Consider the following 99,274-nt stretch of genomic DNA (forward strand, 5'->3'; position numbering starts at 1 on the left):
GCGGCGGCGACAACCGCTACGGCTACCCCGGCGACCCCATCAACCAATACGACCTCGACGGCAAACGCTGGGGCTGGTTGAAGAAGGCGTACCACTACGGCAAGAAGGCCTACCGGTACATCCGACGCGGCGCTGGGAACCTCAACTACAAGGCCAAGGCTCATGTCGGCCGCTGGATCTCCAATCGCTACAATGGCGGGCGTTCCCGGGTCTCCATCACCAACTCGAGGGGACGCTGGCACTACGACCTGTGGGGTAAGACCCACGGTGGTGTTCGTACCCCGCACAAGGTCTATCAGCCGCGTAACCATCGCGCTCCCCACGGATGGGGCAAAACCGAGCGCAAGGCCCATTCCATGGGCTGGCGTGACTTGGCTCGCGTGTGGTGGCACGCACGGAGGTGAAGAAGGTGACGATGTTTTACGGCATGATGCCCTGGGGCATTGAGAGTGAGATCATCTACTGTCAGCAGACAGCGATAGGTGATGTCGACCTCCACAATGCTGCAGACTTCCTGGGCGCGCATGAGTCGGAGGACGGGCATATACTGACGCTCCAATTCCGCACCATGGAAGAACAGACCCCCTTCGGCATCCGATTCGAGAACGTTACCGACCTCGAAATCAAGGATAAGCCGAATTACCATCCGGGAGACAAAAGCCTTTTCTACGCATTCCACAGCCTTGGTGACGGACTCTTCGAGTTTGAGGCCGCTACCATGGAAGGAAAGCTCAAAGCGACAGGTGTCGTCTTCGATGTAGCCGGCTAACGCTGGTCAAGGAAACGCTGCGGATCGAGCAATCTCGATTCGCAGCGTTTCTCGTATCTCAGTAAGGGAAACGGCACGGGGCCGGGAGGCATGCGCCACCCGGCCCCGGCTGTGCTTCGTTAGTTCTTTGGATCGGATCACACGGGTCAGATCCGGTGGACCGTGTGCAGCTTCTTCGCGTAGGTTCCCGTGCCGTCCAGGAGCGAGGCGCCGCCCAGGTCGGACATCGTGGGTCCGTTGACGGTCTTGCGGCTGGAGAGGAATCGACGCTTGCCAGCCGTGTCCTTACCCAGGTAGATGCCCACGTGGTCGACGGTGAGGGTCGGGTTGTCATCGCCCGAGTCGGCGTTGAAGAGCACCAGGTCGCCGGGTTGCAGCAGAGCCGCCGCGGGCGGGGCCGTGCCGTCGGTCGTCTGATCGATGCGTACGCCGGGCGCGTGGTTGACCATGTCCCGCGACTTGCGCGGAAGGCGGGTCTTCGAGGTGTCGGCGCCCGCTGCCATCGACACGCCCATGTGGTAGCCGTAGACCATGCGCGTGTAGCCGGAGCAGTCGAGGTTGCCGACCTGCTTGCTGGAGGGGCCGGTGTAGGTGCCGTCGGGGAAGGTCCAGCCGACGTTCATGTATTCGTGGAAGTCGGCGCCCTCGTAGCAGTAGCCCTGCGGGTCGAGATAGCCGTACCCCGACTCGCCCAGGATCTGCTTGTCCTTGGCCGGTCCGGATCCGCTGGTCACGGTCGGGGCTCCTGCGAGGAACATCGCCGCGTAGGCCAGGACGTCCGGCGCCGTGGAGCTGGCCCAGCCGCGGATGATCTGTTCGAGCGCCGGAGTCCAGGTGCCGTCGAACGGCTCAGGGAGCACACGCACCCACTCCCCGTGCGTGACGCTCGGCGGCGTCGCCCAACTGGCGGCGCCCACCTCGAAGCGGCTGACGAGCAGCTTGACCGGGAGGTTGGTGCAGCCGTCGTTGGCGAGCGCGCGCAGGCCGACGCGGCCCTTCCCGAAGGTGGAGTCGGTGACGTCCACGGTCCACGCGGACGGCTCGGTGGAGGCGGAGCGCCAAGCCTTGACCTGGATGCGGGCGTCTTGGCGGCGCACCCGGATCGTCCAGTCGGTGCCCGCGGGAACTCCCGTGGCGAGGGTTAGGGCCGTGGTCAGCTGGGTGACCGTGTCGGCGACTTCTTTCTCGACACGCAGTTCGACCGCGCCGGAGGTGAGGAACGACAGTCGGGCGCGGTAGCTGTTGTGGGTGTCCTGGTAGCCGAAGGACAGGGCGTACGAGCAAGCCTGGCCGGTGGGCACTTTGTCGAACCGAGCCACGGACCGCACGTCGACGTCGGTGATTTCGTCGTCGCGCAGCGTGGCGTGGCGGCTAGCGAAGTCGGTGGTCAGCGCGATGGTGCCGGTGCCCGGCACGACGGAGTAGTCGGTGTCGGCGGGGCCGAGGGTGGACCAGCTACCGCCGCCCCAGGAGGTGCCCCAGTACTTGCGGTCGGCCACCGGCAGCGACGTGTCCGGCAGCGTGCGCTGGAAGTCGTCGACGAACGGCTTCTTGTTCTCGGTGAACGTTCGCGTCGGGCCGGGCAGGACGACGGTCCGGGCGCCGTGGGTCAGCAGGGCTACGCGCTTGCCGCCGGAGGTGACCTCGGTGCGGGCGGGAGTGCCGGAGAGGGTGGTGGCGGTGAGCGGGGTGTGCAGCGTGACGGGGGTGAAGTACGACGCATTTAGCGGGGGCAACGTCACGGAGGAACGGGCCGAGGCCATGCCGGCCGGCCCGGGGAAGGGCTCGACGGGGACAGGTGTCGGCCCGACGGCCTGGGCCGGGGTGGCGACGAGGCCGCTCAGCGGGACGGTGGCAGCGGAGGCTGCGAAGAGCGCGAGAAGGCTGCGCCGTGAAGTGTGGGACATGAGGTCATGATCCGTGCAGGTCCGGTGAAGGTGATCATCACCCCTGGCCCAAGCCCGTTCTCGTACCGCGCGCGCAGTGTGCCCCTGTTTGCGGGTCTTGCATGACTGATAACCGCCTTGACTCTCATTGCCACAGGAAAGGAACCGCCGGGCTCCTTGCCCGTCACCGCCTCGTGGACGAGACCAGAGGGCTCACCTGAATGGGCCGCAGGCCCGTCAGAGCCCCTGTGACCAGGGGATGTACATTCTGTAATGGACGCAGCCCGCACGTGTACGCCGGTTGCCGAACAAGGCGTTGAAGGGGCGGGCTGCATGGAGCGGCGACGGATATGGGGAGCAGCGGCCACCGCAGTGGCCGTACTGGCAGGAGTGCTGGCTTCCCAGGCGATAACTGGCCACACTGACGGCCACTCTTCCGCAGACGGAAAGCCGGGGCCCGTGAAGTCCGAGGCGCGGACCGCCCAGTTGCAGACCAGTGGCGACGGGAGCAGCGCGGTGCTGGGGCAACGCGACACCAAGCCGTTCAGCATGCTGGGGGTGACGTGGACCGATCCGGCGGCGAAGGTAACGGGTGCGATCGAGGCACGCACGCGTGATGTGCAGTCGGGGGAGTGGTCGAAGTGGCTGCGCTTGGACGGGGACAGCGGCCAGGGGGAACGTGCTGCCGTACGCGGCGGCACCGAGCCCGCGTGGGTCGGGCCTTCCGACGGCGTTGAGGTACGGGTGCACTCGGGCGGTCAGTCCTCTTCCACGCTCCCTGCCGGGTTGCGCCTGGACATGATTGATCCGGGCACTGGCGGTGGGGCGGCCATAGGACCTGCGGCGTACGCCATCGAAGAGTCCGCCGAGCCGTCCTCTTCGTCGGTGCCCGAGCCCACAGAGCTCGAGACCACCGCACCGGAGCAGCCCGCCACAACGGCACCGGAACTCACGCCGACGGAGGAGCTGCCGACTGAGCCTTCGGCGAGCGAGTCGCCAACTGCTACCGAGACCTCCCAGGAGCCGAGCCCGACACCGCCCACGACGGCCGCGCCGTCGCCGAGTACGAGTTCCGCACCTACGGCGACGGTTCCGCCGGCACCCTCCTCCACCGCTCCGCGGCCGCCGGTCGTCTCGCGTGCGGACTGGGGTGCGGATGAGTCAATCAGCCCGGAGGAGCCTGGTTACCTGCCGGGCGGCAAGATCAAGGCGGTGGTCGTCCACCACACTGCCGAGTCCAACAGCTACAGCTGCGAGCAGGCGCCCGCCCTCGTACGTGGCATCTACGCTTACCACGTCAAGCAGCTCGGTTGGAAAGACCTCGGCTACAACTTCCTGGTCGACAAGTGCGGCACCGTCTACGAGGGCCGCAAGGGAGGCGTTGACCAGCCTGTTCAGGGCGCGCATGCCTACGGTTTCAACGCTGAGACGACCGGCATCTCGGTGCTGGGCACCTACACCGACGTGGCCCCCTCGCAGGCAGCCATGATGTCCGTTGCCAAGGTCGCCGCCTGGAAGCTCGGACAGTACGGCGTCGACCCGGCGAGCACCGCAACCCTCACCGCAGGCGACTCCGGCCGCAGCTACTCCGGCAAGACCTGGTCCAAGGGCGCACATCTGGCGTTCCCCGCCATTCACGGCCACCGCGACGGCTACAACACCCAGTGCCCCGGCAACGCCTTCTACGGGCAGCTGGGGACCATCCGCTCCTGGGCGGCCGGACCGGTCACTGGCTTGGCGATCAAGTCCGTCACAGGCGCCGGACTGTCCGGCACGACGTACTACACCAAGGCTGACGTCACCGTGAACTGGTCGGCCACCACCCCCGCCTCCCTGATCAAGCAGTACGAGCTGCTGGTCGACGGCAAACCGGTAGTCACCACGGCGGCAACCGCCACGTCGGCCAAGACCACCCTCACCATCGGCAGGCACACGGTCGCCGTACGCGCCACGCACCAGTCCGGCAAGCAGACCACGAGCGCCGCCGCGACCGTCGTCGCGGAGACCAGTGCCCCCTCCTTCACCACAAAGCCTTCCCTGGCCCTGCGGGCCGGCACCGTGGACACCTCCGCCGTGCCGGTGACATTGAGCTGGAAGGCGACCGATGGTGCGGCCCTGAAGGAGACCAGACTCACCACGCCCCTGGCCAAGGCTTATGGCCCCACGCTCACCAGCGCGAGTCATACCGCCAAGTCCGCCACCACGACGGCATGGAACATGACCGCCTATGACGTCGCCGGCAACACAGCCGCCGCCTCCGCGGCCGGCACGCCAGTGATCCTCCAGGAGACCGCAGCGGTCAAGTCCGGCACGTGGAGCACCAAGTCCTCCACCAGCTACCTGGGTGGCAAGTCCTTCTCGAGCTCCACCACGAACGCGTCGCTCACCTGGACCTTCACCGGACGTTCCGCCGCGTGGGTGGTCTCCCGGGCCTCCACCTCCGGCCAGGCCCACGTGTACGTCGACGGAGTCAAGGCGGCGACGCTCGACCTGAAGTCCGCCACCACGAAGTTCCGCGACGCCATTTGGACCAAGACATGGGCCACCTCGGCGAAGCACACGGTCAAGATCGTCATTGTGGGCACCGCCGGCAGGCCGGCCGTCACAACCGACGGCATCGTCTACCTCAAGTAGCACCCAGGAACGCCGGGAGATTTCGGCAGGCACCCGTCGCCGCCGACCCTCCCAGCTCTGCCGCGGACAACGACCAGCTTGCGAAGGCAGAAGACGTCTCGCCCGCCAATAGATGGAGGGCGGGGACCACTCGCGGTCCCCGCCCGGAATCTTCACCCAGCTGAAAAGCATGCGGCCCTGGTACTAGGTTTCCCCTGGCGCCAGGGCCGCTCTGTGTCCCTCACCGGCACCCGAGCCGGAGCGGATTACTTGGCGATAATCGCCACGGGGGCGTCCCAGTCGTTTCGGTCGACCGTGAGAGTCACCCCGCCGATGGTCTCCTTGCGATTGGCGGAGTACTGGTGGGCACGGCGGTGACCGGTCCACAGCGTCGGGCTCCATGCCCAGTCACGCGTGGTTGTCCGGACGTCATTCCAGTGGGCGTACCACAGAATGTCCGGCATATCGGTACGATCCTGGGCCGTGGCGACAGCGTGCGCACTCGTGGACTTGAAGCCGTAGTAGCCGGCCCAGTAGCCCTTGGCGTGCACAGCCCTGTTCCAGGCGCGGACGTATGTGAGAACCGCGCTGTTGCAGCCGCTGTTGTTAATGTCGTACGGCTCCATGTCCAGGTAGAGCGGGCTCCCGGGCTTCATGCCCAGCGCGCTGGCCTTCGCTACGGCGTCCGCCCCGTTTGCCGCGCCCTGGGAAGCGGCGGTCGACGCCACGATCTTCTCGGGGCTGCGACCGGTCTGGCACGGCGGCTGCGCGCCGACGTACAGCGGAATCAGCTTCCAGCCCGATGCGGAGACCGACTTCACCCACGACGGCGTCAGCTGCGGCTGGGCGCATCCCCGGTTCTTCCCGCCTATGTACACGGCGGCCGCCCCGTAGAAGGACGACGTCTTCCATGCCTTCATGGCGGACAGAGACGGGGCTGTGCACGTGTCGAAGGCCCGGCCTGAGTAGAGCGTTGGAGCGGGCAGCTTAGAAGCCGCAGTCGTCGTGGTGGATACGGCATTCGCGGTTAGCGCGCCGCCTGCGGCGACGGTGACGCCGGCAGCAGCCCAGGCAATTATGCGCTTCCGCTTCGACATGCGGTGTTTAGACATGTACGGGGGATTCCTCACTGGAGAGCTGGTCAGGCGAAGACCGCCTGTTCCGTGGGGTGGACCACACGGTGGGCGCTGATGCACTGGCCTGCCGGCCGATGAGGCTTCGCTACGCGGACCCTTGGCCTGGACCTGACAGACAGCCAGATGGTACTCGAGGTCTGCAATCCCTCCGTGAGCGGAGTAGTGGTTCAGTCAAGATCAGCCGATTCCGAAGCTCTCAAAGCCGCCCGGACGGTCAACCCGGCCCAGTTGGTGGTGCTTCCGGGAGGCCGACCTACCCGTCTCGTGCGGGCTTTCGCGATGACTGAAACGGCACACCCACGCCGTCGAACACGATCGACCGGACAAGACTCGGCCGACCGGTGAGCGTGGGCGTCTTACTGTGTGAGGACACTGCCCTCCTGTCGTTCAGCAAGGAGCATGAAGCGTGATCGTGGATATTGCCCCGCACGTGCGAGAAGCCGCTGCCCAGTTCGGGGCCGGTGCTCCCTACGCTGTGAAAGTTGTGGCGGGCCAGCTGGCGGAGAACCCGGGTATGGGCCAGCCCTCCGGTCTGCCCGGCATCTTCACCGTGACGGTCGAAGGCGACCTGTTCGAGGACTGCCCGGCCCTGGCCATCGGCTACGCCCGGGAGCCCGAGCGGATCGAGATCCGGTACCTGAACTTAGCCGGGCCCGCAACACCGGCCGAGCCCTCCGAGACCGTCGGACAGGACCAGGACCAGGACCAGGAACAGGAACAGGAACAGGACGACGATCCTGGCAGTCTCGCGGTGACCGTACGGGAGGTCGCCGATGCCTGGCAGCGCATCACCGGCTGGCTTCAGCGCAATGCGCCCAACTCGCATGCCGCGCTCCGTGAGGGCGCCAGCGCCGCCGCGATCGCCGCCCTGGAACAGGACCTCACCATTCGGATACCCGCCGACTTGCGTTCCCTGTGGCTCCTTGCCGCAGGCGACGACGGGGTCGACGGAGCAGGGTGTCTGCCCGGTAACCAGGCCCTGATGACCCTGGGGGCCGTAGCTGCCTTCTACCGGCAGCAAATGAACTCCCAGGCCCACCAGGACACCCTCAACGCTCACCGCCCCGAATACGACCGGATCACCGTGTGGAAGCCCAGCTGGATCCCGGTTGCCGCTGTGGGCGTCGCTGACCGTACCTCGGGCCTGTACCTGGACGCCGCGACCGGATACCTGGGCCGCTGGTCCCGCTACAACGAAGGCCCCGGCGAAGAGCTCGACACTCTGGTCACCTACTTGGAAGAGATGGCCGACATGCTTGCAGCGCCAGCGCTGGCCACGCGGGACAAGCCCGGTTTGGTCGGTGGGGCGCTGGTGTGGGGGAGCAGGCTCGATCCCGCAGTGGAGGATCAGTGGCAGCCTCTGATCGGCTGACCACGTGAGAAGGGGGCCGGCCCTGTGGGCCGGCCCCCTTACTGCTTCCCCTGTTGCCGGGCGGGTTTTGTCAGCCGATCTTGCGCCAGGTGCAGGTCGTCGCGGTTGATGTGCAGTGCTCGAACCCGGGAAGGGTGACGAAGAACCCGTCACCGTCCAGCATTCGCCATGACGGAGCCGGGAACCCGGTGAACGCCTGCTGGTTCTGCGTGCTGGGGATGGCCGCACGCCCGCATCGCTCCGTACCGCTCGGCCCGTTTGTTGCCGTGCGGGTGTCAGCGAGGATGCCGAAGTTCGCCGTACCGTCACCCATCTTGTCGGTGTACAGCTGGGCGCATTTGCTGCCGGATGTCACCAGGTTCACGCTCTTCGGGTAGCCGCCGGACTCGTGGGTCGAGGCCATGGCGAATTCGTCGCAGTCGACCGATCCCACCGACGCGTCGGACGGGTGGACGCTCCAGGTGTTGTCGCACACGCGGGTGCGGCTGTTGTCTGAGGTCCAGGTTCCGCCGGTGCTGTTCTTCACCGGCGTGTCGGGGCCCAGGTAGTGCATCAGGCTGTCCCACCGCTTCGAGCCGGCGTGATCGGGCATCACCTGCTGCATGTACCAGTAGTACGCGCCGGCTGCCGGATACAGGTTGGTGTCGACCGTCCAGTTCGGATTGTAGTACGGCAGCACACAGCCCGGCGCCGAGCCCTTGACGATGTCGTCGCAGCGCGGGGCGAGTTCACGGACGCGTGCGTCTCCGCTGGTGCCGAAGTCGGCGGTCGCCGAGGAGGTCAGGCTGGCGTCAACGGTGCCACGGATAGCCCATCCCAGGTCGATGATCTCCTTGCCCGTGCCGGACCAGGTGGTCTGAACAGTGCCGTAGCGGGCATTGAGCGGACCTACCTCTGAGAAGCTCCAGTGGCCGGTGGCGGCGGCGCCGTTGATGTCCGTCCACCGCGTCTGCGAGGTGGTGCAGGAGGTGCAGTTGTTGGTGGGTAGCCAGGTGAGGTTGACGCCTTGGAGAGCGGCGTCGATGCTGCGGGGCATCGCCACGAGCTGCTGGTCGAACTCGGCGAAGTCCGAGCCGGATGCACCCTTGTTCGGGTACGCCTTGATCCGCTGTTGCAGGTCGAACGTGGCCAGGCCCAGGGCGGGCAGATCCGGGTCGGCGTCCAGGAAGATCAGCGTGGCGGAGCCGAGGTTCTTCAGGCACGCCTCGCTGCGGGTCATGTAGTCCTTGCCGAGCGGCTTGCTCCCGCACCACGCCACCAGGTCAACGGGTCCGGCAAGCCCGGCCTGCGGGGATACTGCGGGCTCCTTGCTCTGCTTGGACGGCGGGGTGATCTCGATGCACAGCTTGCGGCCTCGCGTATCGACCGTCGAGCAGGACCGTTCACCGGTGGCCTTGCGGCCCGTGAGAGCAACGGCACCCGGGTCGGTACGGGTGACCTCGATGTCGGTCTGGGCCAATGGGTCGATGGTTGACGTCGTCTGCGGCGCGGGGAACTTCGTGTACGGCTCGATGCGGAAGTCCCCCCAGGGGGACCAGGTGGTTTCGTACAGGCTGCCGTCGAAGGCGGAGGTGCGGAACTTGTACAGCACGCCGGGCTTCAGCTTGCCGTACGGCACCGTCACCTTCGCCGTGCCGCCCGAGGCCACATACGGCGACACCAGCACACCGTGCTGACCTGACCCGTCGAGGTCGACCTGCGCCTTGGGGGTGCCGTCAGCGTTCGTGGTGTACACCTGGAATGTCAGGTTGGCGGTGTCGCCGTCCGCGTCTGTCACGGTGTTCCGCAGAACTACCTGTGGGGTGATGACCCGCCAGTAGGTGCCGGACTTGGCGAACTTGGGGCCGGCCGACGGTGTCTTGCCTGACACAGGCCGGTCACCCCCGGCGGCGATGGCAGCCAGGTCCTGCGGCCCGGCTGCCGCCACTGCCGCCGGAGATGCGGCCAGGCCGGGTGTGGGCGGGGTAGGGGCCGCCGCTGCGGTGCCCATCCCCGCCAGTAGCGCCAGCGCGGCACCAGTAGCAACGTGCCGCCACGCCGCCGTACGTAAGGGTTTCACTTCTTCAAGCTCCCTCTGTGTTTACGAATAGCACCCCAACACCTGTCGAACACACATGCGAGCACGAGTCGTAGAGGGAAATCCACCCGCCCTGAAGAAGTGACCGGAAACCCCTCTCCGGCAGTGATCGAAGTCCGGAAAGGAAGCGCCACGCCCGGCCAGGAAGGCAGGGCGCGGCGCTCAAGGTGGCGGGTGCTACTGGGTGGGGGTGTCGGTGACCACGAGGAACCGGGTCGCTGCTGAGGTCCATCACGACGCGGGCGGCGATGCCCTGATCCCGCTGGGCGGCAGCGCATTCGTCGGCGGGCCGCGAGCCTCGGGGGTGGCCAGCGGGGAACCTCTCCAGAAGACGGTGCGCTGTGCGGGAGACGGCGGCCGTCATCGGGCGTCGCCGTTCTCGTAGGCGTCGGTCAGCGGGCCGATGAGGTCGGCGCTCGCCGCCTCGCCGACCCACGCGCCGGACGCGAGAAAGACGGGTACAGCGTCGCGGTCGGCGTTGAAGATGACGACGTACGGCCCATACCGGTCGAAGACCAGCCCGCACGGCACCGGGATCGGTGCGGCGGCCAGGACCTCCAGCGCGTCGACGGTGAGCCGGGCGGGCGCGGCGGGGTCGCCGGACTGGGTGAGGGTGCCAGTTACACGCAGCAGGTCACCGAACTCGATCCCGGTTAGGAGCAGCTCGGTGATGGGGGGCGCCGGCCGAGCAGACGAGGGCCGTGTCCAGGGCATCCGGGCTGGCGATGTCCGCGTCGGCGGGTCGGACGATCAGCTCGAAGGTGACGGTGCCGCTCGGGCCGGAGGTGGGGAGGCTGTCGACGTAGCCGTCGACGGCGAGGTGCTTGGTGTCCATCAGCTGGCCTCCGCCAGGGTGTCGGTGGGGCGAGGGGAGCAGGGTCGGGTGGTGCGCTGGGCGATGTCCAGCAGCTCGCGGTTGCGCCGCTGCTGTTCGGGTGTGAGCGGGCGGGCCTTCGCGCCTTGGCGGTGCCAGTGCGGGGAGGCTGGCGGCTCGGGGTAGGCGAGGGCGTGGTCGACGTCGTGGTTACTGCTCATGGGGCCCCTAGGTGGAGGTGAGGGGTTCAGCCGTGGTCGGTCGTCGCGCCGCCCTTGGGCGCGTTGGAGACGAACCGCATCTCGCCGGGGTGCGCCGCGATCCAGAGCTCCGCGCAGACCTTGTGAACGGGCTCTTTGGCATCGGACCTCAGCGGGGTGGTGATGCCGCACAGCACGCACGGGGCAGGCGGGCCGAAGTGCCAGCCGTGGCGCCAGTTCAGGAGCTGGACCGGCGCCACGGGCTGCTCCGGTGGCGTGTGCACCGCGCAGTTGGCGACGTCCGGCGGTCACAGCCGCAGGTCGGGCAGCTGCTGGAGGACCTGGGCGACGAGGTCCGGTGTCGGCCTCCACGCGGGGAGCGCGCCTGTGGCGGGTACGGGCAGGGGCAACTCGCGGACGTCGTCGAGGACCAGGTGGTGCGCGCCGCGCTGAGCCCAGCGGCTGGTGCAGTGCTCGGGCCCCTGGTCCAGGTGGCAGTCGGTGAGCCGGGCGACGCCGATGACCGCGCCTCGGTGAAGCTCGCGGCCGCGGATCGCGGTGGCCACCAGCGGGTCCCGCAGCAGGGCGGGGTCCGGCTTCGCCTTCCCGGCGTGGATGAGGACCCAGCCGCGCCACGGCCAGTGGGCGGGCCTGTTCTCCACGTTCTTTCCGGCGAGGATGCAGGTGGCCCAGGGCTGGCGGATCGTGATGCCGCGGATCCAGTCGCCCGCCGACGGAAGGTTCTGGTGCTCATGCGGCTCGCCCCCACATCGCCGTGTCGGGCCTGCCCGCGCGGCGCCCGTTGACGGACGGCACGAGACGTGCGCGGCGGTCGCCAGGATCGCCTGGCCGGAGTGCTTGCCGTCGTACAGGGCGGCGTCGGCGGCCCGCTGCAACGCGGACAGGTCGCGGGATCCGACGACGTCCGGGGTTGCGGCGCCGACCGAGGCGGCGACGTCGACGGTGCGGCCGTTCTCGAGGGTGACCGGGGTGTGCAGCATCCGGACCAGCTGCTCCAGGCGGAGAGCGCGGCGGTCGGCGGGCAGCTGCAGGACGACGGCGAACTCGTCGCCTCCGAGCCGGCCGACCGCAGCCTGCGGGCCCGCCCAGGCCGTGAGGCGGGCCGCGATCGAGGCGAGGACGGTGTCGCCCGCCGCGTGCCCGAGCCGGTCGTTGATCTCCTTGAACCTGTCGGAGTCGACCATGACCACGGCCACGTCGCCGTGGCGGGCCAGGAGCCGGCGGGCGCGGGCGGTGTAGGCGTCACGGCGCAGCAGGCCGGTGAGCGGGTCGCATCGTGTGGCGGCCAGGCGCCGGTGCAGGGCGATGGCGTGTACGGCCCAGCCGGTCAACGGCACGGCCGCGGTCGTCAGTAAGAGTGTGCGCTGCCCGAACCGGGCCTGTGTGCGCAGGACGGAGTCCATACTGGGGATCTCCCTCTCGTCTCGTACGGGATGGGAAGGCCCGGGGCAGGCGGTCGGTTTGGACGCCGTGAGCGCCTGTCCCGGGGCGGATCTACAGCTCGAAGTCGCCGTCGTCGCGCGGGTCCAGCTGTACGGGTCGTTCCAGCGGCCGACGGTCGCCGCCTTCCAGTCGAGCTCCCAGCCGGGCCGGTAGCCGCGTGCCGTCCAGCCGTCCGGCCTCCTGCCGGGGACCTCGAGCCCGGCCTGCCGCGCGGCGGCGGCCTGGTCGTAGACCTCGTGGGCGATCCGTACGGCGGCGCTGCGGCTGTCGGCGTGGCCGGTGAAGACGTGCACACCGCGCGAGCCGGCGGTGTTCCTGATCGGGACGTCGACCTCGTAGAGGGGGAGCAGGGTCATGACGTCCATCTCCTTTCGTTCTTCTCGGCGCTGAGGGACCACCGCGACCGCCCCGGCCTCACGTCGTACGCGAACCAGGGCGCACGGAGGACCATCACCGGCTACGGCGCGGGGCGGTTCCTCGGCGTGGACCTCGTACACGTCGAGGACGTCCTCGACGCCGGACCAAGTGCCGGGGGCGTGGCGGATGTAGACGATGCGCAGCGGGGAGCCGTTGCGGGCAGGGACGCCGTGCTCGTGGACCAGGTGCTTCTTGAGGGCCGAGCGGACGGCCGGGGCCACGGACCGGGCGGGCATTTGGGACGGGAACGGCAGGATGCGGGCGCCGTCGACGGTGGTGTACTGCAGGGCCTGGCGCGGCCAGAGGCGGGCGGTCATCGCGCCGTGCTCGCGCAGGCCTGAAAGTGGGCTTCGTAGTACGCCTTCGCGGCGGCGGACATGGGCATGAGCGGGTCTCCTTCGGAGTGCCGGTCCGGATCAGAAATCGAGCCGGATCGTGATGGGGGTGCGGCGGTCGCCGTAATCGCGGCGGGGGTCGTGGACGGTGCGGCGGTGGGCGGCGAGCCCGGCCGCGCCGCCCTGGAGGGGGATGCGGCACTCACCGCAGCCGTGCCACCACTCGTCCCCGGCCGGGAGGTCGGCCGGGGTGAGCGGGTGCGGGTGCGGTCCCTTGGCGGCTCGGCTCATTCGCGGACCGCCGCGGCGTACTGCTCGTCCAGGTCCGCGCGGCCGTCGAGGTCGTCGTCCATACCGGCCGCGTGGTCGTCGGCCTCCTGGTCGACGTCGTCGTAGCCGCCGTGGACGTCGCAGACGATGTCGTCGCGGTGCCCAAGGTCGCCGGTGAGCGCGCGGTGCAGGCAGGTGACGCTGTAGGCCGGCGTCCAGGCGGTGGCGCTGCACTCGGGGTCGAACGGGCACGGCACGGCGATGTCGAACCCGAAGTCGCCCTCGCCGTCGACGTCCAGGCGCAGCGCGAGGGTGAGGTGCTGCTGGCCGAGGCGGATCTCGCCGACGCGGTCCCCGCCGGCGATGTCGGAGTCGTCCTCCCACCGCCACATCGGCAGGATCTCCTCGCCGAAGAACCGGCGTACGAGGAGCAGGTGGCCCAGGCCGTCGCCGCCGTCCAGGCCGAGGTCGGCCTGCCGGGCCTCGCTCAGGTGCCGCAGGTACAGCTCCAGCCGGTTCAGGTCGTGGGCGAAGAGGACCTGGGTGAAGCCCTCCCGGGCGAGGCTCTGGTGGGAGAAGGTCATCGCCTCGTGCTGGCGCCGGGCGACGTCGTCGGGCACGCGCCGGTTCGCCGGGCGCGGCTGCTGCCGCTGGAGGCACAGCGACAGCGGCGTGGCGACGACGACCGCGACCGTCGGCACGCCGTACTTCTTCGCCGTCATCACCAGCTCGACCCTGACGGTGTCCTGCACGTTCGTCGCGTCGATGACCGTGTTCAGGCGGCGGGCCATCCGGCGCTCCAGGATGAGCTTGAGGACGTCGGCGGCGTCGGCGGTCGCGGACTGGTCGCCCGGGTCGTCGCTGACGGTGCCCCTCAGAGCGTCGAGGGAGAGGACCTGGGAGGCCGGCCAGGTGCGGGCCAGCGTCGACTTGCCGGCGCCGCTGGCGCCGATCAGCACGACGAGCGCGTTCTCCGGAAGCCGCGGGTGCATCTGACTCACGTGTCGTCTCCTTGCGGTTCAAGGGCGCGGGCGGCCCAGGTCATGCGCTGCCCGGCGTTGTCGGTGATCAGGGCGGCGACCTCGTGCAAGGAGCGGGAGGCGACGCCGTCGCGGTAGGGCTCGAGCTGCTCCGCACGACGGGCGGCGGTGCTGACGAGCTGGGCGAGCGTGGGGAAGAGGCCGCCGGGGACGTCGATGTCCTCCTGGAGCTCGCGCAGGATCGCGGCGAGCTCGGGGGCGTCGATGTCGCCGGCGGTCAGGTCGTCCTCGATCTGCTGGAGGGCGAGCTGGGCGATGCCGAGCGAGGCGCGCACCCGGTCCAGGCGGGTGCGGGGCCGTGCGGTCACCGGGTGGTCGCCCCGATGATGGCGACCAGCGCGGCGGCCGTCTCCCAGCCGTGGTGCCAGGCGCTGTCCAGGCAGTACGCGCCGTTGATGCCGTGATCGGCCAGGCGCCAGAAGTTGCCCTTGCCGGTCTTCGTGGCGAGCGTCTCCAGGAGCCCGTCCGGCACCCGGCGGTCTGCGGCGTAGTGCGTGACGAACGACAAGGCGAGCGCGGCCGCGGCGGCGCCGGGGTGCAGCCGGATGCCCAGGATGCGGGCGCCGGCCCCGACCGCGAGGGCCTGGGTGGCGGTGTAGGTCAGGCAGTGCCAGGCGCACGCCTTGATGCCGTCCGAGGTTCCGTGGACGGTCGGCTCGGCGTCCGGGTCGTCGGTGGTGAGGTACACGGGCTTGTCGTCGGTGGCGCCCTTGACCCGGGCGCAGTAGTCGCTCTGGATCCAGTGGTCACCGATGTTGGACCCGGCGCGACCGAGACCGAGGACGGCGGCGAAGAGGGCGGAGCGATGCGTCATGCTGGATTTCTCCTGATCTCGAAGGGTGAAGGAGCGGGCGGCCGGCCCTTTGCCGATGGGCGGCCGCCCGAGGTCCGACCCCGGCCGCACCGGCCGGGGTCGGGTCGTTCGGAACGGGGGCTCGTCCGGCCAGGCGGCGCGGACGGGCAGAAGCCGGATGCGCCAGGTGGGCCGGTTCGCCCAGCAGCCGCACGCCTCCATCTCCGGGTTCGCGCCGTCGACCCACCAGCCGCCGTCGCCCCGGCAGTCGGGGCAGGAGCGGCAGGGCTGGGGCGTCAGCTCGATGCGGTGCCGGTCGGCGTACAGCCGCCGGTGCCCGGCCTTGAGCGCGACGACGACGGCCCCGGCTGCGGCGGCCTGGAGGGCGGCGAGCAGCAGGGCGGCCCGCAGGCGGCGGCCGGTCACGTCAGCGGGATCGCGCGGCAGGCGGTGGCGTGGTCGTTGGCGTCCGGCCGGATGCGGAACAGGTAGCTGACTTCCGGGGCGCGGGAGGAGTCGCCGCAGCCGTGGCAGCTCCAGCGGTTGTCGTGGGCGTTCTCGCCGGAGCCGGTGACGTCGACGTACGAGCCGCCGGTGGTGGCGAACCGGATGAGCAGGCCCTTGGGGCGGTCGGGCTCGGTGAAGGCGGAGGTACGCAGGGCGGTACGCATCGTGTGTCCTCTCGGGTCATGCGGCAAGCCGGTGATCCGGCGCCGGGGGAGCGATGTAGGAGTTGGGGTCGGCAGGCGTGCCGTCGAAGCACTCCAGACAAGAGCCCAAGTTCTGCAAGGGTGCTGGCGGAGTGCACTTGTTCCGTAGCTGCGGTATTCCAGTGCCAAGGCGCCACGGAAGCCGCTTGCCATCGCCTGTCCTCGGGGTAGCCAGCTGTGACTGAGCGGGGTAGTTGGCCGCGCGGAGTTGTGCCGGGCAAGCCCCCTTCGGGTACGGCTGGAGTCCGTCGCTAGGCTCCGGGCCCATGACCAGTGATTTGGGGTTCACCTGCACGTGCTGCGGGGCCCACCACCCTGAGCTGCCGATGAACTACACGGCCGAGGCCCCCGCCGTGTGGGATCCGGCCTTCGCCGACGCCGACGACTGCTTGCTCTCCACGGACCAGTGCGTGGTCCGCGCTCAGCACTACTTCGTCAAAGGCCTGATCGAGATGCCGGTCATCGGCAGCGACGAGGCGTTCTCCTGGGGCGTCTGGGTCTCGCTCAGCCGACAAAGCTTCTCCCGGGCCTCAGACCTGTGGGACAGACCCGGCCGCGAAACGGAGAAGCCCTACTTCGGCTGGCTCACCACCGATCTTCCGGTGTACCCGGCGACGACGCTCAATTTGAAAACGCGCGTCCATACCCGCCCGGTCGGCGAGCGCCCCTTCGTCGAGCTGGAGCCCACCGACCACCCCCTCGCCGTCGAGCAGCGCACAGGGATCAGCCTGGAGCGCGTGCGGGAGATTGCGTCGGCCGTGCTCCACGCCGGTGACGGCGAGCAGCGGTAATGGCCGACCAGCCCGTATCGCCCGTCCCAGTCGCGCCTGCCGGCCTGAGCCGCAGGGCCCAGCGGTTCATCGAGACGGAGGGCATCCGCGTTCGCCGACAGGACATCCGGCGACACCACGACGCGTGGATCGAGCACGGGATCCCCGCGGCAGAGATCGAACGGGCCACTGCCTTCCAGGACCGCTGGGGCGGCCTCACCCTGCCGTCAGCCCCGTTCTACGAGGGCGGCCCGCGCATCCTGGACGCCGACTGCCCCCAAAGAGACGCCCGCAGAAGGCTGGTCATTCCCGGCAGGAGACTGCCGGGTGTCCATGGCCTACCGTTTCATGATCGGCCCCGACGGTGCGTTCGGCATCGACGCCTACCGCTGGACGCCCCTGCATGCCAGCACTGACGGATGGGTGGAATCCCTGGCGCTCGCCGCTCATGCCCGCCGCTGGGCCACGACCGTCACAAGGGTCACGCACAATGCCGTCGACGCACTGGATCTCGGCGCATTCGAGCCCGTCCCCGAAGTACAGGGTGTGACGGACTCTTGGTGGCGGGGCAAGGACTCCCTCATCGCCGTGTACCGGGGGGAGGTCGTGGGCTTGACGCCCCGCAATGCCTCGAAGCACACATCTATGGGGGTCTTGACGAGTGGGGCCTCCATGGCAACTGACCCGCGGGCCTTGGAACTGGGCCTGCCCGTGCTCAGTAACAGCAGGGCAAGGGAGGGGCTGGCTCTGTTCCGCGGCGGCAAGGCAAGATCGACTGTGTGATACGCAATCCTCACGACGATGCCGAGTTGCTGGCCTTGGTTCGCCGCTATGTCACGCCCGAGCGGCGCTACCTGAAGCTCGGCGGCGGCTTGCTGCGCATGCAAAGTCCTGAGTGCGATCGATTCATGCAAGATCTCCTTGAGGACGCAAGACTCATCACCGCCGATGAGATCGCCAAGCTTCTTGAAGGCGGCTGGCGAGAGCGGAGAACTGCGGCTTGGCTCATAGCTGTCTCCCGCCGGACCGAGTTCCGTGAGCGCCTCGGGAAACTCCTGCTGGCCAGCGAGGTCTGCTGCGCTGGGCTGGCCTACAGCGTGGCCCTGGCCAGTTTTGGAACGGCGCGCGACGCCGATCTGCTCGCCGCCTACCTGGATCGCTACCTCCGTCGTCCTGACCTCGGATACGACCAGACGGTCGTCATGGGCGCCCTCCAGTTCATCGACCTGAACCTCGGAGGTGGTCAAGCCGACCGCTTCCGGCAACCGGGTGGCCTGTGGCAGCAGTGGCTCCAGGATGCACCGCACATGCAGGACCACTCGGACCCCGCTCCCTACTTTTTGAGCCTCATTCGTCGGCTCTGCGCGTTCATCGACGAATGCGCAGAGGCGCTATGACCGGCCCCTTCTCCCGGTGATCTCTCTGGGCCGAGATCGCCGCCCGGGGGAGCGGTCAGATCTGTGTACGGGACGCGAGGTAGTCGAGCCAGTCGCGTCTGGAGTATTCGGTCCAGCGGGTGGCGTTGCTGATGCTGGTGCCGGTGAAGTCGGCGAGGACGGACACCGGTAGGTCTGTGGCGAGCGCGAGACGAGCGTTGTTGCGGCCGGCGCGGGGCGCAATGCCGTGTCGGCGGAGCTTGAAATTGAGGTAGGTAGCTCCGAGGGCGGGCGGGCTCCTGGCCGGGGAACAGCCACGGTGTTGTGCTGGCTGGGACCAGATCATGGCGAGGGAGCCGAGCCCGAACAGCAGCCAGGCGATGCGAGCTCCGGCGTTGCCGAAGCACCCGCCGACCAGGCCGACCAGCCCGGTCAGCTGCCAGAACGCGTACAGGGCGGCCGGGGCGACCGGCAGGTGCGCGGCCTGGTCGGCGAGGAAGACGCGGACGGGGTGGTCGACCGTGTCCCACAGGCCGCTGCCGTTCCGGGCGTCGGAGGCCGGGACGGCGGACAGGACCTTGAGCGTGGCGGAAGCGATGTCGCCGGCGGCGTCCAGCATCAGCACGATGAGGGTGAGTCCGCCGACCAGGACGGCGGCTTTGATCCAGTTGGCGGCCTCGTGCCAGCGTGGTTGAGCAGGTCGAAGAAGTTCGGGTTGTGCTAACCGTTGATGGGCTTGTCGTCGGACTGCATGGCGGGGCGACTCCCTCGCTCGGGTTCGTGTGATGGGCGGTGGTGCGCAGGCCGGACGGCCTGGCCCGCACCCGACCGCGAGAGGGTTCGGATGCGAGGCAGGTGGTCCGGAGCAGGGAGTCAGAGGCCGCGGGCGTCGGCGAGGCCGGCGGCCTGGTCGAGCATTCGCATCGGGACGCGGCCGGAGCCGTGGGCGTCGTTGAAGGACGGCACGGAGTCGACGTGCTCGCCGAAGCGGCGGCGGATCGCGTCCAGGAGCACGGAGGTGGCGTCGGCTTCCAGGCCGCTGTCGCCGCCGGCCTCGGCGTGGATGGCTCCGAGCAGGCAGCGGGCGCCGTCCTCGTCGACCAGGGCGCCGGAGCACCAGCCGCCGGTGAGCAGGCGGTGGTGGGCGCGCTGCAGCAGGGCCGCGACCGGGGTCGGGTAGGGCTCGGGCGGCGGCTGGAGCGTCGGGGTCAGCGGGACGGTGACGACGTCGGCTAGGTCTACGGGCTCGATGGGGATGTGCGCGGTGTTGACCTCGTAGGCGACGGCCGCTTCGTCCAGGCGCGCCGTCATCTCCATGTTCACGAGGGTGAGGCGTTCCTCGAGGGTCAGTGCCGTCGGCGGCGCGGTGGCGGCCTGGCGGGTGGTCGGGGCGGGAGGGTGTATCGCGGGGAGGGGGCGGTGTCGGGCATGGCGGGCTCCAGACGGGAACGCGAAGGGCACCGCCGGAGAACCATCCCGGCGGCGCCCTTCGGCGCTGTACAGCAGGTGATTTGGGGCTGGCGGGTGGGTAGTCACCGCCCGGCGCCCCGGGCATCCTCGATCCGGCTGGTGCACGGCGGAGGGAATCGGGTGGAGTTCGTCTTCGAGTGCGGTTGGTGCGGCGGAGACAACTACTTCGTCGGCAGGCAGGTCGGCTGGTGGGTCGACAAATGGGAGATCCCGTCGGAGTGGGACTGCCGCTTCTGCGACGGGCTCAACTACACGCCGGACCCGCCGTGGACCGAGGCGTAGGTCGGAAGCTGGCGAGCAGACCGGCGAGCGCGGTCAGGCCGGTGTTGATGGCCGGGGCCAGGCCGGTCGCGGCGAGGGTGAAGCCGAACAGCGTGCAGGTCAGCGCGGGTCCGAAGCGGACGTGTCCGCCCTTGACCAGGACGACGACGATGATGGCGAGCAGCGCGGCGGCGGAGATGGACAGGCCCACGACAGGGGTGCTCCTTCATGAACAGTGGGGGCCGGCCGCCGTTCGGGCGGGCCGAACCCGGGTGATGGGTGGGTGGGTCAGGCGTCGGTGAGGCTCTTGATGGCCTCCAGCGCCTGGCGGGGCGAGGTGACCTTCGGCTCGGCGCGGCGGGCGCTCTTGGAGCCGCGTCCGCCTCCGCCCTTGCCGCCGCCTCCGCGACGGCGGGGCTTGCCGTCGCCGTCGTCGTCCTCGTCGGGCTCGGGCCAGAACTCGCCGGGACGCGGCTCGGGCTCGCTCCAGTCGAACCACAGGCCGCGCTTTTCCAGCTCCGCGATCTCGTGGTCGGTGAGCCGGTTGACCTCGCTGGGGAACAGGTCGGCCAGGTCGGTGTCGAAGTCGACGTACAGGGCCTTCATCAGGACGGCCCGCCCGTTGTCGAGGACCACGACCGCGACGCCGCCGGTGGAGACGCCGTTCTCGGGTTCGGCCTCTCCGGCCATGGCCCGCTCGATCGCGCTGCCTTCCTTGGGGGCATAGCGGGCCGGGATGGTCGGGACGTCGTAGGCGTTCTCCATGGTTCCCTCCGCCGCCTTGCGGGTGGCGCCGGGGCTGCCCATGTTGAAGATGACCGGCCTGGAGTTCTGCCGGAGGTTGTCCTTCATCTCCGTGGAGAACCCGTTGTGGGCGAACGGGCTCTGGCCGGCGGGGTTGAAGCCGATGCCGTACTTGAGGCCCATGACGGTCAGGGCGTCGCCGTCGGCCTGGATGAACTCGCCGTACTCGGGGTCCTGGCTCGCGGTCATGAACTCGTCGGCGTAGACGTTGAGCTGCTTGTAGGGGCAGCGCGGGTCGCCGGGCTTGTAGTCGTGCGGCTTGCCGTCGTGCGCCCAGGGCATCTCCGCCCGGATCTCGCACAGGGCCTTGGCCGCGCGCAGCTGGCGGGCCATGTAGAGCGGGCTGATGCCCTGGCGGTCGATGTACTCACCGAGGGCGGTCGTCTTCTCGTCCTTGAAGCAGGACGACAGCCACACGATCTGTCCGGCGTTGGACTCGGCGACCATGGTGACGGCGAAGAACTGCGTCTTGCCGCCGCGGGTGACGCCGAGGACCAGGCCGTGCTTGGCGGCGTTCTTGTCGTGCTGGAAGACGAAGTTGTGCACTGGCTGGCCGGTGATGCTGAACCCGCACACGTACATGCCCTTGGCGTCCGGGGTGAGCAGCTCGCGGGTGGCGGGGAACGTCGGGGACAGCGGCGGGGTGTCGAAGACGCTGATCAGGAACTCGGCTCCTTCGACCAGCACGAAGACGCGGCTGTCGTCCTCGGGCAGGCCCAGGGCGCGGCAGACCTTGGGCAGGTCGATGCGCGGCGTGTCGGTGGGGTCGGCCATCCTCGCCCGGTAGAACGTCACCCCGCGCTCGTCGTCGCGGGTGGTGTGGACCAGCTCGGAGCCGGGGGCGCCGCCCTTGGGGCTGGCGACCCGGTCCGTCCACTTCTCCTGGTCGGTCGGCTTGGTGCGGCGGCGCTGGTTGGCGTCGGGGGTGATGTGGGCCTCCATCCAGCCGGGGCCGCCCTGGCGGCCGGGCTGGATGGCGACCTCCGACAGCACGACGTCGCTGGACGGCACCGCGAACGGGGCGGCGACGGCCTCCGGGGACAGGCCGGTGATCGGCCGTCCGGTCTCCGAGGCGCGCAGCAGGATCGTCATGTCGTGCCGCTGCCCGGGGTGCCGGGTGGCCTTGACGACGTGCGTGCGGCCGGGCATCCCGGCGTTCTCCCACAGCATCCGCACCTCGCGGGTGAGCAGGTCCGCACCGTCATCCGGCACCGCCGGGGCCACCGGCTCGGGGACTTCGGCGGGCGCCGGCTGCGGGGCGGGGGCGGCGAGGGCGGGACGGTGGCGGCGGCGGGAGTGCCGGGAGTACGGCATCACCAGCAGGCCGAGCGCCGCCCATCCGGCGGCGAGGAGGCCGTCCATCCCGTACGGGCCCCAGCCGAGGGTGTTCTTGGCGGCGACGTCGACGGCGGCGGCCAGGACCAGCGGGCTCCAGCGCAGGATCTTGCGTCCGGCGCCGAGCTCGTCGCTCTTGGCGGCGAGGACCCAGCCGCCGATCCCGGCCGCGCCGGCCAGCTGCACGACCTGGTTGACGGGGCTGTCGGGGTAGAGGTTCGGGGCCACGGCCAGCACGGGCGCGGCGAGGGTGTAGGCGAGGCGTTCGAGCGTGACACTGCGCGGCGTGGCCACCGAGCTTCTCCTTCGGGGCGAATGGGCACGGGCGGCCCCGCAGGTCGCGGGGCCGCCCGTGGCGGGGTGGGGGAGGGGTCAGCGGTTGAAGAAGCCCGGCTTGGGCGTCCTCTCGCGCCTGCCCGAGCGGATGTCGTCCAACGCGCCGTAGAGCTTGGCGTGAGTACGCCGGGTCTGGTGGGTGAGGTCGGCGGTCTCCTGAGCGGTGTCGGACAGGGTGCGGACCTCGCGGGCGGCGCCGACCAGAGCGGCCTCCACGGCGTTCGTGAGCGCCACGAACTTCGGGTCGAGGTGGGCATTGGCGATGTCCTGGGCCATGTCGCCGGCGTCTCCGGCGTTGGCCTGCATGCTGCGCAGCAGCGACTCCAGCTCGAGGCCGGCGTCGTCCATGGCCTTGCCGAGCTTGTCCAGCTTGGCCTGGACGGCCTTGTACCGGTTGTCGCCGTCGGCCGGGGCGGGCGCCGCGGTGGTGCTGCGGGGCGTGAGATCGCTCATCAGCGGGATTCCTCCAGGGTCTAGTCGTGGTGGGCAGCGGCCGAGGCGTGCGCGAGACCGGCGTCCTCCTTCGCGGCCATGTCCTCGCCGTAGACGCGAGCGACCATCGCGGCGGCGAGAACGGCGGCCTCCTTGGCGATGCCGCACATCTCGGCGCACTTCTCCGCCTGTCCCTTCATTCGGGCCGCGGAGTCGGCCAGGTCCGCGATCAGGTCGGTGACCTTGGTGGAGACGTTGTGGTCGCCGACCAGGTCGGCGGCCATCTCCCGCAAGGCGTCGGCGACCTTGCCGAGGGCCTCCATCAGGGCCTCGGCGCGCTCCTGGTCGGAGGCGGCCTTGATGGCGATGTTCGCCATGCCCATCAGGTACTCGTCGAACGTGATGTCTGTCCGGTGCTGGGCGGCCAGGCCACCCCCGCCGGACGGCCTGCTGACTCCCGAGCCGCTCACGCTGCTCCCTTCCGTACTCGTGGGCCGGCTGGTGCCGGGCCGTGCGGTGTGCTTCTCCGGCGCGGGCGTCAGGCCCCGCACGCCGGTCGTGACGGCCGCGGGGCCGTCGGGGACGATGTCGGCGTCGACGATGTCGTCCCCGACGCTCTTGGTGCCGGTGCGCGGCGGGCGGGTGGGCCGGTCGGGCCACTCCACCGTCGGGGTGGAGTCCTCCTCGCCGAACGGGCTGTCCGCCCCACGGCCGGAGCGACCGGAGCGTCCCGTACGACCGCGTCCCGCCCGGCTGGTGCGACCAGTGCGGCGGGTACGGCCGCGGCGTCCGGCCCGGCCCGTTCCGGCGGTGCGCCGGCGCCGGAACCGGCGGCGCTTCTTCGCGCCGTCAGACGCCTCGTCACCGGCCTTGGAGTCCTTGTCCGGCTCGTCCGTCTTGCCGTCCTTCGTGGCGCTGGAGGCCCCGTCAGGGCCGTCCTTGGCCGTCTTGGAGTCCTTGCCGTCGGTGCCCTTGGCCTTGGAGTCCTTCTCCTTGGTCAGGCTGACCTTCTCCGCCCCGGCTGCCTTGGCGTCCTTCGCGTCGGCGGCGGCCTTCGCGTCGGCCCGGCGCTTGTCGAAGCGGCGCCGGGCTTCCTCGCCGAGGGCCCGGCCCAGCGTGGTGCGACCGGGGTCGGCCGACGCCGCGGCTTCCCGCTTCGCCTTCCGCGCCTCCGCCCGCGCCGCCCTCTTGGCGCGGCGGTCCTCCCACGCCTGCTGCCGTTGCGCGCGGGCCTGGTCGCGGGCCTTGGACCGGTCCGCGACATCGGCGGCGTGCCCGGCGCTGCGCCGTTCCTGCCGCCCGGCCTGCCGGGCCCCGGCTCGCTCCTGGCGGCCGCGGGCCCGCTCGGCACGGGCGCTGGATGCCGGACCGCGCTCGGCCCGACCGCCACCGTCACCCTTCGAGCCGCCGCTGCGGCCGGAGCCGCCAGAGCCCGTCTGAGAGCCTTTCGAGCCCCCGGACGACCCGTTGCGCCCGGAACCGGCTGCACGGCCGCCAGACCCCCGCTCGGAGCCCTTCGCGCCGCCCTTGCCGCCTCCGCTGCCCCCGGTCGCGCCGGTCCCCGAACGGCCGCCGGGGCCGCCGGAGTTGGAGCCGCGCGACGGCCCGGACCGGTTCGGCCCGGTGCCGGAGGAGTTGGTGCGGGAGGGCCCCGTGCCGCCACCGCCGCGCGAGGAGCCGCCGCCACCGCCGCCGACCTTCGAGCGGCCCTTGTCCGCCCCCAGGCCGGAGCCGGACGCCTTCGTGCGGTCGGCGTCTGCCTTTCCGCGCGCCGCCGCCTTGTCGCCCTTCGCTTTCATCATCGCGGCGTGGAGTTTTCCGTTCTGCTCCATCATCGCGACTTCCTGAGCGGTGCGGCCCTCCAGCAGCGCGGCCTTCCGCGCTATTTCAGCCTCGCGGAAAGGCGCCTCGCTTTCGTGATTGGCCCGCGCCATTTCCAGCCGGAATTCCAGCCAGTCACCGAGACGGTCGGCGAGAGAGCGGCGCTGTTCGTATTCGCCTTCCTCGTATTCGCCTTCAGATTCCTCGGTTACCGGCGGGGCGATTCCCTCGGAACGCATTGCCAGTGCGGGGTCAGGGGCCGCCGGGACTGCCGGAAGTTCCATGGTGGTCTCCTCCGGGCTCTCCGGGGGAGCCTCCGGGACGTCTTCCGGCGGCGGAATGGTGTCGATGAAATCCGGGATCGGCGGCAGCTCGTAGGTGGAATCACCGCTCCACGGGCCGTGGACCAGGGTCCCGCCGCCGGTCTCGTCGGACTCGTCGGACACGGGGCACCTCCCCTCCTGGGGACTTGACAGACAGTGGGGTCTCGCGTGCACGCGCGTGCACGTGCACGTGTGCACGCTTTACGCGCGCGAGGCCCCGCCGGAGCCCGGCGGGGCCTTCATGGGTGACGCTCAGTGACGCGGGCCGTGCTGCTTCAGGACGGTGTCCGCGTACTGCATGAGGTGGTCGAACAGCCGCGGGTCGCCCGCCTGCCGCTTCTCCAGCACCAGCTTGAAGAGGCGGCAGACCAGCATGAATGCGGTGAGGACATCACCGCGACCGGCTTTGACTTCCCTGGTGATTTCAGTCCGGGTGACTCGGAGCCAGAATTCCATCCGGCCGGTCTCTCCGCGACTTTCGATCGCCTTGCGCTCCTCTTCCTGCAGCCAGCTGTTCCGCCCTTGAATGGAGCGTTCGATGCTGCTGAGGGGGCGCGTCACGCCGACTCCCTCTTACCGAGGTCGTAAATCGATGTGGGACCACTGTAGCCGGAATTCTGCGACTGCGCACCCTCCTGCGGCGGATTCGGCGCGGCCTGAAGGACCGGCGGGTTCTTCTTCCGCTGCTTTTCCAGCTCCTTTTCCTTCCTTTCCTTGGCCGTATTCACCACGGCCTCGTCGTGGGCTCGGCGCTTGTAGGCGCTCTTTTCCAGGCCCTGGGTGAGGTTGTTCAGGTTCCTGAGAACCTGACCGAGGGCCTTTTCGACGGGCATCGCGCGCAGCCGGGCGTGGTACCAGCGGTCGCCCTCCACGTGGGTGTCGCGCAGGTGCACCCGGGTCTCGTGGGCGAGGGTCTCCAGGTTCTTGCCGATGTCCAGCAGGACCCGCTGGACGTCGGCCAGGTACCGGGCGGTGGCCTCCGGGTTCTGCGCGACGTCGCGCAGGGGGGAGTAGTTCGGGTCGTTGTTGCTGTTCACGGCGTGGATTCCCTCCTGGTGTACTGGTGGGGCTGTGACTGCTTCCGGCAGTCGCAGCGAGGGCCAGCCCGAATCCCGCGGGCTGGCCCTCACTGGTGTGTGCCGGACGGTGGATCAGGGGCGGTAGCCGCCGGCGAGCAGCTCGGCCGCCTCCTGGCGGTACTCCGAGGCGGTGCCGGGCGACACTTCGAGATCGCGCTGGATATCGGAGAGCGGCAGGTTGCCCGCGACGCCGACCGCCTTCGCGAGGATCATCCGGGCGACCTTTCGGACCGCCCGCTCGCGCGGGGAGAGCTTCGCGGCGTCCTCGGCTTCGACCGCAGCCCGCTCGATTTCGGCGGCGGCCCGCCGCGTTTCGGCAGCGGCCCGCTCGGCTTCGGCAGCCTCCTTCCGGGAGCGCGCGGCGTCGGCGAGAGCGGCCTCCCGGCGGCTGTCCTCCTCCGCCTCCTTGCGGTCGGCTTCGGCAGCGGCCCGCCGCGTTTCGGCGGCGGCCTTCTCCGTTTCGGCAGCACGCCGGTCCGCTTCGGCAGCGGTCTCGCGGGCCTCGGCGATGGCCTGGGTCTCGATGGCCTGCGCCTCCGCTGCGGCGACCCGGTCGGCCTCCGCAGCTTCCTTCCGCTTCTGCGCCGCCTGGCGCTCCAGCTCGGCCGCCTCCAGGTCAGCGGCGGCCGCAGCCTTGCGTGCCAGCGCGATCCGCTCGGTCTCGATCGCGCCGGCCTCCGCAGCCGCGACCTTGTCCGCCTCGGCCGCCGCCCTGCGCTGCTCAGCGGCCTTGCGCTCGAGCTCGGCCTTCGCGAGGTCCGCGGCCGCCGCCGCCTTGCGCTCTTCGGCGGCCTGGCGCTCCGCCTCGGCCTCGCGGGCGCGGGCCTCGGCGACCACGGCGTTGTCGAGGGCCTGCAGTTCCAGCTCAGCGGCCCGCTCTGCGGCGCTGACCTGGGCTCGGGCGTGGGCTCGGGCCTGGCCGGTCTGGCCGTCGACCTCCGCCTGGACCAGCTCCACCTTCCCCTTGGCGCGCAGCCGCTCGGCTGCGGACTCCGCCTTGGCGACCTCGCTGCGCGTCTCCGCGTCCAGGCGGCGGCGCTCAGCCTCCTCCTCACGCTCAGCAGCTGCCTGTTCCTGCTCGTCGGGCATGGCCAGGGCCTGGGCGACGGTGTAGCCGTACGGGGCCATCCGCATCGGCAGCAGCTCGTCCTCGCTGGCCTGGGTGATGTCGCCCTCGTACTTGCGCTTGAGCCACTGCTCGTAGGCGATGAGCTCCTGGTCCCGGCGGATCATCTCCGGGTAGGAGGTGACGCCCCACAGCCGCATCCGGCGGAAGATCCGGGCCGTCGCCACCGGGGCGAGCACCCACCGCAGCCACGGGATCGAGTCGCGTTCGGCCTGGTCAGGCCGAACAACGCGGTCGATCGCATCGCGGCCGAGCTCCACCACCATGATGAAGAGGACCGGGACGACGCCGTGGGCACCGGCCGCGACGTAATCCATCAGCGCCCATGCCCGGTCCCGAGGAGCGCCGGACGCGGCATTGAGGACGACCGTGACGGCCGTCAGCAGCCACACCGGGTAGCGGATCCAACTGATGGGGCGCTTGAGCCAGGCCATCAGCAGGTCGACGGCGATCATCACCATGATGCCGACGTCGACGCCGACCGCGAACATCTGGCCCTTGCCCAGCGAGCCGAAGCGGAGCCGCTCGTAGGCGAAGACCGCGACGTGCTCGAAGCTGAGGTACAGGCCGATGCCCGCGAGGACGAGCGCGGCGATCACGATCGCGCCGGCCGCCCACTTCTGGGTACCGGTCAACTTCCCCGGGGAGGGCTTCGTTCCGGTTCCGCTTTCCGTCTCCGAAACGAACTCCGCCGTCTCCGAAACGACGTCGGTCGTCTGCGAAACCGGCGTGGACGTTCCCGAAACGGCGGCCGGTGAAGCCGTCTCGGGGTCGGGTTCAGCCGCGGTTCGCGGCCAGTCGGTGATCGTCATGGGGGCCTCCGAAGGGGGTCGTTCAGGTGTGCGCGAAACGGCGGGGGCTGCTCCTGAGGCGTTCCCGAAACGGCCCGTGGTGCGGATGGTTGCTTGCGAACTGGACACCGGCTCTGCCCGCTCCGCACGCCCGAAAAGGCCAGCGGTCCGGGGGCGGGCGGCCGTGCTCGCGAAGTGTCGCGGGGCGGGCTCGAAACTGGGATCGGCTCCCGCCAGGCGGGCGCGAAGTCAGCTCGTGTGGAGCTGCGCGCCGTGGCGGCGGAGGTCGTCGGTGGTGATGCCGTAGATCCGGCACTTGTCGATCAGCGGCTTGAGCGCGGCACCGGCGGCGCGCGCCTCGGGCGATCCCTCGCCGAACAGCTTCTGGGTGCTCAGCAGGTCGTTGATCGCGGTCGCGGTGCGGGCGGCGTGCCGCTCGACACGGCCCTCGCCCACCCACTCCTCCGCAATGACGTGGAGCGTGGTGCGCCAGCTGCCGTCGTAGTCGTCGGGGTCGATCGGCGGGATGTCATTGCCGAAGATCGCGAACGCGGCCGCCTGGGCGGCGGCTTCCGTGCCGGGCTGGAGCGGGGTGATCGTCGTGGCCATGAGGGCCTCCCTCGACTGTCGGGTCCGGGCTGTCCGGCTCCCAGTCACCGCCCGTCCCGGCCGCCGTGGTGCAGCGGTCGGGACGGGCGGATCAGGCAGCCGCCAGAACGGATCAGGCAGTGCGGCGGCGGGCGGCCCGGCGCTTCATGCGGCGGCGGTCGTCCTCGTCGGTGCCGCCCCAGACGCCGGCGGACTCACCGCGCTCCAGGGCGGCATGGAGGCAGCTCTCCATCAGCGGGCAGCGACGGCAGACGGCCTTCGCTTCCTCGATCTGGAGCAGGGCCGGGCCGGTGTTGCCGATGGGGAAGAACCGCTCGGGGTCCTCGTCGGCGCAGGCCGGGCGGGGCTTGGTGGGCGCGGCGGCGGGGGAGACGGCGCCGTAGTACGGGGTGCGTACGATGGAGGTGCGATTCATCAGGTCCTCCCAGAAGGTCCAGAGCGAGAAGACAGCCCCGGGGCGGCCACCCCGGGACTGTTCTGTGTCGACGGCCGGATGGCCGGAGCGGGCGGGAGCTCCCGGCGCTCTCCGCCGGCCCCGGCCGGAAAGGCGCGGGGACGACGGGCAGGGCCGGGGTCAGCGCTGCTGCTTCTGGCGTGCGGTGTAGGCGTCCTGGAGCCGGGCGAACCGCTCGTGGATCGGCGCCCCCTCCGCACACGGCGTCTCGCCCTGGCAGGCCGGACAGGCACCGGTATGCGTGGTGGAGTCCTCGAACGCCTTCATGTAACGGACGAACAGGTCGTCGGTCGGTCGGGCGCTCACTTCTGGTGCCTTTCCGACCGCTGGTTCTGCTCCCGATTCTTCTGCGAGAGCGCCTCGCGTTCGGCGTCGGTGAGGCTGGTGATCACGCCGCCACCTCCCAACCGGTCTGCGCCGGGGCGACGGTGGCAACGAGGACCAGGGCGACGTAGACGCGGGCAGCGTCCTCGGGCTCGTACCCCTTGGAGTTGTCCTCGCGCTCGATGTCGTCGATGATCCCGGCCCGCGGCTGCGGTGCGGTGCGTGTCATGCTGTGCTGCATCAGGTCCTCCGAGTCAGGTCCTGGACAGCCCCGGGGCCCTAATCCCTGGGGCTGTCGCGTTCACTCCCCAACTGGGGAGTCGGCCGCTGTACGAGCAGCCACGGCCCCGGCCTCCCCTCTGCGGGGTGGCCGGGGCCGTGGTTGTTCGTCCCGAGCGGATCAGCTCGCGCGGCGCTCGGGGTGCAGCGTCTTGAGCGGCACCGGCGGCGCACCCAACGGCGCGGCTCCGGCGGGAAGCTGCGCGCGGCGGGTGTCGGCGTCGCGGACCGCGGACTCGGTCGCCGCCCACTGTTCCTTGCGCAGCTGCCACTCGCGCCGGCCGTTGCCGGGCTGGTCGACCGTGGTGGTCTGCTTCCGCGCGGCGATCTGGCTGACGGCCGGGGCGACCGCGACCTTGGGCTTGCGCCGCACGGTGGTCCGGCGGCGGTGGCCGGTCTCCGCGTGGCCGTCCTCCAGGCGCTCCTGCCACGCCCGGGCCGTGACGTCGACCGTGATCAGGCGGTTGCTGCCCAGTCGGCAGCGGACGGCCGGGGCCTCGAACGCGCGGCCGGTGTCGTGCGGCACGAGCTTGGGCTTCTTGGTCTGGATGCCGGTGATCGGCACCCACGTCTCGCAGTCGGGGCAGACCAGCGACGCGCAGGCGGGGCGCAGGTCGTACTGGTTGGGCTTGAGGGTGGAGAGGGCGAGCGCCGGGCGGGCGTTGACGGTGCGGGAGCGGGTCCGGCTCTTGCGGGGTCGGGCGGTGCGCTCAACGGTCGAAGCAGACATCTGAACTCCTCGTGACGGAGTGGCAGGGGGCGCGTCGCGATGCTCTCTCCGCCCTCCGGGCCGCACGGCGCAAGGCCGGCGTCCCGAAGGACAGACAGCGCACGGCGCTGCGACGTGCACGCAGTCGTCGTGCCGTCAGGCTCCGGGGGAGTTCGATGGTGCTCTCGCGTCCCGGGCGAACCCGAGGACTACCCCGGCCGCCCCGAAGGGCGGACGACTACTGCGGTGGTCCGACTACGCGGTGTTCCGTGGGGATCACCGTCTTACATACATCAGGTTGCCTCAGGTACCCTCAGGTGTCAAGCGGTATAGTGAGGCACCTAGACGGAAAAGAAGGAGGCGAGGCGACATGCCAGGGCAACCGCGGGCCGACAATCGGCCGCCATACGCGCGCATCGCGGGTCACTACCGCGACCTCATCCGCTCCGGTGAGCTGGCGCCGGGCGACCTGCTGCCCAGCATCCGGGCCCTGGCAGATCAGTGGCAGGTCAGCACCGCAACGGCCGACCGCGCCATGAAACTGCTGCGGGACGAGAAGTTGGTCAACGGCATCCCGGGCGTTGGCACCGAGGTCATGGCGCGGCCCGTGTCGCTCGCATCCGGATCGGAGCGTCACGATCGGAGCAGCAAGACGAAGTCGTCGTGGGGCGTGGGGGAAAAGTCCTCCGGCCACACCGCGGGCATGGTGCCGGCCCCCGAGGATGTCGCGGATGCGCTCGGCATCGAGCCTGGTGAGGACGTGATTCGTCGAAGCCGTGTCTACCGAGATGCTCACGGGATCGTCTCCCACTCAACGTCCTGGATCCCGGCGGAGTTCGCCCAGGTGCTGCCCGAGCTCGCGCGCAGCGAGCGCCTCAAGGGGGGGCTGTCGCTGGACCTCATCGCCGAAGCCACTGGGCGCCACGTCGCACAGCGTGTGGATGAGGAGACGGCGCGCATCGCCACCGCCCGCGACCTCGAGCTCCTGGAGCTGGAGCCCGACACCGTCGCAGCGATCCTTGTGCTGACCGCGCGCTTCCTGGACGCCGACGGCGAGCTGCTGGAGTACGGCGTGGACTTGGGGGGCCCCGGTCGCACCCGTCGCACGACGTCGGAGGTGCAGCGGTGACCACGCACGAGACCGTCGTGCTGGACGACACGCTCGTCTCTTGCCTCGAAGACCGCCTCAGCCAGCTCCTTCGAGCGGAACTCACTGACACCCTCACGCTGGAAGGACGATTCGAGATCACGCGCATCGCCGCCGCTTTGTCCGGCCGACCGGGCCTCGCGCCTCGCGCGATCCTCATGACCGGTTTGCAGGGCGCTGGCAAAACGACCCTCGCCCGCGCGCTGGAAGAGGCCGGGTTCCGGCGCCTCTGCCCGGACGAGGAGATGTTCCGCCGCTACGGCCACTACGGCAGGGACTTCCCCCGTGGGCAGTTCCGAGTCCGGGAGGCGCCCGTGCTCAAGGACATCGCCCTTGAGCTCCAAGAACTCCTGGCGGCTGGACACGAGGTCGTGGTCGACCATGGCTTCTGGACTCCGGAAGAGCGGGCCCAGTGGGCAGCGACCGTGATGGAGGCCGGCGGCGAACCCGTTCTGGTCTACCTGCCTGTGCCGCACGAGGTGCGCTGGGACCGGATCCGTAAGCGCAACGAGCGGTCGCTGGTCGACGCAAACAGCATCGAGTTCAGCGAGGAGGATCTGCTCAGGCATGCAGGGCGTTTCTGCCCGCCGAGCGACGATGAGCCGCACATCGTGTACGACGGTCACCCGGAGAACGTGCTGGCGGAGCTCCGCCGTGCGCGCCCCTCCACGGATGGCGGTCGACATTGACCTCTACCTCCCACTCGCCACACCAGGTGCTTGTTGGCCGTCTTGTGGGGGCCATCACACTCGCGGGAGCCGGATCTCAACATCACAGCGCCTTGTCGAAGCTCATGCGCATCGGCGTTCACGGGTTTTCAACATCTGCGTACACATGGGATTTGACGGCTGCGGCCTAGGCTCACGGGCCATGACGACGACCGAGGGGACCAGGGTGGGGAAGCATCGAGCGGGGTGGAGGCCGGACCGGCTGCGTGAGCAGCGAGAGGCTCACGGTCTGACTTTGGAGAAGGCCGGCGAACGTCTTCGTGAAGTTGCTGAGCAGGCAAAGCTCAAGGGGATCCCTGCCGCAAATCCCCAAACTTTGTGGCAGCACGAGCAGGGCGAGGTCTACCCGGGCCCGCACTACCGGCGTGCATATTGTCTGCTCTACCGCGCGACCGAGCCGGATCTCGGGTTCCGGACTGCGCTGCCAGGTGAAGAGACGTGTTTCAAACTGACGCCGATGGATGACCGTCTCAACGGCGCGCACGTCCTGGCCGTCGAACGGGCGATTCACCGCATCTCGCCGGGAACCGAGGACGCTGGCCACTTCGCTCTCCAGCAGCGAATCATCGACGCGTGGAAGCGGCGACACACCGGCGGCGACCCGCACCGTCCGGTTCTGATCCTGGTGGGCGGATTCGCAGGTAGCGGGAAGACCGAGCTCGCTCGCTTCTTCGTCCAGCTCACCGGCTGGCCGCTGCTCGACAAGGACCCACTCACCCGGCCGCTCGTGGAACGGCTCCTGGTGGCGCTGGGCGGCGATCCGAACGACCGGCACACGGAGCTCTACCGGGAGCGTGTCCGGTCTGTTGAGTACGACTGCCTCATGCAGTCAGCCATGGCCAACATCAAGTGCGGGATCAGCACCGTGCTCTCGGCTCCGTTCATCGCGGAGCTGACCGACCCTGACTGGATGCAGCGCCTGTCCAACCGGGCCGCGTCCATGGGCGTCGACGTCTTCCCGGTGTGGGTGCGCTGCGATGAGGAATCGATGCGGGAGTACATCACCTTCCGCTCCGCGGCCCGGGACGCGTGGAAGCTCGCCCGGTGGGACGAGTACATGGCGACCATCGACCTGGAGCTGCGCCCGGCGGTGCCGCACCTGGTCGTCGACAACAGGTTGGGCACCGCGGTGACGCTCGCGGACCAGGCCCGTCAGGCCATGGGGGCGATGTACGCGTGAACCGGAAGCAGGGCGTGATCCTGTACGGCCCGCCGGCAGCGGGCAAGGACACCGTCACGACGGCGCTCACCCAGCTGCGCCCGCACTACCGCCAGTTCGCGCGGCTCAAGGTCGGGTCGGGTAAGTCGACCGGCTATCGGATGGGCACGGCGGAGCAGCTGCGCGAGCTGGAGGCCGCGGGCGGCGTCGTCTACGCGAACAGCCGTTACGGCAACACCTACGTGATCGACCGGCCCGGCGTCGACGCGGCGTTCGCGGCCGGGATGCCGGTCGTGCACCTCGGGCAGATCAACGGCATCCGGGCCTTGACCGACGGCTACCCGGCCGACTGGACGCTGGTGCTGCTGTGGTGCCCGCGCGAGGTGACCGAGCGACGGTCTGCGGGGCGCGGCGACAGCGACACTGCGGCGCGCCTGGCGGCGTGGGACGCGACCCGCGAGGACCTGGACGCACACCCGGACATGGCCTGGGACCTGACCGTGGACACCACGACGGCGGCACCGCAAGACGCGGCACGGCTCATCGACCGGCTGCTGGCGCAGCGGAGGGGAGCGGCGACGGCATGAACGTGGGCTACGGCTGGGCGAGTCGGTCCAGGGCGTCGGTGAGCGTGAGCTCGCCGTCGTCCTTGACGTCGTGCCACCGTGCCAGCGTGGACGCGGCCGCGCGCAACATCTCCGGCGGAAGGCCGGCGGCCTCGAGCGCGTCGGCAGCTTCCTCCAGCTCCGGGCCCCAGCGCCAGGCGCGCGCCGCCGTCTTGGCGACGTACTCCGGCTCGGACAGGTACGAGTCGGTGCGCCGGGAGGCGACCTCGATGAGCTCCTGGTCGACGCCGTGCTCGCGCGCCATGCCGACCGCGAGCGCCACCAGCACCCGGCTTGTCTTCTGGAACGAGGCGTACGACAGCTTCAGCGCGGATGCCTTCCCGATTTCCGTGCCCAGCACCGCCGTCCGGACAGCGGTGCCCGCGAACAGCTCCTCGATGAGCTCGGTCGCATCGGCCGGGCCGGACAGGTACAAGGTCGGCGTCTTGCCGCCAACCGGCGGGGAGCCGACGACACCACCGTCCACGACGGTCGCGCCGTATTCGTGCAGCGCGGCGATCCGCTGCACGCGCGTGGGATTGATGGCGTTCGCCTCCACGTACACCCCGGCAAAGCGGTGCCCGGCGACGTCGCGGGCCAGGTCCTCGGCAGCGGCCGGCGGGCAGAGGCTGATGACGATGTCGCTGCGGTCCAGCAGCTCGGACAGTGTGGCCACGGGAGTCAGCCCGAACCGGGCGGCGCGCTCCACGGACGCGGTGCTGCGCCCGGTCTCACACCACAGGACCTCGGCCGCGTTGGTCGTGGCGCAGGCGGCGACGGCGGCGCCCATGCTGCCGGGGTGGAGGATGCCGACGGTCGGTTGGTCCACGGTGCTACTCCGTCTGTGCGAGCAGGATGGTGATGGCGTCGGTGACGTCATCGACGACATGGTGAGCGGCGGAAAGTGCATCGGGCCAGGGGCGTCCTCGCAGCCAGATGGTGCGCAGGCCGGCCCGGTGGCCGCCGCCGATGTCTCCGATCGGGTTGTCGCCGACCATCCAGCCACCGTCCGCGAGGCTCACGCCGCAACGGGTGGCCGCGAGTTCGAAGAGGCGCAGGTCCGGCTTGCGGATCTCCAGGTCGCCCGAAACGGCGACGCCGTCGACCAGGTCGGCGAGGCCGGTCCCGGCGAGTTTGGCGCGCTGGATGTCGCCGGCCCCGTTGGTGATAACGCCGATCGTCCACGCAGCCGCGCGCAGGCGGGCCAGGCCCTCGAGGACCTCGGGACGGCACGTGACGGCGGCCGCCATGAGGTCGACGTACTCCCGCCACAGTTCCGCAGCCGCCACCTCCAGGCCGAAGGCTTCCCGCAGTCGGACGAAGTCGCCGGCGGTCGCACGATCGGCCAGCTCGGTGCGCAGCCACTGTTCGGCATCTGTAGAGAGCGCGAGGGAGCGGCACAGGCCGGTCACGGCGTCGCTGAGTGCCGACTGCCGGTCGGCCAGCGTGCCGTCCAGATCGAAAAGCGCGAGGCGGGACATGGGCACGGACCCTACCGGGCGAGGCGCAGCACACAGTTCGCGGTAACAATGCATCCCGCGCCTAGATCACGTGGTGTATCTTTTCACGATACGTTGCCTGAGATGGAGGCTGGAATGCCGGATCCGATGCGTCGAATCGATGCCGTCGTGGACGCCGACACGCTTCCCCCGCCTCGCGTTCGACAGCAGCTGCGTCTCGCCGGGGGCCTCACGCAGGCGGAAGTCGCCAAGGCCATCGGCGTCCAGCGTGTCGCCGTCGCACGGTGGGAGGCGGGACTCACCCAGCCCCACCGCAACAATCGCCTGAAGTACGCCGAGTTCCTTCGCCAGCTAGCCGAGGAACACCCGGCCGCCGTACAGGAGGTGCCGGGTGAGGACTGACCTCGCGCCCGGTTTCGGGTACGCCGACGCCACCTTCGGTTTCGAGGGGGTCGGGGTGACGTAACCGCCACCGGCCGCGCGCTCCAGACAGCGGACTGACAATCCACTCGGCCTCGCGCGGCCCTTCGCTCCGACCGGGCTTGACACCCCAGTCGGCTGCTCAGTCCCGGTTGACGCCGGTCCTGGGCTTCGGCTCATCGAGCCAGTTCTTCACTAACAAAACCCCGCCTGACAAGCGGGTCGGCCCCTTTGACAAGGGCCACCGAGCAAGACCCCGGTCGCTGACAACGGCCGGCGTATCGCCCACCCGCGGGGCCTCTGTGACAGGGGCCCTGCGGTTCACCAGAACCGAGACGAGAGGAGAACTCTCCCCCCATCCGATCGGTGTCCGCCCGCTTCTCACGAAGGGGGCGGCACCCGACACATCCGCACATCTGGCCGTCCAGCCCGGGGGCTCGGGTCGGTCCAGCTATATGGAGAGCAGGTCGTTTCTCATAGTGCCCGAGAGTGGTGTCCCTTGTCAGCTTGAGCCTGTCCGTTTCACCCCGGTTCAGGTGCGGCGGCCTTCCCGTGTGACGGAATCGACGTACGGTTTATCCACCTTTGCGCGGTTCGTACCGGAAGTTAGATTTCCGGTAGGAAGCTACAAGAGCAACCCCTTCGGGGTCGGATCGATGAGCACGGTCGCGGTGTCTGCCGCCCCGCTCGTGCACCCACTCTCGAAGGTCATCGACAACTCCGCCGACGACGTCCGCGAGGACGTCGTCCCGTGTGGCGGGGCGGGTTCCAAGATTGTTGCCCGCCGTGCGGGAGCGCTGGAGGTGATCCGGGCTCAGCGGGCTCTGTCCACAGGCCGTTTCGTGCAGGGTCGGCGGGTGGATCAGGGAACGCGCGTTCTGCCTGCTACGGAGTTCGCCGGCGGGGCCTCGCGTCGTCGGTTGCGGTCGGTCCCGGCGCAGGCCGGTCCGGTCGTGCCGCTGGAGCTGGGTAACCCGCTCCGGCTGTCGAAGACGATGCGGGCCCGGCTGCTCGCTGCGGTGCGTGCGCTGGTGTCGTCTCCGGCGCTGGCCGGGGCGTCGGACGGCGCGCGGCTGGCCTCGGTCGTGCTGACGGCGAAGGCGAAGGTCCGCGACGACTACCAGGCGTCGATCTGGGCGGCGGAGCTCGGCCGGTGGCTGGGGGTCTCCCAGTCGACGGTCGCGCACACCGTGCTGCCCGAGCTGCGCGCTGCCGGGTTCCTCGGCTCGAACGTCGCGACGAACGCCTTCGGGCACGCGACGGGCCTGGAGTGCTGGGTGATCCCGATGTACCGGGCGCAGAAGGCCGGCGACCGGCGGCACGCGCTGGCGCTGTCGCGCTCGGAGCTGGCGGTGCTGCTCAGCCTGTGCGAGGTGCTGTTCGGTCCGGGGTGGGCGCCGAAAGACAAGGCGCCGGTCCCGGCCGGGCTGCTCGCCGGGCGTACGGGGCGGGGGGCGGCGACGGATCGGCTCGGGCTGCTGCTGATGGTGCTGACGACGGGTTCGGCGGGCTGGCTGCAGCTGTGCCCGGGTTCGGTGGACACCGACCGTGGGCGTCCGGCGGCGACGGTAGCGCGGCTGCTGGGCTGCACGGCGGCGGCCGGGGCGAAGGTGCTCAAGCGTCTCCAGGAGCACGGTGTCGCGGAGGTGGTGCGCAAGGAGACCGGCTCGGGCCTGAACGCGCAGTCGCGGGTGCGCCTGGTGCCGGTCGCCAACGCCCACGGTGTATCCGTGAGGGAGGCACGCCGGGTCGCGAAGTCCGTGTTTTCAGACCTCGCCGGTACTGCATCCGGAGATCTTGAGACCGGCGAGACGAGCGAGACCCTTGTGGCGACTGGGATCGAGGGGGCCGGACAGGGCGAGACGGCCGGATCGGCTGACCTCGCCGCAACTGCACAGCACCACGCTCTCCACGCTTCTGGGGTTACTGCGGGTGATTCTCTCGCGCTCTCTGATGGCTTTTCCGGCGAAGGCCGTGGTGGGAACCACGGTCTGCCGGACCGCGCGTGCGTGCGCGAGGACGGCGGCCCGCTCTGCGGGGAACAGCTGAAGGAGTCCCCGGTTGTCGAAGGCGTGAAGGGCGGCTGCGGGCCGGTGGCCGGCGGCTCGGTGCGGGCCTGGGACGGTGCGGGTCAGGGCAGGCAGCAGCGGGGGAGGGTGCCTCTGCCGCCGGAGGATCTGCGGGCCGTCCTGGCCCCGGTCGACCTGGTGTGGGCGCGGCTGGAGCGTCCGGCCGCCCGGCACCTGGTGGAGGCCGCCGCCCGTGGCGAGCTGGCCCGGGTAGTCGGGTTCGCCGGCCGTACGGACGCGCCGCAGGTCCTGGCCGACCGCCTCGCCCGGCGCCTGGCGGAGCAGATGCGGCTGGCCGGGCCGATCAAGGACCCGGTGGGCTGGCTGATCGGCCGGGGCCTGCCGCAGCGCCAGCTGTGCGCGGAGCCCCGGTGCGACGAGGGCGCGCTGCTCGACTCCGGCCGGGACTGCCCGCGCTGCGGGGACCGGCAGATCGACCGTCGCGTCCAGCGCCGCGCGGTCGCGGCCGCCGTCGACGCCGCGATGCCCGGCGCCTCCGAGAACGAGCGCCGTGCGGCCGTCGAGCAGCAGCTGCACCAGGACGTGACCGCCGAAGCGTGGGCCAAGGCCCGCCGGTGGGAGCAGATCCGGGAGCAGCAGGCCGCCGCCGCCAAGGCCCGCGCCGAAGCCGCGGCCGCGCAGCCGACCGACGTCGTCGAGGACGAGCCGGTGGCCCCGGTCGTGCTGCCCGCACCACGCCCGGCCGCCGTCGTCCCCGCTCCGGAGCCGGAGCCCACCGACGTCGACGACGGCCAGGAGCTGGTCCTCCAGGACCTGACCCCCGACCAGGTGCGGGCGCTGAAGGACCACCAGGTGGTGTTCGACCACATCGACCGCTACGGCGAGCCGTCGGCGAGGCGGCTGTTCAGCAACCAGCTGGTCGACCAGGCGCAGCACCTCTCCCGCCTCGGGCACCTGAACCTCGGCTACACCACCTGGGGGCAGGCATGAGCGGCGGCGAGACGTCCGGCGTCGACCTCGCCCGGGTCGCGCTGCGGGCCGCGATGGAGGCGGCCCGGAGGAACGGCGGCGGCCAGAAGGCGAAGAGGAAGCCGCGGGCCGTCACCACGGTGCGGCGCGACGGGCGCGAGCCGATGGGCCTCGGAGCGGCGATCGGCGCGCTGGTCACCGAACGGGCCTGGGAGCTCCCGGCCGCCGGCGCAACGCTGCGGGAGCGGTGGGCGGCCATCGCCCCCGAGCTCGCCGGGCACGTCGCCGCCGTGTCGTACGACCCGGACTCCGGCCAGCTCACGGTGTGCCCGGAGTCGTCGGCCTGGGCGACGAAGGCCCGCCTGGAGCAGACCCGGATCATCGCGGCCGCCAACAAGGCGGCGGGCCGCACCGTCGTGAACTCCCTGCGGATCCTGCCGCCCGGCACCGCGCCCGTCCCCGCTCCGGCCTCTGACGTCGCCCCGGCAGACCTGGCCCCGGCCGCGCCCACCGGTCCGGTGAAGACCAGGGAGACGGCGTCCGAGGGCTACCGCCGCGCGCTCGCCGCGCACCAGGAGGTGGCCGCATCGCGCCGGGTGGACCCGGCCATCGCGGAGGCGGTGGAGCGGCAGACCGCCGCGATGCGCGAGCTGTCCCGCCGGGCTTTCCTCGAGCCCGACGTCGTGGTGCCGGAAGATGCGCCGGCACCGATCGAGCAGGTCCGCGTGCAGCGGCGCCGCCAGGCCGCGGCGACCGAGGCCGCGCTGCGCCGGGCCCGTGCGGGGAAGGCCGGCCGTCAGATCGTGCCGCAGCGCCTGGGGCAGACGGCATGACCGGGCACCGGCCGGTGGGCCGTTTCCAGTGAAACGGCGGTGCTCCTCAGCCTTTGGGTGCGCCCGGTGTCTTTGTTGCAGGCGAGCGGTCGTCGGTTGTGTCGACCGGGGCCGAGCGTAAGGGCTAGGTTCCTGAATGGAGGTTCGATACGTGAGGTTACGAGAAGCGATCGAGTGCGCGCGAATACCGGCGTACAGGCCGCGGTGTCCCAGCACGCGGGGCGTCGTTAGGCAGCACATGGCAACCGGCCTGGGTGGCGGGGTTGTTGGGGCGAGGACAGGAGGAGACCGGTGAGCGACCGCAGTTCGATCGAGTGGACCGAGGCGACCTGGAATCCGACGACCGGATGCGACCGCGTCTCATCCGGGTGCGACAACTGCTACGCCCTGACCCTGGCCAAGCGGCTGAAGGCGATGGGGGCGGCGAAGTACCAGAACGATGGCGATCCGCGTACGTCCGGGCCCGGTTTCGCGGTCACGCTGCATCCTGATGCGCTGGACGTGCCGTACGGGTGGAAGAGCCCGCGGACGGTGTTCGTGAACTCGATGAGTGACCTGTTCCACGCGCGGGTGCCGCTCGACTTCGTCCGCCGGGTCTTCCAGGTCATGGCCGACACGCCGCAGCACACCTACCAGGTGCTGACCAAGCGGGCGCGGCGGCTGCGGCAGGTCGCCCCGAAGCTGGAGTGGCCGGCCAATGTGTGGGTGGGCGTCTCGGTGGAGACCGAGAAGGAACTGGCGCGCGTCGACGACCTGCGCGAGGTTCCCGCCGCGGTGCGGTTCCTGTCTTGTGAGCCGCTGCTGGGGCCGCTGCCGGGCCTCAACCTGGATGGCATCGGCTGGGTGATCGCCGGAGGCGAGTCCGGGCCCGGGCACCGGCCCATGGACGAGAGCTGGGTCACCGAGATCCGCGACATCTGCCAGGACGACGGTGTCGCCTTCTTCTTCAAGCAGTGGGGCGGGCACACCCCGAAGGCCGGCGGGCGGCTCCTGCAGGGCCGCACCTGGGACCAGATGCCGCTGCCCGTCGCGGCCTGACTCCCGCTGTCGGTGGCCGGCCTCGTCCATCCGGGGCTGGCCACCGGTTCTTCAGGCTGCGAGGTTCCCGGGCTCGAGCGTGATCTCCCGGATGCGCCGGACCCCCACGCCGTTGCTGGGCGTCTTGCCCTGCTTGTGCAGAAGCTGCACGGCCCGGCGCACGACGGGCTCGGTCACCTGCCCGTAGTAGGACCCGAAGATCTCCAGGGTGTGGTCGACCAGCTTGATCCGGCTCCGCTTGTGCCGCAGCAGGTTTTCCAGGTTGGCCGCGATCTCCGGCACCGCCCGGGTCTCAACCTCCGCCGGGTCCGGACGAGTCACCGAGGCCACGGAGAACAGGCCGTCGTCCTCCTCTCGCTCTTCCAGGGTCTCCCACCATGTCGCCCGGGCCCGGGCGACGGCGTCGCCGAACACCCACAGCCCGTACGGGCTCCGGGTCGCGAACACCAGCCGGTAGACCGCCCGCCGGCGCGGGGAGTGGGAGACCGGCACCGATTGCACGAGCATCCCGGTCCGCCGCTCCAGGAGTCGGGCGTACTCGGCCGCCACGGCCTCGATGGCGTCCTCGGCCGCACCGTCCTTGTCCCGGGAGGCGACCGCGTCGGCGAAGTACTCCCGCCACCAGGTGCCGCCGCACACGTCGTCGAACCGCTGCAGCGACTTTTCATTGCCCTTGGGGGAGCGGACGTGGCCGCCCAAACGCCAGACGGCCATCATGCTGAAATTCATCAGCAGCTCGGTCGCTGGCCGCGGCTTGGGGCGCTTGCGGGCGAGGACGTCCACCAGGCGGTCCTGCGGCAGCACGAGTCCGCACGGGTCCAGGAAGAGGAACAGCGGCTCGCCCACCGCCCGCTCGACGACCCGGTCGAGGACACCGTCGACCTCGCCCTGGTGGGCATGGGCCCGTACTCCCCAGCCCTGGTACTGCTGAACGACGTCGTGTAACCGGCTGAACGACTTCGCCTGGGCCTCGGAGAAGAAGCACTCCAGCGTCATCCCGGGCTTGGCGCGCAGGTCCGAGGCAACTCGCAGCGCGATCTCCCCGGACGCCGGCTCCCCGTTCTCGTACCGGCCCTCGCCCGCGTACCCGTCCAGGTAGACGACGCGCTTGTCACGCGACTGGGTACTCGTCATCCCCCCGAACTGCGGAAGGTACCGCTTGAGAAGATCATGCTTGAACACGCTGGGCAGCGCCTTGTCCACCCAGTAGTCCCCACCCGTACCCGACGACATCGCCACCCCCGGATCTTCAGTATCTACTTGATCACAGATAGTGAGCTATGGGGCGGAGTTCGGGCAAGAGCACCGCCAAACCACATCGCAGCGCCCACCGCGGCGGCCTCTCACGGACCCGACGGTTCTCGCCGTCATGCGCGCTGCCGGTCACCGCCGGCCGTGCCGCCCGGATCTCGGCCTGCAGCCGGACGGTCTTCGCCGCATGGGCCAAAGCCGGAGGGTGCGAGCGTGCTGTTCTGCTCAGACGGGGCAGGGGCGGGCGCGCAGCAGCTCGGGGACGCGGCTGTCTGCCCAAGCCAGGCGGCGACGTTCTTGTCGATGTACTCGACCAGGCGCAGGACCTCGCCGTGGGCGTCGGCCAGAGCGAGCCGGCGGGTGCGGCCCCGGCAGGCTCCTGAGGGGAACGCCGTCGATCAGCGGTTCGTGGTGCGCGGCGCGGTTGCGCAGGGAGGGGACGTGGCTGGCGGTGGTGAACACCGTGGTGCGCTTGCCGCCGCTGTTCGGGAGCGCCTTGCGCAGGGCCTGGCGCCACAGGGTGGAGTCGTAGTCGACGTTCTTCCTGTACGGGCCGTCGCCGCGGGTGCCGCCCTTGTCGAGCAGGTTCACCCAGCAGCCGAACGTCGACTCCGCCACGATCTTCCCAGCCGGGATCGCCTGGAGGGTCTTGGGCGACGGCTTCCAGGTCGCCAGGTCGACGAGCATGTTGATGTTGCGCCAGGTGATCTTGAAGCCGTTCATGGTCCGGTCGTCTGAAGGCCGCCCGGCGGGTGTTGGGCGGCCTTCCCGGTTCCCCGGTTGTTCAGCCGCGAGCGGCCGTCCTCAGCTTCGGAGGCGGGCGCGGCGGGCGAGGCGAACTCGCGGACGCTGTGGCCGGGTGTGGCTGGAGCGCGGCCGTGGCCGACGACGCCCTGGTCGACATCGGCACCCTGGCCGCCGCGCTCGCCCAGATCGTCCCGTACGTCCGCGAGACGCCGGCCCGGTGACGGGCGCGACGGTCACAGCCCGCGGGCGTCTGGGCCTGCCCTCGGAGATAGGGGAAGTTCGGCCTGGTGCTCGGCATCCATCAGACGGTGACGTACCCGTCCGAGGGCCCGTGGGCGAGCCGCGCTTCGAGCTCGGCAACCCGGCGGGCAAGGGCGTCCTTCTCGCTCTGCAGCCGGTAGACCTCCTGGCCGAGCTCTCCCACGCCGCTGACAGTCTGGATGCAGCCTTCCACTGCGGTGGTCATCTCCTGGAACGCCTTCGGCGCGATGCCGTTCTGGTTCTTGGCCTCGTAGGCGCAAGCGCGTCGCATGTTCCGCATCGAGGTGACACCGCGCCGGACGGTGTGCATGGCCGCGCGTGCCCCGTGCTCGTCGCCTTCCTCCGCGAGTGTGAGGCGGGTGGTGTACGCGCCACGGTGACGAGGGTCGCGCGACGGGAGGAAGTCCTCGATGCAGTGGCCCAGGTTCTCGGCGGCTGCGCGCGCAGCCCGCACGGTGCGTTCCAGACGGGCGCCGCGGGGGATGCCGACGCCGCTCGCGATGTCGCGATAGGTCACGTACTTGCCGGCGTTCGTGATGAACCACTTCAGGACCTGCACGGCGTCCTGTTCGAGCTGGGTCATTGCGGTCTCGGTCACTTCAGGTGCTCGCTCTCGTCCAGGAACCGGCGAAGGTCGTCGTCGTTCAGAGCCTTGCTGTTGACCAGGTCTCGGATGAAGTCCACGGCTGCCTGTGTGGAGTCGCACATCTCCCTCATTGCCGCCGCGCGTTGGTCGGAGAACGTGAGGTTGTTGCGCTTGAGGAGTGTGAGCGCGTTGAGGGTCGAAAGCCGGGCCTGCGTCAGGTCCGTGAAGACCTGCATCGCCACTTCTTCGGGAGTCGCCTGGGCCTGCACGGCCCGGATGAGCTCCGCGTCCTGCTGGGGATCATGAGGCGTCCGGCGGCTCTGCTCGACCAGCCGGGCCTGTACACGGTCCTCCTGGTCGGCCAGGTCCTGCCGTCGCTCGTACTCCTCGATCGCCTCCTTCGCCACCATGCGGGTCGCGTCGTCGGCAAGGATCGCGGTCTTCAACGCCTTCGGCCGGTGGGCGATGTACACGGGGTCCGTCGGCTTCAGGCCCGCCCGCTCGGCCTCGTCCTCGATGGCCTCCCGCCGCTCACCCTTCGGCATACGCGTTTCATAGCTTCGGTAGTAGCCAGCCTCGCCGAAGAACGGCACCTCGCCTTCGTCGGGGAGGTCAACAGAACTGCTCAACGTCAGGTCCTCGGCTGGGGGAACGAGCCCGTCGGCTGCGGCCCGCTGCCACGCTGCGAAGAAGGCCAGAATTCGGTTCGGAGACGTCTTGCTTCGTCTCGCGAACTCTCGCGCGTCGACCCGAAGGAAAATGTCACGACTGTGACGTTTCGTGGATGACTGTTCGATTTCAACTCCACGTCCGGAGTCGGGCTGCACCCGTCGAGCTACGAGGTACGCGCGAGCCCACCCACCCTTGCGGTCGTGGGTGGAGAACTCCTCGATGTCGGCTTCGAGGCGTGCGTCGGTGTCCAGCTCGGCCGTCATCGAGTGGCCGCCGGCACTCGGGTCGTACGGCGCTTGGTCTGGCGCGGGACTGCCTGGTCGCCGAGGCTGGCCTTCTCCCTGACCCAGGTGAGAAGAACGGACAGCCCCTCGCACGCGGCTGCGGCCAGGTCCTTCTGGTCGTCCGGCAGCGAGATGCTGTGGGGGTAGCGGTTCATGAAGCCGGTGCCCTGGTCCCGGAGGTTGAGGAGGTCCCGTACGAACCGGAGCGAGGTGTCGTTGCCGGTTCGTACGGTGGGGTCGTTGCGGCGGCTGGCACGTGCTCGCCGGTCTTCTTCGACGGCTTGGCGGACCGCGTCGGCGGCGCCTTCGTGGTTGCGGATGGCGTCCTGGACGAGAGGGAGCAGCAGCTCGGGGTCCTGCCGGATCGCTTCGAGCGTCGCTTCGTCGAGCAGGTCGGCAGAGCCTGGGAGCTGGCCCTGTTGGGGCGGGGTGATCCCCAGCTCCTTCATGTAGCGGGCGCGCAGGACGCAGCCCGTGCCGTCGTTTTGAGCCTCCTCGATGAGGGCCTGCAGGACGCTCCACCCGGCATCACGTGGGGCGCCTGAGACGCCGGCTCGGGCCCCTTCCCTGACAACGCTGTAGCTGACGTGGACGCCGCTGTCCGCGATGAGTCGCCTGATCTCGGGAGGGCACGCGAGGGCAGTGTGGCGGTAGTCGCGGGCGGTCTGGATGCTGAGGTCCACCTCGTTGCAGAAGTCGCTCAGGCACGCGTCGTTGCCCGGTGGGGCGATGGCGAGGAGTCGGTCGCCGATGGCGAGTCGGTTGTCGCGGCCGACGTTCATGAGGGTCCGCACTTCGCGGACGTCTCGAACGGTGTAGCTCATGGGGTGGTCCTTACAGCAGCACGCCAGAGCGACCGAGTGTATTGACCTGAACACTCTCGGTGTTCATCTCGCCGGAGACTTCACTCCTGCGAGTGTGCCGGTGCACGCCGACGAGAAGATGCTGACCGACCTGGCCGCCGCGGGTACGGCGGTGCACTGCGCCGCAGCAGCCGTGACCTCAACGGCTGAGGAGACACCCCCTGCGGTTGTGCTCAGTGAGGCGGCTCGAGGAGGTCCACGGTGGACAGGCCGGTTTCGCCGTCGATGAGTTGGAGGGCGACTTCGGCGCGCGCGGCGAGGTCGAGCGGGTCGAGCCCTTCGGTGTAGGAGGCATGGACGATGCGGTCGAGGCCGGCGCCCAGGAGCGGTGCGGCTGCTCGCAGGGAGGCGTCCAGGGCTACGCCTTGGGTGGCGCCGCCGTGGAGGATGATGTTGCGGGTGCGGTAGAGGTGGCGCATGGCGACGCGGAATGCCTGGTTGACCTCGGCGAGCTGCTTGCCGGGGTTCTGGACGAGTGCGGCCATGCGCTGGGCGGCCGCGGTGTCGGTGTACCGCTGTGCGGGCTGGTGGCGATGGGCCAGGGTGGTCAGCTCGGCCCGGGGCCAGGAACAGGCGATGATCGCAGCCATCCGGTCGGCGGCAATGGCCTTCCCGGAGCGTTCTCCGTCGCCCCGGGGGTCGTCGGGGTGGACGAGAAGAGACTCGACTGCCGCCCAGCCGCCGGCGACGGCGGGCGCCGCGGTTGCTGGCGGCGGCGAGTTCGAGGGCGTCGTCGATGCGCTCTCGGCTGTCGACCTTGTAGAGGTGGCCCTCGGAGACGAGAGAGAGGACATCGACGCCGCGGGCCGGGGGTTCGAGCGATACCGGGGTGTCGTAACCGGCGACCCAGATGAACGGCAGCGGCAGCACGCCTCCGCGGCGGCCGCGCAGGAATTCCGAGCGGGTGTTCATGCGGTCGACGAGCTGGCGGGCCTGGTCGGCCGCGCCGAGGGGATCGAGCGCCTGGAGCTGGTAGACGAAGCCCCCGCCGGTGCGGAAGCCGGCAGTGTCGTGGCCGTGCTCACGGAGCCAGGCGCCGACCTTGCCCTTGTCCAGCCAGTTCGGCAGTGCTTCTGCGAGTTCGCGGTGGGACACCTTGTCGAGGACCACCAGGATGTCGAAGGTCCGCGGGCGGGCGCGGGCGAGTTCTGCCGCGCTCTCGGCGATGTCGGTGGCGGCACGTCTGACACGCCGATCTCGAACCAGGCTTGCTGACGCCGCAGGCCTACGCCTGGCACCGGCGGGCATCCCACGCTTCCAGGCCCGATCCCCCTCCCCCCGGGCCCTGGCCCCGCCCGCCGCTCGTCGTACCTTCGGCCCGGTGGCGCCGGTGACCGCCTGCCGCTCGACACCAGTGCCCCCCTTGACCCGCGCAGGGTCAAAGGGGGGCACTGGTGTGCTCGTACGGGCCGGTGGTCAGGGGGCGGTGGTGTAGTGGACGACGGTGGTCTGGCAGGGGCCGCCTGCGTAGACGTTGATCGCGTCGATCTCAGCCTGGTCCGCGGCAAGGCCCCAGCGGAGCTTGGTCGCGGTCCACTCGGCGAGGTAGCGGCAGGTCGCGCTCGGAGCGGGTGGCATCCACTTCGACGGGTCTTGGTCGGCCTTCTGACGGTTCGTCCGCGCCGTTACAGCGACCAGCGAGGCGGCGGCGTCCTGGTCGTTGGCGTACGCCTCACGACGCTTCGCATCCCATCCCGAGGCGCCGGAGTCCCAGGCCTCGGCAAGGGGCACCATGTGGTCGATATCGAGCTTGCCCGGGTCGGTCACTTCCTGCTCGTCGTAATAGGAGAGCCACTCGCCACCGGACAGCTTGCAGCCGGCCGCGACGGCCGGTGCCTCGGCCGCTTCGGCCAGGAGCACCTCCGCCCTCGTGTTGCAGCCGTCAGCCACGTCCAGGCCGGAGTTCCAGTGCTTGAACTTGTCACGGGTGTATCCGGCGCGACTCTCATCGGCCACGGGGATCTGACCGACCGCGTAGCTGAGCGGGAACGTCTGCGCGGCTGCCGCCGGGGCCGCGGGTGTGGCGTGAGCGGAGGCCGGGAGGCCGAGCGGGGCCAGGGCGAGGGACAGCGCGGCCAGACCGCGCACCATGTTCGTGATCACGAAGGACAGGCATAGCGGCCTGGGGGTGCCCGCGTGCGGGAATCGGCTGCGGGTCGGCTGTGTGGGCGATCGGTTTCACCGGAGAAACACTCCTGCCCGAAGCGCCGACGGGGTGGCCGGGCAGGGGGCTGGGCTGCCGGAGCGGCCAACCCCTTGCCGGGTGTCTTCTACTCGGCCTCCGTCTCCTCCGCGTAGGGCGCTGTACGGCTCCTCGGGGCCTCGGCCAGCAGCGAGCGGACTTTGGCGAATTTCACTCGATGGTGGCGGGAAGTTGCTTACGCATCGAGAGCACCACCCTGTGACCTCCATCACCCAGTGAGCATGCGCAACACCTCTGAGTAACGGTTGCTGCAGGTCAGGTGCTCGTCGAAAACTCCTTGATCACTTTAAGCGCCGAGGTGAACTCACCGCGTGAAATTCGTGGGACCGCGCATGCGTGTTCGGCCGATTGGGCCGGTTGAGTGATCCCCAGCGGTGCCCCGGGAGCCGCTCTTCCATCAGCCCTCAACGAAGAGGACCGACGACACCCCATGACCGATGACGTTCGTGAGGACGGCCGCGTGCCTGTGGCCGAGGAGGCCCCGACCAGGAGTTGTTTCACGACTTTGCGCTGAAGATCCTGCTGACTAACGAACGGGCGGAGAGGGCCGTCCACCGCGCCTACGTAGAGATCCGCACCCGCTGGGACACCCTGCTCACCGAGCCGGACCTGCAGGCGCAGACATGGCAGATCCTGCGCCGCGCCATCATCGACGAACTGATCGGCGGCTGCCGCGAAGAACTCGCCGCGCGCGACAGCGGCATCGGCCTGTACCCGGCCCTCGCCAAGCTGCCCCCGCGCCAGTTCGACGCGATCGTCCTGCGCTTCATCGGCGGGTACGACACCAAGAAGATCGCCTAGTACATGGGCCTCACGCCCGGCACCGTCACCCATCGCATCCGCAAGGCCCAGGAGCGCCTCGCCCCCATCCACCGCCGCGCCACGCGGCCGATCAAGAAGGAGGACGCCCAGTGAGCGACACCTGGGAACAGCTCTTCGCCGACGCTGACGACGCCGTCTGCGAGCCCCGCCGCGCCTTCGACGTCGGCGCCGGGCTGCGCCGCATCGCCCGCGACACCGCCCACCTCCCGTCCCCCGACCCGGCACCCATCGGCGGCCACCCCAGCGCCCGGCGCCGGCTCGGTGTCATGGCCCGGGTGGTGGTCACCCAAGCTGGGGCCGCCGCCCACATGGAGGAGCTGACCGCGCTGCTCGGCGGCGACGACACCGTCGCGCAGTTCGACGGCTGGACCGAGGGCGTCGACGTCGAGGGCATCCAGGTCTTCGCCTGCATGCTCTACCTCGCCCACCACCCCGAAAGCGCACGGTTCTGGTGGCGCTTCGCCGCCGGCGCCGGGTCCAGCGGCGCGGCGTACTGCCTCTACCTCGATCACCTTGCCCTCGGCGACGAGCGGGAGGCTGGATACTGGAAGCGGCAGGTGACCGCTCTGTTCTGCCCGGACGCGCTCCGGGAGCGCGAAGTCGACCCCCAAGCGTTCCTCAAGGCGCTGGAGCACTTCACCAACGACTCCGCCCGCCGCGACGCCAGCAGGGCAGTCCTGACCGGCGGGCTGGAGGCCGACGTGGACCAGCTGGCCGACCATCACACCGCCGACGGCCTGATCTGCCGCCCCGACGCCCGCCTGGCCGACCGCATCCACGAACTCGCCGGCCGCCCCTGAAACGCAGGAGTCCGGCGCGGGGCCGAAGGTTCCTGGGCCGCCCAGCCCCCGCCGGACCGCACAGCGCCCCGAAGAACGGAGCACCTACCGTGAAGACTAGCCGCCAGACCCGCACCACGCAGAAGCCTTCCCGAATCCGCCGCGGCCGCTGCTGGATCGCCCGCCGACGCACCGCCCTCATCTACAACGCGCTGCGCTGCGCGGCCTACGCCACCGGCGCCGGTATCGTCGGTCTCGGCTTCTATCTGCTCCAGCAGCAGCTCTGACTCCGGGCGAACCCCCGGTCCGCTAGACGCGCGGCGGGCCGCAGCCTCTGGGGGCGGCCCGCCGCGCGTCGGCAGGCGTCAACTACGGTGCCGCGACGCCGCCCATCCCGGTGATCTCCACCCCGATGACCGTCACGATGACGGAGCAGCCCGGTCGGCCAAGGGCGGTGGCGCGGAGGTCGAGGCCGGTCAGGAGCTGCTCGGTGAGGTCAAGTTCGTCGTTCGCGAGCGCGGGGTCAGGTGAAGGCCAGGGCGAAGCGCGCTGGGAGGTGGCACGTTCGCTGGCGACGCCGTGCTGCTCCGCCTCGTATGCGGCGGTGGCCAGAAGGCGAAGAAGGCGCTGCGCGTTGCCTATCCGGTTCGCGGGACGGACGCGAGCCGATGAGCTCCGCCCTTAACGTTTCGACAGAAGAAGGGGTTCAGGGGTGGTTGTATGGCGATGCCAGTTCCATCGAACTCTGAACCGCGGACGGGCAGGGGTGCCGGGACGGGCGGGGCTAGATGGAGGCGAAGCAGTGAGGAGTAATTGTCAATTTCTGTGGATCACCGCGGGAGCCTCAAGCAGCCCGCAGCCATTGAACGAGGACTGCGAAGTCTTCGTTGGTGAGGCCGCGGGACGACGCGATGCGGTGGAGGAGGGCAGGGGTGGGGTGGTGGGTGGACACCCAGTCCTGATCGGCGTCGGTGATCTCGTCGTCGACCCAGATGAACGGGCGTCCGTCCGCCCATGCCGCCAGGGTCCGGGTCTTCCAGTGGAGCCCGAACCACTTGTCCTCGCGTTCCTGCGCGTCGGAGGGTTCCGGCCAGTGCACGACCGGCAAGGGCGGCAGGCCAAGCCGCGGTGCAATGTCGGTGTTCGCCGCTTCCTCCCAGGTGGTGGCCCAGACCAGCTCGCACGGCAGTGCCGTGAGGCGAGGCCCGAGGTGCGGGTCGAGCCGCGTCAGGTGCGAATCTGTCGCGGTGCCTGACGGCTCGCGCTGCGGGCCGTCGCCGAACGGCAGGAGAGGTCCGTCGACGTCCAGGAACAGCAGCGGGCGTTCTTCGCGCTCACTCATGCCGCAGCCTCTTGCTCGCGCTCGACCAGGACGCCGCGTCCGAAGCGGGCACCGTTGCGGACGAGGGCGACGAGGTAGGGTGCGGTGATCGCGCGCCAGCGGGCCTGGGCGGACTCGGCGAGCTTGAACACCATCGCCAGGGCCGCAGCCGGGCTGCCGGCGCCGCGGGTGACCTTGGTCCGCAGCTTCACCGTGCTGAAGGTCGACTCGATCGGATTCGTCGTGCGCAGGTGGACCCAGTGCTCAGCCGGGAAGCCGTAGAACGCCAGGAGTTCATCGACGTCGTCGGTGATCTTCTTGACGGCCTTGGGCCACTTCGCACCGTAAGCGCGCCCGAAGTCCTTCACCGCCTTCTCGGCGTGAGCGCGGTCCTCGGCGTTGTAGATCTCCTGCAGCGCCTTCTTCGCGCCGGGCTCGGCCGATCTCGGCAGGGCGTTGATCACGTTCCGGGTTTTGTGAACCCAGCACCTTTGATGCCTGGCCTGCGGAAACACCTCGGCCAGGGCCCGCCACAGACCCATGGCCCCGTCGCCGACGACGAGCTCGGGATCGCGCATGCCGCGTCGACGGCAGTCCCGTAGGAGATCGGCCCAGGACTCGGCCGACTCGCGCAGGCCCTCAGCGAGCGCGATCAGCTCCTTCCTGCCGTCGGTACGCACGCCCATGAGGACCAGGACGCAGGAGCGGGCCTGGCCGAGGCGGACCTTGGGGTGGACGCCGTCGGCCCACACGTACACATAGTCGGCCCCGGACAGATCTCGGTCCTGGAAGGCGGCGTGGTCGTCGCTCCACTGCTTGGTCAACCGGGTCACCGTGGCCGGCGAGAGCCCGGCGGCCGAGCCGAGGAACTGCTCCATCGCGGGCACGAAGTCGCCAGAGGACAGACCGTGCAGGTAGAGCAGGGGAAGGACCTCGCTGATCTTCGGGGACTTCCGGCACCAGGGGGTGAGGATCTTGGACGAGAACCGCTTGCGCTCGCCCGTCTCGCCGTCGACCCGCTTGTCGTTCACCCGCGGTGCCTTCACCGCCATCGGCCCGGCGGCGGTGACCACCGTCCGCTCGCGATGATGGCCGTTGCGGACCACCAGCCTGCGACCAGCTTCGTCCCGCTCGCCCGCCAACTCAGCTATGTACTGGTTGACCTCGGCTTCCAGGGCCGCGGCGAGCATCCGACGGGCACCCTCACGGACGATGTCGTCCATCAGGGAGCCGCTCTGGGTGGTGCCGTCCTCGTTGACTACGCTCAGCACGGGCGTGCCTTCCCGACCCGCGCTGCAACGCGGGCCTACTCGATGACCAGAAGTCGATCACTCGGGAAGGTACGCCCTCCTCGTTCCGCGAGGCACCCCTCCCGAGTCTGATCCACAGGTCTTGAGCATTGCTCGCCACTGGGCCGCCGAGACCACCGTCATCGACATCATTGAGGCGGCTCGAGCCGCTGGCGTCGGGTGGCTCAGCCTGTATGCCTTCTCCACCGAGAGCTGGAATCGCCCTGGCGCCGAGGTCGACTACCTGATGCGCCTGGTGTGCCGGGTCGTGCGGAAGCATGCGCCGCTGCTGCTGGCCCGTGGCATCCGCTGCCGCTTCCTCGGGGTCGCCGACCCGCGCATCCCTCGTGAAGTGGCCCGGGACTTTGGCGACCTGACGACGCTGAATGCCGACAACCGGGGATGACGCTGACCGTCGCTTCGACCACGGTGGGCGTCGGGACATCGTGGAGGCCGCAAGGTCGCTGATCCGCAGCGGGACGCCCGCCGACGAGGTGACCCAGCGGCTCTTCGCGGACCACCTGCCGTTCCTCGACATTACCGACGTGGAACTGGTCATCCATACCTCCGGCGAGCAGCGCATTTCAGAGGTGCTCTGGCCGGACTTCCGGTGCCCCGACTTCCTCGCCTCCTGCACACCTACCGGTGCCGCGCCCACCGCTTCGGGGGCGTGGCGCCCCGGACGAACGGAAACCCATCATGACGACTGTCGTCTGATCCGCCTGGTGCGCCGCGTCACTATGCTGCGCCACAAGTGGCGCTGGCGGTCACGCCTATGCAGTGCCCGGGAAGCGCAGGAATGCAAGCCCTGCGGCCGCTGGCGTCCCACTGCCCTATTCCCCGCAGGACTTAAGGGTCTGCGGCGATTCGGCGACGGCAATTACCGCCCCCTGCAACCCCCATCCTGGAGCTGGTGTCCGATCCCCGCGGGTTAAGAGTCCATTTCTTTCGCGCACCCATGAAACACCGTTGCGGTCTGCGAACTTAGCTGCCCACGCGTTCAGCCAAGGGCGCGTGTCCCCAAAATCACGCCACCCTTCATCGGGTGGGGGGGCTTTTTCATAAGGCGCCCTATAGGAGGGGCGATCCCCCTTTTTCCTCTCTTTGAATCTCAAACTGTCTTCTGAAAACACCATGTCGGAGCATGGGGGCACGCTGGGCACGACCACAGCAAAGGAGACCCAAGCTGTCTTGTGCAGCCCGCTGGGCACATCGTGGTCGTCCCACTCGGCGCGGAACGTCATATGAATGTTGGAGATAGGATCGAGTGACCTGTTCATCAGGTGTACGCGCGACGTGCCGTCAGGCGGGCGGTCCACCCAGTAGGATACCCGCGCAGCCTGTACACGCGTCTTCTCATCAGCGACTTGCCGCGACTGGGCAAGCTGGCTTCTCGCCACTTTGGCGTCGTACAGCGTCGCCACTGCTGTCGTGATAAGACCGGCGGCGCTAGCAAGCAAGGTGACGATCACCCCGGCCTTGACCAGCCTGGACGGGGCTGGCTCCTGAGAAGCCTCGCTCATGTGCTCCTCCCATTCCTCAAGCGGTCAACAACGACATACCAGCAACACGGCTTGGCCGTGGCCTACGGGCTGATGCGTCGCCCTTATGCCGCCACCGCACCGCCCGGATGCCGGTGCGCCAGGCGCCCCTCCGGGGACCCTGGGCGCGGCAGCGGATGCAGATCCGGGCCCCGCCGACGAGTTCCTGTGTCACCTGTTTCCAGCGGTCGAGCAGGTCGGCATGGGCCCTCGGCAGGAAGAGACCGCTGGCCGGCTTCTGACGCCGAGTCCTCCGCCATCCGCGCTTACGTAAGCGGCTCCGGAGCGAGGCTCTGGTCGATCACGGATGGAAGAGCCCGCCAGGAGCCATCGGGGTTGTCCGGGTCGGCAAGCCGGATCACCGGCTCCAGCGAGGCCGTGTCGGCGTGGGTCGCGCCCCGAATCGCGATGCCGTCCGGCAGCTGCGGGGCGCTCACCGGGATGACGGCTCCCGGCTGTATCCCCGACCGGTCGGCCCTGCGACCGCTCAGCGGGGCGGCCTCCAGCGGGTGAACACGCATTGGTCGGGGCCGGCGTGGATGCCGAAGGGCAGCTGGATCCGGTCGAGAAGGAACCCCTCGCCGGGGGCGTGGACGGTGAGCCTTTTCCAACCTCACGCTGGCGAGTGGTGAAGGACGAGAACGGCTTGGACGATCGCTGTGACGCGGTTGGTGCTGCAGCGGAGCTTCCGTAGGATGTGCCAGCCCTTCAGGGTGCCCATGGCCTGCTCGCCGAGGCAGCGGATCTTGGCGTGTGTGCTGTTGTGGCGGCGCTGCCACCGCTTGAGGCGACGGCCGCGGAAGGGTACCCGGATGGAGCCCCCGGCGCCCTGGTACGCCTTGTCGGCCCAGCACTTGAGGCTGGCCTCGGTGAGCGCGTCGACGATGCCGTGGGTGCGGGCGGCGGTCAGGTCGTGCGTGGAGCCGGGCAGCGCGGGCGAGGCCGCAGCAGCCGCCCGAAGGGATCGGTAAGGACCTGGACGTTCATGCCGTGACGTTTGTGTTTGCCCGAGTAGTACGGGGTGTCGGCGGCGATCCGGTCGATCGGCAGCAGGGTGCCGTCCAGGATCACGAACGCCTTTATCCGCGCGATGTCCATCGCCTCGGTCAGGGTGGGCGCGAGAGCCGCCAGGACCTCGACGGCTTCGCGTATGTAGCGATACACGGTCGCGATGCCGACACCAAACCCGGCAGCGAGCCGGGCGTACGTGTCGCCGCATCGCAGATGTGCCAGGGCCAGGAGAGCCTGACGACCGGCGGTCAGACGCCGCCATCGGGTCCCGATCTCCCCTCGACGCACAGCGAGTCGTCCGGTCAGGTACCGCAGGGTGCGACTGGACAGGTCGATCGACGAAGGGTAGACAAGCACGCGAAGCTCCTGGTGGCTACGGGCGATCTTGGTCGAGAACCCGTCTACCAGGAGCTTCGTCGTTCCGCAGATCCGTCCAACACCCGTCCAGCACGGTCGCACCTGTTGCACGACCGTGGACGGCTCCTGGTACTCGGTGGGCACTGAGCCGTTGGTGCGAAGCGAGCAAAGCCACTTCCTGCTGAGCGGGGGGTAGCTACGCTGCCGACATGCCCTCCAATGTCGTTCCACCCCGGTACAGCGACGCCGAGAGCGATCACCCGGCAGTTGACCGATGGTGCTCCACGGTCCGGACGGGGGCCGCAGCGCGGCTTCTGCTGCTGGGCCCCTCGTGGTCCGGCAAGTCCCACACGGCCTACGCCGCGATCCGCCGCCTGGTCAACGCAGGCTACGGCGCCGAGCGCATCGCGGTGACCAACGCCTTCGAGGTGGCCAGGGCGTACGACGTGCCGTTCCGTGCCGATGTCGTCATGGTCGACGACGTCACGATCTCCGTGGACCTGCGGCGCGAGGCGAAGGGGCCGCGGCCGCTCGACCCGGCCGAGGCACAAGCCGCGCTTGCCCTGCAAACAGCCGGCCTGAACGAGGCGGTCACGCAGCTGGTACGCCGACCGAACCAGTCCTGGATTCTGATCGGCTCCACCGAAGAACGACTCGTGGAGACGCTGGGGAAGGAGACGACCGCCGAGATTCTCGCGGTCGCCGACGTAGCGGACCTGCCTGCCAGGCCGAAGCCCAGCTGGGGCTAGGTTCTCTCTGCTAAATGATCACGGCTGTCGCAGCCAGAGGGTGAGGATCCGGGGCACTGTGCCGAAGAAACGCAACGCCGCCCAGCGCATCGGGGCGATCGGAGAGGACCGCTTCCGGCTCTCCTGCCAGGAGAACTTCATCATCCCCAACAAGGTCGAACACGACTTCGGGTTCGACTTCCTGTGCCAGCCGGACCTGGCCGCGGGCTTCGACAAGATCGGACCGGTAGCCGGAGTCTTCGTCGGCTTTAGCGTCCGCGCGACGGATCGGAATGATGGGCGGATCAGGCTGAATCCGGCGGATGCCGAGTGCTTGCTGGCAGCCCAGTTCCCGACCGGTCTCGCCCTGGTGAAGCTGGACGGGCCGAAGTCCGCGCACGTCTACTTTCGGATGATGGGCGCCGCCTTCATCGTGGAGCTGTCCGAGTTTCTGGCGTCCGCCAAAAAGTCCAAGCACTTTCACCCCAAGGACATGCGGCCCGTGGCGGAGATCCGGGACGCGATCGGGGAGGTCAGCGCCCCCGGCTACCTTGAGCAGGTGCGTGCCGACGCTGCCCGGAAGATCGCCGAACCGATCACCGGACCCGTCCAGATCCAGATCCACCGCGATGCCGACAGCCAGGCAACCCTCATCACATCTCTGGACATGTACGCGTGGTGCGAGCAAGGAACACCCGCTGAGCAGGAGGCGCTCTACCTGGCCACCTTTGGTGAACCGGTGGGAAGTGACCAGAGGATGCGCGAACTCGCGCTGAGCGGCAAGGTCATGGGGGCCTGGCGCATCTGCCCCAGCCGTATGTGCTGGCCGGTTTCGTCATGGACCATCCCACCAGGGTGTGCGTCCAGACCACGCCTGTGTCCGCAGAACTACCGGTGCTGCGTACCGCCAACGAGCACCACTTCGGCTACGTATACCCTGCGGGCTTCGCCCTTACCGTTTCCACCCGGGTTGAGCAGGACGGTCAGTGCGCGCACCTGATGCGGGCGCTTGCCGACCCGGACAGCGACGCTCTCCTTGCCGACCATCCGGTCCTGCTTGACTTCCTCACCACCTGCCGCCCAGAGTCGGTCTTCTGTTTCCACGGCCGTGACGGTCTGACTCTCGACGTGACGCACTTCGATAGCTTGGGCGATCTGGCCCGGTGCGCGGCCGCCTACCGCGATGCCCAGAGCCTGGACGGCTGGGATGCGGTGCCTGTCATGGTCAAAGACCTGGCCAGCTCGGAATCCCAGAACTCCCTGCTGTTCCTCGGCGCGGCAGCCGACCCGCAGACCCAGCCGATCCCCCGGGGACTCCTCCTGACGGCGCCAGAGGTGGAGGAGCAGGACTGCGACACCGCGCCCGGGAGCGTTAGCGTCCCGGTTGTCTGCAACCTGGCCCACTCCAGCCTCGTCGTCTGGTTCTCCGGCCACGGATCCGTGCTGTTCCATGATGGTGATGTGTGCGGATTCAAGGTGCCCGCCTTCCGCGTCGACACCATTGAGGTGCTTCCCCGGGTGCCGAGCCGGTCCCTGTTCCCACGAGTCCAGCTCGGGCCGCGGACGCTGACTTGGGACGAAGGACGGTGGCAGGAGAGCGACGCCGACACAGGGCCTTGGGCAGACGACGTCCGCACTCGTTTCCAGTTGGACTAGACCTGATAATGATCTTGTGACTGGTACGTGGTGAGTTGACGGATGTGGCGTGGGGTCGGATAGCCACGTTGTTACAGGTCACTCTTCCTCTAGCTCTTCGCGCAGGCCGAGTTCTTCATCGGTGAACGGTTCTCCCAGGAACGGGTGGTCAACGGGCTCGTCAACCTCGAGCTCGACCAGCGTCTTGCGGACATCAAGGAGGCCATCGACACGCTGCGGGAGCAGATGCGCGCTGGGACGCGGGGTCCACTGCGTCGTCGCGGACACCAACTTCTACATCCAGCACCGTTCAAGCTGAAGGACATCGACTTCGCCGCCGACTTCAAGCGCGTAGGCGGGCGTGATGTCCGTTTCGTCTTTCCTATCGTCGTCGTCGACGAACTGGACAACCTCAAGCAGCACAAGGACAGGCGCATCAGGTGGCGGGCCGGCTACACCTTGGCGGTCCTTGACCGGCTTCTCACGAGCGGTGGGCCCGCAGCTCTCATCGAGGGCGCCGCCGGGCCGAGGGGCCAGGCTGTCAGCGTGGAGGTCCTCTACGACCCGCCCGGGCACGTTCGCCTGCCCATCGCAGACGACGAGATTGTCTCCAGGACGCTCGCGTTCTAGGCCCTGGTCGGCGCACGGGTAACCCTGGTCACGTACGACACCGCGATGTCCATGCGGGCTCGGGTCACCGGTTTGAGCGTTCAGAAGCTGCGGACCGATGCCAGCGATGAACCGGAACCGGGGAAGCAGTAGACGAAGGCGGGTACGATCCGGCTTGGGCGGGTTCACCACCCCGGGTATGCCTTGTCACCCCCTGCCCCCTTGTGCCCCCGTCTCCGCGCTCTGGACCGGGGGCACCGGCACGTCACGGGCGGGTTTCGTGATCCCGCAGCGCTGCGAGTCCATCGTCGGCAGACTTTTCCCATGACCGACCTCGACTCGCCCCCGTCGACCGTCCAGCCCTACGGCCCCGGCAACCGCTGGACCTTCTCGTACAAGGAGACCGGCTTCCAGCAGACCGCGGAACTCGCGCTGTACGCCGAACCGGACGGCTCCCCGATCTCCGACGACTACCTGCCGGAGGAAATCACCGCTGCTGAGCTGTGGCGGATGTGGGTGACGCAGTACGCCGATCTCTACCACGAGAAGTGGCCGGACCTGTACCCCCCAGGAGCCGTGCCGATCCTGTGGACGGTCACCCGGCCGACGATGAGCGGGATCTTCGAGGCGGCGCCGCACATGACCGACCGGCCGCCCATCCCGGAGGAGTACCGGTGGATGGACGACGAACGGCAGGACTTCCTCACCCACTACAGCCACCCTGTGCACGCAGTGACCGGGGAACGGCTGAACTGGCTGCGTCTGCCCATTCTGGACCGGGCATGGAACGAGACGGCCGCGCACAAGGGCGGGTTCATCCAGGAGGCGACGGGCTGGAAGCCCTCCCCGCTGCAGCCGACGATGAACGTCCGGCAGCTCGGCGCGGCCGCGGGCCTGTACGTGCCGCCCATGCCCGCCTGACGCAGATTCCGGCCCTGTCGGTGTCCGACCCGGGCCCGCCACAGCCACCACCAGCTCAAGGGAGCCCTTACGCGGCCGCCGAAGCCGTACGCGAGCTGAACCACGCAAGCCAGTCGGTGTCGGCGCTCCATGATGAGCACGGCTTCCGCGGCGCCGCGCCGGCGAATCTGTCCGGCACCGTCCAGGGCCTCATCGCGCTGACCGACCGGCTGCCGGCAGTCGCTGCAGCAGCTCCGTCGCGGGCTGCAGCAGCTGGGGGAGGAGCCGCAGATCCGCATGACGGACGGCATCAACTCCGGCGAAGGGGTGTCGACGGTGCTGCGCGCCCTCCTGGACGCCAAGGAGGCGCTCCGGGCCGCCCACCACGCGCTGGGCAGGCGGTGGCGCCCATGGCCGCAAAGGGTCCATCCCCGCGCGTGTTCGCGTGGAGCGGTCCATCCCCGCGTGCGCGGGGAGCAGATTCCTGACTAGCCAGCTATAGAGTCCGCCGGCGGTATGCCCGTCCTGTGGAACACAGCGACGAAGCGCTCGACGCCCGTCGCTGCTGAACAGGCGATCTTGTCAGCACACCCGGTTAGGGTGCCCGCCATGAACTTGGGACACCTGACCGAATTGCTCGCCGATTCCGCTGAGAGCCGCCTTCCGCCCGGTCGGATGGTCACGTCCGATGAGGGCGACGGAAACGTACAGCCCTTGTGGCTCAGTGACGGGCCGGTCGCGATCGAATTGTGGACGCAGATGCAGGCCGAACACACACGTTCCGGACTGTGGCCGCTGCTGCTCGACGCGTTGGATCCGAATGACGGCGACTTTCGCCCGTGGGAATCCGGAGAGGTCTTTCCCAAGCAGATGTCCTCCCCGGCGAGCCACGACTCTGCCGGCCTCCTCGCGCGGTGGTGGGCTACCTACACAGCGGTCGACGAAGACGACATGCTCGACGCCGACCGACGCCTCGCCGTCACGGCTCCCTTCGGCCAGACCTGGCCCGGTCTTGCGTCCGGTCGGGAGACGACAACGAACCCCGGTCAACTGGCCGCCGAGTTCGCGCAGGCGTTCCTCGCTGACTGCCCCCAGACGCGCCTGAAGCTCGTCGCCGCGGCATCCGGTGCCGACGCGCTCACGGCCGCGGGCTGGACAGGCCCCTGCAACTACGACAATGACACCGCGAAGTTCTCAGCGGTCGTCCGAGATTGGGAGCACCGGTTCGGTGCTCTTGTCGTAGCGGTCGGCTTCTCCACGCTGCACCTCAGCGTCGCCTCCCCTCCCGTGGACGAGCACGAGGCTCTCCTGGTCGCGGCCGAGCATTTCGCCTTCTGCCCGGACAACATCTGGCAGGGCAGTAGGCCGTACACACTGGCCGCATACGCCGAGCGGATCACCGGTGCCCACCACTGGAACTTCTGGTGGGACTGATCCGCTACCCAGAAGACGTTCGACTGGGGACCTTCAGAGTGCGGTGCTCCGGTTGTCAGGCGATGGACAGTCTGTGCCACCAGTGACTGCAGCCGTCGGAGCAGAAGCGCTCGCGGCGCCGTCCGTCGGCGATCGCGAGCACCGCGATCAGCAGCCGGAACGCCTTGCGGCGTCTGTCGGGAGGCGCGAGACCGGCGATCTTTCCGAATTGCTCGTCTACCCGGCATCTTGAGATCAGCACAGCCGGTGTATGCGTCGGGCGGATTACGAGCAGCACCGCCAGATCGGCTGCGCCTTCTGCGTCGTCGGCCCAGCGGGTGGTCTGCAGTGGGTGAACCGGACAGACAGCGCTCGAACAGCGCCTGCGTATGGGGTGCACGACCGTAGCGCTCTCGTCCGCCCTTCGCGAAGGCCGGCATCGTGCGGAACGACCAGGTCGTGCCCGCATGCGCGGGGAGCAGAGCAAGGTGGCGCGCCTCCTGGCCTACGCGGCGGGTCCATCCCCGCTGCGCGGGGAGCGCCAGTTAGGTTGTAGTAGGCCAGGTTCGCAGTTCCGCGGCAATCTGACCCGCGGTACATCCGCTGTCCAGAAGAAGGTCTCTCAACGCGGCCGCGTTCCCTGCCGTGGGCTTGACTGAGATGCCGGATGCCTCGAGGTACATGACACCGGTCGCGGCGGCCACGGCCAGGTTTGATCGCTCGAGCCAGCGGCAGCGCCCCAGGGTGTGGACCAGAGCAGCGGCACGCGCATAGGGCCCGTCGTAGACCGGCTGATCCAGCACCTCAGCTTGATGCCGGGCGCAGGCAGCGACCGGCACGCCGTAGTCATCCGGAGCCGGGTCACCAGCTCCGGCGATCTCAGCGACCTGGAGGATCCATGGCACATCGATATGCAAGATCATCAGGCAGCCTGCCGACCCTTCCCAGCCCGCTTCGACTCCTCAGCCTCATCAAAGAGAGCCTGGTGCTCGCCGAGGAAGCGCTCGGCCGCACCCATCGCCCGCGCTCGCAGTCCGCTGGCGTCCTCAAGGACCAGCTGGGCTAGGTAGTCGCCTACCGACATGCCGCGGTCCGCAGCCCGCTTCCGGGCCAGCTCCGCAATTTCCGCGTCCACGCGCGCACCGATCTGAGTCTTCGCCACACCCAGAATGGTAACACCTGTTACCAAGCGTGGCGCCGTTGGCCGGCAACCGCCCGCGGGGCGCTGGCCGATGTCGCCGCCCTCCTGCGTCGAAGCCCTCTCCCTGAGCATCGGGTCCGTCGAGGCGGCACTCAAGACCCTGCGCGAGGACAACACGGTGCTCCGCACCTACGAGTTCCCCTCACTGTGCCGGTTGCTGGAGGCCAGCGCCATCCAGTTCCCGCCCGAGCCCCTCGCCGCGTTCTGACCCGCTGCCCCCTCCCTCTTCTGGGATCAGCCGTCCGTCCTGCGGCGGGCGGCTCCTGCATATCGGGTGGACTGAGCGGGTCCTGTACGACCTTGTGGAGGGCGCGCATCGATACCAACGGTGTTCAGGTGACTACGGTACGTGCATGTCGAACGCTCAGGCACAGTTGAAGCTGCGAAAGATTTCGCCCTGGCCGGTGTGGTTGTGTCTGGTCGGGCTTACCGCCGGTCTCTTCATGATCCTCTGGTACGGGGCGGATCCGCCGTTTCGGGCCAGGCCCTCGGGGGACGGGGAACTGCTGCTGCAGTTCGCAGAGACGGCGAAGGGGGCCCGCGTCATCGTGAGGGACGGAGGCGAGTCCAAGCTCTTCCAGGACGGCCTCGTCCTCGACTGGCGCTGGTTCATTCCCGGATATGGGGCGGCCCTCGCCGGGGCTTTCGGACTCGGGCACCTACTGCTCTATCGGAAGTCCACGCGTCTGTGGGCCCGCCGCGCCCTCATCCTCACCCCCGTGGTGGTGGCGGCGGACTGCGTGGAGAACATCTTCCTGTGGAAGGCCCTGGACCGGATCAAGACCGACCCGAACGGTCCTGTATTGCCCCGCGTCGGGGTCCTGCGGCCGGCCACGGAGCGTGATCTGGAGCGGAACCTGCAGTGGGCGACCTATTTCGCCCAGCTGAAATGGGCGCTCGTCGTCCCGCTGGTAGCAGCGGCCGTCCTGATCGTGGTCACCCTCTACTGCCGCCGGGTGCTCGAGCCCTCCCTCGTGAGAAGTGCGCGGAAGGACCGTCCCCGTCCCGTCGTGGCCCACGCCCACAGGATCACGGACGGAACGGAGAGTCGGTGGAGCGACCCGGACGTGATCCTCCCGCCTGCCGCGCCCCACGACTGGGAGCCCCGGCCCGAGTGGACCGCCACCCACCCGGCCAAGGCTCCGAAAGCCAGCGCGGTGACCCGCTGGCGCACCCGCGCGTACCAGCCACCCGGCCGGCATCCTGCGGAGGTCGGCTTCTGCGTCTCCGGCGGCGGCATCCGGTCAGCCTCGATCACTCTGGGCGCGCTGCAGGCACTGCGCGGGCAACTGCTCAAGGCGAGGTACCTGGTGTCGGTGTCCGGCGGCGGGTACACCGCCGGGGCCCTCCAACTGGCCCTGACCGATGCCCAACTCAGGGACACAGACGGGAACCCTTCTGTGCGGCCCGGCCTCGCGGAGCCCGCCGACGCGTTCGCGTCGGGCAGCCCGGAGGAGGACCATATCCGCCGGCATGCGAAGTACCTGGCGGACACGCCTAAGGAGAAACTGAACGCCGCTGGGGCGGTGCTGCGGGGCATGGCCGTTTCCTTCGGCATGCTGGCGCTGGTCTTCGCGGTGGCAGGCCAGTTCCTGAACGCGTTCTACTCACGGCTTCCGCTGACCGACCTCCACCGCTTCACGCCGCAGACGAAGATGTTCGAGCCGACGTGCGAGACCCCGGAGATCCCGGAGTGTCCCGGGCCAGCAGAGGTGTTCCTGCCGTCCCTTGAGCTGTACCCGAACGCCTGGCACCCCGTCCTCGCCCTGCTCGGCCTGGCCGGCCTGGTGTCCATGGGCCTCGCCTTCGCAAGGGCAGGGAAGACGAAGTCCCGCCCGGCATGGCTGCAGAGCACGGTGAACGCGATCGTGGCAATGGCCCTGGCGGTCGCCCTGATCTCCATCATCCTTCCGGCAGTGATCTGGTTCTTTGCCTGGCTGGCGCACGAGCAGGGAGTGGGGGACAACGCCGGCAGGGGACTGTCGATGCTCGCCGCGCTCACCGCCGCGGCGACCGCGCTCGGCACCTGGTTCACCGCCGTCCACAAGACAGTGAAGAAGCTGAAGCCGGACGGCGAGAAGGCAGGCCTGTTCGGCAAGGGCAACACTTCCCTCGTCATGCAGGTCGGCGGCAGCTGGGTGAAAGCCGTGGTCTGCTGGCTAGTCCTCCTCCTGGTCGCGTTCTTCTGCCTCGCCCTCATGTCCTGGGCCGCCGTCTACGCGGGCGGCTGGCCCGCAGGGTGGAAATGGACGCTGCCGATTGCCCTGCCTGTGCTGGCGCTCGCGATCGACCAGACCACGTTCAGCCTGCATCCCTTCTACCGACAGCGGTTGGCCAGCGCCTTCTCCGTGCGCCGCGCTGTACTGAAGGACGGCTCGGTCGGCGCCCTGCCCTACGACTACAACAATGAGCCGACCCCGCTGCACCCGTACGCACAGCAGGTGAAGGGCTTCCCTCAGGTCATCTTCGCCGCCTCCGCAGCCGTCTCGCTGCGCAACCGCACCGCGCCCGGCCGCCCTGCCGTGCCCTTCACCTTCGCTTCCGACTACTGCGGCGGCCCCGATACGGGCTGGGTCCGCACCGACACTCTGCAGAAGACGGCCCCCGCACTGATTAGGCGCGACCTGACCGTGCAGTCCGCCGTCGCCGTGTCCGGAGCGGCCTTCGCCTCCGCGATGGGCACCCAGACGATGTTCATGGAGCGGCTGCTCGCACTGTCCAACATGCGGCTGGGCACCTGGGTGCCCAACCCCCTCTATCTCGCGGAACTGGCGAAGTACGGGCCCAACCGGATCATGCCGCGGCTGCCGCGGGTACGGCGGCTGCGGTACCAACTCCAGGAGCTGGTGGGCTGGTACCCGGATACCACTCCACTGCTGCTGTGCACGGATGGCGGACATTTCGAGAATCTTGGTCTGGTCGAAATGCTCCGGCTCCGCTGCCGGACCATCTATGTCATCGACGCTTCCGGGGACACGCCGCCGTTGGCCACCACCCTCGCGCAGGCGGTGACGCTCGCCTACGAAGACCTCGGAGTGACGATCACCTTCGAAGAAAGGGACCAAAACCTGCTGGGCCTGGTGCCCGGCAGCGCAAAACCGCTCTCGCCCGAGGCTCCGATGGCCGCCCTGAACGCCCGGTTCTCCGCCACCTGCGTGGTGCGCGGCACGATCGAGTACCCGGAACCGGTTATGTTCTCGCCCGATAAACCGGCCGACACGAAGGGGACGATCATCTTCGTGAAGGCCAGTCTGACTCCCGACATGCCGTACGAGCTGCTCAGTTACGCCCTCCGGGAGAAGGCCTTCCCGCGCCAGGCCACCGCCGACCAGTGGTTCGACCACGCCCAGTTCGACGCCTACCGGGCGCTCGGACACCACCTCGGCACCGAGGCTGGGAAGGTCCATCCCGGCCGACGCCGAGGTGTCGGGCGATTGGGGTGACCGAATCCTTGCTGTAGCGCCAGCGAAGGGCAGCGGCGAGCATGTCTCCGTCTACCGCCCCTGCCACCCTCCGGTCGGCGTGAAGGCCGAGTAGCCGAACCTGGTGTGTCTCTGGCCAGTGCCGACCGTGGCAACGGGCGGACGTACAGGCCCCCAAGAACGAGCCGGTAGTGCTGTGAAAGGCGGGGGGAGCCAGTGCACCTAAGGGCTGTCCCGTAAATGATCTACGGCATGCGAGTTGACTAAGGGTTGTCCCGTAAACGATCTTGGGTCGGTGTGGACGAGCCGGTCGCTGTTCGGGTCGTTCGGTCACCGAGCGTGGGAGAGGTTGTGCACCCAGGCGATTCCGCTCATCGCGTGGTGGACGCCATCGCCCTTGAGGCGGCAGTCGCGCAGGATCTTCCAGGTCTTCATCCGGGCGAAGGCGTGCTCGACCCGAGCGCGGACCTTGCGGTGGGAGGTGTTGTGCTCTTCTTTCCAGGCGGGCAGTTCGCTCTGCCCGGGCTCGCGGCGGTGTGGGATGACGAGCCCGGTACCTCGAAAGCCGCCGTCGGCGATCACTGTGGTGTTCCCGACGGCGTCCTTGGCGCCCGACAGCTCCCATGCCTTGCAGTCGTTGCGGTTGCCGGGCAGAGGTTGGCCGACCACGACGACGAGCCGGGTGTCAGCGTCGATGACGACCTGGTGATTCGTCGAGTACCTGTAGTTCTTGGACTGCTCGGCCACCGTGTGGTCGCGGGTGGGGACCAGGGTGCCGTCCACGATGAGCACGGCGTCCTTGTGGAACCGCTTACGGGGCCGGAGCGCGAGAAGAGGCCCGAGGTGGCTGACGATGCGGTTGGCCGCGGACTTCGAGACGCCGAAGAGCGGGGCGAGCTGGCGCAGTGTCAGGTTGGTACGGCAGTACGCGGCTACCAGGAGCAACCGGTCTTCCAGCGGAAGCCCCCACGGCCGGCCTCGCCGAGCGGTGTCGGCGCCTTCGCGCCGCAGCGCACGCACCACCCGGTTGAACTGGCGCGGGGCCACGCCAGTGAACGGGGCTAATCACACCATGCACGACAGAGATCATTTACGCCCGGCACCAGCCGGGGAGCAATCTCAGCCGAGGAAGTCCTTCCAGAACGGTACGGACGCCTGTGGAGCCCAGGGCGCCTCAGCATCGACCTCGCCGAACTCGCGGTCGATGTAGTCGGCCAGATCGTGGCCGTAGTAGATGATGTCGGTTCCCCACACTGACAGGACCGGATGTCCCGGAGTGTCGCGACCCGCGGGTATGAAGCGGTGCGCGTAGACGGGAACGAGTCGTGGCGCTCGTGCAAGTACTTCTCGGGCCACCTCAACGGCCTCTTCGGTGGTGGTGGGACGCACCCCCAGGGCCGGATGCCAGCTGCCATAAGCGACATCGCTCAGCACTTCTCGTACCGGCCACTCCAGCCGATGGCGCAGGTCGTCCGCATCGGCGTGCCGCCAGTCGGGCCAGGGCTGCTGCCATGTTGCGCCTTCCTCGGGAGGTGAGGCGACCGGCAGCCCTGCCGCCAGGAAGGCCCGATGCTCCGGGGAGAACTCGAACCCATAGGTCGCCTTGATCCGGCTGAACTCTTCCTCCGTGAGCCCCGGAGCTATCTCACAGCAGTCCGCCTCCGCCAACCGTCGCGCGGCCTCCGTTCCCAACCAAGCGCCATCAGTGTCGATCACTCCGGCACCGTACACACACTCCTCGCACGGCATCGCATCTTTTTGAGCCCTGACGCGTGCCTCCAGGTCATTGCGGGACAGCCCTTAGGCTCCTACGCCATCACCCTGGCATCCACCGCGCGCGTCCACCTCTTCGAAGCCCGCGATTTCTCCTTCGGCCCCCAGGCGTTCACCGAGAACGAGGTCGACTTCAAGCTCTCCTGGTGGCCGATGGGCGAAGCCATCGCAGCAGCCGAGGACAATCGATTCTTGCTGCCCGCCGGTCCGCTCGCGCTCATGCTCGCTGAGCGCGGTCACTCAGAACTGTTCGGCACCACTGACCGGTGACGCCGGAAGGCGGAGCAGGCCGCCGTGACGACGGACCGCGCGCTGGACCTCGCAACGGGCGTCTCGTCCATTCGTCCACACAGCGCATCGCGCCCGCCCTGGAGAGCTTGCGCCACCACGGGCAACCCCCCGTCGTACGGGCGGTCCTCGAGCGGGTGACACCCTAGCCCTGCAGCGGGCTCACGGAGTCTCGGATCCACTCCAAGGCTCGCGTGGAGCCGGCCGTGATCGGCAGCGCGATCAGCTCCGGGTTGTCCCACGGCTGATGCGCCACGAGATGGGCCTCCAGCTCCGCGTACCGATCCGTGGTGGTGGTGAGGAGGACCCTGTACTCCTGGCCTGTGCCGTACTCCCCGAGGTGCCAGAACACGCTGGTGACGGGGCCGATGATCTGAGCTCCGGCGGCGAGCCGGGCCTTGACCGCGGACCCGGCCAGCGCCACGGCGCCCTCCTCCGTAGGCGTGGCGGTCGAGACCTGTACGTACTCGCTCATGGCCGGGAGCCTAGCTACGCGGCCCTTGTCGCCACCAGATCACCTCCAGCAACGGTGCTGAGCTCACGCTGGTCAACTCGCGAACCAGAAGGCGGGGCCACTCCGAGCTGAGTGGCCGCCGCCTTCTGGGCTCGGATCAGGTGCGTGCAGAGACGCGGGTGATCTGCCAGGCGATCATGCCGGAGGCTCCCGCTTCAGCGGATATATCGATGGGCAGCTGCGCTGGCGCACGCTCGATGGGAATGCTGAGGGCACCTCCCCCGCACGGCAGCCGCGTTGCCTTGCTCTGGATCACGACCTTCATCGAACCCTGACCCGCGCACGCCACAGACAGTTTGTAGTTCTCCCCTCGCTCCAGCACGGATCGTCGGTGTACTCCATCCGCGACCCGCTCCAGACCTGACTCGAGGAACAGGGGGTCGTCCGGCGGGACGATTGCAACCGCAGCCTTGGCGCGCTTGCCCTGCTCGTTCTCCACGGCCGACGGTGCGGTTGTAGAAGGGGACCGGCTCTCCGATGAAGAAGAGGCAGACGTCTTGGGTGCCTGGCTATCCGTGCAGCCCGTGACGACCAGTGCTAGGGCGCAGACAGCAGTGCTGGCGAGCAGTTGCCGAGATGCTGTCATGACGCGGTTTCCGAGTACTTCCATCCGACCTCCCTCGTGGGCACCTTGGCGGAACCGCTCTTGATGACCCTCGCGCGGCACCGGTCCGGGGTGGTCTCCCACTTCTTCCACCCCACCAGGTACCCCCATGATCCATACTGGAGGTGGCCGTACTTTCCGTTTGTGACGTTCCGGCGGTACTCGTGCCCGACCGTGATGCCCACCTCAGCGCCGATGGTCACGTCCACTTTCGCCTTAGCCGACGCGATTACGTTGCTGAGTTCAGCTTCTGATCCCGCCGTGATTGAGGCCGAGATCTTTCCGGCTTTTTCGACTCGGACTACCATGGTGCCCCCAGGACCGTCCTTATAGGATGTTCCCGGCCAGAAAGCCGGAATGAAGTAGGCCTTTTTGGACGTGATTTCCGTCCACTTTTTGTACGGGTTGTCGCATGCCGCGACAGCTCCCTGCGGCCCGCCGGTGTCCTTGGGTAGCGCGGCGGCCAGTGAATCGTCCTCGTCACTGGCCTCCGGTATCACAGAAGGCGTGACCATGGGCTCGGGATCCGCTTCCTCGGCCAGAGCTGGTGGCACCACGCAAGCCATCACAGCCAGGGCCATCACCGGGACGGCAGCCACTCCGGTCAGCTTCTTCCTCATTATTCCCCCTCAGAAGTTCATGCATGAGGCCGCCCGCATGGTCTGTGCAGCGGCCGTGTCAGAACCTACGGCAGCGAGTAGCGTGCTGGATACGCAAGACTCATATTCTGAGGAAGAGTTGAGGAAGATGATCTGATATCAGCCTTCGTAGGCACAGTTCCAGCCGTAGAATGATTGAGTCGTAAATAACTCAAGGCTGTCGCCGATTTTCCGTCCGGCCTCAGTTGGGCTGCATGAACACATGGGGATTGAGACCTTGTCCTACGTGGGCGGCGAGTCCGAGACAGCAGAGGTAGTTGGGGGATCGTGCTCGTAGCGCGGGCTGAGCCGGCGGTAGCCAGACAGCCACGACATGGTGCGCTCGATGACCCGGCGGCGGGGCCTGCCCGCTCGCTGGACTCGATGCCCGCCGCCCCGACCTGATGCGGCCGCAGCACGCATCCACCGGATACCAGTAACCATCCCTCCACCAGCAAATCCCAGCCCGTACCTCGAGCCTCTCCTGCCGATCGCCGGCGATGCCTACGGAGTTAGTCCTCAGCTGGCGGGGCTTCGTCGAGCTGCCTGGGGAGCGTTAAGAGAATCTTGTTGACCTGTCGTTAGTGGCGATCTTAAAGTGCCCTAGTGGCTTCTGAGGCGTTGTTCGTGATGATTCATGTGGGGCAGAAGGTCGGGCACCAGCGGAACCTGAAGCACGGGATGGTGACGCGTTCCTGGGGTTTTCCGAGGAGGCCGGACTGGTACGGACGGTGGAAGCCGGATTTCGCGGTGCTGGTGACGGGGGCGGCGCCACGGGTCCAGCCGGGGGAGTGGGAAGCGAAGTCTGTGCGGATGGTGCTGTGCAAAGTGCAGGTCGGTGTGTACGAGGGCACGGCGCCGCACTGGCCGGACGAGATCGCTGAGGAGCGGGTCATCTACCCTTACCGGCTGGGCCTGGAGCCGCTGGCCGTGCTCGACGATGTGCCGCTGGGCCCGGACGGCCCGCTCAGCGCGGAGGCGTCGCAGGCGGCGCGCCGGTCGGGGACCCAACAGGGGGTGGGGTACCTGGTGGCGATGGACCCGCAGCCGTTGTTCGACGCGGTCGGCATCGAGGCCGACTGGGCCGCAGACCACGACGTCGCGCTCGCCGCGACGCCGGGGGTCACGCTTGAGCAGTTGGAGGGCCCCAACAGTCCCCGGCGCGGACGGCGGGGCGCGGGGCGGCAGATGGACCCGGAAAAGCGCAAGGCGGTCGAGCTGTACGCCGAGGAGAAGGCCGTCACCCACTACCAGGATCCCGAGCGGGGCTGGACGGTGCACAAGGTCGGCAAGCCATACGACCTGCGCCTGGAGCGGGAAGGGCTGGAGCGACGGGTGGAGGTCAAGGGCACCACCGGCGCCCCCACCAGCGTTGAGCTGACCGTCAACGAGGTCTTCCACGCCCGCGATACCCGCCACACCGTCGACCTGTACATCGTCAGCGACATAAAGGTCACCAAGACGGACGGCGCGTACCACTGCAGCGGCGGTGACGTCCTGCTGCTCGAGGACTGGCAGCCGGCCGAGGAAGACCTGCGGCCCACCCGCTACCAGTATCTCGTCCCCCAGCCCTCCACCGCCCCCCAGCCATAACCGCGGCCCCGCTCGCCCGATCTGACCCCCTGCACCCACGGGCCCGGCTGTACGACATTCACGCGCGGCATACGCGGGGGTGCTGCGGGCCCCTCAGGTGCCGGGCGGGGGACCGGCCCCCTACAGGCCGGGGCCACGTGCCCAGGCAACGCCGCCCGCCCACCACCGGGCCGCACTCACCCTGCGCGGGACCACCCGCGCTGCTGCATGAAACCCATCCGACCGAGGAGGCCATGATGCCGCTACTGCGTATGCCCGTGCACGAGCTCGTCGACCGCTGTCAACACGACACGCTGGCCGACGATCTGGCCGAGCGCCACCGGCAGGCGCGCCTGGGCCGGCTGGAGGACGGGGAGATACGGTCCTGGCGCAACAGCCTGCCCGCCCTGGCCCGCTTACTGGACGAAGCCGGACTCCAGCATGTTGAGGTGTTGATCGAGTACCAGCTGGCCCTGTCCAGCCTGCGCGCCGATGTAGTGCTGGCCGGCTGGCACCCCCGCACGTCCCAGCCGTCCTACGTCATTGTTGAGCTCAAGCAGTGGACCCACGCCCGGGCCCTGCCCGACACCGAGGATCTCTGCCTGCCAGGAGTCGGCAACAATAACCGCGCCTTCTTGCACCCGGTCGCCCAGGTACGGCGCTACTGCCAGTACCTGCAGGACTTCACCACCGTGCTGGACGCAGAACCCGACGCGGTGGCCGGCGTGGCCTACCTCCACAACGCCGACACCAACGACGTGGCCGACCTGCTCGCCCTTGCACCCGACCACCACGGGCGCCTGTTCACACACAGCACCCGCGATCAACTGATCACCCACCTGCAGACGCGCCTCTCACCCGCTCACGGCACCACAGCCGCCGACGAACTCGTCAACAGCCCCCTCGCACCCAGCCGCCCCCTGCTGCGCGCGACCGCGGAAGAGATCCTGCACGCAGACCGGTACGTCCTGCTCGACCAACAGCAGGTCGCCGTCTCCCTGGTCCGTCGCGCGGTGAAAAAGGCCCGCGAAGCGGACAGCAAAGAAGTCCTCATCGTCACCGGCGGCCCCGGCTCCGGCAAAAGCGTCATCGCCCTGCACCTGATGCGCCACCTCGCCCACGACCGCCACACAGTGGTCCACGCCACCGGATCCAAGTCCTTCACCCGCACCCTCCACCACGCCATCGGCACCTACAACCCCCGCATCCGCAAGCTCTTCGGCTACTTCATGAACTTCGCCGACGCCCCCAAGAACGGACTGGACGCGCTGATCTGCGACGAGGCCCACCGCATCCGCGCCCACTCCGTCCGCCACCGCGGGGTACGCCAGATCGACGAACTCCTCGACGCCGCCCGCGTCCCTGTCTTCCTCCTGGACGACCACCAAGTCGTACGCCCCGGCGAGATGGGCAGCCGCAAAGCGATCGACCAGGCCGCCGCCGCCCGAGGCCTGCGCCCACGCCACATCGACCTCAACGGCCAGTTCCGCAATGGCGGCAGCCGCGCCTACGAACAATGGGTACTGCGCCTGCTGCAGCTCACCGACGAGCCCGCCACCGAGTGGACCGACGAGCGGACCTTCCACGTCCGAGTGGTCGACTCCCCCCAGCAGATGGAAGACCTCCTACAGGCCAAGGAGGCGCAGCACCTCACCGCCCGCATCACGGCCGGCTTCTGCTGGCGATGGAGCGACCCGCGCCGAGGCCGTCTGGTCGACGACATCACGATCGGCTCCTGGCACAAGCCGTGGAACCTGCGCGGTGAGTCCCGCCTCGACGGCGTCCCCCCGTCCTGGCTGTGGGCCACCGATCCCGACGGCTTCGGCCAGGTCGGCTGCATCTACACCGCCCAGGGCTTCGAGTACGACTGGAACGGCGTCATCCTCGGAGACGACCTCGTCTGGCGTCAGGACCGCTGGCTCCCCAACCCTCAAGCCAGCAAGGACCCCGCGCTCAGCAACACCGACCCCGCCACCTTCCTCCGCCTGGTCCGCAACACCTACAAAGTCCTCCTCACCCGTGGCATGTCCGGAACCCTCCTGTACTCCACCGACCCCGAAACACAGGCACGACTGCGCCAACTGGTCCCCGCACCGACTGCCGCAGAGCCCAATCCGCCTGCGCCGGTCCAGCAACCCACCTGAACCACAGCACCACCCGACATCACCACATACGCTGCAGACGCTGCGGCGGGGATCGCGCCCGCCACGATGCCCAAGGCGATATAGGACTGGCGCAAGGACCAGAACGGCTGACCGCCTGCGTTGTGCCTACCCAACAAGGACTCGGCTTGCCATCCCGCCTCGTATCCCGGCGCAATGAGGTAATCGTGTTCGGTGCTCCGGCTGGAGAAGGCGACCCAGGTCGTGCGCGTCCTCGGTGCGGCGGTCGATCTCCAGTAGCATCACCGGCACCCCGGCCCCGGCGCCCGCACCGCCAGGTCCGCCCGCTGGACGTAACCGTCCGCGAGCTGCCGATCGGGGGACTACGGCTGAGGCGGGAGCCGGGTGAGGCAAACCTGCGGCCCATTCAGTGGCCTACGCCCGTGGGAAGGGGTGCGGCCCATGGCCCCCGTCCTGTCGTGTGGGGCCACGGGCCGCGCCTCCTTCGTACCTTGCCGCTCGCGGTGGTGCGACTGCGGGCTCGCCTTGTGGCGGCGGGACGTCGCTCGTCCGGGTGGTACGGCGGCCGGCACCGAACCGGTGGCCCGTGTCGGCCGTCGGTTGGGGCATGGACATCGACGAGCAGCACGTCGCCGAGCCGGGTCTTGCGGTCCTGGACGTCACCGCCGCTGACGAGGAGACGGTGCGGTCAGTGATGGAGGGTCTCCAGCAGCTGTGGGCAACGTCGGGGGTGACTGCGGTGTGGCGGGTGCCCGGTGAGGCCGGGGTCAGGGCCCGGGTGTACGCCGACGTACGCCGCCACCCCGACCACGCCTGAAGACGCGCGTAACCGGCGCAGCGGCCGCGGTACGACCGGCCCGGGCGCCGGAACGTTCTTCCGGTGAATCTCCCGGCCCGCGCGAGTGATACGCCCGCAAAGAGCGACCCGGCGTACGGCCAAAGCCGCTACACCAAGCTGCGTGATCACTCCTCTTCTTCGCACCGCCAGCACGGTGGCCGCGCTCACCGTCCTGCCCCTGACGACCGTCCCGGCCGCCGCGGCCGCGCCGGCCCCCGCGCCCCGCGCGGCCGCGGCCGCGCCGGCCCCCGCGCCCCGCGCGGCCGCGGCCGCGCCGGCCCCCGCGCCCCGCGCGGCCGCGGCCGCGCCGGCCCCCGCGCCCCGCGCGGCCGTGGCCGTGCCGCTGGGCCAGGCCATCGCCTCCCTGCCGCGCGCCGCCGAGTCCCGCGACGGCTACACCCGCAGCAGCTTCAAGCACTGGGTCGACGCCGACCGTGACGGGTGCAACACCCGCGCCGAAGTCCTCATCGCCGAGGCGATCGAGCCGCCCACCATCGGCGCCCGGTGCGCGCTCACCGGTGGCGTGTGGTGGTCCATGTACGACGAGCAGCGCGTGACCGCGGCGTCCGGGCTGGACGTCGACCACATGGTCCCGCTCGCCGAAGCCTGGGACTCGGGGGCCAGCGGCTGGACGGCGACGCGGCGACAGGCATACGCCAACGACCTGGACGCCGAGCGCTCCCTGATCGCCGTCACCGCCAAGACGAACCGGTCGAAGGCGGATCAGGACCCGGCCGAATGGATGCCGCCGGCGACCGCCCAGCACTGCGCGTACGTCGCCGACTGGACCGCGACCAAGGCACGATGGCAGCTCACCGTCGACGACGCCGAGCGCCAGGTGCTGGTCACCGAGGCGGCGCGCTGTCCGGGGGTGACAGTGGCGTACGAGCCGGTACCGTAACCGGCTGGCGGGATCACCACCCGGTGAGCGCCTTGTCAGCCCCGCCATCGTGCCCTCGCCTCCGCGCTCTGGAGCGAGGGCACCGGGTCCTCCACGCCCACATGCCGTCCCACCTGCACCGTCATACCCTGGTGGTCCACCCCAGGGGGGAGCCTGGGAGGTATCTGATGCGGCCGGTCTGGAGTGGCGCGATCAGCTTCGGGCTGGTCACGATCCCTATCAAGATCATTTCCGCGACGGAGGACCACTCCATCTCCTTCCGCCAGATCCATCTCAAGGACGGCGGCCGGGTCCGCTACCGCAAGACCTGCGAGCTGGACGGCAAGGAACTGTCCCAGGACGAGATCGGCAAGGGCTACGAGCTGAGCAAGGACACCTTGATCGCGGTCACGGACGAGGACCTTCAGAACATGCCGCTGCCGACCGCGAAGGCGATCGAGATCGTCGCGTTCGTACCGGCCGAGTCGATCGACCCGGTCCGCCTGTCCGACACCAGCTACTTCATGAGCCCCGACGGACAGGTCGCCTCCAAGCCCTACAAGCTCCTCCAGCAGGCCCTGGCACGCGCCAGCAAGGTCGCCGTCGCCAAGTTCGCGTGGCACGGCAGGGAACGTCTGGGGCTGCTGCGGGTGAAGGACGGCGTGATCATCCTGCACTCGATGCGCTGGCCGGACGAGGTCCGCGACCCCTCCGAGCTCGCCCCGCAGCCGGTCGAGATCGGCGACAGCGAGGTCGACGGCGCGGTCGCCCTCATCGAGGCCATGGCAACCGAGGACCTGACCGGCTTCCACGACGAGTACCACACCGCCCTGGAGGAGGTCATCCACGCCAAGGCGGAGGGCCACCGCGTCGAGCGCCCCGAGGCCGAGGAGGAGCCGGCCGGGCAGGTGGTGGACCTGATGGCCGCCCTGAACGCGTCCGTCGAACAGGCCCGGGCCTCACGCGGGGAGAGCGACGAGGACGCCACCGTCCACCAGATGCCGAAGCCGAAGAAGGCCGCCAAGAAGGCGACGGCGGCCAAGAAGACCACCGCGAAGAAGGCCCCCGCCCGCAAGCCCCGCAAGGCCGGCTGAACCCCTGCGGCGGTCACCACCGGGCGGGGCGGCTCACCCCGCGTCGAGGATGCCGAGCTCGGTGCCCGGCCGGCAGATCCCGCACGCCGGGATCTGCTCGCTCAACGCGCGCCGGGCATCCGCCTCACCGATCGGCATGCCCTTCTTCCCCAGCACACAGCCGTTGACGTGCAACTTCACGGGAGCACGGTGCTCGTCGACACCGCGCTGCATCCGGTACCGGACATCAGGCGGCTCCACCCGGGAGCCGGACGCCGCCTGCTCCATTTCGACCTCCAGAATCCGGCGCCGCACCCGGTCCAGTGACAGCACCAGCCACGTCTCCAGGGTACGAAGACGGGACAGATCGGGCGGCAAATCCTCGTACACAGGTTCGATTCTATGGGGTCGGGTACCCTTTGCACGTTCGGGCCTCCCCGCCGACAAACAGGGAGGCCCCCCTCGGACGCGTCCGGGCTAGAGCTGCGTCGGCCTCACGGTTCCGCGGCGCCCTAGGGTGCCGGCGCTGCTAGGCAGTGTCTGACAAATGATCACGAGCTGGTTTCGCGGAGCCAGAGGATCAGCGAGGCCAGAACGACTCCGGCACGATAGCGGTCGGCGAGCTTGTCGAATCTGGTCGCGATTGCGCGGAACTGCTTGAGGCGTGCGAAGCATCGTTCGACCACGTTGCGCTCGCGGTAGACCTCCTCGTCGAAGGCGGCCGGCCGGCCGCCGAGGCGCCCTCGGCGTCGGCGGTTGGCTGCTTGGTCGCGGCGCTCGGGGATCGTGACGGCGATGCCGCGGCGCCGCAGCAGGTGCCGGATCGCCCGGCTGGAGTATGCCTTGTCGCCCAGGACTCGGGTCGGTGTCCTGCGCGGGCGGCCGGTGCCGACTCTCGGAACGCGGATCCCGTCGAGGACCTGGCCGAAGGTGGTGGCGTCATTGACGTTGCCGGGCGTGAGCACGATGGACAGGGGCAGGCCCCGGCCGTCGACGGCGAGGTGGACCTTGGTGGTCAGCCCGCCTCGGGACCGGCCGAGGGCCTGGCGCGTCTGCGAGCGGCCCGGATCTTCCAGTTCGTCCCTGTCTGCGGCCCCTTTTTGCGCGCGCCGGCGGCGTGCTGGTGAGCACGGTTGACCGTGGAGTCGACGGCGACGGTCCACTCCACCCGGCCCGCCGCGTCGTCGCAGACCTGGACGTGTTCCAGCAGCTTCGCCCAGGTCCCGTCCGCTTCCCAGCGGGCGAACCGCTCATAGACGGTCTGCCAGGGTCCGTACCGCTCGGGCAGATCGCGCCACGGAGCCCCGGTCCGCAGCCGCCACAGCACCCCGTTGACCACCTGCCGGTGATCACGCCACGGACGACCACGCCCATCCACCCGCGGCAACAGGGGCTCTATTCGCTCCCACGCCGCTTCCGTCAACTCGCCTCGACCTGCCACATGATCAATGATCCGAGTGCTCAGGCTCGGGCTCTCGCGCGGGGTCCGTCATGAAACGGCTCAGCCGGTAGGTGGTCGGCAGCCCCAGGCGCCCACACAGCGTGTCGATCCGGATCATCGACCCGTCAACTCCTGCCTCCCGAAGACGGCGCAACCGCGTACGCATCTCCGCCTGGTCCCGAGTCTCAACGACGACTTCCCACTGTCCCGCGTCCGGCGCGGTGCGAGCAGCAACCCGCTGCCGTGCGTCCTCTTGCCGCCGCCTTCTCTTCCCCTGTCCTGGCACCTGCCCAGAATTGCTGGCTGGCGTCAGGGCGGCAAGGCAATTGGACCGAGCGCACTTCCCGCTCTCGCTGGTCAGGAAGACTGCTCCCCGCGCATGCGGGAATGGACCCGACGTGGACCGGCGCCTCCTGCCCTGCTCCCCGTGCACGCGGCGGCTCCACGCGAACACGCGTGCAGGGATGGGCTCTTTACCCAGCGCGTGGTGGGCGGCCCGGAGCGCCTTCTCGGCATTCAGGAGGGCACGCAGCGCCGTCGACACCCCTTCCGCGGGGTCGGTGCCGTCGGCCATGCGGATCTGCTGCTCCTCCTCCAGCTGTTGAAGCCCGCGGAGGGCGCTGCCTGCCGTTTACCGGCCGTTGGACCGGAGGGTCGCCACGGCGGAGACGGTGACGTAGCCGCGCCATTCGAGCGTTGCGGCTTCGGAGTAGCTGGTGAAGTCCACGGCCCATCCGCCGTCGGCTTGCTGTCCGGCCTCCAGACGGTCCAGGTCATGGGCGACGGCGTCGTCGTCTACCAGGGCACGGACCGGGCGGCCGGGTTCCGGCGCGAAGTCGAGGAGGTGCAGGGTCTCACCTTCGGCGCCTCCCACGACGGGAACGGCGCCGTCGGCGGGCACGTACCGGTGGAGGCGCCGAAGGAGTTCGGGAGCCTCGGGGTGGGTGTCAGCGGTCGCGTCGAGGAACTGGAGGGCGAACGACAGGACGTAGGCGAACGGAGCCTCGTCCATCTGGTCGATTGCATCGAAGCAGTAGCGGGTCACCCGTGCCAGCCAGGGATGCTCCCTCGCCCGGTCATCGGACCGGGCGACGCGATGAGCCTGAGCGGCGACCCCGGCGGTGATCTGCAACGACGACGCTTCAGAATCGGTCTCGACCCAGAACGGCGCGCAGGCCACTGGGTTCGCGACCGGCAGCGCGAAGGGCAGGCCCCCGTCGGGCAGGGTCACCGAGTCGAGCCAGTCGAAGAGCCTGACCATCGCGGGGGCCGCCCCGGGGCCGGCGTCACCGATCGCTTCCAACGCGTGCAGGGCCCCGGCCGGCTGACTCTCGGGCGCGCGCAGGTCGGGTTCGATGCCCCAACCGTACCCGCCGCCGCGGTTGCGGTAGCCCTCCACCGCGGCGAGCACCGCCTCTTGGTTCGCAGGATTCGCCTCTCCGGTGAGCAGTGCGAAGCGACGTCGGTCCAGGACACGTCCGTAAGCTGCCAGGAACGAAGCCGCCCGGCCAGTATCGATACTCATGCGTCCCACGCTGTCACGCGCACGGCGTGATGGTCTTGGACGAATCGGCCAGCCGGACTGCCACTTGTGGTAACTCGGCCGCGCAGTCGGCCATGGTCAGGCCACAAGTTGACCAGGCGTGGCTCCGGCCAGACGCCGGGCGTCGCGGTTCAGATGGGACTGATCGACGTAACCGGCCATCGCGGATGCCTCGCCGAGCGGCCTACCAGACCGGGCGAGATGAAGCGCGTACTGGAGACGGTGGATCGACGCGAGCGTCTTTGGGCCGTAACCGAACACCATGTCGCAGACACGACGCAAACTTCGCTCCGAAAGGCCGTGCAGGTCTGCGATGTCGGACACGCTCAGACCGGCTCTTGCGGCACGGTCCAACGACGCCGCACGACGCAGGGCAGAACGTGCGGGCGCCGCCTGCTCCCAGAGCGTGACGAACAGGTGCTCCAGCGCGGCGGCCGGATCGGTGTGGGCGGTGTCGATGACCCTGGCCGGCACCGCGATCAGCTCGCTCAATTCGAAGCGCTGGTCGATCAGCTCGCGCGCAGGTACGCCCAGCAACGCATAGGCCGTGCCCGGTGCCAGCCTCAGGCCCCAAGTCACCCCGCCGCTCTCCGATGAGGAGATCATCACGGTGGTGTCGGCACCGGCGAACAGGAAGCGGTTTTCGGACCACATGAGATCCATGGCTCCGTCGGGCAAGATACGCATGTCACCGGGGTCGGCCTCGACCCGCCACAGCATCGCTCCGGTACGAAAACCACGCCTTGCCCTGTAGCTGCTCGTGCTCATCGCCTCCCGTCGAATTGTCAGGATTCTACGCCGCAGGGGCTGTGCACATCGCGGCTGCGCTGGCCACACACCCTGTCGGCAAACGAAGGCACCCTCAAGTGATTAACGCACCACCCACGGATGATCATGTGATCGTGGAGGCACACGTCGCGCCGATCGGGTCGACGGATGAGGGCCGCGTCCGGCACCTGACCGTCGCCCAAGCCGCCCCACTTCGCCGCTCGCCTCTTCGAACCCAGGAGGCCTGCGCCAGCAACCAGCAGCTCCAGCAGATCGTGGCCGAAGGACTCAAGGAGATGTGCTTCCAGGACGGCGGCCGTCGCGCCGGCAGCCTGGAGGAGGTCCGCTTCACGGACCTCTAGCATCTGGAGTTCGACCTGTAGCAGCCGTCCCCGAACAGCCCGCGATGCCCCGATGCGACTGAGCGCTTCAGTTGGCCAGTGAGCGTTCGAGTTGGCCGACTGAGCGTCATTGTGCGGGCGGATCGGCCACGCCGCCGGTCACGTATCCGGTAGGAGAAGCCAGACTTCGGAGAAGGCGAGGCCATGCTCGTAGGTCACCGCCCCGCACGGGCAGCCCAACGAGAGCAGGCGCCAGTCGCAGGTCACCGTCCACGGGCCGACCTGAGCGCCGCACGCCGGGCAGCCGACGGTTTCGGCCGTCCACACCCCGAAAGCGGGTCTCTCGTAGCGACGGAAGCGGCCCGCGTACCGGACCTGCCAGGGATCTACCGGGGGCGTGACCGGGGCAGTCTCGGGCGGGCTTGCTGAGGCCAGCACGGCGAACAGTGCGATCAGGTCGGGGAGCAGCGCCTCGCCTGCCTCTGTCAGTGGCGCGGCCAGGCTGCCTGCCGGCCCCGCCTGACTTCCGTATCTCGGGGCCGCTGCTGCGCGCGGTGGGTTGGGGGTGGCGTGCCAAGGCAGGAAGGCGCGGGCCACGGCGGCCAGGAGGGCGGCTGCGGGCGGGCTGACGGTGCCTGCGTCGAGGTGGTGAATAGTGGTGCGCAGGATGCGCTGGAGTCGCCGGTCCCGGTCCGTAGCCAGCGTCCGTGCAGTCGCTGCCCGCCGAGCCGGGAGTGGAGCCGCGAGGCGAGTCAGGACAGCCGCTGCTGCTTCGGAGTCTGCCTCAGCAGGGCGCCACCCACTGGCAGCCAGGAGCTGCCGCGCCCGTCCGACCTCACGGGTCAGGGCGCGTGTCTGCAATGGCCGCGGATCGAAGGCTGCCCCAAGAATCTCGTGCCCGCTCGTCATGGCCCCTTCCCCGTTCGGGCGACTGTCGCGACGTACCTACGCGCCCGGTATTAGCGCTGGTGCACATCTCATCACGCAAGCAGATTGAGTCGTGGCGACTCTGGGGGGCGTCGTCTGCGGCGCCGGGCGGCGGGGGCCGGTACGACGGGTCCGGCTTGCGCGGCGGTATGCGCATGGTCGACGAACTCCCTCACGAGCGGCGCCGTCTCAGCGACCGCGACGACGTGCCCTCGCGCGGGCAAAGTGGAAGGTGTTCACCCGGCCCGCGCCGAAAACGGCGAAGGCCTAGATGGCCGGCTCACGAGAACGACGAAGTCGTGTGTGGCCCGCTCGCCCGCCGTGCCTGGACGTACGTCCAGGCCAAGGTCGACGCCTGGCTCGCCCGCGCCCTGGCCGCGCGGTCCAGGCCACTAGGTCAACCCGTCCAGGGAGGGCTTCCAAGTCCTGGGACCGCGGGATCGTCGGAGTGGTCCCGGCCCGCTGGGGGCGGCGCTACCGTGGTGAGACACGCCCGTTTCGCGCCCCACGGAGCCCTCGATGAGCGAACAGCCGGCCCCTGCCGCCGAGACCGCCCGGCAGCAGCTGGACCCCGCGGCCGCCGACGCCGTACGCGCGTACGCCGCCCGCACCCGGGCCTCCGCCGACCAGTTCGCCAGCGTCCTGGAGGAGATCGCCGCAAACGGCCTGCCGTCGGTCGAGGAGTGCACCCCGTGGGAGGAGCTGCGCGAGCAGCACCTCGCCCGCCTCACCCGCCAGCGTCCGGCCGTCGCCTGATGGCCCCGCAACCGGGACCGCGCCGCGCCCGGATCGCCTTCTCCGACTCCGCCGCCAAGCAGCTGGAGAGCATCACCAGCGAGGCGGAGATCCACGCCCTGGACCGCGCCCTGGTCGTCGTCTCCGTCGACCCCAACATCGGCGAGCCGATCCCCGGCGACACCGCCAGCCCCCAGCTGCGCCAGTACACCGACGACATCGAGCACGTGCGCGTCCTGTACTTCGTCACCGCGCTGCGCACCGTCGTGGTCGTCGCCTACATCGAGGTCTAGGCAGTGTCCGGCGGATCAGGGACGGACCGGGAGGCGGTGGGCCGGGGATGAGTCGTCGGCGGGGATGGAGCCTCGCTTCGCGAGGATCTCGCCTGTGTCGGCGAACTCCCAGTGGGTCGCATGCTTCCCATCCTTGAACGGCCATTCGACGCGGTCGACAGGGCGGCTCAATAGGCTCTCGAACCAGCCGGCGCACCGCTCCGCGAGCTCCTCGACCGTGCCGGAGGCCCGGAAGAAGCCATGCTCGGGCGACTCGTGAAGGTTGAAGAGCTGGTCGCAGACTTTCCCGGCCAGCACGTGTGTGCCGTAAAAGTGCACGGCCCACTCGCCGAGCACCAGTCGGCGTGCCTCATCGAGAAGGCTGATATGGACGAGGAACGACGACTCGTCCTCGGGCCGTCCGACCTGGCTGGAAGCCCACGGCACCTGCCAATCAGCGGCCCGGGCTCGCAGGGCTGCCAGGAAGGCGAGTTCGGCCTCGTCGAAGTCCCAGGGCTCCTCGCTGTACTCCTCCGGGTCCTCGACCTCGAACCAGCTGTTGACGTCCACAGGGAGACTTTAGAACCACAAGGTGACTCGTAGATCACAGGCGGAGCCATAGGCGGATCGCTGCGGTGGCGACGGTGCCGTGGAAGACGTAGGCCCTCTTGTCGTAGCGGGTGGCGACGGCTCGGGAGTTCTTGAGCCGGTTGATGGTGCGCTCGACCTCGTTGCGGCGCTTGTAGATCTCGCTGTCGAAGCTGGTGGGTCGGCCGCCCCCACTGCCGCGGCGTTTGCGGTTGGCCCGCTGGTCCTTTGGCCGGGGATGGTGTGTTTGATCTGGCGTCTTCGCAGGTAGCGGCGGTTGCGGCGTGAGCTGTATGCCTTGTCGCCGCCGAGGTGGCCGGGCCGGGTGCGCGGCCGTCCGCCCTGCGGGCGGGGAACGCGGATCCGTTCGAGGACCTCGATCATCTGCGGTGCGTCGCCCCACTGGCCGGGCGTGACCAGGAAGGCCATCGGCCGGCAGCCACCTTCGCCAGCGAGGTGGATCTTGCAGGTCAGGCCGCCCCGAGACCGTCCGAGTCCTTCGTCAGGGCGGTGATGCCGGGGCGTTGTCCTTTTTTCGGGATGCGGGGCTTCTTCTTGCGGGCGCCGGCCGCGTGCTGATGGGCACGGCAGGATGTCGAGTCGATGCTGACCATGCTCCAGTCGATCCGGCCCGTGAGGTCGGCGTCGGCCTGGACGGCACGCAGTATCCGGTCCCACGTGCCGTCCGCTGACCACCGACGGTGCCGTTCATAGACCGTTTTCCAACTGCCGAAACGCTCGGGAAGGTCCCGCCACGGTATGCCCGTTCGGACCCGGAACAAGATCCCGTTGATCACTCTGCGGTGGTCGTTCCACCGTCCGCCACGCTGCCCCGACGCCGGCAAGTGCGGCTCCAGCCGGACCCACTCGGCATTCGTCAGATCGCCCCGCCCCATGCCAGACACAACGAGCCAGCAATCCGACAGTCACATGGTCCGCCGGACACTGCCTAGCCCATCCAGGCTGGGACGGCGCCGGCCTTGCTCCCCCGCCGCGTTCCGACACCCTTCCCGAGAGAGGCAGTCAAGGCGCCTCCCGACTCTTCACGATGTCGTACGGCGCGTTGTTTCCCGTGCGACGTTGTCGACCCGGCGGAGGAGCTGGCTTCCGGTGTCCGCCTGTGCCCGAGCGCTTCAGTCGGCCGCCCGGAGCCATGCGCCGGTTGCCTGCCGGGGGCGGCGGTAAGTGGGTCGCTTCAGTCGCTTGGGTCGCTGGACCGACTGGCTGCCCTGCCCGGGCAGCGACCGAAGGGCAGCGACTCTGCGCATCTTCGGTCGCTGGCTAAAGGCGCAGGTCAGAGCCCTTGCAGCCTGAGGGAAGCGACTGAAGCGACTCAAGGTCCGGATATATGAGCTGTAATGCGTGTGCGCGTGTGCGTTATATATAGGGAAGTTCAGTCGCTTCAGTCGCTGATTGATCTTCCGTACCCGTCTTGACCTGCGGTGATGCGTGAGCGACTCAACAGCTACCGAAGGTGCCTTCGGTAGCTGCGCTTGCGGTTCAGTCGCTGATCCGGTCGCTACCGACACGGTCGGGCGCCAGGCCAGGAGAGATGCGGGGCTCCCGCCAAGTTTTCGCTAGTCTGTGTCCGTCGTTGAGTCGCTTCAGTCGCTGACGGGGGAGCCATATGCCTGCTGAGCTGCGGTTTTCCCGCAGCGACTCAGGAGACTCCGCTACCTCCCGTCCAGTCGCTGAGTCGCTCGCCATCGCCCGCTGGTGCGCCAGCAACGGCTGGCCCGTCCACCCCCTGGCCCCCGGACGGAAGACCCCGGCGGCGAACTGCCCCCTGTGCCGGGACCCTCGCCACGACCGCGCCGACTGCGGCTGCCGCGCCGCTGGTCGCTGGTGCCACGGGTTCCACGCCGCCACCCTCGACATGACGCGCATCCACCAGTGGTGGGGTGCCAACCAGGCCTTCGGCGTCGGTATCGCCTGCGGGCCCGCCAACCTGGTCGTCATCGACATCGACGCCCACCCCACCACCCCACCGTCGCGCAACCGGCTCCTCCCGGGCATCGCCATCGCCGACGACGTGGACGTCTCCGCCATGACGACCGGCTTTCACAGCCTCGCCGTCCTGGCCGCCCTTAAAGGCGCGCCCAATCCCGCGGATGACACAACGACCCTGCGCGTACGCACCCCCTCCGGCGGGCTGCACATCTGGTACCGGGCCACCGACTCCCGCCCCTGGCAGTGCTCCACCGGCACCAGCTCCACCCGGGCCCTCGCCTGGCAGGTCGACGTACGTGCCCACGGCGGCTACATCATCGCGCCCGGCACCACCACCAAAACCGGCACCTACACCCCCCTGGGCGCCGCCCGGCTCCCGGCCCCGCTCCCCGCCTGGCTCGCTCTGGAGCTGGAACGCACCCACCACCTGCCTGCGGCGCACATCCCGGCCCCGCGCCCCGTCCCGCCCCGCGCCAGGCAGGCCGTCATCGCCGCCGGCGGCGGCCGCGACCACGCCACCAAGGCCCTCACCACCGTGCTGGCCGACATCACCGCCTGCGCCACCGCCCCCGAGAACGCCGGCTTCACCGAGAAGCTCAACCGGGCCGCCTACACCGCTGGAGGCCTCGTCGCCGCCGGACAACTCACCCAGCAGGACGCGGAGCGCATCCTCACCGAAGCCGCCCTCATCGCCCGCCCCGGCCAGGAACGCCGCTCCCAGCAGATCATCCGCAGCGGCCTGGCCGCGGGCACCCGCCGCCCCCTGCACCCCAGGAGCCGCCCGTGACCACCCCGACCGGCGGCAGCGACAACTTCCTCTTCGACTTCGACGCCCACTCCGTCGCAGCCCAGATCCTCGCCAGCAGGCCACCCGTACCCGCCCAAAGCCACAACCCCCAGCCCACCGCTTCCGCCGGGCCGGCCACCGCCGAGGGACTGCTCCCCGACACCCTCACCGACCGTGGCAACGCCAAGCTCTTCGTCCGCCTCTACGCCAACGACTTCCGCCATGTCCCCGGCCTGGGCTGGTACCGGTGGGACACCACCCGCTGGCAGATGGACGAGGACGACACCGTCCTGTGGGCCGCCGGCGACCTGGGCGAGAACATCGCGGCCAACGACCCCCGTGGCATCCACACCACCGACGCACTGAGGAAACACCGCCGCCGCGCCCTGAGCACCTCCGGTATCAACGCCATGCTCACCCAAGCCAAATCCGCCCCCGGCATGGTTCTCAACGCAGCCCTCCTCGACGCTGACCCCTACGCCCTGTGTACCCCTGCTGGCATCGTCGACCTGCACACCGGCCTCATCCGCACCCCTGACCCCAACAAGGACTTCCACTCCCGCTCCACCACCACCGGACCGACCCCCCAGCCCACCCCCCGGTGGAACCGCTTCCTGACCGACACCTTCGGCGACGACCCGGACGGCACCGAGATGATCAGCTTCCTCCAGCTGCTCCTCGGCTACTCCATCACCGGCGACGTCGGCGGCCAGGTCATGCCCTTCCTCTTCGGCGCCGGCAAGAACGGCAAGTCCGTCCTCCTCGACGTCCTGATGAAGCTCCTCGGCGACTACGCCGACGCCGCCCCACCCGGCTTCCTCATGGCACGCCCCTACGAAGGCCACCCCACCGACCTCGCCGAACTCCACGGCCGCCGCGTCATCGTCTGCTCTGAGGTCAAGCCCGGCGACAGGTTCGACGAAGCCCGCGTCAAACTCCTCACGGGCGGGGACCGCATCAAGGCCCGCCGCATGCGCCAGGACTTCTTCAGCTTCGCCCCCACCCACAAGCTCTGGCTCCTGGGCAACCACCGCCCCGAAGTCGGCACCGGCGGCTTCGCCTTCTGGCGCCGCATGCGCCTGATCCCCTTCGAACGCACCGTCTCCGACGACCGCAAGATCGACAACCTCGCCGACATCCTCGTCGCTGAGGAAGGCCCCGGCATCCTCAACTGGCTCATCGACGGCGCCCGCCGCTACCTCGGCGGCTCCAAGGACCTCACCGGCCCCGACAAGGTCCGCGTCGCCACCACCGCCTACGCCGAGACCGAAGACCACACCGGCCGCTTCTTCGACGAAGCCTGCGCCCTCGAACCGGACCACCGCGCCGAGCAATCCCGCCTCTACGCCGCCTACAAAGCCTGGTGCCAAAGCGAAGGCGTACCGCCCATCACCAGCCGCGCCTTCGCAGCCCGTGCCCGCGAACTGGTGGGGCTGTCCTCCCCCAAAGAGATGATCTTGTCGAATTCGCGGAAGTATTACCCTGGGATCGGACTGCTCGCCGACGAGGAGATGGCATGAGTGCCCTGATCAGCGACGACGAGCTCAAGCACGAGACCGAGCTCGTCTGGCTCGAGGACGTCCACCAGCTCGACTACGTCCGCCAAAGCCTGGACCGCCTGCCCACCCGCAGCGGCAAACCCGCCTACCACCGCGACGGACGCATGGTCGGCTACGCCATCCTCAGCCCCAAGGCCCGCGCATCACGCGCTTCCGGCACCTTCCGCCGCCGCGTCTTCTGGCTCCTGCCACACGACCGCGACACCGAACCCGAAGGCCTCTACGCCACCGGCGCGCCCGCGGAAGCAGTCGACCCCCGCACCGTGACGGCGGGCAGCAAGGGACGCAAGACCGAGCGCTCCGAAGGCGGACCGCCTTCCCTCGCCATGCAGGAGCTGGGAATAACGCTTCCGCTGTAACTGGGCTGGGCGCCTAAAAGCTCCTTCTTGAGAGATGGCTGGTGCACAGTCGCTTCAGTCGCTGTTGCAGCTGGGGGGGCAGTCCCCGCAGGATTGACACAGCACGTGACCAGCACAAACCCGCAGCTTGCTCTTCTCCTGAACGAGTCAGCGACCGAGCGGCTCAGGTGCTGCAGGGCCTGCCCCGGCAAGTGCCCACTGCGATGCCGCCTCCGAACCAACCACTCTCCTGCCGGTACGCCGCTGAGGCTGCGCTACCACTACCGCGCGCCGCTCATGTCCTGCTGTCGCAGAGGCGGACGTCGTTCACTGGGCGTGGTGGCGGCGCCCGGACGGTGCCGGTCCAGCACTGGCTGTGCTTCCTCCGGCCCCGTAGCCAGCGAACGGCATGCACTTCGAATTGCACCGGATCCACTCTCACGAACTCATTCGGGAAGCCGACGCATACCGACTCGCCCACAAGTCAGGAGAGCCAAGCCGACTCCGCGAGCCACGGCAGCCGGAACGTCGAGACCGACTCCACGACGCCTGCTGGCTTGGCTCCGCGGGTGAACGATCACGGTGCCTACGGTTGAGCGGGACACCGACCGCCCACCTGCCCTGCGCAACCGTAGGCACCGCATGTCAAAGCCTCCCCCTGCCTTCAGTTATCTGGGCCAGGACAGGGCGGGACACGACGGTCCGTCAAGGGCGTTTTGCCCCGAGGCTGGCCAGCTATCGGCCGGTTCTGGCCATGCGGTGGCCAAGCAGCCGGGTACGTTCGCTCGTACCGACCTGGGGAGATAAGACCGTACGCCGACAGCTGCGGACAGAAGTTCACCCAGCAGCGCTGGGAGGAGACCATCGCGCACCGGACGGCTTGGAGCGTCGGGGACCTGTCGGTGTGCGGCACCTGCCACGCCGGCGACGTCGCCCGCGAGGAGGCCGCCGCCGATGCCGTCCGCCTCCAGGCCGCCACGCCGCCAGAGCCGGAGCACGTGGAAGCCGCCAGCGGCCTGGTTCAGGGCTCACCCGGCCCGCCAGGCCGACGGCCACGGCTGCTTCGCGCACTGCTGGTGTGGGCTGGTGCCGGGAGGGCAGGCTGAGAAATGCACCGGTCGGACACATGGCATCGTCGACGTCGGTAGCCACAAGATCGGCGTGCTGGAAGCTGTTTATGTGGACACCAGCAGTGACGAGCCGGCCATGGCCACGGTCCAGGTCGGGCTGCCCACCCGCCGCGCCACCTCACCGTGCTCCAGCCGTGCAATTTCAACGCAGTTGTTGAACGCGTCGCTCGCCCGGGCCTTCACCCAGACCGCTTCCCTGATCGTATGAGCTGACACGCCGTTGCTGTAAGACGTCGTCATCGCCCCGCCTTCCATGAGTTGAGCAGGCGGTTCGTCACGACCCCGCCTCAGGCTGCACCGCCCCGCCGCCCGTGACCAAGACACCGTCTGCGGCCGCGTGAAATTTCATGAGCGAGCGGAATGCGTTGATCCTAGTGTCGACGCAGGTCCGATCGCCGTCCCTCGAAAGAGCGTTCTTTCAGTCGGACTGTGCGATGGTCGGCTGCGTGCTTCGGTGTTCGGAGTCTGCCGAACAAAATGGCCGAAGGGGCTGGGGTGGCTCGCCCTGGCCAAGTGATACGAGGGCAGGCTGTTGCCTGCAACGCCGGTGCCGGGCCCGCCTCTGCCCTCTGGCCGCCCTGCGTGCCAGGCGCCCTCCGGCGGCATCCCAGTCCACAGTCAATGCGTGCAGCCGGCCGAGAAGCTCTCAACCGCGCCCTGACCCGGACACAGCCGGTGCGCGGCGATCACGGGCTCCCAACGGAGTGAAGCTGGCCGTCGCGGATCCCAGGCGAAGATGATCCCGACTGAGTCCGTATATCACGGTCGTCGGATAATATTATATTCCTATGGAAGCATTGGTGTTCAAGCCATTCTGAACGGCGGCAGGCAGAACTGCGGGCTCAGATGGATAGGCCGTCCATCGAGGGGTAGATAAGCACACAAGAATTTCGAGGCGCGGTGGATCGTGTGAGGAGCCTGAAAGCAACAGAGTCCGAAGTTTCCAGTGTGCAACTCGCCTTGGTGCCTGGATGACGCGGATTCCGCGGCTTGTCGGCGGCTCAAAAATTGTGTGGCCGCCGCCAATGTCAGGTGAGGGCGTTCGATGAGTGTTTTCTCATCGTATCCAGGGCGTGCGGACCGTGACCGCTTCGTATGCCCCGTGGCGTAGGGGGCCGGGAGACCCCGCTCGAAGAACGGAAAGCCCAAGAAACCGAAACACTCCACAAAGATGATCGTGGAGAACCGATTGAACCGGCATATGTCGCAGGTATCGCCGTACTCACCGAGAAGACCCGAAGGGAAGCCCATGTCGTTCAAGAACATCTTCGACAGCAGTGGAAGTGAAGCCAAGTCCGCCGAAGAATCCGCTCGGAAGGTAAATGAAAAAATTCCTGGCGCCCGGCCCGAACGGGAAGGGGTCGACCCGGAGCTCTACGACGGAATTCCTGAAGCTGCGCGCGACCCGAAAATTGTGCGGGAGACGTCGCCCGAGGCGCTCAACATCATGAGTAACTTCATCACCCCCCTGTTCAAGAACACCCAGACGGCAGCCGCAAAGCAACGAGAAGCCAGCGAGAACCCCGAATCCACATCCGGCATGGCATCCTCGATCAGGGACGAGGTATCCAAAAGGGTAGAGGCAGAGATCAGGGATGAAGAGCAGCCTAAAATCAGCGACGACAAATAAAAAAAGAGAGGGAAGGGGAACTGTAAATCGGCGAAAACGTGAAGGACTGGTGACAGGCCAGCCGCAGAGGGAGCTCCGGTACGGCAGTCAACTGGTCAAGGGACGAGCCGGGCTCTTCATAGCAGCCCCATTTTCATGAGCCGGCCCGTGAGGAGCGGCGACGACCCCGCTCGGCAGGCTGATCAGTTCTTACTCGGTCACGCCGGATGGAAAGACCTCACAACCGCTCACTGACGTACATCGTTGAGTTCCGCTGCACAAGGAGGATGAAGCACATGGGCGGCGCCACCAAAAACAACGTGAGTACAGCTCACCTTGGCGAGCGGTTTGTTCGCCATCCGCTGACAGGGCGAAACTTGAAGGAGCTCAAAGTAGCCGACAATGCCTCTGCCATTTTGGCTCGGGACAAGAATAAACTGAAGAGGAAGGCCGAGAAGAAGACATCGGACGGAAAGGACCGGTACATCGCTCCTACCGGGTTCTCTCTGAACAAAGGGCGATTCGGCGACTTTCCCGAAGGGGAGGAGGCGGCGCACCAGCGCGGGTGGCTCGCCTATATGACGGTGGGTGTGCCGCTTGTCGAAGAACGAGGTGACATTGCACAGCCCCCTCCCGACGTGATTTCCAAGCAAACGTACGTCAACCGAACCGATCCCACCCCCACCAAGTGGTCACACACCGTCGAATTCTCGATCTCCAACACGATCAGCTGGCAGCTCCAAGGGCAGGTGCAGCTGACCTTCGGAGCAAAGGTCATCGCATCACTGCAGCAGCAACTGCAGCAGAGCATGGCGGCAAACAAGTCCGATAAGACCACCGTAAAAAATAGCAAAGACAATCAGGGAACTGACAAGGAGTCCCAGTCGCAAACGACAAGTACGACAACAGTCACGAGTACCGCTACGGGTACCGGAGAATTATCGGCACAGCTGATGCTCGGCATCGCTGCTTCCGTCAGCGGTTCGCTGAACACTTCTTTCAAAACAACATCCACGCTGAGCGGGGAAGTCGCCAGCCGGGTAGACATCCTGGCCACGCAGCGACGTCAGGTGAGAAGGTTCGACTACGAATTCCCTATCTCCTTCGGCGGGTGGGTCGCTCTTTACTACCCCGAACCAGTAGAAGTGAAGGAGACTTCCCCGGAAGGCCCGCAGGCCAAGGAACCGGCATACTCCAACGTGATCGCATGGAAATTCGGCGAGACCGGAACGCCCGCAGAAGCTTTTGACCTGACCGGCGAAGGCAAGCCGTTCACACAAAAAGGTGAAGCAGAAGTCGTTTCCACCCTCGCCGGGGTACACGAAGTATTCGAACTGGAAAAACTCAACTTCGACAAGAAGTATCACCCTCTGCACAAAAATGGGGATAAAAGGCAGGCATTTCCGGCAAAGAGCCCTGTTGAGCTCGCCACCGGGCTCGGGACGGCCGATGGCCTCGCGCTGGACCCGGTGAACCAAAAGGCGTACGTGACCGACCGCGGTGGCAAGCTGTACAAGGTGGATCTCGCCAGCGGCCGCACGGACTGGGTCCTGGAAAAGCTGGGCCAAGTCAACGATGTAGCGCTGGACCTGCCAGGCGACAAGGCCTACATCGCCGACTGGAGCGGCAGGCGCCTGATCACGGTGAGCCTGTCCGACCCGACTGCCTCCCCCATTACGGTCGCCCAGGGCATGCACGCCTACGGGATCGCGCTGGACCTGCCTGGCAACAAGGCCTACGTCGCCGACGTCGAAGGCGGGAAGCTGATCGAACTCGATCTGACCAGCCAACCGGCGAAAGAGCGCCGCAGCTGGAGCGTACCGAGGGCCGCCGGAGTAGCACTGAACGGAGGCAAGGCATATGTCGGCCAGTACGACCGCGACGGCCTGTACGAGATCAACCTGGAGGCGGAAGGCGGCGCCCCGCAGAGCGTGGCCACCGCACTCGGTCACAGCGTCCGCGTAGCGCTGGATGGCGCTGCCCACGCATACGTCTGCGACTCATACGGCAACAACCTGCGCGAGGTCACGGTGACTGAAGACGAGACCAAGGGCCTGCAACGCGTGGTAGCCGGCGCCCTCGGCCCGGTCTGCGGCATCGCCCTGGACCGCAGCAACGGCTTGATCTACGTCGCCAACCGGTGGGGCAAGCTGCTGCAGATGCCCGGCGTGCTGCCGCGAACCCCGGGGCAGCCGTAACCAGCCCCAGCCGGCGCCCGGCCAGCACAACCCGGGGAAGTCATACCCCGTTCGCCCGGTACCGATCCGGTACCGGGCGCCCCGCAAACCGTCTGCGGCGAGACGGTAGCGGGCCAGGCCTCGGAGCGAGACTGCGGGCCGGCTGGCCTGGACACGACCCCGGTCGATATGGCGGACCAGCGGATGCGAGCGGCCGGTGTAACCAAGCGCCTTGATCTCCCTGCGTAGGTGGCCGGTTCGCCCTGGCACACGGCCTCGATGCTCGGGTGCCTGGGCAGCCAGGCCTCCGGAGACGGGCATACGGATCCACCGCGGCAGGCAGAGGGCGGCTCGCCGGTGGGTGCCTCCCTACGGACGTTGATGGCCTTAGTTCGCCGGCCCATGCAGTTGCTTCAGGGGGTGAGAGGCTGTTTGGACACAGATTGACGGCATGTGGTCGTGATCGTTATTCGGGCATGGCCATGCGCAAGGTACCCGCCGCGTTCACGATCCCGGCAGTACGGCAGGAACGGCACTGGGGACCGCCGCACCCGCGTTGGCCGGCGGTATCGGTGACTTCCTCTCATCCGCCCTCGGTACGAGCTGCACCAACCACCACGGCACCCGTGCCGACGGAGTCACCACCACGGCACCGGAGCCGCCCATGGCAACCTGGTCCCTATCGTCGTGGCGCGCACCGTGTGCGCCGGCAAGCACCGGGGATAGGGTCCCCCACTCCTCTCCGCCCTCTACCACGCGGCGTGGCGGCCGGACTGCTGGCTGTTCACCGGCAGCGTCCATGAGCCACGCAGCTCGGTGTCGCTGTGCCGCACGGAGGCGTGCGACACGGTGGTCTCACCGGCAGGGATCTTCTGCCCCTTCTGCAAGGAGCAACAGAAGACGTCGCCCCAGCCGGTCGAGGAGTTCGCCCGCACCTTTGTGCCCGAACGCAACCGAGTACCCTCGGCGGGGTACCGGACCAGTGCGGCTTCAGCAAGGACGGGCAGCGCTGTGTCCGCCCGCGCCACTGCAGGCAGTTGTGCCTCACGCACTACACCCAGTGGAAGACCCACACCCGCCGCAAACTCCCCGGCCGGTGGGAGGACACCACAGCCCCCTACACCGACAGCGCCGCGCGGTAGTGGTGCGCACCATCACCGCGCGGCGCGCGCACTACACGGCGGTGAGGCGCACCGGGTGCGCACCGGCCGGTGCGGGGTGCGATCGAGGGCCTGGCCCACGCCGGTGGCCTCCAGCTGGCGCAGGGTGTCGGCGACGTCCTCGTGGTCCTCGGTGAGGAACTGCTGCACGAAGTCGATGACGGCGCGGGCGATGCCGTCCGCTGTGCCCGCTCCGGCCTGTGCCCAGATCCGCAGTGAGGTCACGAAGACGCGCCCGAGGGCCTCCAGGGCGAAGGTGTCCGCGCACGGCTCGCCGGCTTCCGGGCCGGGCAGCGCGGTGACCGGGACGACGATCCGGGTGGCGACGTCGACGAGCAGCTCGGGCATCCGGGTTTCGGCGCCGGCGAATTCGCGGGCGGCGTCGGCGTCGTCGGCCTGGACGGCCCGGAGGTAGTTGAAGGCGCTGATGGCCGTGTGCGGGGTCATCGGGGCGAGCGGCGTGATGTCGGGCATGTCGGCTCCTCAACGTACGGGCCGCCCCGCTGATCGCGGCGGCCTCAGAACCGATGCTCGGATCGCGGCCCTGTGGACAGAGTCCGGCGCCGACGGGGGAAAACTCTCCCCCCTTCAGTGTGACGACGCAGCACAGTTGGCAAATGAGCACGCTTATAGGCAAACGACGCCGAAGCTGCTCTGTGGTTACTCTGCGGAGTCCGCGATCTTGCGCTTCGGACAGCAACTCCATCACCCCGGCCACCACAGGTCAGCGCGCTGCTAGCGCATCGAGGCAGTCGGCAAGCGCATGCGCGAAGCAGACGGGCCGTGCGGGCTTCCCCTACCCCCGTATCGGAAGTTTGCCAACCAAGTTCACGGAATGGGTAGTTAGCCGTCCATATCCTTCAGGAACCGGCGGCGTGCGACGCCAGATTGAGGTCAGCGTGCTCGCGTACCCCGCCGTGCGCCCGTGCGCCCGGCGTTCCTCGAGGAAGTCCTCCGGGAGGGCGCCTTCGGCGCGGGCTTGGCCGGCGCCTCGCATACGTCCGTCTCTCCGCGTGCCGCCCGGGCCTTGCCGACACATTCCTGCAGTGCGGCCATCAGGTCCACCACGGGCCGGACTCGTAGGCCAGGTGGTGCTCAGTAGGTGTTTTTGATCCCTGGCCGTGAGGTGCGTACGGCTGGATGATCTGGGGTGTGGGGGCTGGCGGGACGGCTCGGCGGTACTGCCGGGAGTGCGGTGATCCGCTGCCGCAGGCGATGGCGGCGGAGGCCGTGTTCTGCTCGGGTCGGTGCAGGTCACGGCGGTGGCGGAGGCTTCAGCGGACCCGGCAACGGGTGGCCGCGATGCAGCGGGGAGAGCATGCGGAGTGCCCGGTGTGCGGGCGGTCGTGGACGGTGGGGGTGGAACGGTCGAGGGCTGCGGTGTACTGCTCAGACCGCTGCCGGGTACGGGCCTGCCGACAGCGGCAGGCGTCGCGGAACGGCATTACGGAAACGCCGTAGGCGAACGCCTCGCTATCCTCACCAACAACCCCTGTTTTGCAGGTGAGTTGATGATGGATGGTGGGTGCTTCGAGCGCCCCCGTGTCACGCCCTGCCTTCGCGTGTCGCGCCCACGCCACCGTGAGTGGTGACCGGGGCCGGCTGCCCTTCTCGGTCACGCGTGTGTGACCGGGCCGGTCCCAGGACAAGGGCGGTGACCATCATGTCCGACCGGATCGGGAACGTCACCCGGCAGCGTTACGAACAGCTTGTCACCCAGGCCAAGGAGCTGATTGCGCAGGTCGCCCGCGCACAATTCACCTTGGGTGATATGGCGTTGGAGGTCGAGCCCATGAGGGCGGTGGGCGGTTCGATGCCGAACGGCACCGATGACCTGTTCACCGTGACGGAGTCGTTGCAGATGTTCGCGGACGACATCGGGGTGGAGCGCCGGACGGTGGAGGACTGGCGGTGGACCGCCAACCGGTGGCCGAAGGCGAGGCGCAAGGAGGGCGTGTCGTTCACCGTTCACCGCATCCTCGCGTCGGTGGTGGACGAGGACGAGCGGTGGGCGGCGATCGAGGACGCCCCGTTCAACCCGCGCACCGGAGCGAGGCAGTGGACGCCGGACGGCGCGAAGCGGGTTGTCGGCCAGCGGGTCGAGCGTCCCGTGACGGTCGACGAGAAGGTCCAAGCCGTCGCCGACCTGACCCGCGACGACGAGGTCGCCGCCCAGGTGGCCGCTGGCTTGTTCAAGCGGCCGGAAGTCGCTGAGCACGTCACACCGGCCGACCGGATGCGGGTCGTCACGGAGCTGACCAGGGACGACTCCGTCGCCCAGAAGGTGACCACAGACCTGCTGCGCAGGCCGACGGTGGCTCGGACGGTGATGCGGGATGACACGGCGCGGATGCTGGTGAATCGGGCGCAGTTCGACAACTCCGAGGAGACCCGGGAGCGGATCCGGGAGACCACCCCAGCCGTCCGCAAGATCGAGCACACCATCGAGTACCTCGACCTGGTGGGCACCTGCCACGGCTTCGTGGCCACGCTGGGCCGGCTGGTCCCCCGGATGCGGGGCCAGGAGTTCACCGACGACGAGCGTGAGACCGTCAGGCGGCAGATCGACCGGGTCCGCGCGGCGGCGGACTGGCTTGAAGGAGCCATCGACAACGGTGAGTTCACGCTTGACGAGCAGCTTGCGCAGCTCCTTCGGGGCGAGTAGGCCATGGCCCGCAACCCCCGCCGTCCGGCTCAGCCGCTGTCGGAGCACTTCGGCGACCTGATCCGCGTCGCGTTGATGGAAGCGCGGCCGGCCGGTCTGCACACCGTTCAGCTCGTTGCCGCGACCCGCTTGAAGAAGTCCCAGGTCCAGCGGGGTATCCGGCACCTTCGCGATGTCGGAGCCGCGGAGAACCTCACCCCTGTCATCTGGCGGCGCAAGGACGGCTACATGTTCTCGGATGACCCCGCGGACTGGATCGAATACGAGAAGAAGCAGCTCGCTCAGGTCCTTGGCCGCCTCACCCGGATGATCACGGGCACGCTCGCCCCGCACCTGGCCCGCTGCCCTGACGACGAATGGGCCCAGCTGGTATCCGCCCAGCTCACCGGGGTGTCCGCGACCCTCGCTCAGCTCTCGAAGTAACACCCACAGCCCCTTGACCCGCACCATCGACGAGTCCGCCATGCCGAATCCTGTCCGCCGTCGCCGCTACCCGTCCGACACCACGATCGCCGAGTGGGCCCTTCTCGAACCGCTCCTGCCCGTCCCGGCCTGCCAGACCAAGACCGGCGGGCACCCTGAGAAGTGGCCTCGTCGGCAGATCGTGGATGCCATCCGTTACATCACCGACAACGGTGCGAAGTGGAGGGCTTTGCCGTCCGACTTCCCGCCGTGGGAGACGGTTTACGGGTTTTTCACCCGATGGAACCGCCGCGGCGTCGTCACCTTCATCCGTGACCAGCTCCGCCGCCGTCTTCGCACTGGCCTGGGACGATGTCCCTACCCGGTCACGCTGATCGTCGACTCTCAGTCGGTCAAGGGCGCCACCACGGTGAGCAGGGCGACGCGGGGATTCGATCCCGCGAAATTGATCAATGGACGGAAGAGACACGTCGCGGTGGACACGAAGGGCTTCCCCGTGATGATCATGGTGACGCCCGCCGACATGCAGGACCGGGACGCAGCACGCGAACTGCTCTGGCGCCTTCGCCTCACCCACCCGCAGATCACTCAAGTCTGGGCCGACTCCGCCTACGCCGGCCAGCTCGTCACCTGGGCCGAGGATTTCCTCCACATCACCCTCAAGACTGTCTCCCGCCCCAAGGGCGTCAAAGGGTTCGTTGTCCTCCCGCGCCGCTGGCGTGTCGAACGCACCCTGGGATGGATCATGAACGCCCGCCGCAACGCACGTGACTACGAGCGTCTTCCACAACACTCCGAGGCCCACCTGAACTGGTCACTCATCACCCTCATGACCAGGCGACTGACACGGAAGAAGCCCGCCCCCAGCTGGGCGAAGAAGTCGAGCCCCGTCGAGTGAGTCGGCAGAACTCAGCCGAGGGCTTCCCTCAACCGGTCACAGACCCGCTCTACCTCCACAGCCTCGGGGAAACACCCTGCCGCACCCATAGCTACCTGCAGAGCAGGACCGAAGGCATCAAATCGGGCCATGTCCTCTTTCCCGACGGGCTGCACAACGAAATGGATATGGCCAGGAACGCCGCCAGCATGCGACCACAAGCACACATACACCTGCTCCGGGGCCACTACCGCAGTGACGGCGGTGCTCACCCGCTGCAGCAACGGCCCCAGTTCGCCGGACTCCAGCGCCGTCAACTCGGCGACATGCACCACATGCCGAGTCGGCTTGACCACAACGGTTCCCAGACCCAGCGGCCCGACGCAGTGCTCGACAACCCAGGAGTCAGTCCGCAGCACGTTTCCGCCCGGCAGCGGAGCCTTGCCAGCCATGAGGTCACACGCCAAACATCCGCCAGCCGTACCGGCATCCACAGTCACCGACGCTTCCCCAATCCCAGGTAGTCCCATAGCACGCTCAGCATTTGATCACAGGGACCTGACCCAACTGGGCCGACGATCAAAAACACCCACTAAGCCCCCTCTGAGGGTGTGACTCGTATCTGATGCGGCGTGTGATCGTTAAGCCGATCATGATGACGCGCACCCGTGCCCGCCTAGTTGTAGTGACGATGACCCTGCTGGGATCTGCCCAGATGGCGTCCCCGGCCTGGGCCGGAGGCGTGGGCGACTTCCTGTCACCGGCCTTCGGCACCAAATGCACCAACCACCACGGCACTCATGCTGACGGAATGACCACCAGCGGCACCGGAGCTGCCAATGGCAACCTCGCCGGCCTACCGATCGGAAGCCCTGCAAACCAGTGCGGCGGCGCCGATATGCCTGACCACATCCAGTACACCAAGGAGAAGTTGCAGCCCGTGTGGGACTTGGTGAAGCCGCTCTGAGACGCTGTTCCGAACCCAGACCAGCTGGTCGTCGCTACCCTCAAACAGAGACGGCCTTCAGCCCGTCTTCCTGGCCACCGATGCGGCGCCTGGACCAAGTTCACCGCGAGGAACTTGAGAACGATCAAGTTGCCGCGCCCCTCGACGGGCTCCGCGTGGCGAAGGTGGTAAGCACCACCATGGCACTCGCCGGCTTCTCTCACCCGGTGTGGCCTCAGCTCCAGAATCTTCCGTTCGGGGAACGGTCACTGTGACCGTTCCCCGAACGCTTGCGCAAAGCTCCGATTTCAATCCGGTGGTCCCTGACCTGCTGATACAGGGTTCAGAAACAGGTTCTGAGGAGACCCGCTCTTGGACACTCCGCCCCGACCCTGCCGCTAATACCCGTGACCAGCCCATCGCCGACCTGCGAGCCGCGCTCCAGTCCTGCTCAGCTTCGCCGCCGGACGGGAGGCGGCCCCCGACTTCAGGCAGTCGGTGCTGCTGTCCGCGGCCGCCATGCCCGGAGCGCAGCGGACGCCCTTGATTCGTAACCCGGGGCGGAACTGGCGGCCGGTGCGCAGGTCGGGCACGAAGGCGTCCAGGACGATGTGGCGGAAGCGCCGGCGCTGGGCGGGGGTGAGGTGCTGGAGGTCGGCGGTGAAGCGAGGGAGGGCCTCGAAGGTGGGCGCAGGTCTCCTCCGGGCAGCACGACGAAGCCCCCGGCAGGTGCCGAGGGCTGCTGTAGGCGGTGCTCGTTGGTGGTGTTCGTTCCGTGGTGCTGGATGGTGCTCAGTGGTGCTAGATGGTGTCGTCCGGGCCGTGATGTGCGTGCGGCCGGAGAGCGATGACATTCACGTCCGGCCCGGCGCCGCTTCCCGCCCGGCGGGCACCTGAGAAGAAAGTTCGGCCGCTGCTCCCGCCTGGCGGGACGAACCGCAGATCGGCCTTTTCTTGCAGGTCAGAGCCGTGTGGCTGCATGACAGTGGATATCAGGGTCATCCGGGCCGGTCAGATGTACCGCTACTACCTCCGCGAGACCGTTGTCGGCGACGGCCGCCGCCCGGCCCGCACGTCGCTGCGCGCCGCCCAGGAGCAGGCCGGGGTCCCGGCCGGGCGCTGGATGGGCCGGGGACTTGCCGCGCTCGGACTCGCGCCGGGTGAGGAAGTCACCGAGGCGCAGCTGCGGAACCTGTTCGGCGAGCGGGGCCGCCACCCGGACGCGGACTTAGCCACCCCGAACAGCGGCGCAAGCTGGCGCAGGGTCAGGTTGGTGCGCCAGTACGCGGCGACCAGCAAGACCCGGTCCTCTAGCGGCAGAATCCACGGCCTGCCTTTGCGCACCGGGTCCACACCCTCGCGCCGCAGTGCGGTCACCAGCTTGCCGAACAGGCGAGGGCTCAGTCCGGTGAACGGGGATATCCAGGACGGCTCTGAAGCCGTGATCACAGCAGACACCGCGAGATCATTTCGCTCATCACCGAGGTTCCCGTTCACGGTCCTCCTGGACGGTCTCACCACATCTTGAGCGGCGCTTTTCACAAGCCCGGGTGACCTGAGTCAGTCGAAGAGGGCAACGAGTCCATTCACCCAGATCGCGAGGAACCCAAGGGCCGCCATCAGGCAACCGACGCCCGCCAGCACACCGCCGACTGTCCACGGCTCGGAGGGCGCCTCGTACTCCCCTTCCAAGTCATCCCGGTAGGAGGCGGGGTCGTCCCAGTCGACGGGGTGCCCCAATTCCTCGGCGCAGGCGGTCCGCACCGCGACCAGTTGCTCCTGCGCGAAGACGGTGGCGGCCGTCGCCTCGGGGCCCTGCCAGGCGAGGGCTCTCATCCGCCACCCGGGAGACCCGTACCGCGCCTCGAAGGCAGCAGTCTCGTCGGCGTTCCGGTCCTGTTCGAGGTACATCCAGCGTCCAGCCTCGGCGGCGTCGCCGTAGAGCCGGTACACCTCGGCCAGACGACGGCGGAGTGTCAGGTCGCGCGGGAAGGACGAGATGAGACCGCGCAGGCGCTGGCGCGCGACGGGAACCCGGCCGGCGGCCAGGTCTGCATCGACTCGGGTAAGGGTCTCTCTCAGCGGCATGATCGCATGATCCGGCACCGCACTGACCTACGTCGACCTGGTTTCTCGCCGCTCTTGCTGGCATCGGCAGAACCTCACTGAGACGGGACAGCCCCAGTTACGGGACAGCACTTAGACTGTGTCCTACATGGTCAGTTTGAGGAACCGCTTGTAGCAGCAGAGGGCGGA

The 99,274-nt window shown here is 68.9% G+C and carries 100 protein-coding genes and 10 pseudogenes; 48 read left to right on the forward strand and 62 right to left on the reverse strand.

What is annotated here, in order from left to right:
• The coding region (locus IE109_RS28025) for a hypothetical protein (protein WP_189554161.1) at positions 1–404 on the forward strand (404 nt) is incomplete at its 5' end.
• Positions 386–769 (forward strand): hypothetical protein, encoded by a 384-nt coding sequence (locus tag IE109_RS28030; RefSeq protein ID WP_189554162.1) that lies wholly within the window; start codon positions 386–388, stop codon positions 767–769. The genes IE109_RS28025 and IE109_RS28030, both read left to right, overlap by 19 nt.
• Before the next feature lie 146 nt (positions 770–915).
• Here the strand turns inward: IE109_RS28030 and IE109_RS28035 are convergent, their stop codons facing one another.
• Positions 916–2,676 (reverse strand): NlpC/P60 family protein, encoded by a 1,761-nt coding sequence (locus IE109_RS28035; protein WP_189554163.1) that lies wholly within the window; start codon positions 2,674–2,676, stop codon positions 916–918.
• 312 nt (positions 2,677–2,988) lie between these two features.
• On the opposite strand from IE109_RS28035, the gene IE109_RS28040 reads away from it, so the two are divergent.
• Positions 2,989–5,289: a peptidoglycan recognition protein family protein gene (locus tag IE109_RS28040; protein ID WP_189554164.1), complete on the forward strand. Its 2,301-nt coding sequence runs from the start codon at positions 2,989–2,991 to the stop codon at positions 5,287–5,289.
• A 245-nt stretch (positions 5,290–5,534) separates the two neighbouring features.
• Here IE109_RS28040 and IE109_RS28045 read toward each other — a convergent pair whose 3' ends face one another.
• The gene (locus tag IE109_RS28045) at positions 5,535–6,380 is read right to left on the reverse strand and encodes a glycoside hydrolase domain-containing protein (RefSeq protein ID WP_189554165.1); all 846 of its coding nucleotides are present in this window, start codon (positions 6,378–6,380) and stop codon (positions 5,535–5,537) included.
• Between the two features lie 430 nt (positions 6,381–6,810).
• On the opposite strand from IE109_RS28045, the gene IE109_RS28050 reads away from it, so the two are divergent.
• On the forward strand, positions 6,811–7,776 hold the full coding sequence (locus IE109_RS28050; protein WP_189554166.1) for an SMI1/KNR4 family protein: 966 nt from the start codon (positions 6,811–6,813) through the stop codon (positions 7,774–7,776).
• A gap of 70 nt (positions 7,777–7,846) precedes the next feature.
• On the opposite strand, the gene IE109_RS28055 is transcribed toward IE109_RS28050, so the two are convergent.
• From IE109_RS28055 to IE109_RS28115, 12 genes and pseudogenes are all read right to left on the reverse strand, one after another.
• Entirely contained in the window at positions 7,847–9,766 is a 1,920-nt protein-coding gene (locus IE109_RS28055) for a hypothetical protein (RefSeq protein ID WP_229891632.1), read from the reverse strand.
• 73 nt (positions 9,767–9,839) lie between these two features.
• Entirely contained in the window at positions 9,840–10,217 is a 378-nt protein-coding gene (locus IE109_RS34240) for a DUF8839 family protein (protein ID WP_506417187.1), read from the reverse strand.
• Positions 10,214–10,567, reverse strand: coding sequence for a hypothetical protein (locus tag IE109_RS28060; protein WP_189554168.1), 354 nt, complete (start codon positions 10,565–10,567; stop codon positions 10,214–10,216). Before IE109_RS28060 ends, IE109_RS34240 begins: the two co-directional genes overlap by 4 nt.
• 120 nt (positions 10,568–10,687) lie before the next feature.
• Positions 10,688–10,888: a hypothetical protein gene (locus IE109_RS28065; RefSeq protein WP_189554169.1), complete on the reverse strand. Its 201-nt coding sequence runs from the start codon at positions 10,886–10,888 to the stop codon at positions 10,688–10,690.
• A gap of 26 nt (positions 10,889–10,914) precedes the next feature.
• Positions 10,915–11,127, reverse strand: coding sequence for a hypothetical protein (locus IE109_RS28070; protein WP_229891633.1), 213 nt, complete (start codon positions 11,125–11,127; stop codon positions 10,915–10,917).
• A gap of 48 nt (positions 11,128–11,175) precedes the next feature.
• Complete coding sequence (locus IE109_RS28075; RefSeq protein ID WP_189554239.1) at positions 11,176–11,586, reverse strand: ASCH domain-containing protein; 411 nt, start codon at positions 11,584–11,586, stop codon at positions 11,176–11,178.
• Between the two features lie 31 nt (positions 11,587–11,617).
• Positions 11,618–12,291 (reverse strand): annotated as a pseudogene (locus IE109_RS28080) (GGDEF domain-containing protein).
• Between the two features lie 873 nt (positions 12,292–13,164).
• Positions 13,165–13,374: a hypothetical protein gene (locus IE109_RS28090; RefSeq protein WP_189554170.1), complete on the reverse strand. Its 210-nt coding sequence runs from the start codon at positions 13,372–13,374 to the stop codon at positions 13,165–13,167.
• Positions 13,371–14,345: an AAA family ATPase gene (locus tag IE109_RS28095; protein WP_189554240.1), complete on the reverse strand. Its 975-nt coding sequence runs from the start codon at positions 14,343–14,345 to the stop codon at positions 13,371–13,373. Before IE109_RS28095 ends, IE109_RS28090 begins: the two co-directional genes overlap by 4 nt.
• 5 nt (positions 14,346–14,350) lie before the next feature.
• A complete protein-coding gene (locus tag IE109_RS28100) occupies positions 14,351–14,701 on the reverse strand; it encodes a hypothetical protein (protein WP_189554171.1) in 351 nt (116 codons plus the stop codon).
• Positions 14,698–15,612 (reverse strand): hypothetical protein, encoded by a 915-nt coding sequence (locus IE109_RS33930; protein WP_308431401.1) that lies wholly within the window; start codon positions 15,610–15,612, stop codon positions 14,698–14,700. The genes IE109_RS28100 and IE109_RS33930 overlap by 4 nt, the downstream gene beginning before the upstream one ends.
• Positions 15,609–15,857 carry a hypothetical protein gene (locus tag IE109_RS28115; protein ID WP_189554172.1) on the reverse strand — a complete coding sequence of 83 codons (249 nt, stop codon included), beginning with the start codon at positions 15,855–15,857 and terminating at the stop codon, positions 15,609–15,611. The genes IE109_RS33930 and IE109_RS28115 overlap by 4 nt, the downstream gene beginning before the upstream one ends.
• A 365-nt stretch (positions 15,858–16,222) precedes the next feature.
• On the opposite strand from IE109_RS28115, the gene IE109_RS28120 reads away from it, so the two are divergent.
• From IE109_RS28120 to IE109_RS28130, 3 genes and pseudogenes are all read left to right on the forward strand, one after another.
• Positions 16,223–16,687: a DUF2199 domain-containing protein gene (locus tag IE109_RS28120; RefSeq protein ID WP_229891674.1), complete on the forward strand. Its 465-nt coding sequence runs from the start codon at positions 16,223–16,225 to the stop codon at positions 16,685–16,687.
• Positions 16,687–17,349: pseudogene (locus IE109_RS28125) on the forward strand (hypothetical protein). Before IE109_RS28120 ends, IE109_RS28125 begins: the two are co-directional and overlap by 1 nt.
• Before the next feature lie 96 nt (positions 17,350–17,445).
• Entirely contained in the window at positions 17,446–18,063 is a 618-nt protein-coding gene (locus tag IE109_RS28130; protein ID WP_189554174.1) for a DUF6000 family protein, read from the forward strand.
• 55 nt (positions 18,064–18,118) lie between these two features.
• Here IE109_RS28130 and IE109_RS33400 read toward each other — a convergent pair whose 3' ends face one another.
• The gene (locus IE109_RS33400; RefSeq protein WP_229891635.1) at positions 18,119–18,661 is read right to left on the reverse strand and encodes a hypothetical protein; all 543 of its coding nucleotides are present in this window, start codon (positions 18,659–18,661) and stop codon (positions 18,119–18,121) included.
• Positions 18,662–18,915: 254 nt separating this feature from the next.
• Positions 18,916–19,359: a DUF6197 family protein gene (locus IE109_RS28145; RefSeq protein WP_229891637.1), complete on the reverse strand. Its 444-nt coding sequence runs from the start codon at positions 19,357–19,359 to the stop codon at positions 18,916–18,918.
• Positions 19,360–19,632: 273 nt separating this feature from the next.
• Here IE109_RS28145 and IE109_RS28150 point away from each other — a divergent pair, with 273 nt between their 5' ends.
• The gene (locus tag IE109_RS28150; protein ID WP_189554175.1) at positions 19,633–19,794 is read left to right on the forward strand and encodes a hypothetical protein; all 162 of its coding nucleotides are present in this window, start codon (positions 19,633–19,635) and stop codon (positions 19,792–19,794) included.
• Here the strand turns inward: IE109_RS28150 and IE109_RS28155 are convergent.
• From IE109_RS28155 to IE109_RS28210, 12 genes are all read right to left on the reverse strand, one after another.
• Positions 19,757–19,984 carry a hypothetical protein gene (locus IE109_RS28155; protein WP_189554176.1) on the reverse strand — a complete coding sequence of 76 codons (228 nt, stop codon included), beginning with the start codon at positions 19,982–19,984 and terminating at the stop codon, positions 19,757–19,759. The genes IE109_RS28150 and IE109_RS28155 overlap by 38 nt on opposite strands.
• Before the next feature lie 77 nt (positions 19,985–20,061).
• A complete protein-coding gene (locus IE109_RS28160; protein ID WP_189554177.1) occupies positions 20,062–22,206 on the reverse strand; it encodes a chromosome segregation protein ParM in 2,145 nt (714 codons plus the stop codon).
• 78 nt (positions 22,207–22,284) lie between these two features.
• On the reverse strand, positions 22,285–22,701 hold the full coding sequence (locus IE109_RS28165; protein WP_189554178.1) for a conjugal transfer protein TraB: 417 nt from the start codon (positions 22,699–22,701) through the stop codon (positions 22,285–22,287).
• A gap of 20 nt (positions 22,702–22,721) precedes the next feature.
• Positions 22,722–24,947 carry an ATP/GTP-binding protein gene (locus tag IE109_RS33790; RefSeq protein ID WP_268251492.1) on the reverse strand — a complete coding sequence of 742 codons (2,226 nt, stop codon included), beginning with the start codon at positions 24,945–24,947 and terminating at the stop codon, positions 22,722–22,724.
• A gap of 129 nt (positions 24,948–25,076) precedes the next feature.
• On the reverse strand, positions 25,077–25,385 hold the full coding sequence (locus IE109_RS28175; RefSeq protein ID WP_189554179.1) for a hypothetical protein: 309 nt from the start codon (positions 25,383–25,385) through the stop codon (positions 25,077–25,079).
• Positions 25,382–25,861: a hypothetical protein gene (locus tag IE109_RS28180; RefSeq protein ID WP_189554180.1), complete on the reverse strand. Its 480-nt coding sequence runs from the start codon at positions 25,859–25,861 to the stop codon at positions 25,382–25,384. The genes IE109_RS28175 and IE109_RS28180 overlap by 4 nt, the downstream gene beginning before the upstream one ends.
• Before the next feature lie 114 nt (positions 25,862–25,975).
• Entirely contained in the window at positions 25,976–27,664 is a 1,689-nt protein-coding gene (locus tag IE109_RS28185) for a DUF2637 domain-containing protein (RefSeq protein WP_229891639.1), read from the reverse strand.
• A gap of 405 nt (positions 27,665–28,069) precedes the next feature.
• The gene (locus IE109_RS28190; protein WP_229891640.1) at positions 28,070–28,429 is read right to left on the reverse strand and encodes a hypothetical protein; all 360 of its coding nucleotides are present in this window, start codon (positions 28,427–28,429) and stop codon (positions 28,070–28,072) included.
• A gap of 112 nt (positions 28,430–28,541) precedes the next feature.
• Positions 28,542–28,844, reverse strand: a complete 303-nt coding sequence (locus IE109_RS28195; RefSeq protein WP_189554182.1) for a WhiB family transcriptional regulator — start codon at positions 28,842–28,844, stop codon at positions 28,542–28,544.
• A gap of 159 nt (positions 28,845–29,003) precedes the next feature.
• Positions 29,004–29,189 carry a hypothetical protein gene (locus IE109_RS28200; RefSeq protein WP_189554183.1) on the reverse strand — a complete coding sequence of 62 codons (186 nt, stop codon included), beginning with the start codon at positions 29,187–29,189 and terminating at the stop codon, positions 29,004–29,006.
• 82 nt (positions 29,190–29,271) lie between these two features.
• Positions 29,272–29,436, reverse strand: a complete 165-nt coding sequence (locus IE109_RS28205; protein ID WP_189554255.1) for a hypothetical protein — start codon at positions 29,434–29,436, stop codon at positions 29,272–29,274.
• Between the two features lie 171 nt (positions 29,437–29,607).
• On the reverse strand, positions 29,608–30,216 hold the full coding sequence (locus IE109_RS28210; RefSeq protein ID WP_189554184.1) for a hypothetical protein: 609 nt from the start codon (positions 30,214–30,216) through the stop codon (positions 29,608–29,610).
• 349 nt (positions 30,217–30,565) lie between these two features.
• Here IE109_RS28210 and IE109_RS28215 point away from each other — a divergent pair, with 349 nt between their 5' ends.
• From IE109_RS28215 to IE109_RS28230, 4 genes are all read left to right on the forward strand, one after another.
• Positions 30,566–31,324, forward strand: a complete 759-nt coding sequence (locus tag IE109_RS28215) for a GntR family transcriptional regulator (RefSeq protein ID WP_189554185.1) — start codon at positions 30,566–30,568, stop codon at positions 31,322–31,324.
• The gene (locus tag IE109_RS28220; protein ID WP_189554186.1) at positions 31,321–32,031 is read left to right on the forward strand and encodes a P-loop nucleotide/nucleoside kinase family protein; all 711 of its coding nucleotides are present in this window, start codon (positions 31,321–31,323) and stop codon (positions 32,029–32,031) included. Before IE109_RS28215 ends, IE109_RS28220 begins: the two co-directional genes overlap by 4 nt.
• Before the next feature lie 181 nt (positions 32,032–32,212).
• On the forward strand, positions 32,213–33,250 hold the full coding sequence (locus IE109_RS28225; protein WP_189554187.1) for an AAA family ATPase: 1,038 nt from the start codon (positions 32,213–32,215) through the stop codon (positions 33,248–33,250).
• On the forward strand, positions 33,247–33,816 hold the full coding sequence (locus IE109_RS28230) for a phosphotransferase-like protein (protein ID WP_189554188.1): 570 nt from the start codon (positions 33,247–33,249) through the stop codon (positions 33,814–33,816). The genes IE109_RS28225 and IE109_RS28230 overlap by 4 nt, the downstream gene beginning before the upstream one ends.
• A 7-nt stretch (positions 33,817–33,823) precedes the next feature.
• Here the strand turns inward: IE109_RS28230 and IE109_RS28235 are convergent, their stop codons facing one another.
• Both IE109_RS28235 and IE109_RS28240 read right to left on the reverse strand, forming a co-directional pair.
• Positions 33,824–34,663, reverse strand: coding sequence for a DUF1932 domain-containing protein (locus IE109_RS28235; protein ID WP_189554189.1), 840 nt, complete (start codon positions 34,661–34,663; stop codon positions 33,824–33,826).
• A 4-nt stretch (positions 34,664–34,667) separates the two neighbouring features.
• Positions 34,668–35,315: an HAD family hydrolase gene (locus tag IE109_RS28240; protein WP_189554190.1), complete on the reverse strand. Its 648-nt coding sequence runs from the start codon at positions 35,313–35,315 to the stop codon at positions 34,668–34,670.
• A gap of 126 nt (positions 35,316–35,441) precedes the next feature.
• Here IE109_RS28240 and IE109_RS28245 point away from each other — a divergent pair, with 126 nt between their 5' ends.
• From IE109_RS28245 to IE109_RS28260, 4 genes are all read left to right on the forward strand, one after another.
• The gene (locus IE109_RS28245; RefSeq protein ID WP_229891642.1) at positions 35,442–35,696 is read left to right on the forward strand and encodes a helix-turn-helix transcriptional regulator; all 255 of its coding nucleotides are present in this window, start codon (positions 35,442–35,444) and stop codon (positions 35,694–35,696) included.
• 938 nt (positions 35,697–36,634) lie between these two features.
• The gene (locus IE109_RS28250) at positions 36,635–38,734 is read left to right on the forward strand and encodes a hypothetical protein (RefSeq protein ID WP_189554192.1); all 2,100 of its coding nucleotides are present in this window, start codon (positions 36,635–36,637) and stop codon (positions 38,732–38,734) included.
• Entirely contained in the window at positions 38,731–39,546 is an 816-nt protein-coding gene (locus IE109_RS28255) for a DciA family protein (RefSeq protein ID WP_189554193.1), read from the forward strand. Before IE109_RS28250 ends, IE109_RS28255 begins: the two co-directional genes overlap by 4 nt.
• 291 nt (positions 39,547–39,837) lie before the next feature.
• Positions 39,838–40,584, forward strand: a complete 747-nt coding sequence (locus IE109_RS28260) for a DUF5131 family protein (RefSeq protein ID WP_189554194.1) — start codon at positions 39,838–39,840, stop codon at positions 40,582–40,584.
• Positions 40,585–40,635: 51 nt separating this feature from the next.
• Here IE109_RS28260 and tcmP read toward each other — a convergent pair whose 3' ends face one another.
• The 6 genes from tcmP to IE109_RS28290 all read right to left on the reverse strand — a co-directional run bounded on the left by tcmP (position 40,636) and on the right by IE109_RS28290 (position 45,838).
• On the reverse strand, positions 40,636–41,817 hold the full coding sequence (tcmP, locus tag IE109_RS28265) for a three-Cys-motif partner protein TcmP (RefSeq protein ID WP_229891676.1): 1,182 nt from the start codon (positions 41,815–41,817) through the stop codon (positions 40,636–40,638).
• Between the two features lie 243 nt (positions 41,818–42,060).
• The gene (locus IE109_RS28270; RefSeq protein WP_189554196.1) at positions 42,061–42,558 is read right to left on the reverse strand and encodes a hypothetical protein; all 498 of its coding nucleotides are present in this window, start codon (positions 42,556–42,558) and stop codon (positions 42,061–42,063) included.
• Between the two features lie 325 nt (positions 42,559–42,883).
• Complete coding sequence (locus tag IE109_RS28275) at positions 42,884–43,441, reverse strand: hypothetical protein (protein WP_229891645.1); 558 nt, start codon at positions 43,439–43,441, stop codon at positions 42,884–42,886.
• Complete coding sequence (locus IE109_RS28280; RefSeq protein ID WP_189554197.1) at positions 43,438–44,364, reverse strand: hypothetical protein; 927 nt, start codon at positions 44,362–44,364, stop codon at positions 43,438–43,440. The genes IE109_RS28275 and IE109_RS28280 overlap by 4 nt, the downstream gene beginning before the upstream one ends.
• Positions 44,361–45,209: a hypothetical protein gene (locus tag IE109_RS28285; protein WP_189554198.1), complete on the reverse strand. Its 849-nt coding sequence runs from the start codon at positions 45,207–45,209 to the stop codon at positions 44,361–44,363. The genes IE109_RS28280 and IE109_RS28285 overlap by 4 nt, the downstream gene beginning before the upstream one ends.
• Before the next feature lie 212 nt (positions 45,210–45,421).
• Positions 45,422–45,838, reverse strand: coding sequence for a hypothetical protein (locus IE109_RS28290; protein ID WP_189554199.1), 417 nt, complete (start codon positions 45,836–45,838; stop codon positions 45,422–45,424).
• Here IE109_RS28290 and IE109_RS28295 point away from each other — a divergent pair.
• Positions 45,825–46,463, forward strand: a complete 639-nt coding sequence (locus tag IE109_RS28295; protein ID WP_189554200.1) for a hypothetical protein — start codon at positions 45,825–45,827, stop codon at positions 46,461–46,463. The genes IE109_RS28290 and IE109_RS28295 overlap by 14 nt on opposite strands.
• Before the next feature lie 201 nt (positions 46,464–46,664).
• On the opposite strand, the gene IE109_RS28300 is transcribed toward IE109_RS28295, so the two are convergent.
• The gene (locus IE109_RS28300) at positions 46,665–47,351 is read right to left on the reverse strand and encodes an HNH endonuclease family protein (RefSeq protein WP_229891647.1); all 687 of its coding nucleotides are present in this window, start codon (positions 47,349–47,351) and stop codon (positions 46,665–46,667) included.
• Between the two features lie 592 nt (positions 47,352–47,943).
• Here IE109_RS28300 and IE109_RS33410 point away from each other — a divergent pair.
• The 3 genes from IE109_RS33410 to IE109_RS28315 all read left to right on the forward strand — a co-directional run bounded on the left by IE109_RS33410 (position 47,944) and on the right by IE109_RS28315 (position 49,339).
• Positions 47,944–48,252 carry an RNA polymerase sigma factor gene (locus IE109_RS33410; protein WP_229891649.1) on the forward strand — a complete coding sequence of 103 codons (309 nt, stop codon included), beginning with the start codon at positions 47,944–47,946 and terminating at the stop codon, positions 48,250–48,252.
• A gap of 110 nt (positions 48,253–48,362) precedes the next feature.
• On the forward strand, positions 48,363–49,073 hold the full coding sequence (locus IE109_RS28310) for a hypothetical protein (protein ID WP_189554201.1): 711 nt from the start codon (positions 48,363–48,365) through the stop codon (positions 49,071–49,073).
• Positions 49,074–49,162: 89 nt separating this feature from the next.
• A complete protein-coding gene (locus IE109_RS28315) occupies positions 49,163–49,339 on the forward strand; it encodes a hypothetical protein (protein ID WP_189554202.1) in 177 nt (58 codons plus the stop codon).
• A 557-nt stretch (positions 49,340–49,896) separates the two neighbouring features.
• Here the strand turns inward: IE109_RS28315 and IE109_RS28320 are convergent.
• Both IE109_RS28320 and IE109_RS28325 read right to left on the reverse strand, forming a co-directional pair.
• Positions 49,897–50,394, reverse strand: a complete 498-nt coding sequence (locus IE109_RS28320; RefSeq protein WP_189554203.1) for an HAD domain-containing protein — start codon at positions 50,392–50,394, stop codon at positions 49,897–49,899.
• Positions 50,391–51,644, reverse strand: coding sequence for an IS256 family transposase (locus tag IE109_RS28325; protein WP_189554204.1), 1,254 nt, complete (start codon positions 51,642–51,644; stop codon positions 50,391–50,393). Before IE109_RS28325 ends, IE109_RS28320 begins: the two co-directional genes overlap by 4 nt.
• A 121-nt stretch (positions 51,645–51,765) precedes the next feature.
• Here IE109_RS28325 and IE109_RS28330 point away from each other — a divergent pair.
• Positions 51,766–52,365, forward strand: a pseudogene (locus tag IE109_RS28330) (undecaprenyl diphosphate synthase family protein).
• A gap of 130 nt (positions 52,366–52,495) precedes the next feature.
• Here IE109_RS28330 and IE109_RS28335 read toward each other — a convergent pair.
• Both IE109_RS28335 and IE109_RS28340 read right to left on the reverse strand, forming a co-directional pair.
• Positions 52,496–53,185, reverse strand: coding sequence for a hypothetical protein (locus tag IE109_RS28335; RefSeq protein WP_189554205.1), 690 nt, complete (start codon positions 53,183–53,185; stop codon positions 52,496–52,498).
• 631 nt (positions 53,186–53,816) lie between these two features.
• Positions 53,817–54,571: pseudogene (locus IE109_RS28340) on the reverse strand (transposase family protein).
• A gap of 209 nt (positions 54,572–54,780) precedes the next feature.
• Here IE109_RS28340 and IE109_RS28345 point away from each other — a divergent pair.
• The 6 genes from IE109_RS28345 to IE109_RS28370 all read left to right on the forward strand — a co-directional run bounded on the left by IE109_RS28345 (position 54,781) and on the right by IE109_RS28370 (position 59,877).
• Positions 54,781–55,320: a hypothetical protein gene (locus IE109_RS28345; protein ID WP_189554206.1), complete on the forward strand. Its 540-nt coding sequence runs from the start codon at positions 54,781–54,783 to the stop codon at positions 55,318–55,320.
• Positions 55,321–55,378: 58 nt separating this feature from the next.
• Entirely contained in the window at positions 55,379–56,299 is a 921-nt protein-coding gene (locus IE109_RS28350; RefSeq protein ID WP_189554207.1) for a hypothetical protein, read from the forward strand.
• Positions 56,299–56,955: a hypothetical protein gene (locus IE109_RS28355; RefSeq protein WP_189554208.1), complete on the forward strand. Its 657-nt coding sequence runs from the start codon at positions 56,299–56,301 to the stop codon at positions 56,953–56,955. Before IE109_RS28350 ends, IE109_RS28355 begins: the two co-directional genes overlap by 1 nt.
• A 144-nt stretch (positions 56,956–57,099) precedes the next feature.
• Entirely contained in the window at positions 57,100–57,564 is a 465-nt protein-coding gene (locus tag IE109_RS28360) for a PIN domain-containing protein (RefSeq protein WP_189554209.1), read from the forward strand.
• Positions 57,565–57,867: 303 nt separating this feature from the next.
• Positions 57,868–58,464, forward strand: a complete 597-nt coding sequence (locus tag IE109_RS33415) for a hypothetical protein (RefSeq protein ID WP_229891651.1) — start codon at positions 57,868–57,870, stop codon at positions 58,462–58,464.
• Between the two features lie 588 nt (positions 58,465–59,052).
• The gene (locus IE109_RS28370; RefSeq protein ID WP_189554210.1) at positions 59,053–59,877 is read left to right on the forward strand and encodes a DUF4253 domain-containing protein; all 825 of its coding nucleotides are present in this window, start codon (positions 59,053–59,055) and stop codon (positions 59,875–59,877) included.
• A gap of 55 nt (positions 59,878–59,932) precedes the next feature.
• Here the strand turns inward: IE109_RS28370 and IE109_RS34245 are convergent, their stop codons facing one another.
• The 3 genes from IE109_RS34245 to IE109_RS28385 form a co-directional block, all read right to left on the reverse strand.
• Positions 59,933–60,325 carry a DUF5958 family protein gene (locus IE109_RS34245; protein WP_308431403.1) on the reverse strand — a complete coding sequence of 131 codons (393 nt, stop codon included), beginning with the start codon at positions 60,323–60,325 and terminating at the stop codon, positions 59,933–59,935.
• A gap of 76 nt (positions 60,326–60,401) precedes the next feature.
• Complete coding sequence (locus tag IE109_RS28380) at positions 60,402–60,779, reverse strand: fic family toxin-antitoxin system, toxin component (protein ID WP_189554211.1); 378 nt, start codon at positions 60,777–60,779, stop codon at positions 60,402–60,404.
• A complete protein-coding gene (locus IE109_RS28385; RefSeq protein WP_189554212.1) occupies positions 60,779–61,018 on the reverse strand; it encodes a hypothetical protein in 240 nt (79 codons plus the stop codon). Before IE109_RS28385 ends, IE109_RS28380 begins: the two co-directional genes overlap by 1 nt.
• A gap of 70 nt (positions 61,019–61,088) precedes the next feature.
• Between IE109_RS28385 and IE109_RS28390 the strand changes: the two genes are divergently transcribed.
• Positions 61,089–61,265, forward strand: a complete 177-nt coding sequence (locus IE109_RS28390) for a hypothetical protein (protein WP_189554213.1) — start codon at positions 61,089–61,091, stop codon at positions 61,263–61,265.
• Between the two features lie 145 nt (positions 61,266–61,410).
• Positions 61,411–64,500 (forward strand): patatin-like phospholipase domain-containing protein, encoded by a 3,090-nt coding sequence (locus IE109_RS28395; protein ID WP_189554214.1) that lies wholly within the window; start codon positions 61,411–61,413, stop codon positions 64,498–64,500.
• A gap of 309 nt (positions 64,501–64,809) precedes the next feature.
• Here the strand turns inward: IE109_RS28395 and IE109_RS28400 are convergent, their stop codons facing one another.
• Positions 64,810–65,526 (reverse strand): transposase, encoded by a 717-nt coding sequence (locus tag IE109_RS28400; RefSeq protein ID WP_189554215.1) that lies wholly within the window; start codon positions 65,524–65,526, stop codon positions 64,810–64,812.
• 72 nt (positions 65,527–65,598) lie between these two features.
• Complete coding sequence (locus IE109_RS28405) at positions 65,599–66,195, reverse strand: hypothetical protein (RefSeq protein WP_189554216.1); 597 nt, start codon at positions 66,193–66,195, stop codon at positions 65,599–65,601.
• 42 nt (positions 66,196–66,237) lie between these two features.
• On the opposite strand from IE109_RS28405, the gene IE109_RS28410 reads away from it, so the two are divergent.
• The gene (locus tag IE109_RS28410) at positions 66,238–66,522 is read left to right on the forward strand and encodes an NUDIX hydrolase (RefSeq protein WP_229891654.1); all 285 of its coding nucleotides are present in this window, start codon (positions 66,238–66,240) and stop codon (positions 66,520–66,522) included.
• 163 nt (positions 66,523–66,685) lie between these two features.
• Here IE109_RS28410 and cutA read toward each other — a convergent pair whose 3' ends face one another.
• From cutA to IE109_RS34125, 4 genes and pseudogenes are all read right to left on the reverse strand, one after another.
• The gene (gene cutA, locus IE109_RS28415; RefSeq protein ID WP_189554217.1) at positions 66,686–67,015 is read right to left on the reverse strand and encodes a divalent-cation tolerance protein CutA; all 330 of its coding nucleotides are present in this window, start codon (positions 67,013–67,015) and stop codon (positions 66,686–66,688) included.
• A gap of 136 nt (positions 67,016–67,151) precedes the next feature.
• A complete protein-coding gene (locus IE109_RS33420; protein WP_506417188.1) occupies positions 67,152–67,664 on the reverse strand; it encodes a DUF6023 family protein in 513 nt (170 codons plus the stop codon).
• Positions 67,637–68,278 carry a hypothetical protein gene (locus IE109_RS28425; RefSeq protein ID WP_229891658.1) on the reverse strand — a complete coding sequence of 214 codons (642 nt, stop codon included), beginning with the start codon at positions 68,276–68,278 and terminating at the stop codon, positions 67,637–67,639. The genes IE109_RS33420 and IE109_RS28425 overlap by 28 nt, the downstream gene beginning before the upstream one ends.
• A gap of 220 nt (positions 68,279–68,498) precedes the next feature.
• Positions 68,499–68,688 (reverse strand): annotated as a pseudogene (locus IE109_RS34125) (hypothetical protein); the annotation flags it as partial.
• 421 nt (positions 68,689–69,109) lie between these two features.
• Here IE109_RS34125 and IE109_RS28430 point away from each other — a divergent pair.
• The 5 genes from IE109_RS28430 (at position 69,110) to ku (ending at position 74,803) form a co-directional block, all read left to right on the forward strand.
• Complete coding sequence (locus tag IE109_RS28430; RefSeq protein WP_229891660.1) at positions 69,110–69,889, forward strand: protein NO VEIN domain-containing protein; 780 nt, start codon at positions 69,110–69,112, stop codon at positions 69,887–69,889.
• A gap of 236 nt (positions 69,890–70,125) precedes the next feature.
• A complete protein-coding gene (locus IE109_RS28435) occupies positions 70,126–72,012 on the forward strand; it encodes a DUF2075 domain-containing protein (protein WP_189554219.1) in 1,887 nt (628 codons plus the stop codon).
• A 586-nt stretch (positions 72,013–72,598) separates the two neighbouring features.
• The gene (locus IE109_RS28440; RefSeq protein WP_189554220.1) at positions 72,599–72,808 is read left to right on the forward strand and encodes a DUF6207 family protein; all 210 of its coding nucleotides are present in this window, start codon (positions 72,599–72,601) and stop codon (positions 72,806–72,808) included.
• A 142-nt stretch (positions 72,809–72,950) separates the two neighbouring features.
• Positions 72,951–73,730, forward strand: coding sequence for an HNH endonuclease family protein (locus tag IE109_RS28445; protein WP_229891662.1), 780 nt, complete (start codon positions 72,951–72,953; stop codon positions 73,728–73,730).
• 164 nt (positions 73,731–73,894) lie between these two features.
• Entirely contained in the window at positions 73,895–74,803 is a 909-nt protein-coding gene (gene ku, locus IE109_RS28450; protein WP_189554251.1) for a non-homologous end joining protein Ku, read from the forward strand.
• A 33-nt stretch (positions 74,804–74,836) separates the two neighbouring features.
• On the opposite strand, the gene IE109_RS28455 is transcribed toward ku, so the two are convergent.
• From IE109_RS28455 to IE109_RS28470, 4 genes and pseudogenes are all read right to left on the reverse strand, one after another.
• Positions 74,837–75,172, reverse strand: a complete 336-nt coding sequence (locus IE109_RS28455) for a DUF6233 domain-containing protein (RefSeq protein WP_189554221.1) — start codon at positions 75,170–75,172, stop codon at positions 74,837–74,839.
• 139 nt (positions 75,173–75,311) lie between these two features.
• Positions 75,312–76,223: pseudogene (locus tag IE109_RS28460) on the reverse strand (IS5 family transposase).
• 631 nt (positions 76,224–76,854) lie between these two features.
• A complete protein-coding gene (locus IE109_RS28465; RefSeq protein ID WP_189554222.1) occupies positions 76,855–77,748 on the reverse strand; it encodes a hypothetical protein in 894 nt (297 codons plus the stop codon).
• A 96-nt stretch (positions 77,749–77,844) separates the two neighbouring features.
• The gene (locus tag IE109_RS28470) at positions 77,845–78,534 is read right to left on the reverse strand and encodes a helix-turn-helix domain-containing protein (protein WP_189554223.1); all 690 of its coding nucleotides are present in this window, start codon (positions 78,532–78,534) and stop codon (positions 77,845–77,847) included.
• Between the two features lie 146 nt (positions 78,535–78,680).
• Between IE109_RS28470 and tpg the strand changes: the two are divergent.
• From tpg to IE109_RS28485, 3 genes and pseudogenes are all read left to right on the forward strand, one after another.
• A pseudogene (tpg, locus tag IE109_RS28475) lies at positions 78,681–78,896 on the forward strand (telomere-protecting terminal protein Tpg); the annotation flags it as partial.
• Positions 78,897–80,321: 1,425 nt separating this feature from the next.
• The gene (locus IE109_RS28480) at positions 80,322–80,558 is read left to right on the forward strand and encodes a hypothetical protein (protein WP_189554225.1); all 237 of its coding nucleotides are present in this window, start codon (positions 80,322–80,324) and stop codon (positions 80,556–80,558) included.
• Positions 80,558–80,830, forward strand: a complete 273-nt coding sequence (locus IE109_RS28485; protein WP_189554226.1) for a hypothetical protein — start codon at positions 80,558–80,560, stop codon at positions 80,828–80,830. The genes IE109_RS28480 and IE109_RS28485 overlap by 1 nt, the downstream gene beginning before the upstream one ends.
• A 15-nt stretch (positions 80,831–80,845) precedes the next feature.
• On the opposite strand, the gene IE109_RS28490 is transcribed toward IE109_RS28485, so the two are convergent.
• On the reverse strand, positions 80,846–81,379 hold the full coding sequence (locus IE109_RS28490; protein WP_229891668.1) for a hypothetical protein: 534 nt from the start codon (positions 81,377–81,379) through the stop codon (positions 80,846–80,848).
• Positions 81,380–81,413: 34 nt separating this feature from the next.
• Positions 81,414–82,293: pseudogene (locus IE109_RS28495) on the reverse strand (IS5 family transposase).
• 731 nt (positions 82,294–83,024) lie between these two features.
• Between IE109_RS28495 and IE109_RS28500 the strand changes: the two are divergent.
• From IE109_RS28500 to IE109_RS28510, 3 genes are read left to right on the forward strand one after another with little or no spacing between them, the layout of a single operon-like run.
• A complete protein-coding gene (locus IE109_RS28500) occupies positions 83,025–84,134 on the forward strand; it encodes a bifunctional DNA primase/polymerase (RefSeq protein WP_189554227.1) in 1,110 nt (369 codons plus the stop codon).
• Complete coding sequence (locus tag IE109_RS28505) at positions 84,131–85,654, forward strand: DNA primase family protein (protein WP_189554228.1); 1,524 nt, start codon at positions 84,131–84,133, stop codon at positions 85,652–85,654. Before IE109_RS28500 ends, IE109_RS28505 begins: the two co-directional genes overlap by 4 nt.
• The gene (locus tag IE109_RS28510; RefSeq protein WP_189554229.1) at positions 85,651–86,052 is read left to right on the forward strand and encodes a DUF6009 family protein; all 402 of its coding nucleotides are present in this window, start codon (positions 85,651–85,653) and stop codon (positions 86,050–86,052) included. Before IE109_RS28505 ends, IE109_RS28510 begins: the two co-directional genes overlap by 4 nt.
• 1,154 nt (positions 86,053–87,206) lie before the next feature.
• Here the strand turns inward: IE109_RS28510 and IE109_RS34130 are convergent.
• The gene (locus IE109_RS34130) at positions 87,207–87,377 is read right to left on the reverse strand and encodes a DUF397 domain-containing protein (RefSeq protein WP_189554230.1); all 171 of its coding nucleotides are present in this window, start codon (positions 87,375–87,377) and stop codon (positions 87,207–87,209) included.
• Positions 87,378–88,410: 1,033 nt separating this feature from the next.
• Here IE109_RS34130 and IE109_RS28520 point away from each other — a divergent pair.
• Entirely contained in the window at positions 88,411–88,791 is a 381-nt protein-coding gene (locus IE109_RS28520; RefSeq protein WP_189554231.1) for a hypothetical protein, read from the forward strand.
• Positions 88,792–89,066: 275 nt separating this feature from the next.
• Positions 89,067–90,968: a YncE family protein gene (locus IE109_RS28525; RefSeq protein ID WP_189554232.1), complete on the forward strand. Its 1,902-nt coding sequence runs from the start codon at positions 89,067–89,069 to the stop codon at positions 90,966–90,968.
• Positions 90,969–91,696: 728 nt separating this feature from the next.
• Here the strand turns inward: IE109_RS28525 and IE109_RS28530 are convergent.
• On the reverse strand, positions 91,697–91,900 hold the full coding sequence (locus IE109_RS28530) for a hypothetical protein (protein ID WP_189554233.1): 204 nt from the start codon (positions 91,898–91,900) through the stop codon (positions 91,697–91,699).
• 201 nt (positions 91,901–92,101) lie between these two features.
• A complete protein-coding gene (locus tag IE109_RS28535) occupies positions 92,102–92,581 on the reverse strand; it encodes a hypothetical protein (protein WP_189554234.1) in 480 nt (159 codons plus the stop codon).
• A 1,189-nt stretch (positions 92,582–93,770) separates the two neighbouring features.
• Between IE109_RS28535 and IE109_RS28540 the strand changes: the two genes are divergently transcribed.
• Genes IE109_RS28540 through IE109_RS28550 form a run of 3 tightly spaced genes read left to right on the forward strand, consistent with a single transcriptional unit; the run spans position 93,771 to position 96,093 of the window.
• Positions 93,771–94,772, forward strand: coding sequence for a DUF6192 family protein (locus tag IE109_RS28540; RefSeq protein ID WP_189554252.1), 1,002 nt, complete (start codon positions 93,771–93,773; stop codon positions 94,770–94,772).
• A gap of 3 nt (positions 94,773–94,775) precedes the next feature.
• Positions 94,776–95,195: a hypothetical protein gene (locus IE109_RS28545; protein WP_229891670.1), complete on the forward strand. Its 420-nt coding sequence runs from the start codon at positions 94,776–94,778 to the stop codon at positions 95,193–95,195.
• Positions 95,196–95,235: 40 nt separating this feature from the next.
• On the forward strand, positions 95,236–96,093 hold the full coding sequence (locus tag IE109_RS28550; RefSeq protein WP_189554254.1) for an IS5 family transposase: 858 nt from the start codon (positions 95,236–95,238) through the stop codon (positions 96,091–96,093).
• Between the two features lie 11 nt (positions 96,094–96,104).
• On the opposite strand, the gene IE109_RS28555 is transcribed toward IE109_RS28550, so the two are convergent.
• Positions 96,105–96,524, reverse strand: coding sequence for an HIT family protein (locus IE109_RS28555; RefSeq protein WP_229891672.1), 420 nt, complete (start codon positions 96,522–96,524; stop codon positions 96,105–96,107).
• Between the two features lie 182 nt (positions 96,525–96,706).
• On the opposite strand from IE109_RS28555, the gene IE109_RS28560 reads away from it, so the two are divergent.
• On the forward strand, positions 96,707–97,039 hold the full coding sequence (locus IE109_RS28560) for a chaplin (protein WP_189554236.1): 333 nt from the start codon (positions 96,707–96,709) through the stop codon (positions 97,037–97,039).
• Between the two features lie 994 nt (positions 97,040–98,033).
• Positions 98,034–98,219 (forward strand): annotated as a pseudogene (locus IE109_RS28565) (relaxase domain-containing protein); the annotation flags it as partial.
• 17 nt (positions 98,220–98,236) lie between these two features.
• Here IE109_RS28565 and IE109_RS28570 read toward each other — a convergent pair.
• Both IE109_RS28570 and IE109_RS28575 read right to left on the reverse strand, forming a co-directional pair.
• Positions 98,237–98,476, reverse strand: a pseudogene (locus IE109_RS28570) (helix-turn-helix domain-containing protein); the annotation flags it as partial.
• A gap of 102 nt (positions 98,477–98,578) precedes the next feature.
• Positions 98,579–99,106: a DUF6584 family protein gene (locus IE109_RS28575; protein ID WP_189554237.1), complete on the reverse strand. Its 528-nt coding sequence runs from the start codon at positions 99,104–99,106 to the stop codon at positions 98,579–98,581.
• Positions 99,107–99,274 lie beyond the last annotated feature (168 nt).

The sequence above is a fragment of the Streptomyces lavendofoliae genome, assembly GCF_014649735.1.
GTDB classification, from domain to species: domain Bacteria; phylum Actinomycetota; class Actinomycetes; order Streptomycetales; family Streptomycetaceae; genus Streptomyces; species Streptomyces lavendofoliae.

Excerpts from the sequence above, each read along its gene's own strand:
- IE109_RS28395 (WP_189554214.1), top strand. The coding sequence starts at position 61,411 with ATGTCGAACGCTCAGGCACAGTTGAAGCTGCGAAAGATTTCGCCCTGG.
- IE109_RS28295 (WP_189554200.1), top strand. The coding sequence starts at position 45,825 with ATGATCGCAGCCATCCGGTCGGCGGCAATGGCCTTCCCGGAGCGTTCT.
- IE109_RS28205 (WP_189554255.1), bottom strand. The coding sequence starts at position 29,436 with ATGACACGCACCGCACCGCAGCCGCGGGCCGGGATCATCGACGACATC.
- IE109_RS28055 (WP_229891632.1), bottom strand. The coding sequence starts at position 9,766 with ATGGGCACCGCAGCGGCGGCCCCTACCCCGCCCACACCCGGCCTGGCC.
- IE109_RS28035 (WP_189554163.1), bottom strand. The coding sequence starts at position 2,676 with ATGTCCCACACTTCACGGCGCAGCCTTCTCGCGCTCTTCGCAGCCTCC.
- tcmP (WP_229891676.1), bottom strand. The coding sequence starts at position 41,817 with ATGTCGTCGGGTACGGGTGGGGACTACTGGGTGGACAAGGCGCTGCCC.
- IE109_RS28195 (WP_189554182.1), bottom strand. The coding sequence starts at position 28,844 with ATGAATCGCACCTCCATCGTACGCACCCCGTACTACGGCGCCGTCTCC.
- IE109_RS28440 (WP_189554220.1), top strand. The coding sequence starts at position 72,599 with ATGGACATCGACGAGCAGCACGTCGCCGAGCCGGGTCTTGCGGTCCTG.
- IE109_RS28040 (WP_189554164.1), top strand. The coding sequence starts at position 2,989 with ATGGAGCGGCGACGGATATGGGGAGCAGCGGCCACCGCAGTGGCCGTA.
- IE109_RS28045 (WP_189554165.1), bottom strand. The coding sequence starts at position 6,380 with ATGTCTAAACACCGCATGTCGAAGCGGAAGCGCATAATTGCCTGGGCT.
- IE109_RS28345 (WP_189554206.1), top strand. The coding sequence starts at position 54,781 with ATGCCCTCCAATGTCGTTCCACCCCGGTACAGCGACGCCGAGAGCGAT.
- IE109_RS28065 (WP_189554169.1), bottom strand. The coding sequence starts at position 10,888 with ATGAGCAGTAACCACGACGTCGACCACGCCCTCGCCTACCCCGAGCCG.
- cutA (WP_189554217.1), bottom strand. The coding sequence starts at position 67,015 with ATGAGCGAGTACGTACAGGTCTCGACCGCCACGCCTACGGAGGAGGGC.
- IE109_RS28525 (WP_189554232.1), top strand. The coding sequence starts at position 89,067 with ATGGGCGGCGCCACCAAAAACAACGTGAGTACAGCTCACCTTGGCGAG.
- IE109_RS28390 (WP_189554213.1), top strand. The coding sequence starts at position 61,089 with ATGTCGCCGCCCTCCTGCGTCGAAGCCCTCTCCCTGAGCATCGGGTCC.
- IE109_RS28480 (WP_189554225.1), top strand. The coding sequence starts at position 80,322 with ATGAGCGAACAGCCGGCCCCTGCCGCCGAGACCGCCCGGCAGCAGCTG.
- IE109_RS28510 (WP_189554229.1), top strand. The coding sequence starts at position 85,651 with ATGAGTGCCCTGATCAGCGACGACGAGCTCAAGCACGAGACCGAGCTC.
- IE109_RS28465 (WP_189554222.1), bottom strand. The coding sequence starts at position 77,748 with ATGAGTATCGATACTGGCCGGGCGGCTTCGTTCCTGGCAGCTTACGGA.
- IE109_RS28090 (WP_189554170.1), bottom strand. The coding sequence starts at position 13,374 with ATGAGCCGAGCCGCCAAGGGACCGCACCCGCACCCGCTCACCCCGGCC.
- IE109_RS28190 (WP_229891640.1), bottom strand. The coding sequence starts at position 28,429 with ATGGCCACGACGATCACCCCGCTCCAGCCCGGCACGGAAGCCGCCGCC.
- IE109_RS28540 (WP_189554252.1), top strand. The coding sequence starts at position 93,771 with ATGTCCGACCGGATCGGGAACGTCACCCGGCAGCGTTACGAACAGCTT.
- IE109_RS34240 (WP_506417187.1), bottom strand. The coding sequence starts at position 10,217 with ATGACGGCCGCCGTCTCCCGCACAGCGCACCGTCTTCTGGAGAGGTTC.
- IE109_RS33420 (WP_506417188.1), bottom strand. The coding sequence starts at position 67,664 with ATGGAAGTACTCGGAAACCGCGTCATGACAGCATCTCGGCAACTGCTC.
- IE109_RS33400 (WP_229891635.1), bottom strand. The coding sequence starts at position 18,661 with ATGCTGGACGCCGCCGGCGACATCGCTTCCGCCACGCTCAAGGTCCTG.
- IE109_RS28380 (WP_189554211.1), bottom strand. The coding sequence starts at position 60,779 with ATGATCTTGCATATCGATGTGCCATGGATCCTCCAGGTCGCTGAGATC.
- IE109_RS28500 (WP_189554227.1), top strand. The coding sequence starts at position 83,025 with ATGCCTGCTGAGCTGCGGTTTTCCCGCAGCGACTCAGGAGACTCCGCT.
- IE109_RS28550 (WP_189554254.1), top strand. The coding sequence starts at position 95,236 with ATGCCGAATCCTGTCCGCCGTCGCCGCTACCCGTCCGACACCACGATC.
- IE109_RS28485 (WP_189554226.1), top strand. The coding sequence starts at position 80,558 with ATGGCCCCGCAACCGGGACCGCGCCGCGCCCGGATCGCCTTCTCCGAC.
- IE109_RS28545 (WP_229891670.1), top strand. The coding sequence starts at position 94,776 with ATGGCCCGCAACCCCCGCCGTCCGGCTCAGCCGCTGTCGGAGCACTTC.
- IE109_RS33415 (WP_229891651.1), top strand. The coding sequence starts at position 57,868 with ATGACCGACCTCGACTCGCCCCCGTCGACCGTCCAGCCCTACGGCCCC.
- IE109_RS28430 (WP_229891660.1), top strand. The coding sequence starts at position 69,110 with ATGGTGCTGTGCAAAGTGCAGGTCGGTGTGTACGAGGGCACGGCGCCG.
- IE109_RS28280 (WP_189554197.1), bottom strand. The coding sequence starts at position 44,364 with ATGACGGCCGAGCTGGACACCGACGCACGCCTCGAAGCCGACATCGAG.
- IE109_RS28335 (WP_189554205.1), bottom strand. The coding sequence starts at position 53,185 with ATGAGCGAGGCTTCTCAGGAGCCAGCCCCGTCCAGGCTGGTCAAGGCC.
- IE109_RS28290 (WP_189554199.1), bottom strand. The coding sequence starts at position 45,838 with ATGGCTGCGATCATCGCCTGTTCCTGGCCCCGGGCCGAGCTGACCACC.
- IE109_RS28210 (WP_189554184.1), bottom strand. The coding sequence starts at position 30,216 with ATGTCTGCTTCGACCGTTGAGCGCACCGCCCGACCCCGCAAGAGCCGG.
- IE109_RS28115 (WP_189554172.1), bottom strand. The coding sequence starts at position 15,857 with ATGCGTACCGCCCTGCGTACCTCCGCCTTCACCGAGCCCGACCGCCCC.
- IE109_RS28145 (WP_229891637.1), bottom strand. The coding sequence starts at position 19,359 with ATGGAGATGACGGCGCGCCTGGACGAAGCGGCCGTCGCCTACGAGGTC.
- IE109_RS28470 (WP_189554223.1), bottom strand. The coding sequence starts at position 78,534 with ATGAGCACGAGCAGCTACAGGGCAAGGCGTGGTTTTCGTACCGGAGCG.
- IE109_RS28240 (WP_189554190.1), bottom strand. The coding sequence starts at position 35,315 with ATGTCCCGCCTCGCGCTTTTCGATCTGGACGGCACGCTGGCCGACCGG.
- IE109_RS28225 (WP_189554187.1), top strand. The coding sequence starts at position 32,213 with ATGACGACGACCGAGGGGACCAGGGTGGGGAAGCATCGAGCGGGGTGG.
- IE109_RS28370 (WP_189554210.1), top strand. The coding sequence starts at position 59,053 with ATGAACTTGGGACACCTGACCGAATTGCTCGCCGATTCCGCTGAGAGC.
- IE109_RS28520 (WP_189554231.1), top strand. The coding sequence starts at position 88,411 with ATGTCGTTCAAGAACATCTTCGACAGCAGTGGAAGTGAAGCCAAGTCC.
- IE109_RS28215 (WP_189554185.1), top strand. The coding sequence starts at position 30,566 with ATGCCAGGGCAACCGCGGGCCGACAATCGGCCGCCATACGCGCGCATC.
- IE109_RS28435 (WP_189554219.1), top strand. The coding sequence starts at position 70,126 with ATGCCGCTACTGCGTATGCCCGTGCACGAGCTCGTCGACCGCTGTCAA.
- IE109_RS28095 (WP_189554240.1), bottom strand. The coding sequence starts at position 14,345 with ATGCACCCGCGGCTTCCGGAGAACGCGCTCGTCGTGCTGATCGGCGCC.
- IE109_RS34245 (WP_308431403.1), bottom strand. The coding sequence starts at position 60,325 with ATGCGGGCACGACCTGGTCGTTCCGCACGATGCCGGCCTTCGCGAAGG.
- IE109_RS28060 (WP_189554168.1), bottom strand. The coding sequence starts at position 10,567 with ATGCCCTGGACACGGCCCTCGTCTGCTCGGCCGGCGCCCCCCATCACC.
- IE109_RS28320 (WP_189554203.1), bottom strand. The coding sequence starts at position 50,394 with ATGAGTGAGCGCGAAGAACGCCCGCTGCTGTTCCTGGACGTCGACGGA.
- IE109_RS28120 (WP_229891674.1), top strand. The coding sequence starts at position 16,223 with ATGAACTACACGGCCGAGGCCCCCGCCGTGTGGGATCCGGCCTTCGCC.
- IE109_RS28355 (WP_189554208.1), top strand. The coding sequence starts at position 56,299 with ATGCGGGCGCTTGCCGACCCGGACAGCGACGCTCTCCTTGCCGACCAT.
- IE109_RS28270 (WP_189554196.1), bottom strand. The coding sequence starts at position 42,558 with ATGAACGGCTTCAAGATCACCTGGCGCAACATCAACATGCTCGTCGAC.
- IE109_RS28535 (WP_189554234.1), bottom strand. The coding sequence starts at position 92,581 with ATGCCCGACATCACGCCGCTCGCCCCGATGACCCCGCACACGGCCATC.
- IE109_RS28425 (WP_229891658.1), bottom strand. The coding sequence starts at position 68,278 with ATGAGGAAGAAGCTGACCGGAGTGGCTGCCGTCCCGGTGATGGCCCTG.
- IE109_RS28285 (WP_189554198.1), bottom strand. The coding sequence starts at position 45,209 with ATGAGCTACACCGTTCGAGACGTCCGCGAAGTGCGGACCCTCATGAAC.
- IE109_RS28245 (WP_229891642.1), top strand. The coding sequence starts at position 35,442 with ATGCGTCGAATCGATGCCGTCGTGGACGCCGACACGCTTCCCCCGCCT.
- IE109_RS28165 (WP_189554178.1), bottom strand. The coding sequence starts at position 22,701 with ATGAGCGATCTCACGCCCCGCAGCACCACCGCGGCGCCCGCCCCGGCC.
- IE109_RS28575 (WP_189554237.1), bottom strand. The coding sequence starts at position 99,106 with ATGCCGCTGAGAGAGACCCTTACCCGAGTCGATGCAGACCTGGCCGCC.
- IE109_RS28255 (WP_189554193.1), top strand. The coding sequence starts at position 38,731 with ATGAGCGGCGGCGAGACGTCCGGCGTCGACCTCGCCCGGGTCGCGCTG.
- IE109_RS28555 (WP_229891672.1), bottom strand. The coding sequence starts at position 96,524 with ATGGCTGGCAAGGCTCCGCTGCCGGGCGGAAACGTGCTGCGGACTGAC.